The sequence below is a fragment of the Pseudomonas sp. O39 genome, assembly GCF_045447295.1.
Classification (GTDB): domain Bacteria; phylum Pseudomonadota; class Gammaproteobacteria; order Pseudomonadales; family Pseudomonadaceae; genus Aquipseudomonas; species Aquipseudomonas antarctica_A.
On record NZ_JBJGXV010000016.1, the window covers coordinates 1 to 115,343 of the forward strand.

General features: G+C 60.7%; 88 protein-coding genes and 1 pseudogene (1 of these 89 running past the window's edge). 51 read left to right on the forward strand and 38 right to left on the reverse strand.

The features are described from left to right. Positions 1-343 precede the first annotated feature (343 nt). The 4 genes from ACI77D_RS19565 to ACI77D_RS19580 form a co-directional block, all read right to left on the reverse strand. Entirely contained in the window at positions 344-3,871 is a 3,528-nt protein-coding gene (locus tag ACI77D_RS19565) for a molybdopterin cofactor-binding domain-containing protein (protein ID WP_407017290.1), read from the reverse strand. Continuing rightward, positions 3,868-4,359, reverse strand: a complete 492-nt coding sequence (locus ACI77D_RS19570; protein WP_221294639.1) for a (2Fe-2S)-binding protein — start codon at positions 4,357-4,359, stop codon at positions 3,868-3,870. The genes ACI77D_RS19565 and ACI77D_RS19570 overlap by 4 nt, the downstream gene beginning before the upstream one ends. Positions 4,360-4,650: 291 nt before the next feature. Then, the gene (locus ACI77D_RS19575; protein ID WP_053256240.1) at positions 4,651-5,085 is read right to left on the reverse strand and encodes a MarR family winged helix-turn-helix transcriptional regulator; all 435 of its coding nucleotides are present in this window, start codon (positions 5,083-5,085) and stop codon (positions 4,651-4,653) included. 191 nt (positions 5,086-5,276) lie between these two features. Then, positions 5,277-6,329: a 2,5-dihydroxypyridine 5,6-dioxygenase gene (locus tag ACI77D_RS19580; protein WP_064452260.1), complete on the reverse strand. Its 1,053-nt coding sequence runs from the start codon at positions 6,327-6,329 to the stop codon at positions 5,277-5,279. Positions 6,330-6,636: 307 nt separating this feature from the next. Between ACI77D_RS19580 and ACI77D_RS19585 the strand changes: the two genes are divergently transcribed. The 6 genes from ACI77D_RS19585 to ACI77D_RS19610 all read left to right on the forward strand — a co-directional run bounded on the left by ACI77D_RS19585 (position 6,637) and on the right by ACI77D_RS19610 (position 12,713). Further along, positions 6,637-7,770, forward strand: a complete 1,134-nt coding sequence (locus tag ACI77D_RS19585; RefSeq protein ID WP_064452259.1) for an FAD-dependent monooxygenase — start codon at positions 6,637-6,639, stop codon at positions 7,768-7,770. Further along, a complete protein-coding gene (locus ACI77D_RS19590; protein ID WP_064452258.1) occupies positions 7,767-8,564 on the forward strand; it encodes an alpha/beta fold hydrolase in 798 nt (265 codons plus the stop codon). The genes ACI77D_RS19585 and ACI77D_RS19590 overlap by 4 nt, the downstream gene beginning before the upstream one ends. A 14-nt stretch (positions 8,565-8,578) precedes the next feature. Further along, positions 8,579-9,331 (forward strand): Asp/Glu racemase, encoded by a 753-nt coding sequence (locus tag ACI77D_RS19595; RefSeq protein WP_016977977.1) that lies wholly within the window; start codon positions 8,579-8,581, stop codon positions 9,329-9,331. An 11-nt stretch (positions 9,332-9,342) separates the two neighbouring features. Continuing rightward, entirely contained in the window at positions 9,343-9,975 is a 633-nt protein-coding gene (locus tag ACI77D_RS19600) for an N-carbamoylsarcosine amidohydrolase (protein ID WP_407017291.1), read from the forward strand. A gap of 322 nt (positions 9,976-10,297) precedes the next feature. Next, the gene (locus tag ACI77D_RS19605) at positions 10,298-11,608 is read left to right on the forward strand and encodes an MFS transporter (RefSeq protein ID WP_407017292.1); all 1,311 of its coding nucleotides are present in this window, start codon (positions 10,298-10,300) and stop codon (positions 11,606-11,608) included. Between the two features lie 28 nt (positions 11,609-11,636). Continuing rightward, a complete protein-coding gene (locus ACI77D_RS19610; protein ID WP_064452255.1) occupies positions 11,637-12,713 on the forward strand; it encodes a nucleoside hydrolase in 1,077 nt (358 codons plus the stop codon). 45 nt (positions 12,714-12,758) lie between these two features. Here ACI77D_RS19610 and ACI77D_RS19615 read toward each other — a convergent pair whose 3' ends face one another. After that, a complete protein-coding gene (locus tag ACI77D_RS19615; RefSeq protein WP_407017326.1) occupies positions 12,759-14,144 on the reverse strand; it encodes a PLP-dependent aminotransferase family protein in 1,386 nt (461 codons plus the stop codon). 131 nt (positions 14,145-14,275) lie between these two features. On the opposite strand from ACI77D_RS19615, the gene ACI77D_RS19620 reads away from it, so the two are divergent. The 5 genes from ACI77D_RS19620 to ACI77D_RS19640 all read left to right on the forward strand — a co-directional run bounded on the left by ACI77D_RS19620 (position 14,276) and on the right by ACI77D_RS19640 (position 20,422). Continuing rightward, on the forward strand, positions 14,276-14,752 hold the full coding sequence (locus ACI77D_RS19620; protein WP_064452243.1) for a carboxymuconolactone decarboxylase family protein: 477 nt from the start codon (positions 14,276-14,278) through the stop codon (positions 14,750-14,752). Beyond that, complete coding sequence (locus tag ACI77D_RS19625) at positions 14,745-15,185, forward strand: N-acetyltransferase family protein (RefSeq protein WP_407017293.1); 441 nt, start codon at positions 14,745-14,747, stop codon at positions 15,183-15,185. Before ACI77D_RS19620 ends, ACI77D_RS19625 begins: the two co-directional genes overlap by 8 nt. Then, a complete protein-coding gene (locus ACI77D_RS19630) occupies positions 15,182-15,775 on the forward strand; it encodes an FMN-dependent NADH-azoreductase (protein ID WP_259762586.1) in 594 nt (197 codons plus the stop codon). The genes ACI77D_RS19625 and ACI77D_RS19630 overlap by 4 nt, the downstream gene beginning before the upstream one ends. A gap of 59 nt (positions 15,776-15,834) precedes the next feature. After that, entirely contained in the window at positions 15,835-16,980 is a 1,146-nt protein-coding gene (locus ACI77D_RS19635; protein ID WP_064452240.1) for a MalY/PatB family protein, read from the forward strand. 94 nt (positions 16,981-17,074) lie between these two features. Then, positions 17,075-20,422: a hypothetical protein gene (locus ACI77D_RS19640; RefSeq protein WP_064452239.1), complete on the forward strand. Its 3,348-nt coding sequence runs from the start codon at positions 17,075-17,077 to the stop codon at positions 20,420-20,422. 671 nt (positions 20,423-21,093) lie between these two features. On the opposite strand, the gene ACI77D_RS19645 is transcribed toward ACI77D_RS19640, so the two are convergent. Then, positions 21,094-21,309, reverse strand: coding sequence for a molybdopterin-binding protein (locus ACI77D_RS19645; RefSeq protein ID WP_003173733.1), 216 nt, complete (start codon positions 21,307-21,309; stop codon positions 21,094-21,096). A gap of 319 nt (positions 21,310-21,628) precedes the next feature. Between ACI77D_RS19645 and ACI77D_RS19650 the strand changes: the two genes are divergently transcribed. From ACI77D_RS19650 to ACI77D_RS19660, 3 genes are read left to right on the forward strand one after another with little or no spacing between them, the layout of a single operon-like run. Further along, positions 21,629-22,600, forward strand: coding sequence for an aliphatic sulfonate ABC transporter substrate-binding protein (locus ACI77D_RS19650; protein WP_407017294.1), 972 nt, complete (start codon positions 21,629-21,631; stop codon positions 22,598-22,600). Positions 22,601-22,610: 10 nt separating this feature from the next. Continuing rightward, a complete protein-coding gene (locus tag ACI77D_RS19655; RefSeq protein WP_064452237.1) occupies positions 22,611-23,438 on the forward strand; it encodes an ABC transporter permease in 828 nt (275 codons plus the stop codon). Then, complete coding sequence (locus ACI77D_RS19660; protein WP_262667825.1) at positions 23,435-24,151, forward strand: ABC transporter ATP-binding protein; 717 nt, start codon at positions 23,435-23,437, stop codon at positions 24,149-24,151. Before ACI77D_RS19655 ends, ACI77D_RS19660 begins: the two co-directional genes overlap by 4 nt. On the opposite strand, the gene ACI77D_RS19665 is transcribed toward ACI77D_RS19660, so the two are convergent. From ACI77D_RS19665 to ACI77D_RS19675, 3 genes are all read right to left on the reverse strand, one after another. Next, positions 24,148-25,071 carry a FecR domain-containing protein gene (locus tag ACI77D_RS19665; protein WP_407017295.1) on the reverse strand — a complete coding sequence of 308 codons (924 nt, stop codon included), beginning with the start codon at positions 25,069-25,071 and terminating at the stop codon, positions 24,148-24,150. The two genes, ACI77D_RS19660 and ACI77D_RS19665, sit on opposite strands and share 4 nt — an antisense overlap. Further along, positions 25,068-25,586, reverse strand: a complete 519-nt coding sequence (locus ACI77D_RS19670) for a sigma-70 family RNA polymerase sigma factor (RefSeq protein ID WP_053256254.1) — start codon at positions 25,584-25,586, stop codon at positions 25,068-25,070. The genes ACI77D_RS19665 and ACI77D_RS19670 overlap by 4 nt, the downstream gene beginning before the upstream one ends. 92 nt (positions 25,587-25,678) lie before the next feature. Further along, positions 25,679-26,296 (reverse strand): LpxA family transferase, encoded by a 618-nt coding sequence (locus tag ACI77D_RS19675; RefSeq protein WP_407017296.1) that lies wholly within the window; start codon positions 26,294-26,296, stop codon positions 25,679-25,681. Between the two features lie 120 nt (positions 26,297-26,416). On the opposite strand from ACI77D_RS19675, the gene ACI77D_RS19680 reads away from it, so the two are divergent. Together ACI77D_RS19680 and ACI77D_RS19685 are read left to right on the forward strand one after the other, a co-directional pair. Then, positions 26,417-27,382: a threo-3-hydroxy-L-aspartate ammonia-lyase gene (locus ACI77D_RS19680; protein ID WP_407017297.1), complete on the forward strand. Its 966-nt coding sequence runs from the start codon at positions 26,417-26,419 to the stop codon at positions 27,380-27,382. Next, positions 27,379-27,759, forward strand: a complete 381-nt coding sequence (locus ACI77D_RS19685; protein WP_407017298.1) for a RidA family protein — start codon at positions 27,379-27,381, stop codon at positions 27,757-27,759. Before ACI77D_RS19680 ends, ACI77D_RS19685 begins: the two co-directional genes overlap by 4 nt. On the opposite strand, the gene ACI77D_RS19690 is transcribed toward ACI77D_RS19685, so the two are convergent. Further along, complete coding sequence (locus ACI77D_RS19690; RefSeq protein WP_064452230.1) at positions 27,747-28,373, reverse strand: transcriptional regulator; 627 nt, start codon at positions 28,371-28,373, stop codon at positions 27,747-27,749. The two genes, ACI77D_RS19685 and ACI77D_RS19690, sit on opposite strands and share 13 nt — an antisense overlap. 70 nt (positions 28,374-28,443) lie before the next feature. Between ACI77D_RS19690 and ACI77D_RS19695 the strand changes: the two genes are divergently transcribed. Together ACI77D_RS19695 and ACI77D_RS19700 are read left to right on the forward strand one after the other, a co-directional pair. After that, a complete protein-coding gene (locus ACI77D_RS19695) occupies positions 28,444-29,547 on the forward strand; it encodes a DSD1 family PLP-dependent enzyme (RefSeq protein WP_407017299.1) in 1,104 nt (367 codons plus the stop codon). A gap of 105 nt (positions 29,548-29,652) precedes the next feature. Further along, positions 29,653-31,056, forward strand: coding sequence for a sodium:solute symporter family protein (locus tag ACI77D_RS19700; protein ID WP_064452228.1), 1,404 nt, complete (start codon positions 29,653-29,655; stop codon positions 31,054-31,056). Between the two features lie 22 nt (positions 31,057-31,078). Here ACI77D_RS19700 and ACI77D_RS19705 read toward each other — a convergent pair whose 3' ends face one another. The 5 genes from ACI77D_RS19705 to ACI77D_RS19725 all read right to left on the reverse strand — a co-directional run bounded on the left by ACI77D_RS19705 (position 31,079) and on the right by ACI77D_RS19725 (position 37,849). Further along, on the reverse strand, positions 31,079-32,689 hold the full coding sequence (locus tag ACI77D_RS19705) for a GMC family oxidoreductase (RefSeq protein WP_407017300.1): 1,611 nt from the start codon (positions 32,687-32,689) through the stop codon (positions 31,079-31,081). A 37-nt stretch (positions 32,690-32,726) separates the two neighbouring features. After that, positions 32,727-33,944, reverse strand: coding sequence for a mandelate racemase/muconate lactonizing enzyme family protein (locus tag ACI77D_RS19710; RefSeq protein WP_128590874.1), 1,218 nt, complete (start codon positions 33,942-33,944; stop codon positions 32,727-32,729). Position 33,945: 1 nt separating this feature from the next. Beyond that, positions 33,946-35,256 (reverse strand): nitrate/nitrite transporter, encoded by a 1,311-nt coding sequence (locus tag ACI77D_RS19715; protein WP_064452225.1) that lies wholly within the window; start codon positions 35,254-35,256, stop codon positions 33,946-33,948. A gap of 76 nt (positions 35,257-35,332) precedes the next feature. Next, a complete protein-coding gene (gene aldA, locus ACI77D_RS19720) occupies positions 35,333-36,757 on the reverse strand; it encodes an aldehyde dehydrogenase (protein WP_407017301.1) in 1,425 nt (474 codons plus the stop codon). A 159-nt stretch (positions 36,758-36,916) separates the two neighbouring features. Next, complete coding sequence (locus ACI77D_RS19725; protein WP_053256262.1) at positions 36,917-37,849, reverse strand: LysR substrate-binding domain-containing protein; 933 nt, start codon at positions 37,847-37,849, stop codon at positions 36,917-36,919. Positions 37,850-38,136: 287 nt separating this feature from the next. On the opposite strand from ACI77D_RS19725, the gene ACI77D_RS19730 reads away from it, so the two are divergent. After that, positions 38,137-39,369, forward strand: coding sequence for an MFS transporter (locus ACI77D_RS19730; protein WP_407017302.1), 1,233 nt, complete (start codon positions 38,137-38,139; stop codon positions 39,367-39,369). Here the strand turns inward: ACI77D_RS19730 and ACI77D_RS19735 are convergent. Further along, complete coding sequence (locus ACI77D_RS19735) at positions 39,307-40,221, reverse strand: LysR family transcriptional regulator (RefSeq protein WP_064452222.1); 915 nt, start codon at positions 40,219-40,221, stop codon at positions 39,307-39,309. The two genes, ACI77D_RS19730 and ACI77D_RS19735, sit on opposite strands and share 63 nt — an antisense overlap. Before the next feature lie 105 nt (positions 40,222-40,326). On the opposite strand from ACI77D_RS19735, the gene ACI77D_RS19740 reads away from it, so the two are divergent. The 8 genes from ACI77D_RS19740 to ACI77D_RS19775 all read left to right on the forward strand — a co-directional run bounded on the left by ACI77D_RS19740 (position 40,327) and on the right by ACI77D_RS19775 (position 50,172). Continuing rightward, positions 40,327-41,208, forward strand: coding sequence for a hypothetical protein (locus tag ACI77D_RS19740; protein WP_064452221.1), 882 nt, complete (start codon positions 40,327-40,329; stop codon positions 41,206-41,208). 50 nt (positions 41,209-41,258) lie between these two features. Beyond that, on the forward strand, positions 41,259-42,485 hold the full coding sequence (locus ACI77D_RS19745) for a Xaa-Pro peptidase family protein (RefSeq protein ID WP_064452220.1): 1,227 nt from the start codon (positions 41,259-41,261) through the stop codon (positions 42,483-42,485). A gap of 293 nt (positions 42,486-42,778) precedes the next feature. Beyond that, positions 42,779-44,413, forward strand: coding sequence for an ABC transporter substrate-binding protein (locus ACI77D_RS19750; RefSeq protein ID WP_407017303.1), 1,635 nt, complete (start codon positions 42,779-42,781; stop codon positions 44,411-44,413). Between the two features lie 65 nt (positions 44,414-44,478). Further along, positions 44,479-45,432, forward strand: coding sequence for an ABC transporter permease (locus ACI77D_RS19755; protein WP_221294621.1), 954 nt, complete (start codon positions 44,479-44,481; stop codon positions 45,430-45,432). Beyond that, positions 45,429-46,265 carry an ABC transporter permease gene (locus tag ACI77D_RS19760; protein ID WP_064452217.1) on the forward strand — a complete coding sequence of 279 codons (837 nt, stop codon included), beginning with the start codon at positions 45,429-45,431 and terminating at the stop codon, positions 46,263-46,265. The genes ACI77D_RS19755 and ACI77D_RS19760 overlap by 4 nt, the downstream gene beginning before the upstream one ends. A 2-nt stretch (positions 46,266-46,267) precedes the next feature. Then, complete coding sequence (locus tag ACI77D_RS19765; protein ID WP_407017304.1) at positions 46,268-47,905, forward strand: dipeptide ABC transporter ATP-binding protein; 1,638 nt, start codon at positions 46,268-46,270, stop codon at positions 47,903-47,905. An 85-nt stretch (positions 47,906-47,990) separates the two neighbouring features. Further along, positions 47,991-49,160: a hypothetical protein gene (locus tag ACI77D_RS19770; RefSeq protein ID WP_064452215.1), complete on the forward strand. Its 1,170-nt coding sequence runs from the start codon at positions 47,991-47,993 to the stop codon at positions 49,158-49,160. A 136-nt stretch (positions 49,161-49,296) separates the two neighbouring features. After that, positions 49,297-50,172 (forward strand): LysR substrate-binding domain-containing protein, encoded by an 876-nt coding sequence (locus ACI77D_RS19775; RefSeq protein WP_064452214.1) that lies wholly within the window; start codon positions 49,297-49,299, stop codon positions 50,170-50,172. 613 nt (positions 50,173-50,785) lie between these two features. Here the strand turns inward: ACI77D_RS19775 and ACI77D_RS19780 are convergent. The 3 genes from ACI77D_RS19780 to fae are packed head-to-tail and all read right to left on the reverse strand — an operon-like array spanning position 50,786 to position 53,773. Continuing rightward, the gene (locus tag ACI77D_RS19780) at positions 50,786-52,219 is read right to left on the reverse strand and encodes an NAD-dependent succinate-semialdehyde dehydrogenase (RefSeq protein WP_064452213.1); all 1,434 of its coding nucleotides are present in this window, start codon (positions 52,217-52,219) and stop codon (positions 50,786-50,788) included. After that, positions 52,216-53,250, reverse strand: a complete 1,035-nt coding sequence (locus ACI77D_RS19785; protein ID WP_407017305.1) for an aldo/keto reductase — start codon at positions 53,248-53,250, stop codon at positions 52,216-52,218. Before ACI77D_RS19785 ends, ACI77D_RS19780 begins: the two co-directional genes overlap by 4 nt. 10 nt (positions 53,251-53,260) lie before the next feature. Further along, positions 53,261-53,773, reverse strand: coding sequence for a formaldehyde-activating enzyme (gene fae, locus ACI77D_RS19790; protein ID WP_259762594.1), 513 nt, complete (start codon positions 53,771-53,773; stop codon positions 53,261-53,263). 324 nt (positions 53,774-54,097) lie between these two features. On the opposite strand from fae, the gene ACI77D_RS19795 reads away from it, so the two are divergent. Continuing rightward, on the forward strand, positions 54,098-55,348 hold the full coding sequence (locus ACI77D_RS19795) for a ribonucleotide-diphosphate reductase subunit beta (protein WP_005788524.1): 1,251 nt from the start codon (positions 54,098-54,100) through the stop codon (positions 55,346-55,348). A 116-nt stretch (positions 55,349-55,464) separates the two neighbouring features. Here ACI77D_RS19795 and mdeB read toward each other — a convergent pair whose 3' ends face one another. After that, positions 55,465-58,143 carry an alpha-ketoglutarate dehydrogenase gene (gene mdeB / locus ACI77D_RS19800; protein ID WP_407017306.1) on the reverse strand — a complete coding sequence of 893 codons (2,679 nt, stop codon included), beginning with the start codon at positions 58,141-58,143 and terminating at the stop codon, positions 55,465-55,467. Between the two features lie 190 nt (positions 58,144-58,333). Here mdeB and ACI77D_RS19805 point away from each other — a divergent pair, with 190 nt between their 5' ends. The 3 genes from ACI77D_RS19805 to ACI77D_RS19815 all read left to right on the forward strand — a co-directional run bounded on the left by ACI77D_RS19805 (position 58,334) and on the right by ACI77D_RS19815 (position 61,030). Next, positions 58,334-59,254, forward strand: a complete 921-nt coding sequence (locus tag ACI77D_RS19805; RefSeq protein ID WP_407017327.1) for a class I SAM-dependent methyltransferase — start codon at positions 58,334-58,336, stop codon at positions 59,252-59,254. Between the two features lie 149 nt (positions 59,255-59,403). Next, entirely contained in the window at positions 59,404-60,120 is a 717-nt protein-coding gene (gene pcsA, locus ACI77D_RS19810; RefSeq protein ID WP_053256299.1) for a phosphatidylcholine synthase, read from the forward strand. A 130-nt stretch (positions 60,121-60,250) separates the two neighbouring features. Then, positions 60,251-61,030 carry a TSUP family transporter gene (locus ACI77D_RS19815; RefSeq protein ID WP_053256300.1) on the forward strand — a complete coding sequence of 260 codons (780 nt, stop codon included), beginning with the start codon at positions 60,251-60,253 and terminating at the stop codon, positions 61,028-61,030. Here the strand turns inward: ACI77D_RS19815 and nudC are convergent. Further along, positions 60,998-61,831 (reverse strand): annotated as a pseudogene (gene nudC, locus ACI77D_RS19820) (NAD(+) diphosphatase). The gene ACI77D_RS19815 and the pseudogene nudC overlap by 33 nt on opposite strands. A 5-nt stretch (positions 61,832-61,836) precedes the next feature. After that, positions 61,837-62,649: a crotonase/enoyl-CoA hydratase family protein gene (locus ACI77D_RS19825; RefSeq protein WP_407017307.1), complete on the reverse strand. Its 813-nt coding sequence runs from the start codon at positions 62,647-62,649 to the stop codon at positions 61,837-61,839. 192 nt (positions 62,650-62,841) lie between these two features. Here ACI77D_RS19825 and ACI77D_RS19830 point away from each other — a divergent pair, with 192 nt between their 5' ends. Both ACI77D_RS19830 and ACI77D_RS19835 read left to right on the forward strand, forming a co-directional pair. Next, positions 62,842-64,089, forward strand: coding sequence for a chloride channel protein (locus ACI77D_RS19830; RefSeq protein WP_262667799.1), 1,248 nt, complete (start codon positions 62,842-62,844; stop codon positions 64,087-64,089). A gap of 95 nt (positions 64,090-64,184) precedes the next feature. Beyond that, the gene (locus tag ACI77D_RS19835) at positions 64,185-64,739 is read left to right on the forward strand and encodes a UPF0149 family protein (RefSeq protein ID WP_064452207.1); all 555 of its coding nucleotides are present in this window, start codon (positions 64,185-64,187) and stop codon (positions 64,737-64,739) included. A gap of 6 nt (positions 64,740-64,745) precedes the next feature. On the opposite strand, the gene ACI77D_RS19840 is transcribed toward ACI77D_RS19835, so the two are convergent. Further along, positions 64,746-65,375 (reverse strand): lytic polysaccharide monooxygenase auxiliary activity family 9 protein, encoded by a 630-nt coding sequence (locus tag ACI77D_RS19840; protein WP_221294616.1) that lies wholly within the window; start codon positions 65,373-65,375, stop codon positions 64,746-64,748. A 331-nt stretch (positions 65,376-65,706) separates the two neighbouring features. Between ACI77D_RS19840 and ACI77D_RS19845 the strand changes: the two genes are divergently transcribed. The 3 genes from ACI77D_RS19845 to ACI77D_RS19855 all read left to right on the forward strand — a co-directional run bounded on the left by ACI77D_RS19845 (position 65,707) and on the right by ACI77D_RS19855 (position 68,296). Beyond that, positions 65,707-66,507, forward strand: a complete 801-nt coding sequence (locus tag ACI77D_RS19845) for an isocitrate lyase/phosphoenolpyruvate mutase family protein (RefSeq protein ID WP_262667795.1) — start codon at positions 65,707-65,709, stop codon at positions 66,505-66,507. Between the two features lie 111 nt (positions 66,508-66,618). Continuing rightward, positions 66,619-67,875, forward strand: coding sequence for a 3-phosphoshikimate 1-carboxyvinyltransferase (locus ACI77D_RS19850; protein WP_407017308.1), 1,257 nt, complete (start codon positions 66,619-66,621; stop codon positions 67,873-67,875). Between the two features lie 31 nt (positions 67,876-67,906). Then, positions 67,907-68,296: a hypothetical protein gene (locus ACI77D_RS19855; RefSeq protein ID WP_407017309.1), complete on the forward strand. Its 390-nt coding sequence runs from the start codon at positions 67,907-67,909 to the stop codon at positions 68,294-68,296. Here ACI77D_RS19855 and ACI77D_RS19860 read toward each other — a convergent pair whose 3' ends face one another. Continuing rightward, a complete protein-coding gene (locus ACI77D_RS19860; protein ID WP_221294612.1) occupies positions 68,297-68,896 on the reverse strand; it encodes an NAD(P)H-dependent oxidoreductase in 600 nt (199 codons plus the stop codon). It lies immediately after the preceding gene. An 82-nt stretch (positions 68,897-68,978) separates the two neighbouring features. Here ACI77D_RS19860 and ACI77D_RS19865 point away from each other — a divergent pair, with 82 nt between their 5' ends. Next, complete coding sequence (locus tag ACI77D_RS19865; protein WP_407017310.1) at positions 68,979-69,581, forward strand: TetR/AcrR family transcriptional regulator; 603 nt, start codon at positions 68,979-68,981, stop codon at positions 69,579-69,581. A gap of 134 nt (positions 69,582-69,715) precedes the next feature. On the opposite strand, the gene ACI77D_RS19870 is transcribed toward ACI77D_RS19865, so the two are convergent. Continuing rightward, positions 69,716-70,387, reverse strand: a complete 672-nt coding sequence (locus ACI77D_RS19870; RefSeq protein WP_407017311.1) for a GNAT family N-acetyltransferase — start codon at positions 70,385-70,387, stop codon at positions 69,716-69,718. 56 nt (positions 70,388-70,443) lie between these two features. Further along, on the reverse strand, positions 70,444-71,328 hold the full coding sequence (locus ACI77D_RS19875; RefSeq protein WP_064452199.1) for a LysR family transcriptional regulator: 885 nt from the start codon (positions 71,326-71,328) through the stop codon (positions 70,444-70,446). A 112-nt stretch (positions 71,329-71,440) separates the two neighbouring features. Between ACI77D_RS19875 and ACI77D_RS19880 the strand changes: the two genes are divergently transcribed. The 3 genes from ACI77D_RS19880 (at position 71,441) to ACI77D_RS19890 (ending at position 75,948) form a co-directional block, all read left to right on the forward strand. Continuing rightward, on the forward strand, positions 71,441-72,655 hold the full coding sequence (locus ACI77D_RS19880; protein ID WP_407017312.1) for an MFS transporter: 1,215 nt from the start codon (positions 71,441-71,443) through the stop codon (positions 72,653-72,655). 81 nt (positions 72,656-72,736) lie between these two features. After that, complete coding sequence (locus ACI77D_RS19885) at positions 72,737-73,588, forward strand: CAP domain-containing protein (RefSeq protein ID WP_064452197.1); 852 nt, start codon at positions 72,737-72,739, stop codon at positions 73,586-73,588. Positions 73,589-73,761: 173 nt separating this feature from the next. After that, positions 73,762-75,948, forward strand: coding sequence for a response regulator (locus ACI77D_RS19890; protein ID WP_407017313.1), 2,187 nt, complete (start codon positions 73,762-73,764; stop codon positions 75,946-75,948). 3 nt (positions 75,949-75,951) lie between these two features. On the opposite strand, the gene ACI77D_RS19895 is transcribed toward ACI77D_RS19890, so the two are convergent. From ACI77D_RS19895 to ACI77D_RS19910, 4 genes are all read right to left on the reverse strand, one after another. Beyond that, positions 75,952-77,118, reverse strand: a complete 1,167-nt coding sequence (locus tag ACI77D_RS19895) for a diguanylate cyclase (protein WP_221294610.1) — start codon at positions 77,116-77,118, stop codon at positions 75,952-75,954. A 50-nt stretch (positions 77,119-77,168) separates the two neighbouring features. After that, positions 77,169-79,406 (reverse strand): 1,4-alpha-glucan branching protein GlgB, encoded by a 2,238-nt coding sequence (glgB, locus tag ACI77D_RS19900; RefSeq protein ID WP_407017314.1) that lies wholly within the window; start codon positions 79,404-79,406, stop codon positions 77,169-77,171. Further along, positions 79,403-82,750: a maltose alpha-D-glucosyltransferase gene (gene treS, locus ACI77D_RS19905; RefSeq protein WP_407017315.1), complete on the reverse strand. Its 3,348-nt coding sequence runs from the start codon at positions 82,748-82,750 to the stop codon at positions 79,403-79,405. The genes glgB and treS overlap by 4 nt, the downstream gene beginning before the upstream one ends. Positions 82,751-82,910: 160 nt before the next feature. Then, the gene (locus tag ACI77D_RS19910) at positions 82,911-84,899 is read right to left on the reverse strand and encodes an alpha-1,4-glucan--maltose-1-phosphate maltosyltransferase (protein ID WP_407017316.1); all 1,989 of its coding nucleotides are present in this window, start codon (positions 84,897-84,899) and stop codon (positions 82,911-82,913) included. Positions 84,900-85,103: 204 nt separating this feature from the next. On the opposite strand from ACI77D_RS19910, the gene ACI77D_RS19915 reads away from it, so the two are divergent. Together ACI77D_RS19915 and ACI77D_RS19920 are read left to right on the forward strand one after the other, a co-directional pair. Continuing rightward, entirely contained in the window at positions 85,104-85,262 is a 159-nt protein-coding gene (locus ACI77D_RS19915; protein ID WP_167353696.1) for a hypothetical protein, read from the forward strand. A 238-nt stretch (positions 85,263-85,500) separates the two neighbouring features. Beyond that, entirely contained in the window at positions 85,501-86,886 is a 1,386-nt protein-coding gene (locus ACI77D_RS19920) for a M10 family metallopeptidase C-terminal domain-containing protein (protein ID WP_407017317.1), read from the forward strand. A gap of 7 nt (positions 86,887-86,893) precedes the next feature. Here the strand turns inward: ACI77D_RS19920 and ACI77D_RS19925 are convergent, their stop codons facing one another. Continuing rightward, the gene (locus tag ACI77D_RS19925; protein ID WP_064452189.1) at positions 86,894-87,391 is read right to left on the reverse strand and encodes an MgtC/SapB family protein; all 498 of its coding nucleotides are present in this window, start codon (positions 87,389-87,391) and stop codon (positions 86,894-86,896) included. A gap of 134 nt (positions 87,392-87,525) precedes the next feature. Between ACI77D_RS19925 and ACI77D_RS19930 the strand changes: the two genes are divergently transcribed. The 4 genes from ACI77D_RS19930 to ACI77D_RS19945 all read left to right on the forward strand — a co-directional run bounded on the left by ACI77D_RS19930 (position 87,526) and on the right by ACI77D_RS19945 (position 91,412). Further along, the gene (locus ACI77D_RS19930; RefSeq protein ID WP_064452188.1) at positions 87,526-87,765 is read left to right on the forward strand and encodes a DUF3203 family protein; all 240 of its coding nucleotides are present in this window, start codon (positions 87,526-87,528) and stop codon (positions 87,763-87,765) included. 184 nt (positions 87,766-87,949) lie between these two features. Further along, complete coding sequence (gene ccoG / locus ACI77D_RS19935; RefSeq protein WP_262667781.1) at positions 87,950-89,359, forward strand: cytochrome c oxidase accessory protein CcoG; 1,410 nt, start codon at positions 87,950-87,952, stop codon at positions 89,357-89,359. 80 nt (positions 89,360-89,439) lie between these two features. Continuing rightward, positions 89,440-90,849 (forward strand): GntR family transcriptional regulator MpaR, encoded by a 1,410-nt coding sequence (gene mapR / locus ACI77D_RS19940; RefSeq protein ID WP_064452186.1) that lies wholly within the window; start codon positions 89,440-89,442, stop codon positions 90,847-90,849. Between the two features lie 185 nt (positions 90,850-91,034). Continuing rightward, positions 91,035-91,412: a hypothetical protein gene (locus tag ACI77D_RS19945; protein ID WP_262667779.1), complete on the forward strand. Its 378-nt coding sequence runs from the start codon at positions 91,035-91,037 to the stop codon at positions 91,410-91,412. 12 nt (positions 91,413-91,424) lie between these two features. Here the strand turns inward: ACI77D_RS19945 and ACI77D_RS19950 are convergent, their stop codons facing one another. The 7 genes from ACI77D_RS19950 to tpx form a co-directional block, all read right to left on the reverse strand. Continuing rightward, positions 91,425-92,171 carry an SDR family oxidoreductase gene (locus ACI77D_RS19950; RefSeq protein WP_064452184.1) on the reverse strand — a complete coding sequence of 249 codons (747 nt, stop codon included), beginning with the start codon at positions 92,169-92,171 and terminating at the stop codon, positions 91,425-91,427. Between the two features lie 54 nt (positions 92,172-92,225). After that, positions 92,226-94,322 carry a bifunctional diguanylate cyclase/phosphodiesterase gene (locus ACI77D_RS19955; RefSeq protein WP_259762600.1) on the reverse strand — a complete coding sequence of 699 codons (2,097 nt, stop codon included), beginning with the start codon at positions 94,320-94,322 and terminating at the stop codon, positions 92,226-92,228. A 208-nt stretch (positions 94,323-94,530) separates the two neighbouring features. Beyond that, positions 94,531-96,006, reverse strand: a complete 1,476-nt coding sequence (locus tag ACI77D_RS19960) for an efflux transporter outer membrane subunit (RefSeq protein ID WP_064452182.1) — start codon at positions 96,004-96,006, stop codon at positions 94,531-94,533. Next, positions 96,003-99,110, reverse strand: a complete 3,108-nt coding sequence (locus ACI77D_RS19965; protein ID WP_407017318.1) for an efflux RND transporter permease subunit — start codon at positions 99,108-99,110, stop codon at positions 96,003-96,005. The genes ACI77D_RS19960 and ACI77D_RS19965 overlap by 4 nt, the downstream gene beginning before the upstream one ends. Next, positions 99,107-102,208: an MdtB/MuxB family multidrug efflux RND transporter permease subunit gene (locus tag ACI77D_RS19970; protein ID WP_064452180.1), complete on the reverse strand. Its 3,102-nt coding sequence runs from the start codon at positions 102,206-102,208 to the stop codon at positions 99,107-99,109. Before ACI77D_RS19970 ends, ACI77D_RS19965 begins: the two co-directional genes overlap by 4 nt. Then, positions 102,205-103,509 (reverse strand): MdtA/MuxA family multidrug efflux RND transporter periplasmic adaptor subunit, encoded by a 1,305-nt coding sequence (locus ACI77D_RS19975; RefSeq protein ID WP_064452179.1) that lies wholly within the window; start codon positions 103,507-103,509, stop codon positions 102,205-102,207. The genes ACI77D_RS19970 and ACI77D_RS19975 overlap by 4 nt, the downstream gene beginning before the upstream one ends. Before the next feature lie 231 nt (positions 103,510-103,740). Beyond that, a complete protein-coding gene (tpx, locus tag ACI77D_RS19980) occupies positions 103,741-104,241 on the reverse strand; it encodes a thiol peroxidase (RefSeq protein WP_064452178.1) in 501 nt (166 codons plus the stop codon). 169 nt (positions 104,242-104,410) lie between these two features. On the opposite strand from tpx, the gene ACI77D_RS19985 reads away from it, so the two are divergent. The 5 genes from ACI77D_RS19985 to ACI77D_RS20005 form a co-directional block, all read left to right on the forward strand. Next, on the forward strand, positions 104,411-105,700 hold the full coding sequence (locus ACI77D_RS19985; RefSeq protein ID WP_407017319.1) for a glycosyltransferase: 1,290 nt from the start codon (positions 104,411-104,413) through the stop codon (positions 105,698-105,700). 72 nt (positions 105,701-105,772) lie between these two features. Next, a complete protein-coding gene (locus ACI77D_RS19990) occupies positions 105,773-106,678 on the forward strand; it encodes a helix-turn-helix domain-containing protein (protein ID WP_407017320.1) in 906 nt (301 codons plus the stop codon). Between the two features lie 168 nt (positions 106,679-106,846). After that, positions 106,847-112,957: a hypothetical protein gene (locus ACI77D_RS19995; protein WP_407017321.1), complete on the forward strand. Its 6,111-nt coding sequence runs from the start codon at positions 106,847-106,849 to the stop codon at positions 112,955-112,957. A gap of 285 nt (positions 112,958-113,242) precedes the next feature. Continuing rightward, the gene (locus tag ACI77D_RS20000) at positions 113,243-114,526 is read left to right on the forward strand and encodes an ABC transporter substrate-binding protein (protein WP_407017322.1); all 1,284 of its coding nucleotides are present in this window, start codon (positions 113,243-113,245) and stop codon (positions 114,524-114,526) included. A 207-nt stretch (positions 114,527-114,733) separates the two neighbouring features. Further along, positions 114,734-115,343 carry the 5' portion of a carbohydrate ABC transporter permease gene (locus ACI77D_RS20005; protein ID WP_064452173.1) on the forward strand. It continues 317 nt past the right edge of the window, so only the first 610 of its 927 coding nucleotides appear in the window; the start codon lies at positions 114,734-114,736; its stop codon lies beyond the right edge, outside the window.

The following is a 115,343-nucleotide window of genomic DNA, read 5'->3' on the forward strand; positions in this document are numbered from 1 at the left end:
TGGGCCAAGGATGGCCCATTGCGGCGGCCCACGGATTCAAGCCGGAGTGCGGGCATACCGAGCCCAGGCGAGGCACCGAGTGGTGGGGCAAAGCGTTTTTTGGTTACTTTTTTAGGCGTTCTTGTAAAAAAGTGACCCGCTGTAAGAGCGGAACCAATAGCAGCCGTTACCGCAGCAACGGATATGTACTCAATCTACCCCCCCCCCACAGACTTAAAGCGACACAAAGAGTTGCGTAGATACCTATGCTGCGACAGCAGTGTGTCAGTCAGTGCAGATATCAACTGAACCGCCGCCATCGCAGACAAGCCACCACAGTTGATCTTCAAATGTCTTGGACATATCAGTGAGTGCCGGGGTTGGCACGCAGGTGCGCAACCGTCTGTTCCAGCCCTTCCCAGCGCGGTGCATTCGGCGCAAATTGCCCTCGCAGGTACGCAACCAAATCCGCCACTTGAGCAGTGGACAAACTGTCCTTGAAGCCCGGCATATACCCCAGGTCCTTGGTCGCCGGGTTGCTGATACCCTGCAAAATCACCTTGATCAGGTTATCCGGCTGGTCGCTGTGCACATTGGTGTTGGTCGCCAATGACGGGCTGACGCCGAACAACTTCGGCCCCAGGCCATCGGCATGACAGGCCTTGCACGACCCTTCAAACACGCGACGGCCATTCGAATTCGGTACAGTCGCCGCCGCCACAACCTGCGCTTGCGCCGTCGCTTCGCCATTGAGCGAAGCCAAATACACCGCCATCGCGCGGATATCCGCCTTGGGTAACTTCGACAGCTCACTCACCACCGGGCCCATCGGCCCCGCCGCCACGCCATGGGCGTCGGAATAACCGGTGCTGAGGTAGCTGAACAACTGGTCTTCAGTCCACGGCGTCGGGGCCTTGGACAAACCGGTCAATGCCGGCGCTTCCCACCCATCGACACGGCCACCAGCGAGGAACGCCTTGCCGCCCTTCTCCGCGCCCATCAGGTTACGCGGCGAATGGCACGCCGCGCAGTGCCCCAGACCATTGACCAGATAATTGCCGCGGTTCCACTGCTCACCGCGTTCAGGCTGCGGGGTAATTTCTGCGCGCCTTAAATTCAGCGCATTCCAACCGGCCATCAACGGCCGGATATTGAACGGGAAATTCATCGCATTCGGCGTCGGCGCCTGGCTCACCGGCGCCTGCGACATGAGGTAGGCATACAGCGCCTGCATGTCGGCATCGTTGATATTGCGAAACGCCGTATAGGGAAACGCCGGATACAAATTGCGCCCATCGCGGCCAATGCCGTCGCGCATCGCGCGCTCGAATGCCGGGTACGACCAGGCGCCGATCCCGGTCTTCACATCGGGGGTGATATTGCTGCTGTACAACGTGCCGAATGGCGTCTGCATCGCCAGCCCGCCTGCGTTGGTCGCCCCGCCCGGTGCCGTATGGCAGACCGCACAATCGCCCACCGCCGCCAGCAAACGCCCGCGCTCCAGGGTGGCCTTGGACCAGGTGCCGGCACTTGGCGGTGCAATCGGTGCAATTTCAGGCTGAAACGGCCAGGCCGTGGCCAGCACCGCGCCCAAGGTTGCAAACAGCGCACCGAACCACCATTTTTTGCGTTTTTCCGGCGACTTGGCAGGTTCGCCCAACGTACCGGCGTTCAGCGCGGCCAAGACCCGCTCGGGCGTGATGGGCAACTCGCGAAAACGAATGCCGGTGGCGTCATAAATCGCATTGGCAATCGCCGCCGCGCTCGGCACCGACGCCGATTCACCGGCGCCCATTGGCGGCTGGTCCTGACGCGGCATCATCAGTACATCGATCTGCGGCACTTCGGGGAACGTCAGGATCGGGTAGCCGCCCCACTCCTTGCTCGCCACGGTCGACTCTTCAAAGGTCACGCGCTCCTTCAATACGCGGCTGGTGGACTGGATCACATTGCCGTGAATCTGATGCTGCACGCCCGCCGGGTTGATCATCATCCCCGCGTCATGGCCGATCACCACGCGCGTCACCGATACGTCGCCGGTCTGTTTGTCGATGGCCACATCCGCCACCCAGGCCGCCCACGCCGCGCCGAAGCCGGGGAACTTGCTGTGGATATAACGCGCGTACGCAAAGCCCCGGCCGCGCAGCAGGTGGTCTTCGTTGGCGGTTTGCATCGGCGCGGTGCGCGGTGACCAATTGGCGCGTTCAGCCGTGGACTTCACCAGGTCGATGGCACGCTCATCCTTGAGGTAGCGCAGGCGGTATTCCACCGGGTCGACACCGGCCGCAAACGCCAGTTCGTCGATATAGGATTCATGGGCAAAGGTGTTGGGCAAGGCCGACACGCCGCGCATCCACGAGGCGCGTACGATGGGCGCCATGTCGTTGATGGTCACGCGCATGTGGTCGATGTCATACGGCGGGATCGAGGTGCGGTCGCCCATCTCGAACATCGCCGCCACCGGCTCGACGCGACCGGTGAGCAACAGTGCCAGGGTCGGTGCGCCGTTGGAGGGGTAACTGGTTTCAAAATCATAGCCGGCAATGCTGCCGTCGGCGTTGAGGCCGCCGTCCACATCCATCAACTGCGCCGTGCCCTTGGGCTCCCACAGGTGTTCCTGTTCACGGGTCAGTTGCACCCGCACCGGCTTGCCCACGGCGCGGGATAACAGTAAGGCATCGGCGCACACATCATCGGCACAATTACGCCCGTAGCAGCCGGCGGCTTCCATACGGATGACATCAATCAGGTTTTCATCGCACTCAACCAACCACGCCAGATCCGCCCGTAACAGGTGGGGGTTCTGGCTGCCGGACCACACCCGACTCCCGGCTGCCTGGTAATCGGCCACGCCACACGAGGGACCAATCGAGCCATGCATCTGGTACGGCCACAGGTAACTGCGCGGCATGCGCTGGCTGGCGCCGGCCAGGGCTGCATCGACATTGCCCTGGTCAAGCACCGTGCGGCGCACCCGTGGGTTGTCGCGGATGGCCTGCTCGACATCACTCATGTCCGGCAAGGCGTTGTTCCAGGGTTTCCAGTGCACCTGTAATGCTTGGGCGGCCTTGATCGCCTGCTCTTCACGCAACGCGACCACGCCGACAAAATCCCGAATCACCACTACGGCGACGATTCCGGGGATAGCTGCGATAGACGTCTCGTCCACACTTAACAGGCTGTTACCGACAAAATCCCCGCAATCCAACCCGGCATACGGCGGGCGAATGACGCGACCATGGAGCATGTCCGGCACGCGCATGTCGTGCACGTAAGTCAGTTCACCGGTGGCCTTGCCAGGGGTATCCACGCGCGCAGCGCCCTGGCCCACCAGACGGTAATCCTCGACAGCCTTCAACGGTGCATCACCGCTGATGCGCAACTGGTCGTGCTGGCCGCTGACCAGTTCACCGTAGGTCGTGCTGCGCCCGTCCTGTGCGCGGATAACCCCGGCTTCAACCTTGAGGCTGCCCGTACTCACTCCCCAACGGCCCGCCGCCCGCGCCAGCAAAAAACGTCGCGCCTCGGCCGCAGCGTTACGCAAGGGGATCGCTGAAATCTGCACGGTCGCACTGGCAATGGTCGCGCCCTGGTTAGGCGCGCGCTCGGTATCCCCCAGCACCATCTTGACCTGGTCCAGGGTCAGGTCCAGCTCTTCGGCGACGATCTGCGCGAGTGAGGTGCGAATGCCGGTGCCCAGATCCACATGGCCGTTGAACGCATAGACCACACCGTCATCGTTGACGGCGATAAACAGCCCCAGCTCCTTGGGTTTCACGGTGGGCGTGCCGCCCTTGGCCACCGGGCCCGAAGGCGGCAACACGTCATCGACGACGAGTAAGACGCCGGCCTTGGCCAGCCACTGGTCACGGGAAAGTGGGGTGTCGGTCATGGTCGGCCATCCACGGTCAAGAGGTGAGCGGCACGCAGCACGGCGCGCAGGATTTCGATATGAGTGCCACAGCGGCAGAGGTTGCCCGAGAGTTCATTGCGGACCTCGGTTTCGCTGGGGCTGGGGTTGCGGTCGAGCAAGGCCTTGGCGGTCATGATCATGCCGTTGAGGCAGTAGCCGCATTGCGCGGCCTGCTCATCGATAAACGCTTGTTGCACCGGATGCGGCGCCTGGCGTGTCCCCAGGCCCTCGAGAGTGACGATCTCTCGCCCTGCCGCACCGGACAATGGGAACACACAAGAACGCGCCGCCACGCCATCGATGATCACAGTGCAGGCGCCGCACTCGCCCAAACCGCAGCCGTATTTGGCGCCGTTGAGCGCCAGGTCATTGCGCAACACCAGCAACAGCGGCGTATCCGCCATGGCGCTGACTTCTTGGGTGTGGCCGTTGACCTCAAGCGCTACCGTGATGAGGGGGCTGATCATTCGCTTCGCCTGTATCAGTTGGTGAAGTGCCTACTACACGAAACAGTCAAAAAAAAGCGTCGCCGGCCTGGGGCCTCGCGACACACTTGATGCGTGAAGTGACTACTACATGAACCGAGAGCAAAAACGATGCCAACGGATGGTGGCACACCCTGTGGCGAGCGGGCTTGCCCGCGCTGGGGCGCGAAGGGGCCCTATCAAGGCCGCCGCGCTTTTTCAGTGAGAACCCAGCGGCTGGGTCAGTTTAGGGCTGCTGCACTGCCCAACGCGGGGCAAGCCCGCTTGCCACACTTATTCCTGCGGGTCGTCGATCATCTTGCGCAACAGAAACAGCACCGCCACCCGTTCGGCGGGGTTGAGGTTACTCATGGTCAGCTCGCTGATCTGCGCGGCGCAGGGCACGGTTTGATCTACCAGCACGGCACCGGCAGCGGAAAGGTCGACCACCACCTTGCGTTTATCTTGCGGGTCCGGCTCCAGGGTAATCAGCTCCTTGGCCTTTAACCGCTCGACAATACCGCGAATGGTCGCCTGGTCCACGGCAGTGGCCTTGACCAGTTCGGTGAGGGAACTTGCACCGTGATCGCGCAGCGCGCACAGGGTGACAAACTGCACGGCAGTGAGCTGGGAGTCGCCGACATTCTGCTGAAAGATCGCCAGGTGGCGCTGGTAGGCCTTGCGCAGCAGGTGGCCAACTTGTTCAGAGAAAACGTAGGAATCAGGCACGGCGGGCTCGGTGGGTGATTAGCGATGGGCAGGCATGATGGCGGGGATAATGCATGGACTCAAGCTTCTCACTGAAGAAACCCGGACAACCCTGTGGGAGCGGGCTTGCTCGCGAATGCGGTGGTTCAGCCACTGAATCTGTTAACTGACACACCGCTTTCGCGAGCAAGCCCGCTCCCACCTTTGAATCTTCAGCGGGCCAGTGAGGCGGCTGGCGCGACGACGTCACCGGCGATAACAACCGCCTCATCATCCAGATACACATCACAATGCCGCAGCGGAATATCCATATGGCACGGCGTCTTGCGCGTCCCACCCACCTCGGTATTGGGCCCGGTGGAGAACAGGAAATTGCCATAGAACGCCCGCGCGTCCATGCACATACCGTCGTTCTTGTCATGCAGCCCCATGGCAGTCCACTGCGCCCGTGGCTGCAAACCCCAGCCGATATGAGAGATGCCGTACACCTCGGGGTCGTTGAAATACTTCATGTAATCACGCAGGTATTCAGCCTCGAAGCCGCCGTGGATCTTGGTGATAAAGCCCTTCTCGATCTCCAGCGTGATCTTCTCGCGCGCGTAGGTCTTGAACGGCAGCAGGATGTCACCGATGTCCAGCACCAGCACGCCCTCGGCGGTTTCTTCATTGGGCCAGGAGAACAGGAAGCCGCTGGGCCAGTGGTCCCAACGCCCCGGCTCATCGGCAAAACCGTACTCGGTCACTGACGGGTACTGCCCCAATGCCGCACGAAAGTCACTGCCGGCGCGGGATTTGACGTGAATCGAGCGCGCCTTTTTCAGCAACTGCTCGGCCGCCAGCACACGCACCTTGTCTTCTTCTGTGGGCAGCATGCGCGCCAGCACTTCCGGAGGCTCCACGGCCAGCAGGATGCGGGTGCCGGTCTTGAGGATCTGCTCCTGCTCCGGCGAGTGCAGCAACATCATGGTGTCGACGACCAGGTCAGCCGCTTCCAGCGCACGCTGGGCGGCAATATTGCCGGTAAGCGCGGTGTCGCCGCAGTAGGCGGTCATGTCATTGCCCATCGCCTTGGGATGGTTGAACGACGGCAGCTCCACCGCATACACCTTGGCCCCCAGGCGCTGCGCAGCATCCATCGCGGCGCGCACGGTGCGTGGGTCGGAGTAATGGCTCTTGAGCACGGCAACGCTCTGGGTCGGATCGACCTTCGACAGCGTCAGCACGTGTTCAAACATCTGGGTCAGTTCGCAATCGCTTACCGGCATTTTCCTGTCTCCTGTTGGGCTGCACCACGTTCAAGCACCGCGCTTCACTTTAGTGCATTTATATAGCGTATACGCCAATTAATAACGATGAGACCTGAATTGCAGACGGACTGCAAGTAGCGCACCACAACGTTACCTTACGAAACAAACCCAACAGATAAAGGGATAAAAGCGTTACAGATGACCATAACGCTCAAAAAATTATTTTGCGAGCACAGGCTTCCCATTTCAAAAAATGAGCGTATACACTTTAAAAACCTTGCGGACAGACGCCGCCAAAAATCAAAAAGAGAGAGGATCACGCCCCATGGGAAGCACACAAAAAATCGCTATCGTCGGTGCCGGCCTGGGCGGTGCCGCAGCGGCCACCCTGTTGCAGCAAGCCGGTTTTGACGTAGACATCTACGAGCAGGCGCCAGCGTTTTCCCGATTGGGTGCGGGGATCCACATGGGCCCCAACATCATGAAAATCTTTCGCCGCATGGGCATCGAACAACAGCTGGACTTGATGGGCTCACACCCCGAGCACTGGTTCAGCCGTTGCGGCGAAACCGGCGATTACCTCTCGCGCATTCCCCTCACCGGCTACGGCGCCTCCTACATCACCGTGCACCGTGGCGACCTGCACGCCTTGCAAATGTCCACCCTCAAACCCGGCACGCTGCACTTCAACAAACGCCTGGATACCCTCGAGGAAACCGACACCCAGGTACGCCTGACCTTTGCCGACGGTGAAGTGACCTACGCCGACATCGTGATCGGCGCCGACGGCATCAATTCGAAGATTCGCGAAGAACTGCTCGGCGTGGAAAAACCGCTGTACAGCGGCTGGGTGGCGCACCGCGCGCTGATCCGTGGCGACCAATTGGCCAAGTACGACCTCAGGTTCGAAGACTGCATCAAGTGGTGGACCGAAGACCGGCACATGATGGTGTATTACACCACCGGCAAACGCGACGAGTACTACTACGTCACCGGCGTGCCCCATGCCGAATGGGACTTCCAGGGCGCGTTCGTCGACAGCAGCCGCGAGGAGATGTTTGATGCCTTCAAGGGCTATCACCCCACCGTGCAGGCATTGATCGAGTCCACCGAAAGCGTGACTAAATGGCCGCTGCGCAACCGCAACCCACTCCCACTGTGGAGCCGTGGCCGCCTGGTATTGCTGGGGGACGCGTGCCACCCGATGAAACCGCACATGGCCCAGGGCGCCGGCATGGCCATTGAAGATGCCGCCATGCTCACGCGCTGCCTGCAGGAAACCGGAATCAGCGACTACCGCACGGCGTTCGAGCTGTATGAAGCCAACCGCAAGGAGCGCGCCTCCCGCGTGCAGGCGGTGTCCAACGCCAATACCTGGTTGCGCACCCAGGAAGACCCGGCCTGGGTCTACGGCTATGACCTGTACGCCCAGGAGCTGAAATCGGGGGTGGCCGCGTGAGCACCTTTTTGTATGGCGGTAACGTCCAGGCCAATGGCATTCGCCAGCACTACTTGCGTTACGGCGGCAAAGGCCCGGCGCTGATCCTGATCCCGGGCATCACCAGCCCGGCGATTACCTGGGGGTTTGTCGCGCAGCGCCTGGGCGCGCAGTTCGACACCTATGTGCTGGATGTACGTGGACGCGGCCTGTCGTCCACCGGCCCCGAGCTGGATTACAGCGCGGACACCTGCGCCGAGGACATTGGCGCGTTTGCCGATGCGCTGAACCTGGACAGCTACCACTTGGTCGGCCATTCCATGGGCGCGCGCTTTGCCGTGCGCAGTGCCGTCAAACATCCCCAGGGCGTAAACCGCGTGGTGCTGATCGACCCGCCGGTGTCTGGCCCCGGTCGGCGTGAATACCCGAGCAAACTGCCGTGGTACGTCGACTCGATCCGCCAGTCCCTGCTTGGGATGGATGCCGAGGCGATGCGCGCTTTCTGCGCCACCTGGACGCAAGAGCAGCTGCAACTGCGCGCCGAATGGCTGCACACCTGCTATGAACCCGCCATCGTGCGCGCCTTCAATGACTTTCACGCGGTGGACTTCCACCAGGACCTGCCCCACCTCAAGGCCCCTGCCCTGTTGATGGTGGCAGGGCGCGGCGGGGTGATCCTCGACGAGGACATCGCTGAAATCCAGGACCTGCAACCGGCCATCCAGGTCGCCCGCGTACCCAACGCCGGGCACATGATTCCGTGGGATGACCTCGAGGGTTTCTTCCACGCCCTCGGCGACTTCCTCACACAATAAGAATGGAGACCACCATGCAGAAGCCTTACCGCATCGGCCAGATCGTGCCGAGTTCCAACACCACCATGGAAACCGAGATCCCGGCGATGCTCACTGCGCGCCAGGCGATTCGCCCCGAGCGCTTTACCTTTCACTCCAGCCGCATGCGCATGAAGCAAGTGCGCAAAGAAGAACTGGCGGCGATGGACGGCGAATCCGACCGTTGCGCCGTTGAACTGTCCGATGCCAAGGTCGACGTGCTGGGTTACGCCTGCCTGGTGGCGATCATGGCGATGGGGCTGGGTTATCACCGCAACTCCGAACAGCGCCTGCGCAAGGCCACGGCGGATAACGACGCCAACGCTCCGGTCATCACCAGCGCCGGTGCGCTGATCGAAGGCCTGAAAGTCATGGGCGCCAAGCGCATCGCAATTGTCGCGCCGTATATGAAGCCACTGACCGAACTGGTGGTGAACTACATCCGCGAAGAAGGCTTTGACGTGGTCGACTGGCGCGCCCTGGAGATCCCCGACAACCTCGAAGTGGCGCGCCACGACCCGGCCAACCTGCCGGCCATCGTCGCCGGTATGAACCTGGAAGGCGTCGACGTGATCGTGCTCTCGGCCTGCGTGCAGATGCAGTCGCTGCCGGTCGTGGCCAAGGTCGAGGCGCAAACCGGCAAACCGGTGCTCACCGCCGCCATCGCTACCACCTACGCCATGCTCAAGGCGCTGGACCTGGAGCCGATCGTTCCAGGGGCCGGCGCCCTGCTCTCCGGCGCGTATTGAGGAGTTTTGCGATGAGCGAACAATCCGCCGACGCCAACTACCAGGGCGTATGGGGCAACCGCATTGGCTTCGGCAAAAAAGCCGCGCTGCTGATGATCGACTTCATGCAGGGCTATACCACCGAAGGCGCGCCGTTATATGCCCCCGAGGTTGCAATTGCCGTGACTGAAAGCGTCGAACTGTTGGCCACTGCACGCAAGCACGGGATTGCGGTGGTGCACACCAATATCCGCTACCATCCCGGCCATTTCGCCGACGGTGGCATCTGGGTCAAGAAAGCCCCGGTGATGAAGGACATGGTCGAAGGCAACCCACTCGCGGCGTTCTGCCCCGAGGTCTTGCCCCGGGCCGATGAAGTGGTGATCACCAAGCAATATGCCAGTGCATTTTTCGGCAGCAGCCTGGCCCCGATGCTGCACGCCCAAGGCATCGACACCGTGGTGCTGGCCGGCTGTTCCACCAGCGGCTGCATTCGTGCCACCGCAGTGGATGCGGTGCAACACGGGTTTCTCACCATCGTCGTGCGCGAATGCGTCGGCGACCGACACCCCGCGCCCCACGAAGCCAACTTGTTCGATATCGACAGCAAGTATGGCGACGTGGTGAGCAAGCAGGAGGCGATGAGCAAGTTCAGGGAGCAATAAGACGTTATTAAGAACTGCGCCATAGAGCGTGGTCTTGAAAAAACTGAGGTCCGGCCTGGAAATGCATTCACCTATGGGAGCCGATCCCTGTGGGAGCCGGGCTTGCCCGCGATGCGCACGCTGCGGTGTAACTGTTACACCGCGCCGATGCCATCGCAGGCAAGCCAGCGCCCACAGATGCTCGCTCGCCACAGGTCAATGCCAAACCAGAAATATCTCAGTCTTCTGACACTGCCTTTGGAAGTCGCTTTTACAGCACTCCGAAGTGCTCGAACAAAAGCGGCTGTATAAAAACCATAAGTCACCGCCGGGAGACACCCCAATGCCCATTGCGAATGCAGCGCCCGCGACCACGGTCGCCGACCCCGTTACCACGCTTTACCACAACATCACCTGGAAGCTGATTCCGTTCCTGTGTTTCTGCTACCTGGCCGCCTACCTCGACCGCATCAACATCGGCTTTGCCAAGTTGCAGATGCTCGACCAACTGCACTTCAGTGAAACCGCGTTTGGCCTGGGCGCCGGCTTGTTCTTCGTCGGCTACATCATCTTTGAAGTGCCGAGCAACCTGGTCCTGGAAAGGGTCGGCGCGAAGATCTGGATCGCACGCATCATGATCACCTGGGGCCTGCTCTCGGCCTGCACCATGCTGGTCACCTCCACCACCCAGTTCTACATCCTGCGCTTTCTGCTCGGCGCCGCCGAAGCGGGCTTTTTGCCAGGCGTGCTGTATTACCTCACCACCTGGTTCCCCACCCATCGACGGGGGCGCATCATCGCGCTGTTCATGATCGGCCTGCCGCTGTCCAGCGTGATCGGCGGCCCGCTGTCCGGCTGGATCATGGGCCACTTCGACAACATGGGCGGCCTGCGTGGTTGGCAGTGGCTGTTCCTGATTGAAGCGGTGCCCAGTGTATTGCTCGGCGTGCTGACATTCTGGGCGCTGCCCAATACCTTTCAACAGGCCAAATGGCTGTCGGACGAAGAAAAGAGCCTGCTCGAAAGCGAACTGCGCAAGGACGACGCGGACGCCACCGGCAGCAAGCACAGCTTCCGCGACGGCTTCTTCAATCTCAAAGTGTGGATGCTTGGCGGTATCGATTTTTCGATCCTGCTCAGCGCCTACGCCATGGGTTTCTGGATGCCGACATTCATCCGCAATGCGGGCATCACCGACACCTTCCATATCGGCATGCTCACTGCGTTGCCGAGCGTGGCGGCCTTGCTCGGCATGCTGCTGATCGGCGCCAGCTCCGACAAACACCGCGAACGCCGCTGGCACATCATCGTGCCGTTTCTGATCGGCGCGGCGGCGATGGCCACCAGCACATTCTTCACCCATAACGTGGTTGCCACGGTGCTGTTGTTCGCCATCGCCTCGGCCGCGATCATCGGCGCCGTGCCGGTGTTTTTCAGCCTGCCGGCGACCTTTCTCAAAGGCACGGCGGCGGCCACCGGTTTTGCCCTGGCGTGCTCGCTGGCGAATATCGCAGGCCTGGTGAGTAACTCGTTGATGGGCGTAGCGATCGACGTCACAGGCAGCAGTGCGGGCGCCTTGTGGTTCTTCGCCGAGTGCCTGATCCTCAGCAGCTTCCTGGTCATCGCCTTACCGGCGAAACTGGTGAACCGTTAACAACAACAATTTTTTCGGATGAATCACCATGCAAGCTTTCCTTAAAAGCTGTGCCCTGATTGTCGCCGTCGGCCTGTGTGCCGGCACCGCGCAGGCGGCTGAAAAAGTCATCTTCGACACCGACTTCAACGTGCTCAACGATGACGGCCAGGCCTTTATCATGCTCGCCCAGTTGCATGCGCAAAAACGCATCGACCTGCTGGGCATGACGCTCGTCAGCGGCAACGCCTGGGTCGACCAGGAACAAGTCGATGCCCTCAAGGCTGTGGAACGCATGGGGGTGGAGAACGAGGTGGGCGTCTACTCGGGCGCCGCCTACCCGCTGCTGCATGACTACGCCACTTACGAGGCAGAGAAAGCGCTGTTTGGCTCCGGCTGGCCGGGGGCGTTCAAACACCCGCGCCCTACCTCGGCCTCACAACTGATCGCGCCACCGGATGGCCTGGCGACCCACACCCAGTTGCGCAGTGAAACGGCCGCACAGTTCATCGTCGAAAGCGTGCGGGCCAACCCGCACCAGGTGACCATTCTCGCCGTCGGCCCGTTGACCAACGTCGCCCTGGCGATTCGCTCGGCGCCGGACATCGTGCCGCTGATCAAGCGCATCGTGTACATGGGCGGCGCTCTGGAGATCCCGGGCAACACCACGCCGGCGGCGGAATTCAACTGGTGGTTCGACCCGGAGGCCGCGAAGATCGTGTTGCGCTCACCGATCGAACACGTGATTTTCCCGAATGATGTGTGCGAGAAAGTCACCTTCGACAAATCGGTTTACCAGCGCGTGATTGCCCAGAAAGGCGCGATTGCCGACCTCTACAAGCACGAGTTCGGGCCGCTGTTCGACAAAGACCCGAGCTACCACAGCTTTACCTGGGACAGTTTGCCCGCACTGTTCCTGGTCAACCCGCAAATCGTCACCGAATCCCGCGAGTTGTGGGTGGACGTAGATGCGACCTTTGGCGCCGACTACGGCCGTGCACTGGGCTACAAAAAAGGCGCACCGGTCGGTACGCAGAAAGCCAACGTGGTGTTTGGCGTCGATCAGCAGAAGTTCTGGGACGGCTACGTCAACCTCGTGACATTGCCAACCCCGGTCAAACACTGACCGGCGGATCGCTCCCACCTGGCGTGGGAGCGATCATCCTTTCAGTCACGGACGGCCCGACGCTGGATTGAGGCAGGCCTGTAGAATGCCGGACAATTTCAGGGCCACATCCGTCGCCTGCTGCGCTGTTACGACATTGGTGAAGCCCATCAATAAGCCTTGCTCGCGCCCCGGTTCAAGCATCCACTGCGATAACGCTTGAAGGGCAAGGCCTTCGCGATTCGCCGCCTCGGCGACAACGTGGTCCGGCACCGCCACCACCAACCGCGCCAACAGATTAATCCCCCCGGCTTGCTCATCCACGCGCAAAAACGCCGCGCAATGCACGCGTAACGCCTCCACTAAAAACCCTCGGCGCTGCGCATACAACAGGCGCATCTTTTTCAGGTGTCGGGTGAAATGGCCCTGTTCCAGAAAATCCGCCGCCGTCAGCTGCAATAACTGCGCACTGCGCTGTTGCAACGCGTGGGCGCTGTGCTCGAAAGCCTCCACCAACTGCGCGGGCACCACCAGATAGCCCAGCCGCAACCCCGGAAACAGCATTTTGCTGAAGCTCCCGACATGGATCACCCGGTCTTGCACATCCTGACTCTTGAGCGCCGCCAACGGCTGCCCCTGGTAGCGAAACTCACTGTCGTAATCATCCTCTACCACCCAACTGCCCTGCTCCTGCGCCCAGGCCAGCAAAGCCTGCCGCCGCGCCCAGCTCAACGCCACGCCCAGGGGGCTCTGATGGGCCGGGGTCACGACCGCCAGTCGCGCCTGCCGATCACGCTGGATGCCCTGCCCGACATCCAGTCCATCCCGATCCACCGGCACCGGCACCAGCTCAACACCTTGATGGATCAATAGCTGCCGTGCGTGCAGATAACCCGGGTCTTCATACCAGCAACGCTGCCCCGCCATCTGCAGCGCATCGCACACCAGCGTCAGGCACCCCGCATAGCCTGAGCACACAAATACCTGCTGTGGCGTACATTCCACGCCCCGGTACAACGCCAGGTAGCTGGCAATCGCCACACGCAACGCCTGGGCGCCACGCACGTCGCCCATGCCCAGGCTGTCGGCATCGGTGCGGCGCACCTGCCGGGTGACCAGTCGTGCCCACAGTTTGCGCGGGAACGCATCCAGCGCCGGCTGCCCCATTTGCAACGCCGGGGTTGCCGAGGCCTGCGGCAGTGCGGCCGGCTGCGGTTTCATCGCAACCTGCGGCAATGCCCTGGAAATGACGGTGCCCGCCTGCCCCCGCGCCTCAAAGAAACCCTCACTGACCAACAGTTGATAAGCCGCTTCCACCGTTCCGCGCGCCACCTTGAGTTCCAGCGCAAGGCTGCGCACCGACGGCACGCGATCACCCGGGCCAAGCTGGCCCTGATCAATGGCCAGACGAAAGCGGCGGTAGATTTCCTGGTATTTGGGCAGTGACGACATCGCAAACAGGCTCGGCAGAATGACAAAGCGGAGTCTGATCATGTCCCAACCCACTTGTCCAATCATGCCCCTGTTGAGCGGCCGTGCCGCCACCGAAAATGGCGCATCCCTTACGCAAACAAGGATCGCCCATGAAACACCGTCTCGATTACGCCAAAGCCGCCCCTGCAGGTTACAAAGCCCTGGGATCAGTCCACAGCTATATCCATGGCTGCGGCCTGGAGAAAGAATTGATTGAACTGGTGTACCTGCGGGTCTCGCAACTCAACGGCTGCGCTTATTGCCTGGACTCGCATTCGCGCGACCTGCTCAAGCAAGGCGTGAGCCTGGAAAAAATCATGCTACTGGCGGCCTGGCACGAAGCATTGCCGCTGTTCACCGCGCGTGAACGTGCCGCCCTGGCCTGGGCCGAGGTGGTCACCCAGGTCGCGCAAACCCAGGTGCCGCAAGCGGATTACGTCAGCGTGGCGGCAATGTTCAGCGAGAAGGAAGTCGCTGACCTGACCCTGGCCATTTCCCTGATGAACGCTTTGAACCGCGTCGCCATCAGCTTTCGCAAAGTGCCGACGGCGGTCAAGGCCCATCAGGAGAACCTCAACGATGAATGAGCACGTCGAATTCGCGCCGATGGAAACCGAGGCCGACTGCATCGCCAGCTTTGCGCTGATGCAGCAACTGCGGCCGCACCTGACCGACGCCATCAGCTTCGCGGAACAAGTCCAGCGCCAGCGCCAAAATGGCTACCACTTGCTGGCCGCGCGCGAGCACGGCCGGGTCATCGGCCTGGCCGGCTACCGGCTGACCGAAAACACCCTCTACGGGCGGTTTATCTATGTCGATGACCTGGTGGTCGATGCGGCTTTGCAACGTCGACGCCTGGGCGAGCAACTGCTCGAGCGGGTGCGCGAAGAAACCCGCACCCGGGGTTATCGCTACCTGGTGTTGGACACCGGCTTGCATATGGTCCTGGCCCAGCGTTTCTACTTCCGTCAAGGCTTGTTGCCGCGCGGCATGCATTTTTCCCAGGACCTGGGCCAATGACCCGCGCCCTGTTACTCAGCTTCAGCCCCCACGGCAAGGCCGCGCAGACCTTCAAGCTGGCCCGCGCGCTGCTGGATGACGTGGTACCGGGCGCCGAGGTCAGCGAGCGCGATTACGGCGGCCAGGCATTGCCGCCGCTGACCCGTGAGTATGCGAATGCACTCACCACGCCTGGCGGCTTAAGCGGCAACGCGACGGCGTTGTCGGAACAATTGATCGTCGAGCTGGAAGCCTGTGACCTGCTGATCCTCTGCACCCCGGTGCACAATTTCACCGTGCCGGCGGCGCTCAAGGGCTGGATCGACCATGTGGTGCGTATTCATCGCAGTTTCACGGTGAATGCACAGTTCGAAAAAGTCGGGTTACTCAAGGATCGGCGTACGTTTGTGCTGGTCAGTTGCGGCAATTCACGCAAGGGGCATGAGCCGGATTTCCTGACACCGTATCTGACCGCGATCCTGTCGACGGTGGGCATCCACAGCGTGGATTTCGTCTACCTGGGCGCCATGGTGCGCGGAGAACAAGCGGTCGCCCGGGCGGTGGAACAGGCACACCGACAATTGTCGCAGGCAATCAGCACTGGCCTATAAAATTAATGGCGCTAGAATCAGCGCCATTCTTGCACCTGCCTCTCTGATACGAGCCGCCCATGAGCTTTGATTTCGACACGATCCACCCCCGCCTCGGCACCGGCAGCACCAAGTGGAGCCGCTACCCGCAAGACATCTTGCCGATGTGGATCGCCGACATGGATATCGCCGCGCCACCCGCGATATTGCACGCGCTGCATGCTCGCCTTGATCAGCAAATCCTTGGCTACAGCGTCGCCGGCCCGGACGTGCGCGAAGCCATCGTCGCTGACCTGTGGGCCAAATACGCCTGGCGCGTGCAGCCTGAAGAGCTGTTGTTCCTGCCCGGCGTCGAGCCCGGCTTCAATATGGCCCTGCATGCGTTTGTGCAACCGGGCCAACCGGTGGTGCTGCAAACCCCCAATTACCGGCCGATCCGCTTGGCACCGGGTCACTGGAACCTGCCGCGTATCGAAGTGCCGTTCGAACTGATCAACGGCGAATACATCACACCAATGCCCGCGATACGCCAGGCACTGACCGGCGCCGGTGCACTGTTGCTGAGCAACCCGCACAACCCCATGGGCAAAGTCTTCCCCCGCGAAGAACTGCTCGCCGTGGCCAACGCCTGCCTGGAAAACGGCGCGCTGATCATCAGCGACGAAATCCATGCCGAACTGTGCTTCGATGGCCGCCGCCACATCCCTACCGCCAGCCTCAGTCCCGAAATCGCCCAGCGCACCATTACCCTGATGTCGGCGAGCAAGGCCTACAACGTGGCCGGTTTGAAGACCTGCTTTGCCGTGGTGCAGAACGCCGAGGTGCGCGAGCGCTTCAATAATGCCCGCTGCGGCATGGTCGACAGTGTCAGCCCGCTGGGCCTGGAAGCCACCCGCGCCGCCTATAGCCAGTGCAGCGACTGGCTGGACGCGCTGGTGCAGTACCTGCAAGCCAACCGTGACTATCTGCTCAATGCCGTGCAAACCCGTTTGCCGGGTGTGGTGATGCATGCCCCTCAGGGCACCTTTCTGGCTTGGCTGGATTGCAGCGCCCTGGGCCTGGATGACCCACAGCAATTCTTCCTGGAACAGGCCAAGGTCGGCTTGAGCGCAGGCATCGAATTCGGCGATGACAGCCAGCAGTTTGTACGCCTGAACTTCGGCTGCCCACGGGCGATGCTCGAAGAAGGCCTGCAACGCATGGCGCACGCACTGCGTCACCGTTAGGGCGCAATTCACAACGTTTCGCAGCGAGTGCCGAACCCCTGCTGTTACTGTTTTTGCCTTTCAGTCCCACCGGCAACAGCAGGAGTTCCATGGCATGGCGACCCAGCCCCTTGATCGTTCGTCCGACCCCAAATCCCTTCCCGGTACGCCGCTTAAGTCAGCCGCAGCGTTCCATGTGCTACTCAAGAACAGTGCAAACAAGAAAGTCGAGTCCCAGGACAAGACGCCATCGGGGCTCGATGCCAGCAAGCAACAAGGCTACGAACTGGCGGCCAAGGACGCCACGCCGCCACCTGCTCTGTCTGACTACAAGGCCATCGGCCCGCCGGATGAAGTGGGCCCGGGGCTGATTCGTTACGAGACCCAGGACGGCAAGAAGGTCATCGTCAGCGAGCACGACAGCCCGGACCTGTTCAAGCAAGTCAGCGCAGACTTCAAGTCCCTCTCCGGCGTGGTTGCCAGCCAGAACGCCGGTTACCAGAGCCTGGGCGCGGACGGCAAGGCACCGGAAAAACTCGCCGATTACAAATCTCTCGGCCCGCCTGATGAAACCGGCCCCGGCGTGATCCGCTATGAAACCCAGGACGGCACCAAGGTCGTTATCAGCCAGCGTGACAACCCCGAAGCCTTCCAGAAAGCCAAGGACGACTATGCGAGTTTCACCGGCCTCACCAGCAGCGAAGACGCCGGCTACAAGCGCGCCAGCGATAACGAAGTGTGGCCGCCGTATGGTGGCACCACCGTCGGCCCGGTCGATGAAGTCGGCCCGGGGCTGATCCGCTTCGAAAGCAACGGCCAGAAAATGGTCGTGGCCCGTGATGACAACCCCAAGCTGTTCGACTACCTGGCCGGCCTGCACGAGGTCTATACCGACCCGGGCAAGAAGGCCGTGGTGGAAGGCGAACTGAATAACGGCGCGACACTGGCCGACGCCAACACGCCAGTGCCGGGCCTGAATGACTACAAGACGTTCAGTTGGAACAACGACCAGAAAGACAGCATCCTCACCTACGAACTCCATGACGGCACCAAGGTGGTGGTGTCCTCGAATGTCAGCCCCGAGCTGTTCAAGAGTGTCGCCACCGCGCATGACACCTGGGACAAAATCCACACCAGCGAAAGCGAAGGCTACAAGCTGGCGGGGCCGAATGACTTCCTGAAAAATACCGACATCACCTTTGGTTCCCCCGATGAACTGGGCGATGGCCTGATCCGCTACGAGACCAGCGAAGGCAAAGTCATCGTGTCCAAGGAACTGAGCCCGCAGCTCTACGATGACGTCAAGGCCAAGTGGGACGCCTTCAGTGCCGGTGCAGTCGATGACACCCGCACGAAGCACAACCTGCCCAAGTCCGCTGACCTGGATGTGCTGAACATGGACACCGGCGTGCACGCCGATGAAAAAGACGACAAGTCGCCAACCCTGAGCGTCAGCGAACTGGCCACCACCCAACTGATCGACACCTACCGCGCCGGCGTCAAAGACGGCTCGATTCCCAAGGATGACCCGCGGGCCAAGCTGGTCCGCGCCCTGGAAGCCCAGGCCGCCTACCAGAATGGCCACGGCATCACCGGCTACGAAGAATCCAAGCGCCCGTTCAACACCACCTGGCGCGAGTTCGATGACAAGCAGACCGAGCTGACCTCGGCCGACATGCACGACATCATCGACGGCAAGGCCGTGCAACAGCAGATCGGCGAACTTTTCAAAGACCCGACCGTGCAGGCCGACTACAAGTCGAAGATGGACGACGCGATCAACAAGCTGCCGAACAAGGACGAGATCAAGCAGAAGCTGCTGGACCTCACATCCAACCCGGATTACGTGCTGTACCTCAAGGACCTGCAAAACCAGGGCAAGACCTCCGAGGCGCAAAAAGACCTGAGCGACACCCTGACCTCGCTGTCACTGTTCGATCCCGAAGCGGCCAGCAAAGCGGCGCAGAATATCCAGGCCGATGGTTTGACCACCGACCTCAATGCGATTCTTTCGGACCCGAGCAAGATCTCCGACGAGAACAAGGAACTGGCCACCAAGGACCTGTTCGGCCTGCTCAAGGGTGTATTGAAAGGCACCCTGCTCGACCTGCCGCGCCGTACCCAGGAAACCCTCGAGAAGTTCCTCAACGAAGGCTTGCAGGGCAAGGAAAAGTCGGCCGGGGTGACCAAGGCTCTGGAAGAGTTGGGTGAGGTCTACAAGAACAACGGCTCCATCAGCGAAGCCGACCTGAAAAGCGCACTGAACAAACCCTATATCGCAGTGGCCGATCGCGGCATGCTCGGCGAGGTCTTCAACACCCTTAACAGCAAGGGCATTCTTGGCTCCCTCGGCGCCGGCGTGACGCTGTTTTCAGCGATTTACCAACTGGTGGGCAAAGGCGGCAAGCTCGGTGAAACCCCGGCGCAGCGGATGTCCATCGCCAAGGATTTCCTCAGCTTTGCCGGCGGTTCCAGCCACTTTGTGCGCCTGGGCGACAAGATCGGCGAGACCTTGGGCAAAGGCGGCCTGGTGGACTTCCTCGGCCTGGACAAGACCTTGCCGGAGATTTGGGGCAAGAACGGGCTGCAGGAGCCTAACTTCGAGTTTCGCGTCAACGAGTTGCCAAGCGACGTCAAAGCCAAGATTACCAGTGCCCTCGATGCCGTGCCCGACAGCCAGTACGACGGCATCTCGACAATGTTCGGCGAGGGCGACAAAGCCGTCACCGAGGCCACCGAAGGCCTGGCCACTCACCTGGATGACGGCCTGGCGGCAGCAGGCGCGGCCAAGTTGGGTGCGTCCAAGTCGGCGAAGATTGCCGGTTCGGTGATCAAGGTCCTGGGCCCGGCCACGGATATCGTCGGGGGTTTTGCCGATATCGTGTTGGGCGCCCTGGCGATCAAGAGTGGGGTCGACAGCAAAGACCCGCTGGCCCAGGCGGCGGGTGGCCTGCAAGTGGCGGGCGGTGCGTTCGGCGCATCGGCCGGGGTGCTCGGCGCCGCCGCACTGTTTGGCGCGGGCACGGCGGCGGCATTGACCGGGCCGCTGTTCCTGGTGGGTGTGGTGCTGGCGGTAGTCGGCGGGATCATCGGCTACTTTGTCGACCACAACAAAAAACAGAAAGCCACCGAGAAAGAAAACGACTGGTACCGCGACCTAGCCGGCGACGGTTTATTGCAGGACAACTGGGCCGACAAGGTCGAATACGCCCACTACGAAATCCACCACTACAAAGGCCGCGACACGCCGACCGACGACAGTATTTTTCGCTTCCAGCAATCGGAGTGGGAACACTTTGACGAGACCCCGCAAAAAGGTGGCTCCTCGAGTAACCGACTGGACGGGGACTTGCACAAGCATTACGAAGACCCGAACACACCGCCGAAAAGCTTGCCGAGTGATGCGCCGCCGGAGCGACCACAACCCCATGCACCCGGCGGCGGTGGCCCGCGCATTAACTAACGGCCAGGCAGGCGGGCCTCTCTCCATGTGGGAGCTGGCTTGCCTGCGATGACGGCTTCGCGTTCACCATCCATGTGACTGATAAACCGATATCGCAGCATAGGTATCTACACATCTTTCTTTACGGGTTGAGTGCTGTGGTTGTCGGGGGGCGCTGAGTGCATATCCGTTGTTTGGGTCACGGCTGACATGGGTTCCGCCCTTACGGCGGGTCACTTTTGGAAAAGAGCCCCAAAAGTGACCAAAAGGGCTCTTGCCCCACCACTCGGCACCTCGCCTAGGCTCGGTGTGCCCTCACGCAGGCTTTGGACCGTGGGCCGCCGCCATGGGCCATCCTTGGCCCATCGCGGCTAACCCGGCGTCCTGCCGGGTTACCCACGCTCCAAAGCCTGCGTTCGGCCAGCGTGGTTAACGGGGCGCCTAAGATCAAAATCAAAAACAGATCAAGATCAAAAGCAGAGCACGGCGGCCTGGTAGCCGACCTGAGTGGTTAGATCAAAAGCAAAACCGAGGCGGCCTGACAGCCGACCTGATCTTGGAAGCTGAACCTAATCAAATGTGGGAGCTGGCTTGTCGAACCGCCGAACCGCTGCGATAGCATCAACTCGGTGTACTTGGTGGACCGAGGTGTCCGCATCGCAGGCAAGCCAGCTCCCCCAAATGATCGGGGTTTACAGCTTGGCGATGGACACTTCGGTCGACTTCACAAAGGCAATCACTTCGCTGCCCACTTTCAATTCCAGGTCACGCACCGAGCGGGTGGTGATCACAGAGGTGACGATGCCGGACGCGGTCTGCACGTCGATTTCGGACACCACTTCCCCCAGCAGAATTTCCTTGATCACGCCCTTGAACTGGTTGCGCACGTTGATCGCTTTAATAGTCATGTCGGCTTTCCTTTTGGCTGTTGGGTCAATCCGCACGAATGCGCAGGCCCTCAAAATGCGCCACTCAATCATCCATTAAAAGGAATATATAACTATTTATTTATTCGATATGGATATATACGCACTGTTCACCTGGCAACAGCGGATCAACACACTGCCCTCTCACACCACAACACAATTGACCTGAACCCCAGCAAATACGCCCCGACAACAGATGGCACAGAGACTGCATATTCCGATTGAGCATGATGGAACATGTCATTTCAATTTTCTGAATATAAGAAAAGCCTTCTCTCACCGCCTTGTCCGGAGCTGTTCCATGAAACCCTTCACCCAACGCTTACTGGGCGCCTGCGCCCTCATCTTGTGTGTGCAACCGCAAGCCTTCGCCGCCGAAGCCGACCCCGCGCAAGTCAACCTGGATTACGCCTACTACTCACCGGTCAGCCTGGTGCTCAAGCATTTCGGCTGGCTGGAACAAGCGCTGCCGAACAGCAAAGTCGGCTGGGTACTGAGCCAAGGCAGCAACCGCTCGCTGGAATACCTCAACAGCGGCGGCGTCGACTTTGCCTCTTCCGCCAGCCTGTCGGCGGTGTTGAGCCGCGCCAATGGCAGCCCGATCAAATCGGTGTACGTCTACAGCCGCGCCGAGTGGACCGCACTGGTGGTGCGCAAAGACTCGCCGTTCAAGCGCGTGACGGATCTGAAAGGCAAGAAAATCGCCGCCACCAAAGGCACCGACCCGTACCTGTTCACCCTGCGCAGCCTGCAACAAGCCGGGCTGAAAAAAGACGACGTCGAGCTGGTGCACCTGCAACACCCCGACGGCCGCACGGCGCTGGAAAAAGGCGACGTAGACGCCTGGGCCGGTCTAGACCCGCATATGGCCGCCAGTGAAATTCAGGCCGGCTCACGCCTGCTGTACCGCAACAAGGACTTCAACAGCTACGGCGTGGTCAGCGTCACCGAGCAGTACGCCAAGGAGCATCCGCAGACCATCAGCAAGGTGCTCGGCGCCTATGAAAAAGCCCGCGACTGGGCAGTGAAACACCCGGATGAGTTCGCCAAACTGCTCGCCGACGAAGCCGGCCTGCCGCTGGAAGTGGCCAAGCTGCAACTGTCGCGCACAGACCTCGGCAGCCCGTTGCTGAGCGCCCAGGATGTGCTGTCATCCAAGGCCGCTGCGCCGATCCTGGTGTCCGAGGAATTGGTGCGCCGTGGCGTGAACGTGGACCAGGTGATCGACCAATTGATCGACACCTCTTTCGGCCAGGCGCTGCCAAAGCAGTAAGGGGAGCGTGATGACCAGCAGAATCCAAACAACGGCCCTTCCCGCGCCGGTCGCCATCAACCGCAGCGCCTGGCCTCGGCGGCTCAAGGGGCTGCTGTTGCCGGTGCTGATCCTGCTGGTGCTGGAGGTGGTCGTGCGTATCGGCTGGCTGCCGTCCTACCAGATGCCGGCCCCCAGCGAGATTGCGGTGACGCTCACCGACCTGGCCGAGGGCGCGTTGTGGAAACACATCAGCGCCAGCCTGTTGCGGGTGCTGGCAGGCTTCACCATTGGCGCGAGCCTGGCCTTGATCTTCGCCGCCTGGGTGGGCTTGAGCCGTGAAGCCGAAGCCTACCTGGAGCCAACGTTTGCCGGGTTGCGCTCGATTCCGAGCCTGGCCTGGGTGCCGCTGTTGCTGCTGTGGCTGGGCATTGATGAAACCTCGAAGATCGTGCTGATCGCGATTGGCGCGTTCTTCCCGGTGTACCTCAATGGCGTCGCGGCGATTCGTGATATTGACCGCAAGCTGGTGGAAGTCGGGCAAATGTACGGTTTCAGCAGGCCACGCCTGGTGCGCCGGATTCTCTTGCCCGCCGCCCTGCCCGGCCTGTTTACCGGGCTGCGCAGCGGCCTGAGCCTGGCCTGGATGTTTCTGGTGGCCGCCGAACTGATCGCGGCCACCAAGGGACTGGGCTACTTGCTCAGTGATGGTCGGGAAACCTCGCGGCCGGACATCGTGCTGGCGGCAATCATCGTGCTGGCGCTGTTGGGCAAGGTCAGCGATGGCGTGCTCGCGGCACTGGAGAAACGCTGCCTGGCCTGGCGTGACACCTTCAATGGCCAAGGCGCGGAGCAATGAGCATGCAACCGTTATTAGAGATTCACGTCGCGCGTAAAAACTTTGCCAGCACCACAGTGCTGAAAAATGTACACCTGGCGTTGCAACCGCGCGAAGCCGTGAGCCTGCTGGGCCCCAGCGGATGCGGCAAAAGCACGTTGTTGCGCATCGTCGCCGGCCTGGAAAAGGACTTCCAGGGTGAACTGCGCAGCCCCGCAGGCGAGGTCGCTTTTGTATTCCAGGAGCCCCGGCTGATGCCTTGGCTGACGGTGGAGCAAAACATCGGTTTCAGCGATGACAGCCACTATGACAAGGCCTGGGTCACGCAGTTGATCGAAGAAGTCGGCCTCGCGGGCTTCGCCCAGGCGCTGCCCAAGGCCTTGTCCGGCGGCATGGCGCAACGGGTGGCCATCGCGCGCGGCCTGTATTCACGCCCGCAGGTGCTATTGCTCGATGAGCCCTTCAGCGCGGTGGACGCTTTCACCCGCATGAAACTGCAGGACTTGCTGCTGCAACTGGCCGAGCACCATGCCATTGCCCTGCTGCTGGTGACCCACGATGTGGACGAGGCGCTGTACCTGAGTGACCGGGTGCTGGTGATGGACAACCGGCCAAGCAGCATTCGTCAGACACTGGCGGTGGACCTGCCTCACCCGCGAGACCGGCGTGACCCGCTGCTGGCGCAGCTCAAGGCGCTGTCCTTGACCGAGTTGCAGCGGGCCCATGTGATTTAGGCCAATGTGCGACTGAGTGTCACCCAATACCGCGTCCGCGCCCGCACCTCAAACCCCAGTGTCTGGGCCAGCAGGCTGAGGATGCGGTCGGTGTCATCCAGGCGAAAGCTGCCGGTGACCCGCAGGGTTTCCAGGCTCGGGTCCCAGCGCAGCACACCTGGGCGATAACGCTCCAGCTCGCGCAAAAAATCCCCTAGCGCCTGGTTTTGCGCGGTCAAGACGCCATCGCGCCAGTCCAGTTGCTGCGCATCGAACGGCACCCGCTCCCTAAGCCCCTGGGGCTTTAATAACGCTTGCTGACCGTTGCTCAAAGTCGCCAGTTGCCCGGTCACATCGCGCACCTGCACCGCGCCCTTGAGCACCGACACCCGGCAGCCGGTCGACAACTGCCGCACACACACCTCGGCCTGGCTGACCTGAACCTCGCCGTAGCGGGTGTTCACTGCGATCAAAGCCGAGCCCGGCACACTCAGCGCCAATTCCCCTTCCACCAGCGTGATGCGCCGATGCGCGCGGTCGACATCGACCGCTGTGGCGGTATTGAGTTGCAGGCTGCTGCTGCCATCGATCAAGGGCAGGCGTTTGCGCTCGCCGGTGGCGGTGTGCAGATCGGCACGCCACGCCTCGATCGGCAACTGGCGGCTGATCAACCAGGCGGTGGGCACCAGCGCCGCCACACCCAAGGCACGCTTGAGGATCGCTCGCCGCGCCAATTGCGGACGGTCGAGGCTGGCCATCGCCAATGCGTGTGGCAAGTCACTGAAACGCTGGCGCAGGGATTGGGCTTTCTGCCAAGTCTGTTCGTGTTGGGGATGGCTGTCGCGCCATTGCTGCAAGGCCGCATGGTCACGCTCGGTGGCGGCGCCGGACTCCAGCAATGCCAGCCATTGGGCGGCGGCGCGCGCGACATCGCGATTCACAGGTCCACCAGCAGGCAATGTTCGTAGGCTTGGGCCATGTAACGCTTCACCGTGCGCTCGCAAACGTCGAGCCGTTCGGCAATCTCTCGATAACCCAGGCCTTCCAGCTGGCTCCACAGAAACGCGCGGCGCACCAGCACCGGTAAACCGTCAAGCAACTCATCCAGTGCTTGCAGGGTTTCGAGCATCAGCCAGCGTTGTTCGGGTGACGGCACGCAGGCGTGCGGCAGGTTTGCCAACGCATTCAAGTACGCCTGCTCAAGGCTGCGCCGCTGATGAAAGTTGACCAGCAGGCGCTTGCCGACGGTCACCAGATAGGCACGCGGTTCCTGCATCTGCGCAATTGGCTGTGCACTGGCGAGCACGCGCAAAAAGGTGTCCTGGCTCAGGTCCGCTGCATCCCAGGCATTGCCCAGGCGCCGCCGCAACCAGCTTTCCAGCCAACTGCGGTGGTCGCGGTACAAACTCGACAACGTGAGTTCGGCAGCGTGGGTCGGGGCAACAGCATCAGTCATGGCGAGCAACCTGCGCGGCGCGAGTTAATCTCAAATGAGATTAATTCTATTTAATATCGTGCCGACACACCATGTTCTTTTCAACATTGCGTTTATACGCAAGCCTCTGCATCAAATACCTGACCGCGCCCGACCACGCTGGCAGGTGCCAACACCGCCCCCGGCGCCAACACCGCATTGGCGCCGATTCGGCACTGATCGCCGAGCAACGCGCCGAATTTATCGCACCCGGTGCGCTGCAATTGCCCGTTGATCCGCACCTGCACTTCCTTGTCCTCGCGCTCATTGCGGTAGTTGGCGACGATGCTGCCGGCCTCCAGATTGACCCCATGGCCCAGCACCGAATCGCCGACAAAGTTGAAATGCGCCAGCTTGCTGCCACTGAACACAAACGAGCTTTTCAACTCCGCACCCGGGCCGATGATGCATTGCGCATCCACCCAGCACCCGGCGCGCAGCAGAGAACCACTGGCGATAAAGCAATGCGCGCCGATGATCAGTGGCCCCTTGAGCAAGGCGCCGGACTCGACGGTGGCGGTACGGTGGATGGCGATTTCATCCTGAATGACGTAAGCGTCTGCCGGCAATTGCGCCAGTAACTGGCGAACAATTGCCGGTGCCTGGGCCACCAAAGCCCAAGGCATCAGGTCAGCCCAAGGCGCCAACGGGGATTGGGAAACGTGGGCGATGTAGTCGGTGAGTCGGATCAACGTCGAACCCTCCAGCGGTCAAAGAAGCTCGAAACGCTAGCATGTCGGGCGTGATAAACGGAACTTTACTATTTGTCTTGATATAGATATTTTATCCACAAATGCACACGAGGTCCGCTCATGCAATTGCCTGACTATCAAGACGTCATCGCTGCCGCCCAACGCCTGGAAGGCATCGCCCATCAGACGCCGGTCTTTACTTCGCGCACCCTCGACGCCGAAACCGGCGCCCAGGTGTTCATCAAATGTGAAAACCTGCAACGCACCGGCTCGTTCAAGTTTCGCGGCGCGTTCAATGCCCTGTCGCAGTTTGACACTCAGCAGCGCAAGGCGGGCGTGGTGGCGTTTTCTTCCGGCAACCACGCCCAGGGCATTGCGCTGGCCGCTCGTTTGCTGGGCATGCCGGCGACTATCGTGATGCCCACCGACGCGCCTGCCGCCAAGGTTGCAGCGACGCGGGAATATGGCGCCAGCGTGGTGCTGTACGACCGTTTCACCGAGGACCGCGAACAAATCGGCCGCACCCTGGCCGTTGAACACGGCATGACGCTGATCCCGCCTTACGATCACCCGCACATCCTCGCCGGCCAAGGCACCGCCGCCAAAGAGTTGCTGGAATTCAGCGGCCCGCTGGACGCCCTGTTCGTCGGCCTGGGCGGGGGTGGCATGCTCTCCGGCACCGCGTTATCGACTCGCGCCCTGTCGCCGGATTGCCAACTGTTTGGCGTCGAACCCCAAGCCGGTAACGATGGCCAGCGCTCATTCCACAGCGGCAGCATCGTGCATATCGACACCCCGGCGACCATCGCCGACGGCGCGCAAACCCAACACTTGGGCAACTACACCTTCCCGATCATCCGTGACCTGGTGAATGACATCCTTACGGTTTCCGACGCGCAGTTGGTAGACGCCATGCGCTTCTTCATGCAGCGCATGAAACTGGTGGTTGAACCGACCGGCTGCCTGGGCCTGGCGGCATTACGCCAACTGGGCGAGCGGTTCAAAGGCCAGCGCGTGGGCATCATCGTCACCGGCGGCAACGTGGACATCCAGCGCTACGCCGCCCTGCTCAGCGAGGCGCCATGAAGATCATCCACACGTCGAAGGCCTCGGCATCTGCCGGGCATTATTCCCAGGCCATCAGCCACGGCGACACGCTGTATATCTCCGGGCAATTGCCGGTCAGCCCGGACGGGCGTCACAACCTGTCGGCGCCGTTTGCCGAACAGGCCCAAATCGCACTGCATAATCTGTTGGCCATCCTGAACGCCGCCGGCGGTTCGCCGCAGGATTTGGTGAAGGTCACGGTGTACGTTGCCGGGGTCGGGCACTGGCCGGCGTTCGACCGCGTTTACGCCGCCGCGCTGGGCGATCACCGCCCTGCCCGCGCGGTGGTCCCGGTGCCCGAATTGCATCACGGTTACCTGGTGGAGATTGAAGCCGTGGCGCGCTACTTGGCGTAGGTGTAGACCGCTGCGCGTGACACGCCCAAGTGCGAGGCCACAGTCTCCATGGCCCGACGAATATCCATGCAGCCGGCGTCTTTGAGCTCTTGCAGCAGCACCCGCCGGTCCGCCGCCTTGAGTGCACGCGGCGTGGTTGCCAGGCGTGCGGCGAACTGGTCGATACGTGCGCGAATTACATCGGCACCCGAGGGGTCGAGGGACTCGCCAGGCTTGTCACCACTGACCGAGCCAAACTGTTCCAGCATGCCCTGCAAGCCCCGGAACAACGAAAGATCCACGTTCATGCACAAGGCGGCGACGTACTTGCCGCTGGCGTCCTTGATACCAATCGAGGTGCTCTTGACCTGGCGGCCATCGGCGAACTGGTTCTGGTAATTGGCAATGACCTGGGGGTACTCAGGGTCGGCAATTCGCGCCAGCCCAAGCTCGGTGGCCGGGTCACCCGGCTGACGCCCGGAGAGGTTGTTATGGATCGCCAGGATCGCGTGCTGCGGGTCACGCAAGTCATGCAGCACCACCTCGCAGAATGGGCTGAAAGTCTTGCTCAAGCCTTCGGCAATCTGTTCGAGCTGGCTGATCAGGGTGGTGTCTTCGGGAGAGGTCTTTTTCATGCAAGACAACATATCCAGTCCTGGACAGGGCGTCAATTTGGCCGCTGTCCCTCATTGTGGAGCTTGAACCATGGACACCCCTGCCGCATTGATTGATACGCTGAAAATGCAGCGCAATATCCAGCGCATGCAACAGCGCGCCGACAGCCTGGGCGTGCACTTGCGCCCCCACGTCAAAACCCACAAATGCGCCGAAGTGGTGGCCGCACAGATCGCCGCCGGTGCTCACGGCATCACCGTTTCAACGCTGAAAGAAGCCGAGTATTTCTTCGAACTGGGCATCCACGACATTCTCTATGCAGTGGCGATGGCGCCACACAAACTGCCTCAAGCGCTGGCACTGCGTCGTCAGGGTTGTGCGCTGACGCTGATCACCGACAGCCTCGCCGGTGCCCGGGCGATTGTTGATTTCGGCCGAGAGCACGGTGAAGCCTTTGCCGTCATGATCGAGATCGACTGCGACGGCCACCGCTCCGGGGTCAAGCCGCAGGAGCCCTTACTGCTGGAAGTCGCGCACCTGCTCGGCCACACACTCGCCGGCGTGCTGACTCACGCCGGTGAAAGCTACGGGCTGGATACGCCCGAGGCCTTGCAGGCCATTGCCGAGCAGGAACGTGCGCGCTGTGTTGAAGCGGCCGAGCGGATTCGAGCGGCGGGCTTGCCCTGCGTGCAGGTCAGCGTCGGTTCCACACCGACCGCATTGTCGGCAATGAACCTGGACGGCGTTACCGAACTGCGCGCCGGGGTGTATGCGTTTTTCGACCTGGTGATGCACAACATCGGCGTGTGCCGCGCCGAGGAACTGGCCTTGAGCGTGCTGACTACGGTGATCGGCCATCAAGCGGAAAAAGGCTGGATCATCACCGACGCCGGCTGGATGGCCATGAGCCGGGATCGCGGCACCCAATCGCAGAAACGCGATTTCGGCTATGGCCAGGTGTGTGATGAACACGGTGAGCCCATCGCAGGCTTGTTGGTGAGCAGTGCCAATCAGGAACATGGTGTGGCGCGGTTCGAAGACAGCGGCATGGACGTCGTCGCACAGTTCCCGCTCGGCACCCGCCTGCGCATCCTGCCCAACCATGCGTGTGCCACAGGGGCGCAGTTTGGTCGCTACCACGCGATTCTGGATAACGGTGAAGTGCACGTCTGGGAGCGGTTGCGCGGCTGGTAGATAAATACCCAGCGAGTATCAAACCATACTCACTTGATATTAGACGCAAACAAAAACGAGGGAGGAAACTAGCACCAACTATAAAAATACCTAAAGAGTATAAAGATGCAGACCCATTCCTCCTGGATTGTCCTGTCCATCACCGGCCTGTACATGGTTAGCCTTGCGCTGATCAGCTACGGGGTACGTCGGCATTCGCGCAGCGCCACCAACTACACCACCGGCGGTGGGCACTTCCCCGCATTCCTGATTGGCTTCCTGATGCTCTCTGAATTCATCGGCACGGCAGTCAGCATCGGCACCGCGCAGACCGGGTTCAAAGTCGGCCTCTCGGCTGCGTGGAACCTGTTCGCCCTCGCCCTGGGCTTTGTGCTGTTCGCCTGGCTGTTGGCGCGCAAATATAAGGAGCTGGGCGACAACACCATCTCCGGCGTGCTCTCGCGCAACTACGGCCAGCGCACGCGCTTCGCGACCTCCATCATTACCATTTTCGCGCTGGAGATCGTCGCGGTGTCCATCTACGCCAGCGGCGGAGCGGTGTTGGCCAGCGTGATGCAAGTGGACCGCACACTGGCCATCGTCATTGTCGGCGTAGTGTCAGTGATGTATGTAAGCATCGGCGGCATGCGCTCGGTGATCTACACCAACTTTGTGCACGCAGCGTTGAAGTACCTGGGTGTCGGCCTGGCGTTGTGGTTCGGTCTCAAGCAAGTCGGCGGCATCGGCCAGTTACAGGCGCAATTGCCCGCGAGCATGTTCAACTGGACCACCGTCGGCTGGGGCCAGATCATTGCGTGGATGATCGCCGGGATCGGTTCGATCTTCTCCACCCAGTACGTGATCCAGGCAGTGAACACCGTCAGCCATGCGGGCAAGGCCCAGCGTGCGTGCTTCTACGTGGCGGTGTTGATGGTGCCGTTTGGCATCGGCGCGGCATTGATCGGCATGTGCAGCGCCGTGTTGTTTCCTCAGGTGGATTCGCTGCAAGCCTTTCCCAGCCTAATCGCGAGCATGGATCAATTGACCGCCGGATTAGTCGTTGCGGGCCTGGCCGGCTCGCTGTTCGGCACGATATCGGCGGTGAGCATGGGCTCGGCCACGTTGCTGCTGCGGGACTTCTACGAGCCGTGGTTCAACCCGGAAAAAAGTGACGCCAAGAACCTGCGCTTCGTGCGTCTGGCGACTATTGCGGTGGGCCTGCTGCCCATTGCGTTGGCACTCACCTCGGACAAAGTGCTGATGATCGCTTTTCTCGGCAAAGCCCTGCGAGCGTCGTTGGCGGTCCTGGTATTGCTGGTGTTCTACGCGCCACGCTTCGGCACCGCGACCGGCGCATTCCTGAGCATTATTGCGTCACTCCTGGCGACGGTAGGCTGGTTTCTGGCGGGTAACCCTTGGGGGATTGATAACGCGTATGTGGCGCTGTTTACGCCGTTGGTGATTATGGGGATCAGCCATATCACCCGACGCAACACCCCCTCGCTGCACCCGGTTTCCCAGGCGCAGTAAACCCTTGTGGCCGCTGGCACGATCAAGCGTCCTGCAAAATCAGGTCGGCGCCCTTCTCTGCCACCATCAACACCGCCGCATGGGTATTGCCCGACGTCACATTCGGAAAGATCGACGCATCGACAATCCGCAATCCGTCCAGCCCATGCACCTTCAAGCGTTTGTCCACCACCGAGACCTGCGGGTCCGAGCCCATGGCGCAGGAGCCGCACAGGTGGTAGATCGAGCCGCTGTTTTCACGGAAGTATTGCAGCATCTGCTCATCGGTCTGCACCGCCGCGCCCGGTAATACTTCGGCCACGGTGATGCCCTTGAGCGCCGGTGCCTGCATGATCTTGCGCATCAACCGGCTGCCCTGGATCACCTCGTCGATGTCCTTTTGGGTGCTCAGGTAGTTGGGGTCGATCAGCGCCGCGTCCCGCGGGTTTTTCGAGGCGATGCGGATGGTGCCACGGCTGGTCGGGCGGCACGGGTTGAAGCACAGCAGGAAGCCGGAGTAAGGCTCGGGCTTGAGGCTGGCCTTGTTGTTTTTTGGAATCTGGTACGACAGCGGGTTGAAATACAGCTGCAGGTTCGGGTCTTTCTGCGCGTCGTTGCCGCGAAAGAAACCACCCGCCTGGTTGACGCTCATGGCCAGCGCACCTTTGCGCGTAAACAGGTACTTGAGGCCGAGTTTCAACTGGCCGAACAGCGAGCTGAGCTCATCGTTCAGCGTCGGGATATTGGCCTTGTAGTAGTAGCTGGCGCACAGGTGGTCTTGCAGGTTATCGCCCACGGCCGGCAGGTGCTTGACCAGCGGGATTGCATGCTCGGCCAGCAGTTGTTGGTCAGCCACACCCGACAGCTGCAGGATCTTGGGCGTGTCCACCGCACCGGCGCACAGGATCACTTCCTTGCGCGCGGTGAAGGTACGGACCACGCCGTGCTGGGTGACAGCAATGCCGGTGGCGCGTTGCTGGTCGTCGAACAGCACGCGATCAACCAGCGCATGCAATTCCACGGTCAGGTTCGAGCGACTGAGGGCCGGGTGCAAATGGGCAAAGCTGCTGGAGCAGCGCTCGCCCTTGCGGGTGTTGACGTCATACAGCCCGGCGCCTTCGAAATTCGGGCCGTTGAAGTCGTCGCTATGGGCGTAGCCGAGTTGCTCGCAGCCCTTGAGAAACACGTCACAGATCGGGTGGGTCTGGCCCTTCATCGGCGTGATGCTGATGGGGCCACTGCCGCCGTGGTACTCGGTGTCGCCCAACGGGTGGTTTTCCAGCTTGCGAAAGTACGGCAGCACGTCTGCAAAGCCCCAGCCATCGTTGCCGCTGGCGGCCCAGTCATTGAAGTCATGGGCCTGGCCGCGCACATAGATCATCGCATTGATCGAGCCCGAGCCACCCTGCACTTTGCCCCGTGGCGCGTAGATTTCACGGCCTGCCAGCTGCTTTTGCGGCTGGCTGTAGTACATCCAGTTGAAGGTCGGGTTGTAATACATCTTGGCGAAACCGACCGGGATCTTGAACCACCAGGAACTGTCTTTGCCGCCGGCTTCCAGCAGCAACACGGAGTATTCGCCCGAGGCGGACAACCGGTTGGCCAGTACGCACCCTGCGGCGCCGGCGCCGGCGATGATGTAGTCATATGTCATGCACAATTACCGCGTTATTCGTAGTGAAGTGCCTGGCTCAGCCTTTGGCCGGCGAGGTGTCTTTGACGTCAGCCGGTGTGGCAGCCATTTGCAGGTGCAGGCGCTCGCCGGTATAGGGCGTGTGCTTGCGCACCACGTCCATGTTCAGCTCCACCCCCAGGCCCGGCTCAGTGGACGGAATGATGTAGCCGTCCTCCCATTGCAGTGGCTTGGTCAGGATTTCGGCATGGAAACCGCCCCAGGTCATGATGCTTTCCTGGATCAGGAAGTTCGGCGTGCACGTGGCCAGCTGGAAACTCGCCGCCGCGCCAATCGGCCCGTTGTACAGATGGGGCGCGATCTGCGCGTAGTAGGCCTCGGCCATGCTCGCGATTTTCTTCGCCTCCAGCAGCCCGCCGCAGCGCGCCACGTTCATCTGCAGGATCGACGCGCCGCCAGCTTGTAGCAGCTTGAAGAATTCATACTTGGTGGTCAGCCGTTCGCCCGTGGCGATCGGGATACTGGTCTTGGCCGCCACTTGGGCCATGGCCTCTTCCTGGCCAGGCGGTACCGGCTCTTCGAACCAGAGCGGGTCGTATTTCTCCAGGCGCTTGGCCAGGCGGATCGCCGACGATGGCACCATCTGCCCGTGGGTGCCGAACAGCAGGTCGCACTTGTCGCCTACCGCCTCGCGGATCTTGCGGCAGAAGGTCTCGCAGCGTTCCAGCACCTCCAGGGAAATCTGGTGGCCGGAGTACGCGGTGTACGGCCCCGCCGGGTCGAATTTCACCGCGGTGAAGCCCTTGTTCATGTTCTCGATGGCGCACTCGGCCGCCAGGTCCGGGTCGTCGTAGTCATACTCGCCCTGGCTGTTGACCGGGTACAGGTAGGTGTAGGAACGCAGGCGCTCGTTGACCTTGCCGCCGAGCAATTCGTAGACCGGTTTGTTGGCCGCCTTGCCGATGATGTCCCAGCAGGCCATTTCCAGGCCGCTGACCACACCCATCATGGTCAAGTCCGGGCGTTGGGTGAAACCGCTGGAATAGGCCTGGCGGAAAAAGCGCTCGATATGGTGCGGGTCGTGGTTGAGCAGGTAGCGCTCAAACACATCCTCGATGATCGGCAGCATGGCCTTGGGGCCAAAGGTGGCGGCGTAGATCTCACCGACACCTTCGATGCCGCAGTCGGTCTTGAGTTTGACGAACAGCCAGTACATACCACCAATGTGCGGCGGTGGAACGGCGACGATATGGGTTTCAAGGGCGACGATTTTCATCTCAGGCACCTGTCTGGTTGAATTTTTTACGGTTGATTCGAGCGCGCAGGGTCAGGGCCGCAAGGGTCCCGAGCACGCCGACAAAAGCGATGTAGCCGAAGTACAGGTTGTAACCGGCCTTGCCTGGGTAGGTGTCGGTCAGGTAGCCATTGATCAGCGGGATAAAGGTGTCCGGCAGGTAACCCACTACCGAGACAATGCCGATGGCCAGGCCAGTGATGCGCAGCGGGATGTCGCAACTGTCGAGGATCGCCCAGTACAGGCCGCGAATCGCATACGTCATCAGGCCGATGAAGATCACCGTGCCGATCAGCAGCCCGAGGCTATTGAGCGCCGGGAACACAATCAGCCCGACCATGGCCAGGGTCACCAGCACCAGCGCGACGATCAGCACCGAGATATTCGAGAACTTGTCCCCCAACCAACCGCCGCCAATGCCGCCGATGGGGCGCATCCACAGTTTGATGGTGGTGATGGTGCCGGCCATGACGGCGGTCATGCCGCTGCCTTGCAGGTAATCGGAGAAGCTATAGGTGGCCCAGAACATGTGATAACCGCAGAACACGATGGCGGTCACCAGCCACAGTTCGGGGATCTTCACCAGGGTCGTGAGGTCGGCAATCAGGTTGAACTTACCCTTCTCCACCGCCGACGTTTCGGCCATGGACTTGGGGTCCTTGAGCAACACCAGCCCGCAGCCGATGGCGATGCAGATGAACGAATACAGGTAGACCACCTGTTTGAAACCTTCGGCCGCCGACTGGCTGCGGGTTTCAGTGGCATAGGCGAACAGGCCCAGGGCCACAGTCGCCAATAACGCTTCAACCAGGCCGCGACCGCCATCGAGTATCCCGAAGAAACGCCCCTGCTCGGTAGGGTGGGCGATCATCTTTACGCGCTTGAGCACCGAGGCCCAGAAGGTCAGGCCGGTGGTGAGCCCCCAGCAACCGAAGATAATCATCAGGCCGGTCATCGACGGCACCGTCGAATACCACAGGCCCAGGGCGCCGGTGGCGACCAGCGAGAAAAAGATCAAAAAGCGCGGCGGCAAACGGTCGGCCAGCCAACCGCTGGGCAGGTAGCTGAGCAAAAAGACGGTGCCGAGCATGGAGTACAAGTAGCCCAGTTCACTGTGGTTGATCTGGAACACGTCGAGCATGGTGGTCTGGTAGACCTGGCGCAGGTAGAGGATCGGGTAAATCGCCCCGGCGGCCAATACCAGCAAGAGCAATTGGAAATAGCGACTGGCGGTGTCGCTTTTTGCCGCGGACACGGCATCGAGACCCTGGGCAACGGGTGCAGGCTTGGACATCTTGATGACCTCGGGCACCCACTGTGCAGGTGCCCTCATAATTGTTTTTATTGAAGGTGCAGCCGGTATGCGTGAATCAGTACTTCATGACCACCAGACGGGTCTGGGTGAATTCCAGCATTCCGTGCTTGCCGTCATCGCCGCCCAGCCCTGAGCGTTTCCAACCGGCGTGAAAGCCCTGATACGGGTCCGCCGGGGTGCGATTGACGTACAACTCGCCGGCTTCAATGGCGTTCGCCACTTTCATCGCCGTGCGGTAGTTCTCGGTGTAGAGCACCGACGACAGGCCGAACTGGTGGTCGTTGGCCATGGCCAGTGCTTCGTCAATGTCGCGGTACTTGAGCACCGGCAGCACGGGGCCGAAAATTTCTTCCTGGATGATTTCCATGTCCTGGCGGCAGCCGCTGAGCAAGGTCGGCGGGTAGAAATGGCCGGGGCCCTCGGGCAGCACACCGCCTGTTTCCAGTACAGCACCCGCAGCCACGGCGCGCTCGACCATGGCATGGATATTCTTTTGTGAACTGGCGTTGACCAGCGGGCCCATCAAGCTTTCATCGTTGGCCCGGTCGCCGAACTTTACGGCGCTGATCCTGGTTTTCAGCAAGGCCAGGAAGCGGTCGTAGACGCTTTCGTGCACATACACCCGCTCTACCGCCGTGCACAGTTGGCCGCAGTGGGTAGTCTTGGAGCCGATGATGGCGCTGGCAGCCTTTTCCAGGTCGGCATCGGCCTCGATGATCGCCGGAGTCTTGCCGCCCAGTTCCAGGGACGGCTTGGCGATATTGGCCTTGCAGTAATCAAGCACGATACGCCCGGCATTCACGCTGCCGGTAAGGGTAATCAGGCCGACCGCTTTATGCGTGCAGACACTGGCAGCGGTGGCATGGTCCATGGTCAGGATGTTGATGACGCCGGCCGGAATCCCGGCGGTGACCACGGCCTTGGCGATCTCAAACGCGGACAACGGCGTGTTATTGCTGGGGCGCACCACCACGGTATTACCGGCGATCAGCGCCGGGGCGACCTTGCGCAGCAAGGTGTAGACCGGGTAGTTGAACGGGATCAGGCAGGCCACGACGCCAATCGGCTCGCGTTGCAGGAACAGGTTTTCATCCGGCGTGTCGCTGGGGATGATTTCGCCTTCGATACGGCGCGCCCATTCGGCGTGGTAACGGGTAATTTGCGCGGCGTAGCGCGCTTCGTTGCTGGCATCGCTGACGCTCTTGCCGGACTCGCGGGCCAGGGCCGTGCCGATGGCTTCGGCGTGGCCGTCCAGGGCGTCGGCAAAGGCACGCAAGTGTTCGGCGCGTTCGATGCTGGTGAGCTTGCCCCAGGTTTTTTGGGCGATGGCGGCGGCGTCGACGGCGGCAATGGCCTCATCGGCGGTGGCGGCGCTGACGTGGCCGACCAGGGATTCATTGGCAGGGTTGTAAACGGCGATCAGGGCGTCGCTGGCGGGCTCGACGAACTGACCGTTATAGAAATTGCGCTCGAATTGCATGTGGTTTGCCCAACGTTGTTGTTTTGCGAGTGACATGCAGTTTTGTATTTGCTTGGGGGGTGTGCAAACGACTTATTGGGTGGGGTAACGTGAGGAAAATGAAGGTTACGGGTGTTCGAGTACCTATCCGTTACTGCGGTAACGGATAGGTGCTCAAACTCACCCTGCCGCCGTAGAAGGCTCCAACTGCCGCTGCGCCAACCAGATTTCCTCCTGCAGCCAGCGCCCAAACACCTGCAACTGCGGCATATCCGTCTGCTCCGGCCGGGTCACCAGCCAGTAGGACTGATGCCCTTCCACATGGACATTCAACACCTGCGTCAACTGCCCACTGGCCAACTCCGACGCAACCATATGCCAGTCCGCAATGGTAATCCCCAACCCATCGACCGCCGCCTGTATCGCCAGGTTGAGCAAATCAAACTCATAACCGCCCTGGGTATCCACTCCGGTAATCCGCGCCGCATCCAGCCAATGCTTCCATGTGAGATAACGCTGATCTTCACTCGCCAACACATGCAGCAACGTCATCCGATTCAAGTCGATACCGTCCCCGCCACCTTCGCGGGCGAACAACGACGGTGTGCACACGGCGATATGCCGCTCCTGGAACAACAGCGAGCTGTCCAGCCCATCCCACTCACCATTGCCAAAACGAATCGCACAGTCGAGGGTGCTGGTCTGCGCCAGGGTGTCCTGCATGCAGGTGGTGATGCTCAACTCCAACTCCGGGTGTTGCTCGCGCAGCCTTCCGAGGCGCGGCATCAACCAGCGGCTGGTAAAGGTCGGCGGCGCGTGGAGGTGCAGTCGGTTGGAATGGGTTTTCTGCTGAATGCTGCGCACCGTCAGTTCGATCTTGTCAAAAGACTGATGCAACGCCCGCAACAACACACGCCCGGCACTGGTCAGCTCCAAATGGTGGTGACGCCGTTCCAGCAAGTGCTCCCCCAGTTGTTCCTCAAGCTGGCGGACCTGGCGACTGACCGCACTTTGGGTCACGTTCAACAGCTCGGCAGCCCGGGTAAAACTGCCGGTGCTGCCGGCAACTTCGAAGGCTTTGAGGGCATTGAGACCAGGCATTTTGCGTTTCATGGAGGGCACTCGACAGCAGCGGACAAGGAAGATTGAGCAGAGCAATGCTGCACACAACATACCTTTTTGTATTGAACCTGGGGTAGCACCCTCTGCGGCCGAAGAAAAACTCGGCTAATGCCAGCAGCGTCGTTTTTAACCTGAATACGTCGTTGACGAATAAATAGCACGCGTAGGACGCATGCACACTAAGACAATTAAGCATTGGTCGCCCACTCACCACAAAAGTTAGTCTCTGCAACAACTAACCCACTTGCCTGACTCATCATTTAAATCAGGGCCGCGCCATGTCGAGTACGTCTGTTTCATCGCGGCGAAGTATTGCGCTGTTGGCACTGGTCTTCACCGCCTGCAACGCCACCACCCACGGTTTCAGTATTTTTCTGTATTCCGCTTTATTGCCGCAGATTCGCCAGGTATTTGAACTCAGCTACAGCCAGGCGGCGCTGATTGCCGCCTTGCTGCAGCTGTTTTATATGGGGGCATCCATTGCCAGCGGCATTGCCGCGGCGTGGGTGACCCCGCGCACCATGGTGCGCCTGACCATGGTGCTGAGCCCGGTGTTGCTGGCCCTGGCGGTCGCCACACCCTGGGTGCTGCCCTTTGCCCTGTGCCTGGCGCTGGTGTCGGCGTGTGCGGTGTCGAACTGGAACGCGATTGCGGCACTCGCCCGCGAGGTCATCCCGGCCAGCCACCGCAGTCGCGTGCTGGGGCTGGCGTCTTCGGGGGCGGCCTTTGCGATTTGCCTGAACGGGTTGCTGATCACCTGGCTACAGGGGTTGTCGTTACGCCAGTTCTGGCTGATCTGCGCAGGCTTGACGCTGCTGGTCACGCTGCTGACGCTGTGGGCCCTGGCTCCCTACGCCGAACAAGCGCCACGCGCCAGCCGGCCGCCCGCGTTCAATCAAGTGCTGAAGCAGTGGCTGAACGTGTGCCTGGAACACCCTGTGGCAATGCAGATTGTCTTGCTCAGCGGGTTTATCGGCGCAATCAGTGGGCCGTTTCTTAATTTTTTGTCGGCATTTGTCAGCGATCGCCTGCACGCCGGCGCAGCAGTGACCGGCTCAATGTGGACGCTGATCGGCATCGGCGGCGTAATCGGCGGCCTGCTGTTGGGCACGCTGGCGGATCGCTGGGGTGCGTTGCGGGTGCTGGCGCTGAGCATCGGCGCTTTCGGCCTCGCGATGATTGGCCTGCTGTGGCATCCCAGCCTGTTGTTGAGCTGGCTGGCCGCCGGGTTGTTTGCAGTATTTTATTTCCCCTCGTGGGGCTTGATGGCGGCCTACCTCAGCGCACGTCTCAACCCGGTGCACAGCCTGCAAGTGGTGAGCCTGAGCATGGTCAGCTATGGCTTGGCCAGCGCCTCGGCCAATGGGTTGTGCGGCTGGCTGTTGCAGGCCAGCGGCGAATTTGCCGGGGTGCATGCGTGGATCGTCGGCTGGGTGCTCGCTGGCCTGTTATTGCTCAAACGCATGGCTCGGCGAGCGACTGACGCTGCGCGGCCTGTCCAGGTACCCTGAACGCCCCAACTGGCGCTGCAAAATCTCTACCAGCGCCTCCACTTCCGGCACCTGGCAACCGGCTGTGCGCCAGAACATCAGGCGGGCCGGCGCAATCGGCGGGAAGCCTTGGCGCTCATCCAGAATCTGCCAGCCAGCCGGCACCAGGCGCCGCGCCATCACCCCAACCGACAGACCCTGCTCAATCGCAATCGCGATTCCGCGTGGGCTCTGACTGGTGTACACCACCTGCCATGAACGCCCGGCCTGGGCCAGCGCCTGCACGGCATTGGCACGGAACGCACAGCCCTCGGCGTACACGGCCAGCGGCACCGACTGGCGCCCCACGGCACTCCAGCTCGGCGCCGCCACCCACACCAGCGGCTCGTCGCACAGGTATTCACCGGGCTGCAGGCCGGCATGTTCGACGCCCAACACCAGGTCCAACTCGCCGCGGTGCAACCGGCTGACCAGCGCGGTGGACATCTCGCAGCAGATGTCCGGGCGCACTTGGGCAAACTGCGCCTGGAAGTCCTTGAGCATGCCGCCCAGGCAATATTCGGCGTAGTCCTCCGGCATGCCCAGGTGGATACACACCTGCTCATTGGGCAATTGCGCCGCAGCCACCGCCTCGTGGTGCAGCTTGAGGATTTGCCGGGCGTAAATCAGAAAGGTCTCCCCACTCGGGGTGAGGCCGATGGAGCGGCTGGTGCGATGGATCAGCGGCGTGCCAACAATCTCCTCCAGCCGCTGCAAGCTCTGGCTGACGGTGGACTGGGTTTTATGCAGGCGCTCGGCCGCGGCCGAAAAGCCCTGGCACTCGATAATTGCCACAAACACTTTAAGTAAGCTGCCATCCAGTTCGCCTGACATCACTATCGCCCCTGCCGATGGATTCGATCACAACTTGTAATTTCCACTTCAAATCGCTTTACGCAACTATCCACTCAACACAACAGCCTACTTCAGGAGCCGTGTATGAGTCTTAAACTTGCCGATGCCGAAACCGGTGATATCAGCGACATCATTAATACCGCGCTGTACCCCATACATGATTCGGGCCATGTTCAATTACAGGCATTAATTGAACATGCCCGCGCCGAATTGGCCGAGGACGGTTGCTGCCTGCTAAAGAACTTCCTGCGCCCCGAAGTGCTGGAACAGGCGCGCCTGGAAGGCCAGGCACTGTCGGGCAAAACGTTTTATTCGGTGCGCAAGGTCAACGCCTACTTCACCGAGGACGACGCCAGCCTGCCCCAGGATGACCCGCGCCGCACGTTCATGGAGCGCACCAGCGGCTTTGTGACCCGCGACATGATCGCCCCCGACGCAATCATCCACCGGCTGTATGTCTCGCCAATGATGAAACGCTTTATCGGCGCCTGCCTCGACGAACCGGAGATTTTCGAATACGCCGACCCCTTCGCCGGGCTGGTCATCAACGTGATGCCCGAAGGCACCGAGCAGCCTTGGCACTTCGACACCAACGAATTCATCGTCAGCATGATGACCCAGAAGCCCGAGGCCGGCGGCCTGTTCGAATACGCGCCGATGATCCGCTCGCGCAGCCAGGAAAACCTCGGTGCCGTCGGCAAAGTAGTACGCGGCGAGGACCGTTCGCGGGTCAAGGACCTGGCGCTCAACCCCGGTGACCTGCAGATCTTCAAGGGCCGTTTCTCCGTACACCGGGTCACCCGCGTCGAAGGCGCCACCGAGCGCAATACGGCGATCTTCGCCTACTCGGAAAAGCCCGGAATTATCGGCCGCGCGCAACGCACCAAACAGCTTTACGGACGCCTGTCCGAAGCCCACCTGCAAGCCGAACGCAACCTGGTGCGCAGCGACCAGTTGCTCGACTGATTCGCCCCCAAAAAACTTAAAAACCGTATTTGCCCTGCGAGGAACACCCCATGAGTCTGTCCGGCCCGAACCGCAACCCCGCCGACTGTGAACCCACCTATGACGAAATCCAGCAGATCCAACTGGACCGTCTGCAACGGGTGCGCAACGAACTGAAAAAACGTGACTACGCCGCCTGTGTGCTGTTCGATCCTACCCACATGCGTTATGCCACCGGCTCACGCAATATGCAGGTGTACTCGGCGCGTAACCCGGCGCGCTATGCTTTTATCCCGGCGGAAGGCCCGGTGGTGATCTTCGAGTTCGGCGGCTGCCTGCACTTGGCCGAAACCCTCAATACCGTGGATGAAGTGCGCCCGGCCAAGGCGATCTCTTATTACTTCTGTGAAAGTTTTCTCGGCAACGTCACTGCCGACTGGGCCGCCGAGATTGACGAGTTGGTGCGCAAGTGCGGTGGCGGAAAACGCATCGCGATTGAAAGCGCCACGTCGGCGGCGGCCTTCGAATTGCAAAAGCTCGGCTACCAGGTGTTTGACGCCCAGGAACCGCTGGAGCGTGCGCGCTGCATCAAGGTGCCCAACGAGCTGAAGATGATCCGCGCCAGCCTGCGTGCTACCGAGGCCGGGGTGCGGTTGATGGAAAGCAAACTGACGCCCGGCATCACCGAGAACCAGCTGTGGTCGCACCTGCACCAGCATGTGATCGCCACCGACGGCGACTACGTCGAGACCCGCCTGCTCTCCTCCGGGCCACGCACCAACCCCTGGTTCCAGGAATGCAGCACGCGGCCGATCGAAGCCGGTGATCTGGTCGCCCTGGATACCGACGTGGTCGGCCGCTTCGGCTACTACGCGGACTTTTCGCGCACCTTCCTGTGCGGCGACCAGGCCGCCACCGCCAAGCAGCAAGAGCTGTACAAACTCGCCTATGAGCAAGTGCAAACCAACGTCGAAATGCTCAAGGCCGGGCGCAGCTTCAAGGAATACGCCGAGATGGCCTGGAAGATTCCCGAGCATTACAAAAACAACCGCTACTTCGCCCTGGTGCACGGGGTTGGCATGACCGGTGAATACCCTTACGTGGTGCACCGCGAAGACATTGACGCGCTGGGTTACGACGGCGTGTTCGAGGCCGGCATGACCATCTGTGTGGAAAGCTACATCGGCCACGACGACGGCGGCGAAGGCGTGAAGCTTGAAGAACAGATCTATATCCACGAACACGGCATCGAGTTGCTCTCCGATTACCCGTTCGACCCGCGCCTGTTGCCACGCTGAACGCGTCTAGCGCGACAGGCGGGCCTGGGCAGGACCTGTAACATGCATTTATAGAACGTTACATCGCAGAATTTGTCGTTTGTCGATCTTTGCGCAAATGACAAAACTGCGGGCATCTCTAATAAAAACAACATGAGAGCTGCCCTATGTCCTGTCCCATTGCCCGCCTCCTGACTTCGTTGCGCCTTGTTCTTCTGCCGGTTTCACAGCGGTCCGTGCTGCGCCTTGGCGGCGCGTGCCACTGACCCTTGCGGTTCAACAAAAACGCATATTCGCAAGTACCGGAGAGGCTTATGAAAGAGTTGACTACCCTGGACGGCGCCGCGCCGCATCCAGCCGTAAATGACCTGTGTGCCCAAGTCCAACGTGGCGAGATCAACCGCCGCCAATTCCTGCGCACCGCCGCCCTGCTGGGCATCACCGTGGCCAACGCCAGTAGCTTTATCGGCTCGGCCTTGCTCGGCAACGACGCCCAGGCCGCCGACGGCACGCCCACCCGCCAAGGCGGCAGCCTGCGCTTTGCCTGTGCGATTCAGGAAATCCAGGACCCGATGCTGATCACCTGGATCGAAGCCTCGAACCTGCTGCGCAACTCGCTGGAATACCTGACCTGGGTCGACGCCGATAACATCACTCACCCCTACCTCGCCGAAAGCTGGAGCCCCTCCGACGACCTCACCACCTGGACCTTCAACCTGCGCCAGGACGTGAAGTGGAGCAACGGCGACAGCTTCAACGTCGACGACGTGCAGCACAACATCGAGCGCTGGATTGCCGCTGACTCCAAGTCGGTCAACCGCACCGCCTTCCAGGACATCAAGGCCTTCGAAAAAGTCAGCGACTACCAGTTCCGCCTGCAGCTCAAGCGGCCGATGCTGGCGATCCCGGAGATGCTCAACGCATTCACCTGCGCCATCGTGCACCGCAGCTTCAAAGCCGGTGATGACTGGGCGAAAAACCCGCTGGCCACCGGGCCGTTCAAGCTGGTCGCATTCGCGGTGAACAAACAGGCGACGTTCGCCAAACGCGCCGATTACTGGGGCAAGCCCGCCAACCTCGACGAGCTGCGCTACATCGACATGGGCACCGACGTGTCCACCCACCTCGCCGCCTTGCAAGCCGGCCAAGTGGACGTGCTGTACCGCGTGACCGTGGCCGAGCTGGACCTCGCCAAACGCCTGCCCGGCGCGCAATTGCTCACCTGCAAATCCGCGCAAACCGTGGTGATGCGCATGGCCTGCGATCAAAAGCCATTCACCGACCTGCGCATCCGCAAGGCCGTGGTGCTGTGCGCCGATAACGCGCAGATGCTGAAGATCGCCTATCGCGGCATGGGCACCCTGGGCGAAGACCACCATGTGGCGCCTTCCCATCCCGAATACTTCCCACTGCCCAAGCGCAACCGCGACGTGGCGACGGCCAAGAAATTGCTGGCCGAAGCCGGCTTCCCGAATGGCATCGACATCGACCTGATCGTCGGCAACACCCAGGGCCGCTACGAACAGGACTGTGCGCAGATCCTGCAACAAAATTGCCTGGAAGCCGGAATTCGCATCAACCTCAAAGTGGTGCCGGCCGCCCAATACTGGCCGATCTGGGACAAGGCGGCGTTCAGCCTCACGTACTGGGCCCATCGCCCGTTGGGGGTGATGTCCCTGGAGTTGGCCTACCGCGGCGGCGGCGCCTGGAATGAAAGCCACTACAGCGACCCGGCCTTCGATGCCGCACTGGACAAAGCCATGGGCATCATCGACCCCAAGCAACGCGCCGTGGCCATGCAAAGCGTCGAGCAGATCCTGCAGGACGCCTGCGTGATCGTGCAGCCGTTCTGGGGCGACAAGTTCACGGCCGTGAGCAAAAAGGTCCAGGGCTTCCAGGTGCACCCTTCCGACTTCTACCCCATGGGCAGCGTGTGGCTAAGCGCCTGAGTTAAGGCGCAAACGCCCTGCCCGCACGCGGGCAGGCATCCCAATATTTGTCGGAGCATGCACCCATGGCTCATTTTCTATTGCGCAAATTACTCGCGCTGGTGGCGACCCTGCTGTCGGTGTCATTGATCGTGTTCCTGGCCCTGGAGCTGAACATCGAAGACGTGGCCATCAACGTCCTTGGCCCCTACTCCGCCGCAGACCAGCGGGCGGCGTGGCTGGTGGAACATGGCTACAACCAACCTTTTGTGTGGCGCTACCTGGTGTGGCTCAAGGACTTTGTCAGCGGCGACTGGGGCACCTCAGTGTACTTTCGTGAGTCGGTGATCAAGCTGTTGCTGCCCAACCTGGCACAAACCCTGACGCTTGCCGGGCTGGCCTTGCTGGTGATGGTGCCTGTGGCATTGACACTGGGCATTCTCGCTGGCATTCGCCAGGGCTCGGCGCTCGACCGCCTGGTGTCGTTCCTGTCGATTGTCACCACCTCGATTCCCGATTTCGCCAGTGCGGTGTTCGTCTCGGCAATCTTTGTGTTCTGGCTCAACTGGCTGCCGGGTGTCAGCAGCATGAGCGACGGGTTCAGCGCCGTGGAACTGGTGCTGCCGCTGATGGTGTTGTGCTTGTTCGGCATCGGCTACCTGGCGCGAATCACCCGGGCGTCGATGGTGGAAGTGATGCAGTCGCCGTACATCCGCACGGCGCGACTCAAAGGTGCCTCCACCGCACGCATCGTCGTGCGCCATGCCCTGCGCAATGTGCTGATCGCACCGATCACGGTGATCATGCTGTACATCCCGTGGCTGCTGTCCAACGTGATCGTGGTCGAGGTGTTCTTTGCCTACAAGGGCTTCGGCTCGTTGCTGTACACCGCGTCGCTGAACCATGACGTGTACCTGATCGAAGCCTGCGCCATGGTCAGTGCCGTCGTGGTGGGCATCACCAAGATTTTCTCGGACCTGGCCTACACCTGGCTCAACCCGCGCATCACCCTGCGCAGTCTCGGCGGAGGTGCCCAATGAATCGCCTGCACGCCTTCAAACATCCCCTCGCGTTGCTCGGCCTGCTGCTGGTGGGCGGCTGGGTCTTGGTCGCGCTCTTTGCGCCGTGGCTGGCGCCCCATGATCCGCTGGAAAGCTTTACCCCACTGCTGACCCCGCTGACGAGCGGCGACAACGGCCAAAGCTTCCTGCTGGGCACCGACATGATTGGTCGCGACATTCTCTCGCGGCTGATCTGGGGCACCCGCACCGTGCTGTTCTGGTCGATCCTGGCCACGCTCACTGCGTTCGCCGTGGGCATCGCCATGGGCCTGTGCGCCGGTTACTTCAACGGCTGGGTCGATGCCGTGCTGTCGTATGTGGCCGACACGGTGCTGTCGTTCCCGGTGCTGGTGTTGTACATCGTGATCATCATCGCCCTCGGCGCGTCGGCGCTGAATATCCTGATTGCGGTGACCTTCACCAGTGCCCCGGCGATTTTCCGCATCATGCGTGCCCTGACCATCGACATCCGCTCGCGGGACTACGTCCTCAGCGCAATCACTCAGGGCGAGGGTTCGCTGCGGATCATGCTGGTGGAAATCCTGCCCAACTGCGGCGGGCCGCTGATAGTCGATTTCTGCCTGCGCATCGGCTACACCGCGATCATGATCGGCGCCCTGGGCTTTCTCGGCCTTGGCCTGCCGCCACCGACCCCGGACTGGGGCGGCATGATCAACGACGGCCGCGCCATGGCCATCGCCTTCCCGCACCTGGTGATCTTCCCGTGCATTGCCATTTCCACCCTGATGCTGGGCTTGAGCCTGCTGGCGGACGGCCTGGATGAAAACGCCCAGCAAGGCGCAAGGAATTGAGCATGAACCCACAACCAGTATTACGGGTGCAAAACCTGTCGATCGAACTACCCGCCGGCGCCGATCGCAGCCACGCCGTGCAAGGCATCAGCCTGGACGTACGCAAGGGCGAAATCCTCTGCGTAATCGGTGAATCCGGCTCGGGTAAATCAGTGCTGTCGGCGGCGATCATGGGCGATTACGCCAAAGGCCTGCGGCATGCCGGTGGGGTGATCGATTTTCTCGGCGACGACATCTGCAGCCTGGACGAAAAACGCCTGCGCGAACTGCGCGGCAACCGCATTGCGATGATTTTCCAGGAGCCCATGGCGGCGCTGAACCCGGCGATTCGGATCGGCAAGCAAGTCGAAGAAATCTTCGCTATCCATGCCCCGCAAATGCCCCAGCGCGAACGTCGCGAACGCACGCTCGCGCTGCTCGAATCCACCCAGTTGCCCGACCCGCCACGCATTGCCAACAGCTTTCCCCATCAACTGTCCGGTGGCCAGTGCCAGCGCGTGGTGATTGCCATGGCGTTGGCGATGAACCCCGACTTGTTGATCGCCGACGAGCCCACCACGGCACTCGACGTAACCACCCAGGCCCAGGTCTTGAAACTGGTGCGCGAGCTGCGTGGGCGTGGCCAGCACGGCATTCTGTTTATCACCCACGACTTCGGCGTGGTGGCGCAAATTGCCGACCGCATTGCCGTCATGGAAGGCGGCCGCCTGGTGGAAATCGGTGAGCGCGACCAGGTGCTGAATGCCCCGGCGCACGCCTATACCCGCAAGCTGATCGCGGCAGTGCCGGCGCTGCACCCGGAATTGCACACGCCGAGCGCGGATGGCGAGTTGGCGTTGCGCATCGAAAACCTGACCAAGACCTACAACGTCGGCGGCAGCTCGGTGGCGGCGCTGCGCAACGTGTCGCTGAACCTGCTACGCGGCAAAACACTGGCGATTGTCGGCGAGTCCGGCTCGGGCAAAAGCACCCTGGTCAAAGCAGCCATTCGCCTGGTCGACAGCGACAGCGGGCATGTGTGGGTCGGCGACACTGATTTTCTGGCCTTGCGCGGTTCGGCCCTGGCGGCCAATCGGCGGCGTATCCAGATGATCTTCCAGGATCCGTACGGCTCGCTCAACCCACGGCACCGCGTCGGTGACATCATCGCCCGCGCCGCGCAATTGCGTGGCTTGTCGGCCAAGGATGCCTGGGCCGAGGCCGGTGACTTGCTCGAACAGGTCGGCCTCAAGCGTGATGCGCTCAAGCGCAAGCCGCGACAGTTTTCCGGTGGCCAGCGCCAGCGCATCGGCATCGCCCGCGCCCTGGCCATGCGCCCGGAAGTGCTGATCGCCGATGAAAGTGTCTCGGCGCTGGATGTGTCGGTGCAAAAACAGGTGCTGGAGCTGCTCGCCGACCTGCAACAGCAGTTGAACCTGAGCATCCTGTTTATCACCCACGACCTGCGCGTGGCGGCGCAGATCAGCGACCACATCGCCGTGATGCGCCAGGGTGAAGTGGTGGAATACGGCAGCGCCGAACAGGTATTGCTCAGACCACAGAACAGCTACACCCAGGCCTTGCTTGCCGCTGCGCCGGGCGCGACGCAACTACCGGCTGACGGGCCGCCGTTGAGGTTGATCCGCCCCGCAGCGCACTGAGTTGTCACCCTTTCCCTGCGTCGCAGCGTTCGCTGCGGCAACGGGCTGCTGTTGCCAAAAAATAACCAATAATGAGAGCGAAACCATGCGACCAACCCTACGTTACATCGCCCTGGTCCCTGTGCTCGGCGCCCTTGCGGCACCGGCCATGGCCTACCAGGTCACCGACAACCTCGACCTCGGCGGCGCCGTGCGTGCACGCTGGGACTATGACCCGGATCGCGACATCCAGAAGTTCGGCCTCGACACGGCCTTCCTCAGCGCCAAGTACAACTCCGACACCTGGATCGGCGAGGCGCAGTACCGGTTCTACGGGCGTTCCTACCCGTACCAGTACACCAAGAACTACGGCGATATTCAGTTCGCCAAGTTCGCGTGGGTCGGCTACAAGTTCAACCCGAACCAGCAGGTGCAAGTGGGCTTGAACACAGTACCGTTTGGTTTGCAGCCGTACTTTGGCAGCACCTTCTACGAAACCCTGGGCAACGTCATCGGCCTGGAAGACGTGCAACAGGTCGGCGCCAAATACATCCAGCAAAGCGGCGACTGGAATATCCAGGCCGGCTACTACCTGCGCCCGGCGTGGCAAGGCAAAGGCACCAGCAAGGGCGTGACCTACTCCAGCGTGATCTCCGAAGCCGACAGCTACGTGGGCGACGGCAGCAACAACCAGGAGCGCAACACCGTGGTGGTGCGCGTGGCCAAGGCCCTGGAGCTGGGCAACTGGAAATCCGAAGTCGGGCTTTCCGGCCTGACCTCCACGCTGGAAAACAAAGACACCAACGACGACGGCCGCCGCAACGCCGTGGCAATCCACTACCTGGGCAAGAACGGGCCATGGGGCGTGCAATTGCAGGCGGCGCGCCAGCAAATGTCACCGCGCAACCCGGGCACCAATAGCGTCGTCACCTTGGGTGGCTACGACGGGACGTTCAACGTGGCCAGCCGGGGTAATTTATACGTGGCGGATTTGAGCTACGACGTGGGCGGCAAATACCTGTTTGACCAGATCAGCGGTGTAAAGCTGTATGCCAACTACAGTGCGTTTGATAAATCCGAGAGTCAGTTCAAGACCTCACAGCGGGTGATCCTCGGCACGTCGTTTTCGGTGAGCAAGTTGTGGGTCGCGACGGAGTGGTTGATTGGCAAGAACGATCCGTATATCGGCGGCAGCAGCTATACCGAGAGCTTGGGCGCGGGTGGGAGTAACCAGTGGGAGAATCAGCTGTATATGAACATTGGGTACTACTTCTAATCGGAGGCGATACCACTGAAGCCTTCGCGAGCAAGCCCGCTCCCACAGTTGGAATGCATTCCTCCTGCGGGAGCGGGCTTGCTCGCGAAGAGGCCGCTACAGGCACTATAAAAACAACCAGTGTGGAAGTCCTTTCATGCGCCAACTGCCCGCTCTCAACATGCTGCGCATCTTCGAAGAAGTCGCCCGCCACCGCAGCTTCAGCCAGGCTGCCGTGGGCCTTAACGTGACCCAAGGCGCCGTCAGCCGCCAGATCAAACAATTGGAAGACTACCTCGGCGTCGCCCTCTTCATCCGCACGCCCCAGGGCCTGTCCCTGACCGAAGCCGGCTTCGCCCTCTCCCCGCACCTGAGCGACGCCTTCGACCATATCGAACGCGCCCTGCAAGCCGTGCGCGTACCCAACCTGCGCCAGCGCCTGCGCATCGTCGCGCCGCCGACCTGGGCCACGCGCTGGCTGTCGGCGCACTTACGACGCTTTTGCGAGCGCTATCCGGCTATCAACCTCAGCGTCACGCATCAGAACAGCCATGACAGCCTGGCAGAGATCGACTGCCGAATTCGCTTCGGCCTGGAACCAGACCCGCATTGCCGCAGTGAATTGCTGGTGATGGAACGCCACATCGCCGTGGCCAGCCCGGAGCTGTTCAGCGACGGCCAACCGCCCAACCTGCAGCGTTTCCCATTGCTGCACATCCTGCACGACGGCAAGCGCTTGAAGGTCTGGGAAAACTGGCTGGCCGCCATGGGCCGGGACGACATCGACGCGGGCCAGGGCCTGGAATTCAGCACCCTGGACCAAGTCATACACACCGCCCTGGCTGGCGGCGGCCTGGCCGTGATAGACCGGCAAATGATCGAGCGCGAACTGGCTACTGGCAGTTTATTGCCGATCACCGCGGTGGAAGTGATCGGCCCGTATGGTTATTGGCTGGATGTGGCGGCGGACAAGCAAGGGTTATCCAAGGTTCGGTTGTTTACCGAGTGGTTGAACCGAGTGCGTAACCCTTGATAGCGACTACATAGCCATTGTTTGGGTAATGGCGGCGATGGGCTCCATGGAAGCTGGCCTGCCTGCAATGGCATCCACTGCTTATGCCTGATGTACCCGAGGTGTCTGCATCGCAGCGGTTCGGCGGTCCGACAAGCCAGCTCCCACAGAAAAGTAGCTCTGCTTCTGCTGTGCTTTTGCCCTGCTTTTGCTTCAACCACTCAGGTCGGCTACCAGGCCGCCGTGCTCTGCTTTTGATCTGCTGTTGATCTTGATCTGACAGGCCCCGTTAACCACGCTGGCCGAACGCAGGCTTGAATCCGTGGGTAACCCGGCAGGACGCCGGGTTAGCCGCACTGGGCCAAGGATGGCCCATTGCGGCGGCCCACGGATTCAAGCCGGAGTGCGGGCATGCCGAGCCTAGGCGAGGCACCGAGTGGTGGGGCAAAGCGTTTTTTGGTTACTTTTTTAGGCGTTTTGTAAAAAAGTGACCCGCCGTAAGGGCGGACCCCTAAGCCGCCGTTACCGCAGCAACGGATATGTACACCAACACCCCAACACCCCCGACACCCCCAACACCCCCAACACCCCGCTACCGCAGCCAAGCCAGCGCCCACCTTAGAGCGACGTTGTCTTACAACCCCCCCATCAACAAGTATTTGATCTCCAGATAATCATCCAGCCCATACCTGGAACCTTCACGACCCAGCCCAGACTCCTTGATACCGCCAAACGGCGCGACTTCAGTAGAGATAATCCCTTCGTTGATACCCACCATGCCAGCTTCCAGACCTTCAGCCATGCGCCACACCCGGCCGATATCACGACTGTAGAAGTACGCAGACAACCCGAACGGCGTGTCATTGGCACGTTGCAGCACCTCGGCCTCATCCTTGAAACGGAAGCACGCCGCCACCGGCCCAAAGGTTTCTTCCCGGGCAATCAACATATCGCCATGGGCTTCAGTCAGGATGGTCGGTTCGAAGAAGGTGCCCCCCAACGCGTGGCGACGACCGCCACACAGCAGCTTGGCGCCCTTCTCCAACGCATCGCCGACATGGGCTTCAACCTTGGCCAGCGCCGCCGCGTTGATCAGCGGGCCCTGTTCGGTTTCGCCGTCCAACGCGCTGCCCACACGCATCGCGCTGACCGCCTCCGCCAATTTGTGGGTGAAGGCCTCGTACACCCCGTCCTGGATAAAGAAGCGGTTGACGCACACACAGGTCTGCCCGGTGTTGCGGAACTTGGAGGCCATGGCACCTTTGACGGCGGCCTCCAGGTCGGCATCGTCGAACACAATGAAGGGCGCGTTGCCGCCCAGTTCCAGCGAAACTTTTTTCAGCGTGTCGGCGGCCTGGCGCATCAGCAGCTTGCCGGTGCGGGTGGAGCCGGTGAATGACAGTTTGCGCACCACGCTGGAAGCTTGCAGTGCGCCGCCAATGGCGACGGCATCACCGGAGACGATGTTGAACACACCCGCCGGAATACCCGCCTGCTCCGCCAGCACCGCCAGGGCAAATGCCGACAGCGGGGTTTCTTCCGAAGGCTTGAGGATCATGGTGCAACCGGCCGCGAGCGCCGGGCCGACTTTGCGGGTGACCATCGCCAGCGGGAAGTTCCACGGGGTGATGGCAGCCACCACGCCAATCGCTTCCTTGGTCACGATGATGCGTGCATCAGCCTTGTGGGTCGGGATCACGTCGCCATAGGCGCGCTTTGCTTCTTCGCCGAACCACTCCAGAAAACTCGCGGCGTAGACCACTTCGCCCATCGCTTCGGCCAGGGGTTTGCCCTGTTCCAGGCTCAGCAGTTGGGCCAGGTCCTTCTGGTGGCCCAGCATCAGTTCGCTCCAGCGCTTGAGGCGCTGGCTGCGCTCCTTGGCGGTGAGCTTGCGCCAGGCCGGCAAAGCGCGGTTGGCGGCCTGGATGGCCAGGTCGGTGGCTTGCGCGCCCGCGCGCTGGACGTCTGCGATCAAGGCGCCATTGGCCGGGTTGAGCACCGGGTACGTCGGCCCACCGCTGGACCATTGGCCATCTATGTAGTTGCCAGTACGGATCAGCGGGTTCATGCCACGGCCTCGATCAGGTTGAAACGGTCCAGGCCCGGGCGGGCCTCGCGCAGGATGCGCTTGCCGGCGGTGTAGTCGTTGATCACATCGCACGGGGTGTAGTTGCGTTCCAGCTCGTGCAGTTCTTCGGCATCCAACTGGGTGTCGAGGGCCGCGAGTGCGCTGTCAAATTGCGCGGTGGTGTCGGCGCCCACCAGCATCACATCGACGCCGGGATGGTTGGCGACCCAGGCCTGGGCGATCTGCGCATTCGACACGCCACGGGCACGTGCCACGCGTTGCACCGAATGGGCGATGTCGAGCGACGCCTGGTCGCTGTACATCTGCTGGGTGAAGAAGTCGGTCTGGTTGCGGGTCGACTGCACTTCGCCGGTGAGCAAGCCACGGGCCAGCGGGCTGAACACCGAGACACCCAGGCCCTGGTCGCGGCAGAACGGGATCATCTCGCGCTCTTCTTCACGGTAGGCGCAGTTCAGTTGCAGCTGCATATTGATCGGCTTGACCCAACCATTGCGCTCGCAGGCCATGAGGATCTTGGCCAGTTGGCCGGTGAGCATGGTCGATACGCCGATATAACGGGCCTTGCCGGAACGCACAATGTCGTTCATCGCGGCCATGGTTTCTTCGACCGGTGTATTGACATCGAAGTAATGCAGCATGAACACGTCGACGTAATCCATGCCCAGCCGGCGGAGGGACGCGTCGATGCTGTCCATGATGTGCTTGCGCGAGTGGCCGCTGGCGTTGATGCCATTGCGGGTGCCATAACCGACTTTGGTGGTGACCACGATGTCTTCACGCCGTGCCACGCGCTTGAGGATGCGCCCCACCACTTCTTCGCCGACACCCGCCGAATAGAAGTCAGCCAAGTCGATGAAGTTGACGCCGTTGTCCAGAGCGTGAGCGACGATCGGCTCGCTTTGCTTCTCATCGAAGATCCACGGTTTCCAATCCGGGGTGCCCATGTTCATGGTGCCCAGGCACAGGCGCGAGACTTTCAGGCCGGAGTTGCCCAAACGGATGTAGTGCATGGCAGTCTCCTCAGGCCTTGGGCGTGTAGAAAGGATTGCTGATGTGGTTGACCACGTCGGCCAACTGCGCGGTGTGCGGTGTGCCGGTCAAGGCGGCGCGGATCGCGGTGCGGCAGGCGTTGTAGTTATTCAGGTAGACGGCGTCCAGGTCATCGCAGGCCGGGTTAACCCAGTTGGCGGTAACGATGGCCCACTCGTCTTCGGCTTCCGGCGGCAACGTGCCGTCGAGCAAGGCTTCGAGCACCGCCTTGGCGATCCCGGCCTGGGACGCGCCCCAGGTGGCATTGCCGTGCAGGTCACTGCCGATGGCGGCTTTGTTGACGTAAAGGGTCATGGGTTTGACCGGGATATTCGGCTGGGCAATCACCATGAACGGGCAATGGCCCTGGCTTGGGGATGCGAGGCTGGTGGCGAACGCTTGGCCGGCAGGGCCATTGCGTGGGCCGATCAGGATGTTGATGTGGGCAGCATTGACGCCTGGGCCTTCGAAGCCTTCGCCGATGTACAGATCAAGTGATTTCATTTTCGCAAACGCTCATTGTTGTTATGGGGAGCTTGTTGGCGAATTTTTAGCACTGGGCGTTGAGGCGGCCGTAACCATTAAAAGTCATAGGGGTGTGAGTTTTGCTCATGGCCCCTGCGACGATCGGTGCCCGCTTGTGCCGTTGACCTGGTTTGTTACACACCATATAGTGTGCCCACAAACAGAACAGACCACTACATAGTGTGCAGCATCGGTATTTACTGACCACACTACGCGCAGTATTTCAATGCCTAGTAGCCTGCAAAACGCATATTTTTGGACGGGCTTAGACGCCGTCAAAACAGAACAGGAAGGAGTATTTCAATGCTGAGTTGGGATGAAGTCGACAACGAAGACACCGGTGCAGCGGTGATCAAAGGCGCCAATGCCGGCCACGCCAGCGAAGCCAACATGGACCGCCTCGACGGTGCCGGCGCCGCTGCTGCGCTGGAAGCACGCAATGTGACTGCCAACGACTCCGCTGCGATCATCCGCGCCAAGGCCGCCCTGGACAAACTCGACGTCGCCGAAGGCCTCGCCGAGCTGGAAGGCTCCGCCGCCCGCGTCGCCGTTGACGAAAAGCGCATGATCAACTGCCGCGCCGACCTCAACCAACTCGTGCCCTTCAAGTACGACTGGGCCTGGCAAAAGTACCTCGACGGCTGCGCCAACCACTGGATGCCGCAAGAGGTCAACATGACCGCCGACATCGCGCTGTGGAAAAACCCCGAAGGCCTGACCGACGACGAACGCCGCATCGTCATGCGCAACCTGGGCTTCTTCTCCACCGCCGACTCTCTGGTTGCCAACAACCTGGTGCTGGCCGTTTACCGCCTGATCACCAACCCGGAGTGCCGCCAGTACATCCTGCGCCAGGCCTTCGAAGAAGCGATCCACACCCACGCCTACCAGTACTGCATCGAATCGCTGGCCATGGATGAAGGCGAGATCTTCAACATGTACCACGAGATCCCATCGGTGGCTAAAAAAGCCGCGTGGGGCCTGAAGTACACCCGTTCGATCTCCGATCCGAAGTTCGAAACCGGCACCGTCGAAACCGACAAAGAACTGCTGCGCAACCTGGTCGCCTACTACTGCGTCCTCGAAGGCATCTTCTTCTACTGCGGCTTCACCCAGATCCTGTCCATGGGCCGCCGCAACAAAATGACCGGCGTGGCCGAGCAGTTCCAGTACATCCTGCGCGACGAGTCGATGCACCTGAACTTCGGTATCGACGTGATCAACCAGATCAAAATCGAAAACCCACACTTGTGGGATGCCGAGATGAAGGAAGAAGCGACCCAGATGATCCTGCAAGGGACGCAGCTGGAGATTGAATATGCGCGCGATACCATGCCGCGTGGGGTGTTGGGCATGAATGCGGCGATGATGGAGGATTATCTGAAGTTCATCGCGAACCGTCGTCTGTCGCAGATTGGCTTGAAAGAAGAGTATCCAGGCACCACCAACCCGTTCCCGTGGATGAGTGAGATTATGGATTTGAAGAAAGAGAAAAACTTCTTCGAAACCCGCGTGATCGAGTATCAAACTGGCGGCGCTTTAAGCTGGGACTGATTGATGCGGATGTGAGAGCGGGCTTGCTCGCGAATGGGGTGTATCAGTCACTGTAGATGGCGACTGACACACCGCTTTCGCGAGCAAGCCCGCTTCCACATTTGGATTATCGCCATTCAGCAAACCCAGGACGCATCCCGCTCCGTCTGCAAGCCATACCGTTCAATCGCTTCCTGGCACACCCGCGCCTCCACACTGCCCTGTTCCACCAACGCCGTCAGCGCCGCCAGCACTATGTGGTGCCGATCGACCTCAAAGAAATCACGCAACGCCGCCCGTGTATCACTGCGACCGAACCCATCGGTGCCGAGCACGGTGTAGCTGGCATCCAGGTACGAAGCGATCATCTGCGGCACCGCGCGTACATAGTCGGATACGGCAATCACCGGTGCGCCTTGGGGCAAGCAGTCCTGCACATGGCTGCAACGCTTGGTAGCCTGCGGGTGCAGGTGATTCCACCGCTCGACGTCCCGCGCTTCCCGCGCCAGTTCGCTGAAACTGGTGACGCTGAACACCTCGCTCGCCACTTGCCAATCCTCGGCCAGCAACTGCGCGGCGGCCTGGGCCTCACGCACCAGGGTGCCGGAACCGAGCAGGCGCACCCTAGCGTCGACGGCGCCCTCCAGCCTATACATGCCCTTGATAATCGCCGCCTCTACACCCTCGGGCAGGCTTGGTTGCGGGTAGTTTTCGTTCATCAGGGTCACGTAGTAGAACTCGTCCACATCGTGCTCGAGCATCTGGCGCATGCCGTGGTCAAGAATCACCGCGAACTCACCGGCAAACGCCGGATCGTAGGCCCGGCAGTTGGGCACGGTGGCGGCAGTGAGGTGGCTGCTGCCGTCCTGGTGCTGCAGCCCTTCGCCGCCCAAGGTGGTGCGCCCGGCGGTGGCGCCGAGCAGGAAGCCACGGGCACGTTGATCGGCGGCAGCCCAGATCAGATCACCGACGCGCTGGAAACCGAACATCGAGTAGTAGATGTAGAACGGCAACATGCGCAGGCCATGCACCGAATAGCTGGTCGCCGCTGCCACCCAGGAACTGATGGCGCTGGCTTCGCTGATGCCCTCTTCAAGAATCTGCCCGTCGGTGGCTTCGCGGTAGCTGAGGATCGAGCCAATGTCTTCTGGCTCGTAACACTGGCCGACACTGGAATAGATGCCAATCTGCTTGAACAGGTTGGCCATGCCAAAAGTGCGCGCCTCATCGGCGACAATAGGCACGATACGCGGGCCCAGGGCCTTGTCCTTGAGCAGGTTGGTGAGCATGCGCACGAAAGCCATGGTGGTGGACATTTCCTTGCCCGCCGCCGCCGTGGCGAAACCGGCGTAACCCGCCACTGGCGGTACGCTTACCGGTGCTGCGAGCTGGCTGCGGCTGGGCACATAACCGCCCAAGGCATGGCGACGTTGACGCAAGTAGCGCAGTTCAGGGCTGTCATCCGACGGTTTAAAGAAACTCAGCGATTCGGTCTGCGCATCCGACAGCGGCAGTTGGAAGCGATTGCGAAAGGCAAGCAGCGCCTCGCGATCCAGTTTCTTCTGCTGGTGAGTGGTCATCTTGCCCTGCCCGGCCTCGCCCATGCCGAAGCCCTTTTTGGTCTGGGCCAGGATTACCGTCGGCTGGCCTTTAACGCGGCGCGCGGCGTGGTAGGCGGCGTGGATCTTAACCATATCGTGGCCACCGCGTTTCAGGCGGTCGATCTGTTCGTCGCTCATGCCCTCGACCAGTTTGGCCAGAGACGCACTTTGGCCGAAAAAATGTTTGCGGTTATAGGCGCCATCCTTGGCAGCGAAGGTCTGGAATTGCCCGTCGACGGTGTGCGACAGGGTATTCACCAGTGAGCCGTCGCTGTCCTTGGCGAGCAAGGCATCCCAGTCGGAACCCCACACCAGTTTGATCACGTTCCAGCCGGCACCGGCAAATAACGCTTCCAGTTCGTCGATGATTCGACCATTGCCGCGCACCGGGCCGTCGAGGCGTTGCAGGTTGCAGTTGACCACCCAGGTCAGGTTGTCCAGGCCTTCGCGGGCGGCCAGGGTCAGGGCCGACATGCTTTCCGGTTCATCCATTTCGCCGTCGCCGAATACGCCCCACACGTGGCGGTCGGTAGTGTCCAGCAAGCCGCGATGCTGCAGGTAGCGCATGAATCGCGCCTGAAAAATCGAACTGATCGGGCCAATACCCATGGAACCGGTGGGGAACTGCCAGAAGTCGGGCATCAACCACGGGTGGGGGTAGCTGGAGAGCCCGCGTGCGCCGGCTTTTGGCGCTCCGATCTCTTGGCGATAGTGGGTCAGGTCGTTTTCGCTCAAGCGCCCTTCGAGAAAGGCACGCGCATAAATGCCGGGTGCAGAATGCGGTTGGTAGAACACCAGATCGCCGCCGAACCCGTCTTTGCGGGCGCGGAAGAAGTGGTTGAAGCCCACTTCGAACAAATCCGCCGCACTGGCGTAACTGGCGATATGACCACCGAGTTCGCCATATGCCTGGTTAGCCCGTACCACCATGGCCAGGGCGTTCCAGCGCACCAGCGAGGCCACCCGCTCTTCGGTGGCGAGGTCGCCGGGAAAGGCCGGCTGCTGCTCAACGCTGATGCTGTTGATATACGGCGTACCGTGGCGCGGTTTCCAGTCGATAGCCGGGGCGCTGCCTTCCCGTGCCAGCAGGTCTAGAATCTGGCGCGCCCGCGCAGGCCCGGCATTGGCCACCAGCGACGCCAGAGCGTCACGCCATTCGTCCTGCTCTACTTGATCCACAGCGGTGTGACTGACTGCACGCGCGAAACCGTTCATGGGCACCTCCGGGCTTTTTTCCAGTTTATGTCGGTGCCAGAGGTTTTTTTGACTGTTATACCCCGTGCGCTAGAGCACTTTGAGCATGAATCACTGCCAATCCGCTTTTTTCCAGCACGATGTGCTCCAGCCCCCCTGAAACCCGTAACTGTGTTTAAAATGCCGCCCGCTCAAAGACCGACGCTGAATGATGAACCCAGACGCACTCGCTACCTTGCACGCCCATTTGCTCACCGCCCTGGCCGGCGCGCCGGCTGAAACCCGGCGCTTGTTCCATGGCCGTGGCCGCTGCTGGCCCGGGCTGGAACAACTGACGGTGGACTGGCTGCAAGGCGTGGTGCTGGTTGCCCTGTTCAAAGAGACGGAGCAACTGGATGCCTTGAAGCAGCAACTGGTGCAGATTGATTGGGCTCGCTTCGGTGTTCATACGGTCGCCCTGCAACACCGCTATCTGCCGCAGAGCACCACCGAATGGCTGGTGGGCGAAGCGATGGATGAGCTGACCATCACCGAAGGTGGCCTGCGTTACCTGATCGACCTGGGTAAAAAACAGAACAGCGGGCTGTTTCTTGACATGCGCTACGGCCGCAACTGGGTCCGCGAGCAGGCCAAGGGCCAGCGCGTGCTTAACCTGTTCGCCTATACCTGTGGGTTTTCGGTGGCCGCCATCGAAGGTGGCGCGGACCATGTGGTGAACCTGGACATGGCCCGTGGTGCCCTGAGCCGTGGGCGCGACAACCATCGCCTGAATGGTCACGACCTGAGCAAGGTCACCTTTCTGGGCCACGACTTGTTCAAGTCCTGGGCCAAAGTCACCAACAGTGGCCCCTACGACCTGGTGATCATCGACCCGCCCTCTTTTCAGAAAGGCAGCTTCCTGCTGACCAAGGACTACCAGCGCGTACTGCGCCGCCTGCCGGATTTGCTCACGGAGCAAGGCACGGTATTGGCCTGCATGAACGACCCGGCCTTCGGCGAAGACTTCCTGATTGACGGTGTAACCCGCGAAGCACCGGGCCTGCGCTTTGTCGAGCGGCTGGAGAACCCACCGGAATTTCCGGATATCGACCCTCAAAGTGGTCTGAAGGCGCTGGTGTTCCGTCAGGGCTGATGCCGAAACGTCCTACGCTTGCTACGCTAAGTGATATACCGGGAGGGTGAACCTTATCCCCCCCTTCCCGGTCGATACCTGCATCCCCTGGCCAGACTCGACGGCGTTACGTCGTCGGCTGCCCCGTTTGACCTTTTGGAGAACCGCCCGTGATATCGACCCTGCATGTAGCCAGACTCAAAGCCTGGGGCGCCCACGGCTTTACCGCCACCGGTGTGGTATTGGCCTTCCTGGCCACCCTGGCACTGCTGGAAAACTCACCCAAGGCTTGCCTGCTGTGGCTGGGCCTTGCGCTGGTGGTCGATGGTGTCGACGGCTCGCTGGCGCGCCGAGTGAATGTGAGTACGGTATTACCGAGCTTTGATGGCTCGGTGCTGGACCTGGTGATTGATTACCTGACCTACGTGTTTATTCCGGCACTGTTTATCTACCGCTATATCGACCTGCCGGACTTTACGCACCTGTTCACGGTTTCGGTGATTCTGGTGTCGTCGTTGTTCTGCTTCTGCAACGTGAATATGAAGAGCAAGGACAACTACTTTGTCGGCTTCCCCGCCGCGTGGAACGTGGTTGCCCTGTGCGTCTACATCATCCAGCCGCAAGCCTGGGTCACGTTGCTGACCGTGATCGGCCTGGCGTTGTTGACGGTGACCCCCATGAAGTTCCTGCACCCGTTCCGGGTCAAGCGGTTCATGCCGATCAATATCGCAGTCACCACGATCTGGTTGCTATGCAGCTTTTTGATGGTGGTGGATTATCCGAATACCAACCCGTGGACGTTCGGGCTGTGGTCGCTGATGTCGGCTTACTTCCTCGGGATTTGTGTGTGGCGCACCGCGCTGGAGTGGTTAGGCACACACCGTTAATAAAGTGGGCAGGATTTAAAAGGTGGGAGCAAGCCCGCTCCCACATTTGGTTCTGCCTTCATCAGACAGGTAAGATACTGGCCTTCGGTACAGCCCCTTCGCTGCGCCCTGCCAATAATAAGCCCTGCCCATGCCCTTCGAACTCAGCGTTGACCTGACCACCCTCGCCATTCTCGCCGTCGTTGCCTTCATCGCCGGTTTCATCGACGCCATCGCCGGCGGCGGCGGCCTGCTCACCACGCCGGCCCTGCTGACCGCCGGCATGCCGCCACACCTGGTACTGGGCACCAACAAACTGAGTTCGACGTTCGGCTCCGCCACCGCGAGCTTCACCTTCTACCGGCGCAAACTGTTTCACCCGCGCCAATGGGTCCATGCCATCGTCGGCACCCTGATCGGGGCCCTGGCCGGTGCGGTGGTCGCCCACTACCTGCCCGCCGAAACCCTGAACAAAATGCTCCCGGTAATCGTGTTCGGTTGCGGTGTGTACCTGCTGTTCGGCGGCACGCCCAAGGCGCCGCTGGATGCCGATGCACCCATCAAGAAGAAATGGCAGTCCACCCAAGGCTTCGGCCTGGGCTTCTACGATGGCGTGGCCGGGCCCGGCACCGGCGCGTTCTGGACGGTGAGCACGATGCTGCTGCACCCGATCGACCTGGTCAAAGCCAGCGGCGTGGCGCGCAGCATGAACTTCGTCAGCAACGCGGCGGCGCTGTCGGTGTTCATCTTCAACGGTTCGGTGGACTGGATCGTCGGCCTGGCGATGGGCTTCTCGGTGATGGGTGGCGCGTTCTTTGGCGCACGCAGCGCGATCAGCGGCGGCGCCAAATTCATTCGCCCGGTGTTTATCACCGTGGTGCTCGGCCTGACCGTGCGCCTAGCCTGGCAGCACTGGTTCAGCGTGGCCTAAGCGCCGAGCCAGGTAGAGGTCGATCAGGTAGCGCGCAATCGAGCGTGACGCCGGCAACGGCGGCAGGTCGTGGATGTTGAACCACTGCGCGTCTTCGATCTCGTCGGCCTGGGGCACGATGTCGCCGCCGGCGTACTCGGCATGGAACCCCAGCATCATCGAGTGTGGGAACGGCCAGCATTGGCTGCCCATGTACTGGATATTCTTGACCTCCACCTGCACTTCTTCGCGTACTTCGCGAATCAGGCAGTCTTCAGCGGATTCACCCGGCTCGGCAAACCCGGCCAGGGTGCTGTAGACACCGCTGACAAAGCGTGGCGAGCGTGCCAACAGGATCTCGTCGCCCCGCGTCACCAGCACGATCATGCTCGGCGAAATCCTCGGGTAGCTGCGCAGGTCGCACGCCTGGCAATACATCGCCCGCTCCCGTGGCACCTAGACCATGGCCTGGCCGCAACTGCCGCAAAACCGATGTTCCCGCGCCCATGTGCCGATCTGCGCGGCGTAACCCAACACTTTGTACAGCGTGTGGTCGCCTTGCAGCATGAAGCCGCGCAAACCCTGCCAACTGCAACCCGGCACGTCACTGGCCGAGTTGAGTTCAAGCAAGTACACCGGCTCGCCATCGAGGTGGCCGATGCCATGTTCGGCGAACACCGAGAGGTCCTGGCGCTTGAGCCATTCCCGGGGAAACAGCGGGCCGTTGGTGTCATGCAAAAAGCCTTCGCGGCTGCGGGCGACGGCCCAGCCGCCGGGGGCGTCGTTGTCGAGCAGCGTTGTGGTAATCCAGCCTGGGGTCATGTCGGTCAATCCACGAATTCGGGTTTCTGCTTGCTCATATGGGCCGCGATGGCCACACGCAGGTCGTTGGATTGCAACATAGCCGAGTTCCAGGTGGCAACGTATTCCAAACCATCATTGACCGTGTGGTCGCGCATGTAGCTGATCATGGCCTTGGTGCCGGCCACGGCAATCGGCGACTTGGCGGCGATTTGCTGGGCAATTTCCATGACGCCAGCCAACAGGCTTTCATAGTCCGAATACACGCGATTGACCAGGCCAATGCTGCGCGCTTCCTCAGCGCCAAATTGGCGGCCGGTGTAGGCCAGCTCCCGCAACATGCCGTCGCCGACAATACGCGGCAGGCGTTGCAAGGTGCCGACGTCGGCGGCCATGCCGATGTCGATTTCCTTGATGGAAAATTGCGCATCCTCAGCGGCGTAGCGCATGTCGCAGGCGCTGATCAGGTCGATAGCGCCGCCAATGCAGTAGCCGTGGATCGCCGCCAGTACGGGTTTACGGCAGTTGTCGACGGTGTTGAAGGACGCTTGCAGTTCCAGGATCTTGCGGCGCAGCAAGCGTGCATTGCGGCCTACGTCCTTGCCGAACTCATTGGCCACCGAGGCAAGCATCATCAAGTCGATGCCCGAGGAAAAATGCTTGCCGGCGCCGCTGAGCACCACGGCGCGGACCGCGTCGGTGTCTTCGATCCATTGGAAGATGTCGATGATTTCGGTCCAGAACGCCGCGTTCATCGCATTGATCTTTTCCGGGCGGTTGATCTGCACATGGGCAACGTTGCCGGTGAGTTCGACGACGAAGGCTTGGTATTCGGACATGGCAGTGATCCCTGACTGGCGAGTGATAAGGCCCGAACTATAACAAGGGAGCGCGACGGCGCATCGGCCAAAAACGGGACTGGCAAACGTAATGAAAGGGTGTGGGCGACAGGTTCATGCAGCGCCGATACATTTCATCCCGAAAGCGCGACTTATCGGCTATACAATCAGGGCCCTTGCCTGGAGCCGTGTATGCCGTCCACGTTTCGTTCATCGTTGATTCTGGCCCTGGTCGTCGTGCTGACCGGGATTGGCGCGGGTCTGGGCGGCATGCTCCTGGCGTTGCTGCTGCATGGCATCCAGCATTTGGCCTACGGTTACAGCCTCGACAGCCTGGTCAGCCACGAAACCTTTTTATGGGGCGTGACCGCTGCGCCGCCGGAACGCCGCGTGTGGGTGCTGGTGGTGTGCGGTGTGGTGGCCGGGTTGGGCTGGTGGACGATTTATCGCTACGGTCGCCCACTAGTGAGTATCAAGCAGGCGGTATCGCCCAGCATGCCGAGCATGCCGCCCAAGACCACCCTCGCCCACAGCGTGCTGCAGATCATCACCGTGGCCCTTGGCTCGCCACTGGGGCGTGAAGTGGCGCCGCGTGAAGTCGGCGCATTGGCGGCGACGTGGTTGTCGCAACGTGCGCGGCTTGAACCCGACATGCACCGCTTGATCGTGGCGTGCGGTGCGGGCGCCGGGCTGGCGGCAGTCTATAACGTGCCGTTGGGCGGCGCGGTGTTTGTGCTGGAAGTGCTGGTGGGGGCATTCAGTTGGCCGGCGGCCGTGATTGCCCTGACGACTTCGGCGCTGGGCGCGGCAGTGGCGTGGATCGGTCTGGGCGCGCAATCGCAATATGAGGTGCCGCACTTTGCGCTGAGCCCGGCATTGATCGCCTGGGCGGTGGTCTGCGGGCCAGTGTTTGGCGTGGCCGCCTATGGCTTTACCCGCCTTACCGGCGCCGCCAGGGCCAATGCCGCGCGCGGCTGGCGTTTACCGGTGTTGTCGGTGATCAACTTCACGATTATCGGTGGGCTGGCGATGCTGCTGCCGCAAATTCTCGGCAATGGCAAAGGCCCGGCGCAATTGGGCTTCGACAATGAACTGAGCATCGGCCTGGCCGCCATTCTGCTGCTGGTCAAGGTGCTGATCACCGCCAGCAGCCTGCGCGCCGGGGCCGAAGGCGGTCTGCTGACGCCGGGCCTGGCCAACGGCGCATTGCTGGCGATCATCCTCGGCGGCGCCTGGAGCCTGCTGTGGCCCGGCGTGCCGCTGGGGGCGTTTGCGATCATTGGCGCGGCGGCGTTCCTGGCGGCCAGCATGAGCATGCCGCTGACCGCGATTGTGCTGGTGGCGGAATTTACCCGCATCGACCATGACTTTCTGGTGCCGATCATTCTCGCAGTGGTGGGCGCGACGTGCGTGAGCAAGCTGTGCCAACGTCGCAGCTAAAACCCGGCAAAAACGCTGGAAAAAAGCCGGCCCAGGCGCCATCCTTCGCGCTTTAAGCCGCCCATCAGCGGCGTTCGACGCTCAAAGGAAATGCCATGCACGCCCAACCTCTCGCCCCTGCCGATTTCGAATTCATCGAAGAAACCTTGCTCAAGTACGGCGACGATCATTCGGTGCTGAACCTGGCCGAACTCGACGGCTATTTCACCGCGCTGGTGTCCAGCCCGGCACAAGTGGAAGTCGGTGAGTGGTTCCCGGCGATCTGGGGTGGGCAGAACCCGGCGTGGGAGAGTGCCGAAGAGGCCCAGCGCTTCCTGGAGCTGTGCGTGCGCCATATGAATACCCTGGCGGCGCAACTGGCAACCGATACGCAAAACTTCAAGGCACGCTTCGATGACACCGAACATCAAGGCCAGGCCGTAACGCTCGCTGAAGAATGGTGCTTTGGCTATATCCGTGGTGCCGCGATTGGCAACTGGCCGGAACTGCCGGCCGAACAGGCCACGCAGTTGGAGAAAATTTCCTGGTGCGCCGAGCAGGATAACTTCGAGTTGCCGGCGGACCTGGATGTAAACGCCCATCAACAGCAGGTCAGCGAAATCGAACCGGCCGTGCGGGCGTTACATGATTACTGGTTGAGCAAGCGTTAATCGGACTTACTTGAAGTCCAGGTCAAACGCCTGATAAAACGCGTTGCCGGTGTTGGCCACGATCCACATCAACACCACTACGTGCCGGCCCTTCTTGCCTTTGGGCAGGGTGACCTGGTGTTCGACCTTGGCTTTCATTTCGTCGGCGTGCTGGTAGTAAGGCACTTGGGTGTAAAAGTCTTCAAAGAACGGCTTGGCCTCCAGTTGAGCGCGGCTGATGCGCTGCTTGGGGTCCCAGCCATCCTTGGTGATCAACCAACGATAGCCACGGGTGACGTGGGCGGCGGTGTATTCCCACTGCACCTTGAACACCTGGCCGGCCTCGACATTCAGCAACGGCCAGTTAAACGGGGTATTGAGCTTTTTGCTCATTTCCTCGTCGGTGAAGTTGATGCAGTCACGGTCGTCGGTTTTACCGCCGCTCAGGATATACCCATCGGCAGGTGGCGTTACGCTGGGGTCGTCGGTTTCATAGGGTGCTGGGAAAGGCCCGGCGGTGAGTGCCGGGAAGTTCTTGCCGCCTTCCATTTCGTTGACTTGCCAGTTGCCCAACAGCCCGCGTTCCACTGCCACGGAACCACGGCTGGCCGGCGTCACGACGCGACCATGTCTGAGTTGAGTCTCGGGTTTGTTCATTTCATTCACTCCTTGATTGAATATGCCCCGTCATGGGGCACACTTTGAACTTACCTCGCTGCGTTTTATTGTCCAGCAGGCACTTCTCTCGGAAACTTCATACTTCGCCTCAGTTTCGCGGAGTAAAGGCCTTTGTCCTGCATCAATTTTGGCAGTAGTCCTACCCGGTAACGAGCGGTACGGCTACACGCTGCGTTAGGGATAAGACACCAAGTCGACACCGATGTAGGAAATGTCGACCTGGATTAGGTTATTCGTTGCGGCCGTCCTCCGATTCTTGGTATCAAAAGCGCCTTCAATAAAAAACGCCCGCTCAAAGGACTGATTGACCATGCCCGCACACGCCGACGCCTTCCACGCCCTTCACCGCGACACCTTGCTGATCCTGCCCAATGTCGCCGACGCCGGCGGTGCGCGCCTGGTGGCGCAACTGGGCAGTAAGGCCGTTGCCACCAGCAGCGCAGCCGTGGCGTGGGCGCATGGTTACAAGGATGGCAACCAGTTGCCGCAGCCGCTGCTGGTCAGCACTGTGCACTCCATCGTGCGGGTTATCGATGTCCCCCTGAGTGTCGATATCGAAGGCGGTTATTCGGACGATCCGCAGCAGGTCGGCCAACTCGTGGAAGCGCTGATCGAGGCCGGCGCCGTGGGCATCAACCTGGAAGACGGTGCCGGTTCGCCTGAACTATTGGCGCGCAAGATCGAAATAGCGCGCCAGATCGCCGATCGCTGCGGGGTGAAGCTGTTTATCAATGCACGCTGCGATGTGTACCTCAAGGGCTTGGCCCCCGAGGCTCAACGCCTGGAAGAGCTTGTGCGCCGCGCAAGCATTTATCAGCAGGCAGGTGCAGACGGCTTGTTCGCGGCCGGCATCCACCTTGAACACGAAATCCGGCAGCTGTGCCAGGCCACGCCCTTGCCCGTCAATGTACTGGCCTGGGCCAACCTGCCCACTCCCGAAAGCCTGCAAGCGCTGGGTGTGCGTCGCTTGACGGCGGGTTCCAGCATCGCCGAGTTCCTCTATGGGGCCATGCACCAGCTCGCGGGTGGTTTCCTGCGCACCGGCACCTTGCACACCCAAGACCTCAAGGCCTTCACCTACGGTGCAGTGAATGGGCTGATGGCGCCGTAATACGCGCCGTACAACGATCCCTGCTCGACAAGCGTGGCGTGTTTGGCTGATTATTCGGTCCGTCCGTCGCGCCACTGCGCACCACCTTGCCTTGATCAGGAGCCTTGTACCTTGAGTTCGCAGAAAACCGTGACCGTTACACCGCCTAATTTCCCCCTGAACGGCAAGGTCGCGCCGCCCGGCTCCAAATCCATTACCAACCGTGCCCTGTTGCTGGCAGCCCTGGCCAAGGGCACCAGCCGCCTGAGCGGTGCCTTGAAGAGTGATGACACCCGCCACATGTCGGTGGCCCTGCGCCAGATGGGCGTGACCATCGACGAGCCGGACGAGACCACCTTCGTGGTCACCGGCGCAGGCAAACTGCAATTGCCAACGCAACCGCTGTTTCTGGGCAATGCCGGCACCGCGATGCGTTTTCTCACCGCTGCCGTGGCGACGGTCGAAGGCAAGGTGGTGCTGGACGGCGACGACTACATGCAAAAGCGCCCGATCGGCCCGCTGCTGGCGACACTTGGCCAGAACGGCATCCGCGTCGATAGCCCGACCGGCTGCCCGCCCGTGACCGTGCATGGCGTGGGCAAGATCAAGGCCAAGCGTTTTGAAATCGATGGCGGTTTGTCCAGCCAATATGTGTCAGCCCTGCTGATGCTTGCCGCATGCGGCGAAGCGCCCATTGAAGTGGCGTTGACCGGCAAAGACATTGGCGCCCGTGGCTATGTGGACCTGACCCTGGACTGCATGCGCGCGTTCGGCGCTCAAGTGGACGTGGTTGACGACACCACCTGGCGCGTCGCCCCGACCGGCTACACCGCCCATGATTACCTGATCGAACCCGACGCCTCCGCCGCCACCTACTTGTGGGCCGCTGAAGTGTTGACCGGCGGCCACATCGACATTGGCGTCGCCGCGCAAGACTTCACCCAGCCGGACGCCAAGGCACAAGCCGTGATCGCCCAGTTCCCGCACATGCAGGCCACCGTCGTCGGCTCGCAAATGCAGGACGCGATCCCGACCCTCGCGGTACTCGCCGCGTTCAACAACACCCCGGTGCGTTTTACCGAACTGGCCAACCTGCGCGTGAAGGAATGTGATCGCGTACAGGCGCTGCACGACGGTCTCAACGAAATCCGCCCGGGTTTGGCGACCATCGAAGGTGACGACCTGCTCGTCGCCAGTGATCCTGCGTTGGCCGGCACCTCGTGCACTGCGCTGATCGACACTCACGCCGACCACCGCATCGCCATGTGCTTTGCCCTGGCAGGCCTGAAGGTGTCGGGGGTGCGTATTCAAGACCCGGACTGCGTCGCCAAGACCTACCCTGACTACTGGAAGGCCCTGGGCAGTCTTGGGGTTGCGCTGAGCTACTGATCCGGCGCGTCGGCATGGGGAGGGAGTGATCATGACAATTCGCCAACCCTGCCCACCCGGCGTGTGTGTCTGCGATCGTGAACAACTGCTGCAAGCCCACGACGCCGACCTGCGCGTCCTCAACCTGACGCGTCAGGAAGAGAAGAAGCTGATCGAACGCCTTGAAGACCTCAAAAGCCTGCAAGACCTGGAGCACATGCAACAGCGGATGTACGAGCAATTGGGTATCCGCGTGCATGTCGCGCCGGGGCACACCGAGGTCAAGAGCATGCGCGGGATACTGATCACCCTCGATGAGCTGCCCGGTATGTGCCGCAAAACCCGGCAAGCCATTCCGGCGGCGATTCGCAGAGGCATGGAAAAACGCCCGGAAATTGCCTACCGCCTGCTGGACGCCCACGATTTGTTTCGCGAAGGCTGACTACCCGGCGACCGTCTCGTTTGCAAACAGGCCCTGCCCTAGCGCCTTCGCCGTCTGCAAATGCGCCTGCGCCGAGCCGCTTTCCGACTCCAGCAGCAACTTCGACGTCACCACCTGCGCGCCGCAGTAATCAAAAATCCCGTAGTCAATCTGCGTGCGCATCGCCTTGGCATAACCATGTCGTTCAAACGCGCTTGCGTCCGCTGCGCCAACCGCCAGCAGATGCACCTGCAAATGCCGCAGTTTTTTCACCACCGGGCTGTCCGGGCCGTAATCAATCGCCCAGCCGTTGACGAACACACGGTCGACCCAGCCTTTGAGCAGGCCCGGCAGCGACCACCAATAGATCGGGAACGCCAGCACCAGTGCATCCGCGCGGTCGATGCGGGCCTGTTCGGCAAGCACGTCAGCCGGCGGTTCGGCGCGCGTGCGATGTACCAGGTGGTCGGCGGCGGTGTAGCGCGGGTCGAAGCCTTCAGCGGCGAGGTCGGCGATCTCGTACGTATGGCCGGCAGCGGTCAGGCCCGCCGCCACTTGCACGGCAAGGCTGTGGGTTAGGGATTTTGGGTCGTGATGGGCAACGACGAGCAGTGCGTGCATGACATTGACTCCCTTTCAGTTTAGTCTGGGCTTAGCTACTTTTAGTAAGTTACGACCTTTAAGTTACTTTTGGTATATAAGCATGTCAAGCGATGAATCCCCTGCCCCACGTCGACGCCTTTCACGCGAAGATCGCCTTCGCCAATTGCTGGACGTGGCTTGGCAACTGGTCAGCGATGAAGGCACCGAAGCCCTGACCCTCGGCCGCCTGGCGGAACTGGCGGGCGTGACCAAACCGGTGGTCTATGACCATTTCGTCACCCGCGCCGGGTTGCTGGCTGCGCTTTACGAGGACTTCGACGGGCGCCAGAACCAGGTGCTGGCCGATGCCCTGGACGCCAGCGACGCAACATTGGAGGATCGGGCGTGGGTGATCGCCTCGTCCTATGTCGATTGCGTGTTATTGCAAGGGCGGGAAATCCCGGGCGTGATTGCCGCCTTGAGCAGCTCGCCGGAGCTGGAAACCCTCAAGCGCAAATATGAGGCAATCTTCCTCGATAAATGCCGGGATGCCCTGGCGCCGTTTGCACCCGGCGCCAATGTTTCCCAGGCCGCCATGCGCGCCATGCTCGGCGCGGCGGAGGCCTTGTCCCATGCGGCGGCCAGTGGCGAGATCAGCCGCGAAGAGGCGCAGCAGGAGTTGCTGGCGACGATTCTGGCGATGATCAAACGGGCGCGCGATTGAATCACGCTTCACCCCGATGCCGACCGCTACAACGTGATTACCCGTGATGACGGCAGCCCGCCGACAACGGGCGCCTGACCAAGCCATGAGATTTGACTCGGCAATAAAAAACCTCCCAAGGGAGGTTTTTTTATTCAGGCCTGACGCTCACTTACAAACCGCTCAACCTTGCGTGTCAGCTGATCAAGGTGGCGATCGCGCTGTTTCTCCGCGTCGACCATCGCGCGCTTGCCGTGTTTTTGCAGCAGGTAGGTATGAATCTGCCGGACCTCCAATGAGGTATAGATCGAGGCCACGTCCAGCACGCCCATCAAGCCATCGGTGCCGTAATCGCGTGTGTTCATCAATACCTGGGTGCCCCGCGCGCCGCGAACCTGAAAGCCCATGGCTTCAAAAGCCGAGACTTTTTCCACCGCACACGCCAGTTCCGCATGGGGATAGCACGCGAGCACCTCGTGCATCATCGCGCGTGCCACGCCCTGGCGCCGACGCCCGGCTTGCACGGCCATAAAGGCGATACCACAGGCCTGCGGATCATCCTTCACGGGCAGATACAGGCAAAAGCCAATCACCTGTTCCTCATCCATCGCCACCACCAGCTCGACGGCAATGCCTTTGGAACCATCCAGCGCCTGCAGGTAAAGGTGCACCTCAAAGCCGGTGGCGTACTGATAGATGTTGTAGAGCAAATTACTCGGTGCCAGCGCGACGCTGCTGATGTCGGTGAGGTTGTCCACCACCATCTGCAGGATCTGGCTGTTGACCGACTCGGGGCACGGCGCGGTATAGCGGGTAAGGCTGAACATGCAAATTCCTGGGGTTTCGCGTCAAGGCAGCCGCGATTGTACCTGTTGCGGCCGGTTCAGTGCCCGCACACCTCACGCAAACAGCCACGCAACCAGCGATGGGCCAGGTCGGCATCCAGGCGTGGATGCCAGAGCATGGACAGGGTGAAAGTCGGTATTGCGACCGGCAGTGGGAAGCTATACAGACCCGCGCGCTGATTGGCGGTGTAGCGCTCGGGCACGCTGGCGATCAGATCAGTGTCGCGGGCAAGGGCGATCGCCGTGGCAAAACCGGCGACGATGGTACTGATGTGACGCGTGAGGCCTTGGGCTTCGAGCGCGTCATCGACCTCGCCACGGTCCAACCCGCGCCGTGACACGTAGACGTGCTGGCCCTCGGCAAAACGCTCGGCGCTGACATCCCCCTGGCTCAGAGGATGGCCGCTGCGCACCACGCCGACCAGGCGATCGCGAAACAACGCCTGGGTCAGCACCTCCGGGCCGGCACTGGCGTCGACCACGCCGATCGCCAGGTCCACGCTGGCGTCACGCAGCAAGGCATTGTCCTTGTCCGTCTTGTTGACGAAGCGCAGCCGCACGCCGGGCGCGTCTTGGGCGATGCGCGCCAGCAATGCCGGGCCAAGATTTTCGACAAACTCTTCGCTGGAGCGCAGCGTGAAAGTGCGTATCACCTGGCTCATGTCCAGGGATTGCGCGGGCCGCAGCACGGCTTGGGCGTCTTGTACCAAACGGCCGACGTGCTCGCGCAGCGCCAGCGCGCGCGGTGTCGGCACGAGGCCACGCCCGGCACGCACCAACAAGGGGTCGCCGGTGGTTTCACGCAGCCGTGCCAGCGCACGGCTCATGGCCGACGGGCTCAGACGCAGGCGTTTGGCGGCGCGCGCCACGCTGCCTTCGCTGAGCAAGACATCCAGGGTAATCAGCAAATTCAGATCCGGCATTGGCGCTCCTATCAGGCGTTGGCTGCATGTATTAGCTGCAACCCATGCGTCTTCCGCCATGTTAGGCGACGCCGTAGATTTGTGACAGCAGCGTTCACTCAAGGAATTTCCCATGCACACCTCTTCTCGCGGCGGTCTCGTCTGCCTGTCCCTGTCTATGTTGCTGGCCTCTCTGGGGACCAGCATCGCCAACGTCGGCTTACCCGCGCTGGCGCAAGCCTTCAATGCTTCCTTCCATTCGGTGCAGTGGGTGGTGCTGGCTTATCTGTTGGCGATCACAGCGGTAATTGTCAGCGCCGGCCGCCTGGGGGATCGCCTGGGCCGGCGCCGGTTATTGCTCACCGGCTTGCTGCTGTTCGCTGCGGCGTGCGCGCTGTGCGGTGTCGCACCGTCATTGCCATGGCTGATGGGTGCACGCGTCCTGCAAGGCCTGGGGGCGGCGGTCATGATGGCGATGACACTGGCAATGGTCGGCGAAACGGTCACCCGGGAGCGTACCGGGCGCGTGATGGGCTTGCTGGGCACGATGTCGGCCGTCGGCACCGCCATGGGGCCCAGCGTCGGCGGAATATTGCTCAGCCTGTGGGGCTGGCGCGCGTTGTTTCTGCTGGGTGTGCCGCTGGGCGTGTTGGCCGGCGCCCTCGCCTTGCGTTATTTGCCGGTTGATCGGCAGGCCCACGCCTCCACCTCGGGCGATGCATTCTGGTTGCCATTGAGAGACCCGGCGTTGCGCGCAGGGTTGGCAATGAGTGCTCTGGTGTCGGCGGTGATCATGACCACCTTCGTGGTCGGGCCTTTCTATCTGTCCCGTGGCCTGGGGCTTGATTCGGCCTGGATGGGCCTGGCGATGGCCGTCGGCCCGTGTGTCTCGGCGCTCAATGGCCTGCCGGCGGGCCTCCTCACCGACCGGCTGGGCAGCCCGCGCATTACCCTCGCGGGGTTGGGCATCATGGGGCTTGGCGCGCTCTCGCTGGCGTTGGCTTCGGGCTTGATCGCCTACCTGGGCTCGCTGATCCTGCTGACCATGGGCTACAGCCTGTTCCAGGCCGCGAACACTACCGCGGTGATGAGCGATGTCGAGCCATCACGCCGCGGCACGGTCTCCGGCCTGCTGAACCTGTCACGCAACCTCGGCCTGATTTTCGGTGCCTGGGCCCTGGGCGCAGTCTTTGCCTGGGCCAGCCCCGACGTGACCCGTGCGACGGCGCAAACCGTGGCTAATGGCCTGCACGTAACCTTCGGCGTGTCGCTGGCATTAATCGTCACCGCGAGCACCTTTGCCTGGCGCCGCACCAGCGCCGAGAACTGCCCGCAGAACACCCGTTGAGGCAAAAAAACAAAAAAGGCGTTGCGCCTGACCGGGTTACATCGCGCATCATGGGCACTTTCAAGCTCAAGGGTAACGTCCATGCGCGTGCTGTCATTGATGATGGGTCTTACGACGCTGGCCGCCAGTCTGGCGTTCTGCGCCAGCGCGATGGCGAATGAAGAAAGTCAGTTAGTGCAACAGATCAACGAATACCGCAGCCAGGTACAGCGCTGCGGTAACCAGGGTTCCCAGGAACTGCCACCGTTGGCCAGCGACACGCGGCTGGTGCTGCCGGCGACCAATGTCGGCGACTTGCAGCAGGCGCTGGCGCGGGCCGCGTACCCGATGGTGAATGTGCAGGCCATCAGCCTCTCCGGCCCCAAAAACGCCGAGGCGGCGATGAAGGCGGTGCGCGAAAGTTTCTGTCGCGTGGTGCTGGACCCGCAGTTTGTCGATATCGGCGTGAGCAACAGCGGCCAGGATTGGCGCATTGTGCTGGCCCGGCCGTTGTTGACCAGCGGACTTGGGGATTGGCAGACCGAAGGCAAGCAAATCCTCAACCTGATCAACACCGCCCGTGAACAACCACGCCAGTGCGGCACCCAGGCATTTACCGCGACCACACCGCTGTCGTGGAACGAGGAGTTGGCCAATTCCGCCAACAGCCACACGCGCAATATGGCCAACGGCAATTTCTTCGACCATCTGGACCACGATGGCCGCACACCCGGCGACCGCGCGGAACTGGCCGGTTATATCGCGAAGAACATCGGCGAAAACATCGCCGCCGGCCTCGACACCCCGCGCAAGGTGGTGGACGGCTGGCTCGCCAGCCCCGGCCATTGCGCCAACCTGATGAACCCGCAATTTCGCGAGTTGGGGGCAGCCTATGCCATGGACCCGAAGAGTGACGCGGGGATTTATTGGACGGCGGTTTTCGGCGCGCAATAGTTGGCAGGCCGCGCCTGCGAGCCAGGCATGTCGATCTATTCATTTGGAGAAAACATCAAATTGCCATCACCGCGATCATTTCGCTGAACTGGTCGCGGTGATTCCGGTCTGTAGCTGGATGCGCTGATACAATCAGCGCCCCCTGAAGACCGTGGCAATAAGGTATCCACCCAATGATGAATTGGCTGCAAGGCAGCAGCGAGATGGCTGAGCGTGTTCGTCAGCATGATTGGGCCAGTACGCCGCTCGGCGAGCTGGAACAATGGCCCGACGTACTCAAAACCACAGTTGCGCTGTGTCTTGCCTCAAGCTTCCCCCAGTCCATCATCTGGGGCCCCCACCTGATCACGCTCTACAACGATGCGTTTATTCCTATTCTTGGCGATAAACCTTATTCGCTCGGGCGTGCGTTCAGCGAAATCTGGCGTGAGGCATGGGATGACATCGGCCCCATCGCCAAAGCCGCCTTTGAGGGGCACGCGACCTACATCGAAAACTACCCGCTGGTGGTTGAGCGTGGCAACGGTCCGGAGCAAGCGTACTTCACGTTTTGCTACAGTCCTGTGCGTGACCCGCAAGGCCAGATCGTGGGCATGCTCGATACCGTCACCGAAACCACCGCTACCGTATTCCTCTCCCGCCGCCTGGCCGTATTGGATGCCATTAGCAGCGCCGTGACCAATTGCAGCAATGCCGAAGCCATCATGACCACCACCACGCGTCTGTTGGCCGAGCACCTGCAGGTGTCCATTTGCGCCTACGCCGACATGGAGGCCGATGAAGACGGCTTCACCATTCGCGACAATTGGGCGGCGCCTGGCTCGCCCAGTATCGTCGGCCGTTACAGCCTGGCGGCGTTCGGCGAGCTGGCCGTAAGCCGCCTGCGCGCGGGTGAGCCGTTTGTGATTGGCGACAACCGCCTGGAAATGCCCGCCGAGGAGTCCGCCAGCTTTCAGGCACTGGGCGTCACGGCGACAGCGTGCTTTCCGCTGATCAAGAACGGCCGCCTGTCCGCGCTGATGGCCGTACACCACAAATTCGCACGTGTGTGGTCGCCGTATGACCTGGCCCTGATGGGCGAAGTTACCGAGCGTTCCTGGGCCCATATCGAACGTGTGCGCGCCGACGCCGCTGTACGCGAGGGCCTGGCGGCCATTACCGAATTGAACGCCACCCTGGAGCGGCGCGTGGAAGAACGCACCACCGCCCTGACTCAGGCCGAAGCCGCGTTACACCAGTCCCAAAAGCTCGAGGCCATCGGCCAGTTGACCGGCGGTGTGGCGCACGATTTCAACAACCTGCTGACGATCATCCGCTCCTCGGTGGACTTCCTGCGCCAACCGGGTCTGTCCGAAGAACGCCGTCAACGCTACATGGGCGCCGTATCAGACACCGTCGAACGCGCCAGCAAGCTCACCAGCCAACTGCTCGCCTTCGCCCGCCGGCAGCCGCTCAACCCGCAAGTTTTCGACGTGGGCCAGCGGGTCAAGAACATCGGCGAGATGCTCGAAAGCGTGACCGGTGCCCGCATCCATGTGCAGGTGCAGTTGCCGCAACGGCCTTGCCATGTGTGCGTCGACTCCAGCCAGTTCGAAACGGCACTGATCAATATCGCGCTCAATGCCCGCGACGCCATGGAGGGTCAAGGCACCCTGACCCTGCGCGTGGCGCATGTGGCGGCGCTACCGCGTATCCGTGGCGATGCCGAAGCACACCAGCCGTTTGTGCGCATTGAACTCGCCGACACCGGAAGCGGTATTGACGACGACACCGTCGAGCGCATTTTCGCACCGTTCTTTACCACCAAGGCCGTGGGTAAAGGCACGGGCCTGGGGTTGTCACAGGTGTTCGGGTTTGCCAAGCAGTCAGGGGGCAACGTCGACGTCACCAGCGCCATCGGCCAAGGCAGCGTGTTCACCCTGTATTTGCCCGAAGCGCAGCCTGTGGCCGGGCAGCCCTGCCCACTCCAGGAAGACCCCGGCCCGGCACCCGACACCGCGCTGCGCCATATCCTGATCGTGGAAGACAACCTCGAAGTGGGCCGTTTCGCCAACCAGATCTTGCAGGACCTGGGCTACCAGACTACTTGGGCCACCAACGCCGAACAGGCACTGGCGCTGGCCGGTCCGGATGTGAGTGGGTTCGACGCGATTTTCTCGGATGTGGTAATGCCGGGCATGACCGGCGTGGCGATGACCAAGCTGCTGCGCCAACGGCGCCCCGACCTGCCGGTGGTGCTCACTTCGGGCTACAGCGAAGAGCTGGCTGACAGTGCCTACGAGGGCGTCGACTTCCTGGCAAAGCCCTACTCGGCCGACCAGGTGGCGCGCGCATTGGCCAAGTCGATGCAGCGAGACTGACCCCTACTCTGCCGCCACGACCTGATTGCGGCCCATGGCCTTGGCGCGATACAGCGCTTTATCGGCAGTGTTCATCAGGCTGTGCAGGTCCTGATCGAGGCTGCGAGTGGTGGCAACACCCAGGCTGGCGGTCAAGCCTTGCACCGGCTCGGAGGCCAGGCCGGAAATCGCCTTGACCAATTGCTCGGCGATATCGCGCGCGGTCTCCAGGGAGGTATTGGGCAGCAACACGGCAAACTCCTCGCCGCCCAGCCGACCATACACGTCGGCCTGGCGAAACGATGCGCTGATCACCCCGCCAATCTGGCGCAACACCTGATCGCCAGCCTGATGGCCGTAGGTATCGTTGATGTTCTTGAAGTGGTCCATGTCCATCATCAGCGCGCTCAGCGGTTGCTGGTTATGGCGACACTGCGCATACAACACGTGGGCATGTTCAAAAAACGCGCGACGATTCATCAGCCCGGTGAGTTCGTCAGTCTGGGCAGCGCGCGTGGAAATAGTGTGGGCGCGCTCCATTTGCCGGGTCAGGCGAAACGCTTTTTCCAGGGCATCCGACAGCTTGCGCGTGGCGCTGACCACGAAGGTCGAGAACACCAGCACCGCAATGGCCACGCCTACTTGCATGGGCGAGGGCTGGAACAGCAACCACAGCGTGCACGGCAATAACACCAGGGACATCGAGCCCAATGTCATATAGCGGTAGGCCGAATAACAGGAGACCGCACTGACGGACATACCCACGGCAAACAGTATGACCAACACTTGGGACACACGATCGTCAGGCGGCATGACGGCCAGCGCGCCGATGCCCCAGGTGCCCGCGGACAACATCAGCGTAACCCAGTAGCGGCGCTCCCAGCGATCAGGCGTACGCTCACTGTCAGGGCAACGAAACCAGTTCATGAACATCTTGAGCCGTAACAGTGATGTCACCGCCAGCACCACCAGCCAGACCTCCATGACCGTGTGATCAAAGCGGTCCCAACACAGCCAGCACAGCATGACGGCGCCCAGGTAACTGCCGAAAATGGCGGCGAACGACTGGCGAAACAGCTGGTGCAAACGGTCCGTTCGCACCTGCTCTTCGATAAAGCCATCCTGGTCCTGCGCACGCCCAAGGCCGTTCATGAAATACGCCTGTTTCAACTGCCGCGACAAAGGCGCCATTGTGGCACCCTGCCAGTAGCACGGACAACAGAATCCGCCTACCAGAGCCCTTAAAGCGCTTCCGGGCGCAAAATCAGCACACCCAGTGGCGGCAAATTCAGCGACAGCGACACCGGCTGCCCGTGGTGCGGTTCATCCTGGGTAAACACCGCTCCCCCATTACCGTAATTGGAACCGGCGTACGTGTCGGCATCACTGTTGATCACCTCGCTCCAGCGCCCGGCAAACGGCACACCCACGGAATAGGCCTCACGAGGCACCGGCGTGAAGTTGGCGACGACCAACACCGGCTTGCCGTCCTTGCTCCACCGTAACCAGGCATAAACGCTGTTGATTACATCGTCGCCAATCACCCATTGGAAGCCCTGGGGCGCATCATCCTGTTCGTGCAGCGCGGGTTCTTCACGGTAAAGGCGGTTAAGGTCGCCGACCAGCTTCTGCACGCCCCTGTGCTCGGGATACTGCAGCAGGTACCAGTCCAGTTGCTGATCGTGGTTCCACTCGCGCCACTGGCCGAATTCGCACCCCATGAACAGCAGTTTTTTGCCGGGGTGCATCCACATGAAGCTCAGGTAGGCCCGCAGGTTGGCGAACTTCTGCCAGCGGTCACCGGGCATCTTGTCGATCAACGAGTGTTTGCCGTGCACCACTTCATCGTGAGAGATCGGCAGGATAAAACGCTCGGACCAGGCATAGACCAGGCCGAAACTCAGTTCATTGTGATGATGAGCGCGATACACCGGGTCTTGCTGGATGTAATGCAGCGAATCGTGCATCCAGCCCATGTTCCACTTGTAGTTGAAGCCCAGGCCACCTTGCTGGGTGCTCTGGCTGACACCCGGCCACGCCGTGGATTCTTCGGCAATCACCAACGCACCCGGTGCTTCCAGCGCGACCACATCGTTCAAATGGCGCAGGAAGTCGATGGCTTCGAGGTTCTCACGTCCGCCATAGCGATTGGGCACCCACTCGCCGGCCTTGCGCGAATAGTCGCGATACAGCATCGAAGCCACCGCATCCACACGCAAGCCATCGATATGGAAGTGTTTGAGCCAGTGCAACGCCGAGGCCAGCATAAAACCGTGAACTTCCGTGCGGCCAAGGTTGTAAATCAGTGTGTCCCAATCCTGGTGGAAGCCTTCCAGCGGGTTGGCATACTCGTACAACGCGGTGCCGTCGAACTGCCCAAGGCCGTGGGTATCGGTAGGAAAATGCGCCGGGACCCAATCGAGAATGATGCCAATGTCAGCCTGATGCAGGGCGTTGACGAAAAACCCGAAATCCTCCGGTGAGCCAAAGCGTGCACTCGGTGCGAACTGCGACAACGCCTGGTAGCCCCATGAGCCGCCGAACGGGTGTTCCATGATCGGCATCAGTTCAACATGGGTGAAGCCCAATTGCTGCACATAGGGAATCAAGCGTTCAGCGAGTTCGCGCCAGCCATACTGACGGGACACTTCACCGGCCTCATCCAGCTCGCACTGCCAGGAGCCAACGTGTAACTCATAGATCGACAACGGCGCCGTGGACTTTTGCTTGTCGGCACGCGCCTGCATCCACTCGTGGTCTTGCCAGTCCACGTGCAACGGCGTGGCGACTTTAGAGGCGGTGTCGGGCGGCAATTGGGTCGCGAGTGCCATGGGGTCGGCCTTGAGCGGCAAAATCCCGTTGGCGCCAAGAATTTCATACTTGTAGGCGGCACCTGGTTGCAGGCGCGGGATAAAGATTTCCCACACGCCCGATGGGTGACGCAATCGCATCGGATGGCGGCGGCCGTCCCAGATATTGAAATCGCCTACTACCGACACACGCCGGGCATTCGGTGCCCAAACGGCGAAGCGCACGCCCTGTATGCCATCGACTCTGGTTACCTGTGCGCCCAGGCAGCTGCTGAGGTCACGGTGATTACCTTCGGCAAACAGGTACAGGTCCATTTCACCCAGGAGCAATTGGTTGAAGCTGTAAGGGTCTTCGGTGATCTGTTCACCGCCGGCCCACTGGATTTTCAGCAGGTAGCCCTGGCGAGTGTTGAAATGCCCGACGAACAAGCCCGGCACCTGGGTCGCGTCCAGGCTGCCGATCGGCTCACCGCTGTCGCGCGCCAGTACCTGAACACTCAAGGCCTCCGGCAGGAAGGCGCGGATAAACTGGCCATCCTGCTCATCGTCGTGCGGCCCCAGAATCGAGAATGGGTCGTGGTGCTCGGCACGTACCAAGGCTTCAATGTCCTTGGGCGCCGGCATTGCGGTCAATTTTGGTTGCAGCGGTTCTCTCTGTGTAAAACTCATGACGTCTCCCCACCGCGTGCAGTTTTCGATATAGGTGTAAGCCCGCTGAGCAGGCCGTGTAAACCTTGTAACGGCACCGGCAACCAGGTCGGGCGGTTTTCCGCTTCGTAAGCCACTTCGTACGCGGCCTTCTCCAGGCTGAACAACGTCAGCGCGGCGTCCTGGCCGTTGGCATCCTGCCAGTCATGCGCCAGTGTAGACGTAGCCTGATGATAAGCCTGAGTAAAAGCCGCACGCGCTTCACTCAGGTATCGATCAGTCACACGCTTGCGGGCAATGTCCGCATCGGGCGAGTGATCCACCCCTTGCACATTCAGGGCCATGGCCGCTGCATAATCAAACGAGCGCAACACGCCACTCACATCTTTATACGGGCTGTGTTTGCCGCGTCGTTCATGCAGCGGCCGCGCCGGTTCCCCTTCAAAGTCGATCAGGTAGGCATCGCCTTTCACCACCAGTACCTGGCCCAGGTGCAAGTCACCGTGGACACGAATCCGCAGCCCGCCCGCCGTGGCTTTCGCCAGGGCCTGCACGTGACTGCCAATGGCTTTTTTATGGGCCAGCAAATCACTGACCAGCGCCTGATCGGCAGGGTTCAATTGGCTTTGATGAAGCTTGAGCAATTGCAGCGCGCGGTCGATCTGCGCCCCGACATCCTTGGCCCAGGCCTGGGTATCCTTGGCCGTAGTGACTTCAGGCTTGAAGTCTTTATTGGCAGTTTTCGCCGCCAGTACCACGTGCATTTCACCCAGGCGCCGGCCGAGCAATGCGGCGAAATCGGCCAGTTCACCCAACGCGTTGTAATGCTGTTCCTGTTCGGAAATCGCTTCTGCGAGTTCGTCGCGAATCGCGCGTTCGAGGTTGTTCTGGGTCCAGCCCCAGGCATCGCCCTGGTTGCTCAGATAACCTTGGGCGATCATCAGCAGGTTGTCCTGCCCCGCGGTGTCGTGGCGAATCATCGAGCCCAACAGCGGCGAAATATTCGGGTAACCGGCTTCGGTCAGGTAAGCGCTCATTTCCAGTTCCGGATGCACCCCGGCGCTGACTTTACGGATGAGTTTGAGCACCAGACTCTCGCCCACCACGACCGAACTGTTGGACTGCTCGGCCGCCAGGTAACGCACCTGCGGCTCATCGCTCAATTGCAGCTTGGCCAGCTGCGACGTGGCCTCGAAGCGCAAATCGCCTTCGTGAGTATTCAATACCGTGCCGGCCTGCAGGCCGTGGATCACCGCGCGGATGAAGTGCTCAAGACTGAACGCATCGGTCACCAGGCCGACCTGACGTGCTCGCCGGACACGGGCCAGGGCCAATTGCTGCGGCAACGCGCTGGTGAGCTGATCTTCACCCAGAAAGCCGAACGGCAGCTGATAGCGGCTGACCTGGCCGCCGCTGCTGACCTCGATTTCACTGAGCAATACCGGATGCTCTGGGTCGCCGAAGCGCACACCGTAGGCAATATGCACACTGTCGATGGCCGTGTCCTTGCCGGCGAACCAGCGCCGCTTGGGCAGCCAGGCCGGCAGCGAAGTGTGCTCCAGGGTGGTGCGACACGGTTCGTCGAGCAACTCTTCCATGCGTTGTTTCAACACCAGGGTGGTGAAGTCCGGGATGCTCTGGGCCGGCTCTACATGCCAGCTCGGCATCTGGTTTTCCGCTGCGAGCACGAACCAGTAGAAACCGTACGGCGCCAGGGTCAGCAAGAAATTCAGCTGGCCGATGGGCGGAAACGCGTTACCGCCCAGCATCTCCACCGGCACCATGCCCGCAAAGGCTGACAAGTCCAGCTCCGCCGCCTGGGCACTGCGCGACACGTTGGCCACGCACAGGATGAGCTCATTGCGCCCGTCTGCCCCTGTGTATTCGCGGGTATACGCCAGAATGCGGCGGTTGCTCGGCGAGAGCATTTTCAAGCTGCCCCGGCCAAAGGCCTTGGACTGTTTGCGCACCGCCAACATGCGGCGCGTCCAGTTCAGCAGCGAATGCGGGTCCTGGGCCTGGGTTTCGACGTTAACCGACAGGTAGCCGTACTGCGGGTCCATGATCGGTGGCAGCACTAGGCTGGCCGGATCGGCGCGGGAGAAACCGCCGTTACGGTCGATGGACCATTGCATCGGCGTGCGCACGCCGTCGCGGTCGCCCAGGTAAATGTTATCGCCCATGCCGATTTCATCGCCGTAATACAACGTCGGCGTGCCGGGCATGGACAGCAGCAGGCTGTTGAGCAGTTCAATGCGGCGGCGATCGCGTTCCATCAGCGGCGCGAGGCGCCGGCGAATGCCGAGGTTGATGCGCGCGCGGCGATCAGCGGCGTAATAGTTCCACAGGTAGTCGCGCTCTTTGTCCGTGACCATTTCCAGGGTCAGTTCATCGTGGTTGCGCAGGAAGATCGCCCACTGGCAATTGGCGGGGATCTCCGGGGTCTGGCGCAGAATATCGGTGATGGGGAAGCGATCTTCCTGGGCCAGCGCCATGTACATGCGCGGCATCAGCGGGAAGTGAAAAGCCATATGGCACTCGTCGCCGTCATCGCCTTTTTTGTCACCAAAATACAACTGCGTGTCTTCCGGCCATTGGTTGGCTTCGGCGAGCAGCATGCGGTCGGGGTAGTGAGCGTCGATCTCGGCGCGGATCTGCTTGAGGACGTCGTGGGTTTCCGGCAGGTTTTCGTTGTTGGTGCCATCGCGTTCGATCAGGTACGGAATGGCGTCCAGACGCAGGCCGTCGATGCCCATGTCCAGCCAGTAACGCATCACCGACAGCACGGCTTTCATGACTTGCGGGTTGTCGAAGTTGAGGTCCGGCTGATGAGAATAGAAACGGTGCCAGAAGTACTGGCCGGCCACGGGGTCCCAGGTCCAGTTGGACTTTTCGGTGTCGAGGAAAATGATGCGCGTGCCATCGTATTTCTGATCGTCGTCCGACCACACATAGAAGTCCCGCGCGGCCGAACCCGGCTTGGCCTTGCGCGCCCGCTGGAACCAGGGATGCTGGTCGGAGGTGTGGTTGATCACCAGTTCGGTGATAACCCGCAGCCCACGTTTGTGCGCCTCGCTGATAAAGCGCTTGGCATCGGCCATGGTGCCGTAGTCGCTATGTACGCCACGGTACTCGGCGATGTCATAGCCGTCGTCGCGGCGTGGCGAGGGGTAAAACGGCAAGAGCCAGATGGTGTTCACGCCGAGGTCGGCGATGTAATCGAGCTTGGCAATCAGGCCGGGAAAGTCGCCGATGCCGTCGTTATTGGAGTCGAAATAGGATTTAACGTGTACCTGGTAGATCACCGCGTCCTTGTACCAGAGCGGGTCTTTGATAAAGGTGGCAGCCTTGGGTTTCTTCGCCATTGGAAACTCCTGAAATGTTTGAACATTTACCTGAAGGGGCGGGTTCGAGGTGGGCGCTGGCGTGCTTGCGATAGCAGATAAATGTGTGACTGATAGAACGCTATCGCAGGCAAGCCGGCTGCCACATTTGAGCTTCATCGATGTGAAGATCAGGCTCAGTTCAGGATGTGGTGATTCTCCAGATACCAAACGGCATCTGCGGGTCAAGCCGCATCCACTGGGTCTTGCCGTACCAGCTCCAGCGGTGGCCGCTCATCAAGTCTTCGCCTTGGGTCTGGGCATCATCCGGCAAGCCCATTTCCCATAACGGCAACTCGAAATGCGCCTCTTGGGCGTTGAAGGGGTCGAGGTTGACCGCAACCAGAATGAAATTGCTGCCGTCGTCACTGCGCTTGCCGAAGTACAGGATGTTGTCGTTCCACGCGTTGTACAGCTTCAGGCCCAAGTGGGTCTGCAACGCGGGGTTCTGCCGGCGAATACGGTTGAGCTGGGCAATTTCGGCAATGATATTTCCGGGCGCCGTGTAGTCCCGTGGCCGGATCTCGTATTTCTCTGAGTCCAGATACTCTTCCTTGCCCGGTACCGGCGCCGCCTCGCACAGTTCAAACCCCGAATACATACCCCACAGGCCCGAGCCCATGGTGGCCAGCGCCGCGCGGATCAAAAAGCCCGGGCGGCCGGACTCATGCAGGAAGCCTGGGTTGATGTCCGGTGTGTTGACGAAGAAGTTCGGCCGGTAGCATTCGCGCCACGGCGACTCGTTCAACTGCGCGAAGTATTCGCTCAGCTCGGCCTTGGTGTTGCGCCAGGTGAAATAGGTGTAGCTCTGGGAGTAACCGACCTTGCCCAAGCGCGCCATCATCGCCGGCGTGGTGAATGCCTCGGCCAGGAAGATCACGTCAGGGTGCTTGGCGCGCACGTCGCTGATCAACCATTGCCAGAACGGCAGCGGCTTGGTGTGGGGGTTGTCGACACGGAACGTCTTCACACCCTCCTCCACCCAGCCCACCACAACGTCGCGCAACTCGGTCCACAGGCTGGGAATCGAGTCGGCCGCGTAGAAGTCGACGTTGACGATGTCCTGATACTTTTTCGGCGGGTTTTCCGCGTATTTGATCGTGCCGTCCGGACGCCAGTTGAACCAGCCCGGATGTTCTTTGAGCCACGGGTGGTCCTGGGAACACTGGATGGCAAAATCGAGCGCGATTTCCAGGCCATGGTCGGCGGCGGCCTTGACCAGGCGACGGAAGTCATCACGGCTGCCCAATTGCGGGTGGATGGCGTCGTGGCCGCCCTCCTCGCTGCCAATGGCGTAGGGGCTGCCGGGATCATCCGGGCCCGCCGTCAGGGCGTTGTTCCTGCCCTTGCGATGGCTGCGGCCAATCGGATGGATCGGCGGAAAATAGAGGACGTCGAACCCCATGTCATGGATCATCGACAACCGTGAGTGCACATCGTTGAAGGTGCCGTGGCGCGCCGGGTCGTCGGTGATCGAGCGGGGGAACAACTCGTACCAGCTGGCAAACTGTGCGGCGGTGCGCTCAACGTCAATCGGGTAGGCGGGGCTGATGCTCAAGTAGGCGCGGTGGTCGGCCTGGGTCATCAAGTGTGCACTTTCTTCGTGCAGGAACTGCGCGACCTGCTCGGTTTCCAGCCTGCCTGCGAGCTCGTGGTGCAACAACATCAGGCGATCGCGCAGCTCGTTGTCGCTGCGTTCGGCCGCCTGCAACACCAGGCTGCGACCCTCCTGCAACTCCAGGCTGACCGGTACCCCGGCCTGATGTTTCTTGCGCAGTTCGTAACAGAAGCTGGCGAAGGTATCGATCCAGGCTTCGATGCAGTATTCGTGGGGGCCTTGCTGAGTGACGGTAAACGCGCCTTCCCAGCCATTGTTACCCACATCGGTCATGACCACGCTGTGCCAGCTTTCATCCTGCAGCGGGCGCCAGCGGATCAGTACGGCGAGCTTGTCATGGCCGTCGGCGAACACCTTGCTGATGACGGTTACCCGTTGGCCAACCACCGCTTTTACGGCGAACTCGCCGCCGTCGATAACCGGCGTGGTGCTTTCGATAGCGATCCTGGGCAACAGCAACGCCTGGGACAGCGGCAATATTGAATGGTCTGGAGCCAGTGTTTCAGCAGTCATCGAGCATCTTCCCCTTACGCCCTGTGGACGCTCTTTGCTTGATCCGAATTCTGATACGGCGGCGCTCTCCCTGAGCAGGGCCGTACTAGGTCCGAGCCTGTGCCCAGGTGAAAAGTTCAGGTGGATATGCCGCCATTGGGCGGGGAATCAATTCTCCCCTGCGGTTGTCCACCGATAGAGCAAAGCACAAAGGAGGCCACACCGATGAATATCCCGATCCCGGCTGAAACCCCTGACCCGAATATCGACAACCCGACCCTGCCGCCCAGCGAACCGCAACCGATTCCGGAGAAAGAACCACCGGAAAATGAACCGCCACCGGTGGAAGAACCGCCAACGACCCTGCCGCCGGTGATTGTTTGAAATAAACCTGGCGAACGTGCATTTGCCCGCAATCCAGCAGATTGCGGGCAAGCACTACAGAAACTTCCTACCAGCGGTAAAGAGAGCTCTTAACTCTTTCCCCTTCCTCGTTATCAGAAAATTCGCTCGCGTGGACCCAGGCCAGACAGCTGTTTTGGCTTTGGCGCGGTCCGCTTCAATCACAACGCGAGTGCTGATCATGTCGATAACATCGTTGTCCCACCAAGCTCCCATGCCCATGCTGTCAAACTCCTTCCAGGCGGGCTCGAATGATCCCTCGCAAAAGAAGCAACCCGAAGGGCTTCCCCGCGACAGCCTCGAACCACCAAAACAACTACAAGATGAGGCGCCCGACAGCGCCTTTACCGCCGAGGCTGCAGCAACCTCTCAACCCTCGCCAGACGTCATCGCAAAGTGGAACAGAGTCGCCCAATTGTTAACTGCGGACAGCCTCATCCAGATGCTGCGCAAGCCATACTCCAAGGACACCGCGCAGAGCCTCAAGGACCTGCGTGCGCTGTTGAGCGAGGACTCACTTAACACCCTGACCAGTGATCCGGCCGTTATGTCACAACTGCGGGATAATATCGGCCGGACATTAAGCGAGAAAAACATCAAGGCCGGACAGGCTGAAGCCGCATGGATTCCAAACCCAGACCTGACCCCTGAAAGGATCCAGGAGCGCACTAGCCAGGTCGATCCCGCAGAAAGCTACGTAGCTATCAAGCAGATCGAAATCGAACGACAACAGGAGAAAGCCAATACGCTGCAGCGCACTCGCCTGAGCACCCCCCTCAGCAAAAACCTGATAGCTATTGGCAAGCCGTTTCAGCCGGCCGAGGCCGATACAACGCCCGAAAGTACACCTGCCGAGCCAGACAGCAACCCATTGGCAACGTCGAAACCTCTCCAATCTGAGGGTCCCAAAAAGCCCTCCAATATCGACGAAAGCCAGGCTGATTCAAATACCGGAGCCTCAGCCGAAGCCACCGCAAAGAAGGACAGACTTGAGCAGTTGTTAAGCCGAGACAGCCTCATCCAGATGATGCGCGAACCGAATTCCAAGGAAACCGCACAGCGAGCACAAGAGCTCCGTGAACTCTTGAGCGAAGACTCACTTAAAACCCTGGAGCCTGATCCAGCAAAGCGGGAAAAAATTCAGAATATAATCCGCCAAATATTTAGTCCGGCCAACCTGGAAGCGCTGCAACGCGAAGCCGAGGCCATTCCAGAGCCAGGGAAACCGCTTGAAGACGCCCACAAGGACCAGCCCGCGCCCGACTCACCGCCCGACCGTGCGCCCACCGCGCCCGGCAATACCCCTTTGCCCCCCGCTGAAGGCACCCCGCAAATTTTCAGCTATAACGACATCAACGCGGCGCCCGGCGAGGTGATGAACTTTTCGTCAGGTACCGACAAGATCGATTTGACCGGCATTCGCACGCAACTGGGCCAACAGCCGTTGTCATTGGTCGAACGTTTCTCCGGCGTCAGTGGCGAAATGACGATTAACTACTATGCAGGCAGCAACACCAGTTTCGTGACGATTTCCCGCAACCCGGGAGAGCCGCCGTTCGAACTGAAAGTGTCTGGCGAAGTGCGATACCGAGACATCAAGGCCTGATAGGCACTCACTCGTTTTTCTCCAGCCGCTTGACGATCATCGGCATCACGCTGAAGACCGCCAGCGCCAGCAATGTACTGAGCACCGCCGTCGATTCACGCCCCATCCCCGCCGCCACACCAATGGCGGCGGTCATCCATAAGCCAGCGGCGGTGGTCAGGCCTTTGACGTGCTGGCCCTGCTCATCTTCCTTGCCCTTGAGAATGGTCCCCGCCCCGAGGAAACCAATCCCCGCAATGACGCCCTGCAGCACCCGGCTCATGGCATCCGCCTGGCTACCGGACATCTGCGGCACCAACACAAATAATGCGGCCCCCATTGCCACCAGCATATGAGTGCGCACGCCGGCCGCCTTGCCCTTCTGTTCTCGCTCAAAACCGAGGATGCCGCCCAGGATCGCGGCGATCAGCAGGCGCACGGTAATCTGGGTGAGCTGCCGTGCGTCACCGATATCGGCGAACTCGGCTTGCAGCGTTTGCAGGACTTCTTGCCACCAGGCGTCCATGGATGCGGTCCTTTGTAGGGGTTGGTAAAGATTGCCGTCAAAGCATGGACAGCAGCGACCGCCAGTCAGTTGCCTGGAACGCCTGGCAACGCACCGCACCCTAACGATCACCAGCCTTTGAAAAGGAGATCACCATGCCAGTCCGTATCGAAAATCAGACGTGCTATTTCAAAGTCAACGACGACGGCCAGGAACAGATCCTACCGGCACGTGATGTAACGGTCAGCACCGACATTGCCAAGGCCATGTCCTACGTGGCGCTGAACGGCGAGCAGATCTACATCACCGAAGCGGAGGCCGATGCGCTCACAGTGGCCGGTGCAACGGATGGGCGCCAGCACAAGAAAGTCACTGAACCTGGTTCGGCGATTTAATTGATCTGTATCAGCTCACACTCAATACTGCTGCACCCTATGTGTTACGGAGTGCAGCAGATTGTCGCAGCACCGTGTAAAAAGCCCATCTGATCCGCTTTTTATCGCCATACCTGAGTCTGTTATGCAAACAGTACGACGCTCATAGTTCATCGGCCTGATGGAGGCTGATGAGCGAACGACCATGAGCGAAAGAATCCCAACCGTGGAAACCTTTGAGCCCCTGCACCCAAAGAAGGTGAAGGCCAAATCCAGCGACAACCTGATTCATACCCGCAGCTTCACCGGCCTGTTCCGTACCTTGCGCGTGAGCGGCGCCGCTTTGCTGTTCCTGGCGTTTTTCGGCACCGTGTGGCTGAACTGGGGTGGGCGCCAAGCCGTACTCTGGGACTTGGCTGAAAGCAAATTCCACATCTTCGGCGCCACTTTCTGGCCCCAGGATTTCATCCTGCTGTCGGCGCTGCTGATCATCTGCGCTTTCGGCCTGTTTGCGATAACCGTGTTTGCCGGTCGCGTGTGGTGCGGCTACACCTGCCCGCAAAGCTCGTTTACCTGGCTGTTCATGTGGTGCGAAAAGGTCACCGAAGGCGAGCGTAACCAACGCATCAAGCTGCAAGCGGCGCCGTGGAGCCTGGCCAAGCTCGCCCGGCGTTCGGCCAAACACACGATGTGGCTGAGCATCAGCGTACTGACAGGGTTGACCTTTGTCGGCTATTTCACCCCCATCCGGCCCTTGGCCACAGAGCTGCTGACCTGGCAAATGGGCGGCGTGAGTCTGTTCTGGGTGCTGTTTTTCACCGCCGCCACTTACCTCAATGCCGGCTGGCTGCGCGAAGCGGTGTGCATGCACATGTGCCCGTATGCGCGGTTCCAAAGCGTGATGTTCGACAAGGACACCCTGACCATTTCCTACGACACGGCACGCGGCGAACAGCGCGGGCCACGCAAGCGCGAGGCCAGGCCGGCCGACGTCGGCCTGGGCGATTGCATCGACTGCCAGTTGTGTGTGCAAGTGTGTCCCACCGGTATCGATATCCGTGACGGCCTGCAAATGGAGTGCATCGGCTGCGCGGCGTGCATCGACGCCTGCGATTCGATCATGGATAAGATGGGCTACGCCCGTGGCCTGGTGAGTTATACCTCCGAACACCAACTGCAAGGTGGCAAGACGCACCTGCTCAGGCCACGGCTGATCGGCTACAGTGCCGTGCTGCTGGTGATGATCGCGGCATTGGTGGTGGCTCTGGTGCAACGTCCGATGGTGTCACTGGACGTCACCAAGGACCGCGGCATGTTCCGCGAAAACAGCCAGGGCTTGATCGAGAACATCTACAGCCTCAAGGTCATCAACAAGACCCAGCAGCGCCAGGACTATCGTCTGGAGCTGGTAGACGCAGACGGCTTCCAGTTGCAGGGCAAAACCGAGATCAGCCTGGCGCCGGGGGAAATCAGCGATGTACCGGTGTCGGTCGCCTTGCTGTCCGACCAGCCGACGAGCAGCTCGCAAACCCTGCGATTCAAGGTGACGGATGTGGATGAGCCCTGGATCTACAGTGCGGCCGATAGCCGCTTTGTAGCGCCGATTAACCGCTGAGGTGTGGCTGAATATGCCGAGATCCAAAAGCGTGAGCGGGCTTGTTCGGTGTACCTACTGAAAAATTGTTTAAGGCTCCAATGAAACGCTACGAAAAATTCGCCGATGACATCGCAGAACTGATCCGCTCCGGCGTCCTCGGGCCCGGCCAGCGGGTGCCGTCGGTGCGCTATGCCAGCCAGACCTACGGCGTCAGCCCGTCCACGGTGTTCCAGGCCTACTACCTGCTGGAGCGCCGTGGCCTGATCCGCGCGCGGCCGCGTTCCGGTTACTTCGTCAACACCCATGCACCGAGCCCGTTTTCCGAGCCCGTGGTGAGTGAGCACGTGCATGAGTCCACCGAAGTGGATGTGAGTGAGTTGGTGTTTTCGGTACTCGACTCCATCAAGGACCCCAATACCGTACCTTTCGGCTCGGCCTTCCCCAGCCCGATGCTGTTCCCGCTGCCACGCCTGGCCCGTTCCCTGGCCAGCGCCAGCCGTGAGATGGACCCGCGCCTGGTGGTCACTGACATGTCGCCGGGCAACCCCCAATTGCGGCGACAGATTGCCCTGCGCTATATGGTCGGCGGTCTGATGCTGCCCATGGAGGAGCTGCTGATCACTAACGGCGCCCTGGAGGCGCTGAACTTGTGCCTGCAGGCGGTGACGGAACCGGGCGACCTGGTGGCCATTGAAGCACCGGCGTTTTATGCCTGCCTGCAAGTGCTGGAGCGCCTGAAGCTCAAGGCGGTGGAAATCCCCGTGCACCCGCGCGACGGCATCGACCTGAGCGCCTTGGCGAAAAGCCTGGAACGCTACCCGATCAAGGCTTGCTGGACCATGACCAGCTTTCAGAACCCCATGGGTGCCACCCTGCCGGAGGCGAAAAAACAGGCACTGGTGGAACTGCTGCGCAGCCATCAGGTGCCGCTGATCGAAGACGATGTGTACGCCGAGTTGTACTACGGGCAACACGCGCCAAAACCGGCGAAAGCCTTCGACACCGAGGGGCTGGTGATGCATTGCGGTTCCTTCGCCAAAAGTTTGGCCCCGGGCTACCGCGTAGGCTGGGTGGCGGCCGGGCGCTTTGCGCAGAAGGTCGAGCGCTTGAAGCTGATGACCTCGTTATGCCCGTCGATGCCGGCCCAGGCGGCCATTGCCGACTACCTGCAACACGGTGGCTATGACCGGCACTTGCGCAAATTGCGCTACGCCCTGGAAGAACAGCAAAGCGCCATGCTGGCAGCAATCGCCCGCTACTTTCCGGCGCAAACACGGGTCAGCCAGCCGGCCGGAGGCTATTTCCTGTGGCTGGAATTGCCGGCGCAAACGGACTCGTTGAAGTTATTCCAGATGGCCCTGGCTCAGGGCATCAGCATTGCGCCAGGGCCGATCTTCTCGGCGACCCAGCGCTTCAGGAATTGTATTCGCTTGAACTACGGCAGCCCCTGGACCGAGGCGTCGGAAAAGGCCATGGAGACATTGGGGCGAATTGTTCGCTCGTTTTAAGCAGGAACCGAGATGAAGGAAGAGCCACATACAAAGGTGCACACTTTTCCATCGAAATGTGTGTTTCCTTTGGTTCAACCTACAGGTTTCTTTCCATGTGCACGTCTGTCACTTCCGCAGTCCTGAGGCTGCCCCCCATCCCGCCCCACTACATGCGCGCAGCGGAACAAAAACAAGTACGCGAGATGACGGGGCCTGTTAGCCGCCCTGCCGGAGATCATCGCTCGGCACAAAGAATCATCGAACAAAGCCTGGTAACGCGGCGTTTCCTGGATGGCCGCGATCATTACCAGGTAGGCGATGACCTCAAGTTGCAGGTGGGCGACTGGACTAACGCGAATCCAGACCCGGAAGCAAGGGCCGATGCAGCCTACAATCTGGACAAAGTATTACGCTTTATCGATAACGTAGACGACCAAACCCTGCACGCGAGCGTCAGCCGCAATGGCTATATCGACGGGTTCTCCGACAGCGGTTACGCCCGCGTGGAAAACTCCGAGGCCAGCCTGCTCAGACGGTTTTCCTGGTACGGATATGAAGAGCTGCGCAACCAGCCAACCTGACGAGCCGGGACGTTAACGCCCACCGGCCAAATCCAGGAATGTTCCGGTCGTGTAGGAAGCCTTATCCGACAACAACCAGATAATCGCTTCCGCAACCTCATCCGGGCGCCCACCCCGGGCCATGGGGATGCCGGACTCGAGCTTGCTGACCCGATCCGGGTCACCGCTCAAGGCGTGGAAGTCGGTAAAGATATAGCCAGGGCGCACGGCGTTGACGCGAATCCCCTCACCCGCCACCTCTTTGGACAGGCCAATGGTGAAGCTATCCAATGCGCCCTTGGAAGCGGCATAGTCGACATATTCACCCGGCGAACCCAGGCGCGCTGCCACCGACGACACATTGACGATACTGCCGCCCTGCCCGCCATGCCTGGGCGACATGCGCAGCACCGCGTGCTTGGCACACAGGATCGGCCCCAGCACGTTGGTCTTCATGATTTTCAGGATGCGAAACTCAGACATCTCATCGACCCGCGACTTATGCCCGACAGTGCCGGCGTTGTTGACCAGCGCGGTGACACGGCCCAGTTCGGCATCCACACGGGCGAACAACGCGATCACTTCATCTTCGATGCTCACATCGGCACGCACCGCAATCGCCTGCGCACCCAGGGCACGGACCTGCTCCAGCACACGCTGGGCAGCCGCTTCATCGGACTGGTAGTTGAGGCAAATGCGATAGCCCTGGCGAGCGGCCAGCAACGCGGTCTGGGCGCCGATGCCACGACTGCCCCCGGTGATGATGACGACTTTGTCCATGCGTGCGGTCTCCTGAGTCAACCTGATGTATAGGGTTGGATCCAAGAATACCCGTCACCCACCGCGTTTGTCAGGCGTTAACGCCTCTTCGGCGCGCTGGATGTCGGCCATGAAACTGTCAGCCGGCAACGGGTGGCCCAACAAATAGCCTTGCAGCGAGTTACAACCCAGTCGGGTCAGGAAACTCTGCTGCATATCGGTCTCCACACCTTCGGCGACGATTCGCAGCCCCAGCGCCTGGCCGAGGGCAACGATGGCCGAAACGATAGCGGCATCATCACTGTCGTGTTCCAGGTCGCGCACAAAACCGCGGTCGATCTTCAGCTCGTTGGCGGGCAGGCGCTTGAGGTACATCAGGCTCGAATAACCGGTGCCGAAGTCATCAATGGACAGGTCAACGCCCATGTCCGACAGCTGCTGCAACACCGTCATGCTTGCATCGGCATCGCTCATGGCGGTGGTTTCGGTGATTTCCAGGGTCAGACTGTTGGCCGGCAACTGGTGACGGTCCAGGGCCGCGGCGACACTTTTTACCAACCCGGCATGGCAGAACTGTAACGCCGACAGGTTCACCGCAATGCGCCAGTCTTCGTAACCCTGGACGTACCACAGGCGCATCTGGCGACAGGCTTCGTTCAGCACCCACTCACCGATGGGAATAATCAAGCCGGTCTTTTCCGCCAGTTCGATAAAGGTCGCCGGCAGCATCAACCCCTGCTGCGGATGCTCCCAGCGCAGCAAGGCTTCGGCGCCAATCGCAATACCGCTGACCGCATCGAACTTGGGCTGGTAATACAGCCGAAACTGCTCGTGCTCAACGGCGCTGCGCAGGTCCTGCAACAACTGCAGTTGCTTGCGCGCGTTCGTGTTCATCGACACATCAAAGAAGCTGTAGCCATTCTTGCCCATGCCCTTGGCGTGGTACATCGCGGCGTCGGCGTTCATCAACAGTTCTTGAGGGGTGTTGCCGTTGCCAGGGAACAGGGCAATGCCGATGCTCGCGGAAATATTCAGCTCATGTTCGGCGACCTTGAACGCACGATTGATCAGTCCGACCTGGCGTTCGGCCAGGCCCATCGCATCATCCGGCTGCATCAATTGCACCAGCAGCACAAACTCATCGCCGCCGATACGGGCCAGGGTGTCCTGACTGCGCAGGTCCTCGCGCAGACGCAGGCCCACCTCCCGCAGCAACTGGTCGCCCATGTGGTGGCCGAAGGCATCGTTGACGGGTTTGAAGCCATCCAGGTCGATAAACATCAGGGCAAAGCAACCGCCCTGCTCCGTCACTGTCTGGATGGCTTGTTGAATACGGTCGGCGAGCAAGGTGCGATTGGGCAGGCCGGTAAGCATGTCATGCAGGGCCAGGTGGGTCAGTTCCTGGTTGGCCAGGGTCAGGGAGTCCGCCAGGACGGCGGTGCGCGCTTCGAGGCGTGCATCCAGCAGCGAGGTCAGCAATGCGATGATCAACACCGCCAATGAGGTGACCAGCACCAGGTTATCCAGGCCCTTGCCGCTCAACCCGGTCAGCACGGCACCACAAAAACTGTCGTCGGCAAAGCGCGCAGCGGCCATGCCGGTGTAGTGCATGCCGACGATTGCAATGCCCATGACCACTGCCGCGCCCCCGCGTGCCAGGCGAACATAAGGGGTGTTGCGCCGCAGGTTGAAGGCGATCCACAGGGCAGCCCCCGAAGCCACCACCGCAATCAACAACGAAGCGCCAAACAAGGTAGGGTCGTAGTCGATCCCGGGAGTCATGCGCATCGCCGCCATGCCGGTGTAGTGCATGCTGCTGATGCCCGCCCCCATGATCAACGCGCCAAACGCCAGTTGCCACGCAGGCAAACGGGGTTGGCTGACCAGCCATAATGCGAAGCCGCTGGATAACACGGCGATCAGCAGCGATAGCGCGGTAATGCCCAGGTCAAACCCGAGGGCAAACGGCAGGCGCAAGGCCAACATGCCGATAAAGTGCATGGACCAGACGCCTGTGCCCATCGCCAATGCGCCACCCGTCATCCACACGTATGCGGCGCGGCCTTGGGCGGTCGCAAGGCGGCCGGCCAGGTCCAGCGCCGTGTAGGACGCCAGGATCGCGACGAACAGGGAAATCACGACCAAGGAGGGGGAATAACTACCGATCAGCATGGGGTTTCTCAAGACTGACGGGCGTGGGACGCCCGTACCAGGTGGCAAAGCGGGCGATTGTAGCGAGAAAAAATCTTGGCGCGTTGATTAATTATCAGAATGCCAGCATCGACGTTTTGACGCCAATCCACTGGCTTTAAAGTGCCGGGCTTAATGGCGTTGGAGTCGTGTGCCTATGCGTTACCGCAAGAACGCACAGGCACCCCGGTCACTCCTTATCGGCTACCGAGGTCACCCCATCCCACCCGCCGCCCAACGCAGCAATCAACTGCACGCTCGCCACCAACCGCGTTTGCAACAGTGTCAGCACCGTGCGCTCGTTACTCAACGCCGTCGCCTGCACGGTCACCACATCCAGATAGGCAATCAACCCGGCTTTGTACTGGTTTTGCGTCAACCGCAACGATTCCCGCGCCGCGTCCAAGGCTTCATTACTGACGACGGCCTCGTCCTCCAGCACTTTCAACTGCACCATGTAGTTTTCCACTTCGCGGAAACCATCCAGCACCGTCTGGCGGTACTTCGCCACAGTCTCATCATACGAGGCCACCGTTCGGTCGACTTCCGCCGAGCGCTGCCCCCCGTCAAACAGGGTCATCGCCAACTTTGGCCCAACCGACCAGAAACGGTTCGGCAGGCTGATCCAGTTGGCGTAGGTGCTGCTGGAATAACCGCCCGCCAGACTCAAGGTCAGGTCTGGATAATAAGCAGCCTTGGCCACGCCAATATTGGCGTTGGCGGCGATTACGGAGCGTTCGGCCGAGGCAATATCCGGGCGACGTTCCAGCAATTGCGACGGCAGGCTGACTGGAATTTGCGGCAGTGTGGGAATGTCTTTGCTGACCGCCAGGTTGAAGTTGGCCGGCGCCTCGCCGATCAATACGGCGATGGCGTTTTCCAACTGGGCGCGCTGCCAGATCAGGTCGATCAAGCTGGCCTGGGTGGTCTTGAGCTGGGTTTGCGCCTGAGCGATCGCATCCTTGCCGGACACACCGGCACGGTACTGGTTTTCGGTCATTTGCAGCGAACGCTGGTAGGTGTCCAGTGTGGCTTGCAACAGGCGGGTCTGTTCGTCCATGACGCGCAGTTGCAAGTAGTCTTGCACCAGCTCGGACTGCTGGCTCAGGCGCATCGCCGCCAGGTCCGCCGAGCTGGCCTCGGCCGTGGCTTCATTGGCTTCCAGGCCGCGGCGCAACTTGCCCCAGACATCCGCCTCCCAACTCACGCCCAATTGCGTGTTGAGGGTGTCGCGGATACCGCTGCTGGAGCTGCTCAGGCTGGCATTACTGCTGCCGGTACCCTGGCTGGCGCGGGTCTTGCCGACGCTCAGGTCCACCGTCGGGAAAAACGCCCCCCGAGCGCTGCGCACCTGGGCCTGGGCCTGACGGAAGCGCGCTTCGGCCTGGGCGACGGTCTGGTTGGCATTGTTGAGGCGTGTCACCAGATCATTGAGCTGGCGGTCGCCATACAACTCCCACCAGGCACCGCGAGCGAGGGAGTCGCTGGGCATGGCCTGACGCCAGCCCTGGGCTTCCTTGAATTGCACCGGTTCGATGACCGCCGGGCGCTTGTAATCCGGGCCGATGGCGCACGCGCTGAGCAGCGCGCCGCACAGCACCAGGCTGGCGACGCGGGAACCACGGGGCATACTCATGGCCAATTTGGCAAACGTTGAATCGGTCATAGCGCAGTGTCCAAGGCAGCATCAGTACGCACACCGCGCCAGGCATTGAAGCGGTGGCGCGCGCGGTCAAGATAGAGGTAAACCACCGGAGTGGTGTAAAGGGTCAGGATCTGGCTGAACACCAGGCCGCCAATGATGGTCAGGCCCAGCGGTTTGCGCATTTCCGCGCCATCACCGGCGCCGAGCAGCAAAGGCAAGGCGCCGAGGATGGCGGCAAGCGTGGTCATCAGGATCGGTCGCAAGCGCAACAGGCAGGCGCTGCGAATCGATTCCAGCGGGCTCATGCCCTCATGACGCTCCAGTTGCAAGGCCAGGTCGATCATCAGGATCGCGTTTTTCTTCACCACCCCGATCAGCAGGAACAGCCCCAGCAGGGAAATCAGACTGAACTCCCCCCCCAGGAGGTAGATCGACAGCAATGCCCCTACACCGGCCGAAGGCAAGGTCGAGAGGATGGTCAGCGGGTGAATGTAGCTTTCATACAAAATGCCCAGCACCAGGTAAACCGCCACCAATGCCCCAAGGATCATGAACGGCTGGCCTTTCTGGGTCGCCGCAAACGCATCGGCGGTACCGGCCATCTTGGCGATCACATCTTCGGGCAAGCCCACCTTGGCAATGGCGCGCTCAATGGCGGCAGTGCCCTGCTCCACGGTCACCCCGGGAGACATGTCGAAGGCAATGTTTTCCGAGGCGAACTGGCCTTCATGGCTGACGCGGTCGTCTGCCAGGCTGTTTTCGTAATGGGCAATGGTCGACAACGGGACCCGCGCGCCGGTGGACGTAATCACCTGCATCTGGTTCAGGGTAATCGGGTCCTGGGCGTATTTCGGGTTGACCTCCATCACCACCTGGTACTGGTTGAGGCTGTCGTAGATGGTCGAGATCTGCCGCTGGCTGTAGGCGTTGTTCAGCACTGCCGTGACCATGTTCATGTCGATACCCAGGCGCTTGGCCTGGTCGCGGTCGACCACCAGCGTCACCTGCGCCGCACCCCGCCCTTCGCGGGCGTCGATGGCGGTCAGCTCCGGCAACTCGCGCAAGGCGGCGACCACTTTCGGGTACCACAGGCGCAGCGCGGCCAGGTCACCGCTTTGCAGGATGTAGGAGTATTGCGCACTGGTCTGATCGCGACTGCCGCCAAATTGCAGGTCCTGGTCGGCCATGAGGAACAGGCGCCCGCCCGGCACCAGCGGCACGTCCTTGCGCAAACGCTCGATCACCGCCTGGGCCGAGATCTTGCGTTCGGCGATAGGCTTGAGGCGCACCAGCATCACCGCGTTGTTGGTGCCGTTGTTGCCGCCGATAAAGCCGGCCACGCTGAGCACTGCCGGATCCTTGAGGACCGCCTTGCGGAAGGTCTCCATCTTCGGCTGCATCACATTGAATGACAGCCCATCATCGCCGCGCACAAAGCCGATCAACTGGCCGGTGTCCTGCTGAGGCATAAAGGTTTTCGGCACCACCACGTACAGCGCGACGTTCACGCCCACGGTAACAAACAGGCTGAGCAGGGTCAGGCGCCGGTGGCGCAGCACCCAGTCCAGGCTGGTGGCATAGGCGGCCACCATACGGTCGTTGACCTGCTGGCTCCAGCGCTGCAAGCCGGTCATATGGCCTTTGACATGGGGCTTGAGCCAACGGGCACAGAGCATCGGGGTCAAGGTCAGCGAAACGATCAACGAGACAATGATCGCTGCCGACAAGGTGATGGAAAACTCACGGAACAGGTTGGTGACAATGCCGCCCATAAACAGGATGGACAGGAACACCGCCACCAGCGAGACGTTCATCGACAGCAAGGTAAAGCCGACTTCCTCGGCGCCCAGGTAGGCCGCCTTCATCGGCGGCACACCGTCATCGATATGCCGGGAAATGTTCTCCAGCACCACGATGGCATCGTCCACCACCAGGCCGGTGGCCAGAATCAGCGCCATCAGCGAGAAGTTGTTCAACGAGAAGCCGAACAGGTACATCACCGCAAAGGTGCCCACCAGCGATACCGGCACCGCCAGGGTCGGAATCAACGAGGCGCGGAAGTTACCCAGGAACAGGTACACCACCAGCACCACCAGGGCCACGGCAATCAGCAAGGTCATCTCGGCTTCATGCAAGGTCGCGGTGATGACCGGCGAGCGGTCCATGGCCAGGTTGAGTTTGACGCTGGACGGCAGCACCGCCTGCAAGGCCGGCAACTGTGCCTTGATTTGCCGGACCGTCTCGATGATGTTGGCGCCGGACTGCCGGTTGATCACCAGCAGCACCGCCGAATCATTGTTGAAAAAGCCACTGTTGTAGCGGTCTTCCACGCCGTCACTGATCTTGGCCACGTCGCCCAGGCGCAGGGCCGCACCGTTCTGGTAGCGAATCAGCAGCGGCTCGTAGTCCTTGGCCTTTTCCAATTGGTCGTTGGCCTGGATCTGCCAGTTGCGCTCGCTGTCTTCCAGGGAGCCCTTGGGCCGACGCTGGTTGGCATTGGCGATGGTGTTGCGCACATCGTCCAGGGCCACGCCGTACTGGTCGAGGGCCTTGGGTTCAAGTTCGATGCGCACCGCCGGCAAGGAACTGCCGCCAATCTGCACTTCACCCACACCCGGCACCTGGGACAGGCTTTGCGAGAGGATGGTCGAAGCCAGGTCGTACAACTCGCCCTTTTTCAGCACGTCGGAGGTCAGCGAGAGCACCATGATCGGTGCCTGGGACGGGTTGATCTTCTTGTAGGTCGGCATGCTGCGCATGCCGCTGGGCAACAGGTTGCGCGACGCGTTGATCGCCGCCTGCACTTCCCGTGCGGCGCCGTTGATATCACGGTCGGAATCAAACGCGAGGATCACCCGGGTGGAACCCTGGCTCGACGAACTGCTCATGGTGGTAATGCCGGCAATCGCGCCGAATGAGCGCTCCAGCGGCGTGGCCACGGTGGAGGCCATCACCTCGGGGCTCGCGCCGGGCAAGCTGGCCGACACCACGATCACCGGGAAGTCGATCTGCGGCAGCGGCGACACCGGCAGCAAGTTGAAGCTGACGCCGCCGAGCAACAGGATCGCCAGGCTCAGCAGCATGGTGGCTACCGGCCGGCGAATAAACGGTCCGGAGAGGTTCATGACTCAACCGGCTCCAGGCTTTGCGGCTCTTTGCGCCAGCGACGGCCAAGACGGTCGAAGTACAGGTAGATCACCGGCGTGGTGAACAAGGTCAAAACCTGGCTCACCAACAAGCCGCCCACCATCACCAGGCCCAGCGGCTGGCGCAGTTCAGCGCCCGAACCGGTGGCCAGCATCAAGGGCACTGCACCAAACAACGCTGCCAGCGTGGTCATCAGGATCGGCCGGAAACGCAGCAGCGCCGCTTGATAGATCGCCGTCTGCGGGTCCAGGCCTTGGTTACGCTCAGCGTCGAGGGCGAAGTCGATCATCATGATCGCGTTCTTTTTCACGATACCAATCAGCAGAATGATGCCGATGATCGCGATCATGCCCAGGTCATTGCCGCTGAGCAGCAACGCCAGCAAGGCCCCCACCGCCGCCGACGGCAAGGTCGACAGGATGGTGATCGGATGGATGTAGCTCTCGTACAGCACACCCAGCACGATGTACATGGTGACCACCGCCGCCAGGATCAGCAGCAAGGTGCTCGACAGCGAGGCTTCGAATGCTTGGGCCGCACCCTGGAACTGGGTCTGCACGCCCACCGGCATGCCGATGTCTTTCTGGGTCTGGTTGATCAGTTCCACACCTTTGCCCAGCGCGACGCCGGGGGCTAGGTTGAAGGACATCATCACCGCCGGGAACTGGCCGATATGCGCGATGGCCAACTGCGCCTGGCGCTGCTCAACGTGGGCCAGGCTCGACAAGCGCACCTGGCCGCCGTCGGTGGTCTTCACATGGATCTGGTTCAACGCGGCGGGCCCTAGGGTTTCACCGGATTGAGCCTGCAGCACCACGCGGTATTGGCTGGCCTGGGTGTAGATAGTGGAAATCTGTCGCTGGCCGAAGGCGTCGTACAGCGCGTCGGTGATGGTCGACACACTCACCCCGAGGCGCGAGGCCGCATCGCGGTCGATCACCAGGTACACCTGCAAGCCTTTGTCCTGCAGGTCGCTGGCGACGTCGGTCAGTTCCGGCAACTGGCTGAGGGCGTGCACCAGCTTGTCGCTCCACAACGCCAACAGCTCGGCGTCGGGCGACGACATGCTGAACTGGTACTGGGTGCGGCTCACGCGGTCTTCGATGGTCAGGTCCTGCACCGGCTGCATGAACAGGCGGATACCCACCAGCTTGTCGATTTCCGGCTGCAAGCGCGTAATCACCTGGGCTGCGCTCAAGTCGCGCTGGCCGTGGGCCTTGAGGTTGATCAACAGGCGCCCGCTGTTGAGGGTGGCGTTATCGCCATCCACACCGATGTAGGAGGACAGGCTTTCAACGGCCGGATCGGCCAGGATGACCTTCGCCAGCTGCTGTTGGCGCTGGCTCATGGCGGCAAACGAAATCGACTGTGGCGCTTCAGAAATACCCTGAATCACCCCGGTGTCCTGCACCGGGAAAAACCCCTTGGGCACCACCAGATACAGCACCACGGTCAGGCCCAGGGTGGCGATGGCCACCAGCAAGGTCAGCGGCTGGTGCTTGAGCACCCACTGCAACTTGCGGCCGTAGGCCTCGATCAACCAATCGATCCAGGCGCCGCTGGCCTTGTAGAAACGGCCTTGCTCTTCTTCCTTGGGTTCACGCTTGAGCAGACGCGCGCACATCATTGGCGTCAGGGTCAGCGAAACCACCAGGGAAATCAGGATCGCCACCGCCAGGGTGATGGCGAACTCGCGAAACAGCCGCCCGACCACATCGGCCATGAACAGCAGCGGGATCAATACCGCGATCAACGACAAGGTCAGGGAAATCAGGGTAAAGCCGATCTGTTTGGCGCCCTTGAGGGCCGCTGCCAGCGGCGTCTCGCCCTCCTCGATATAACGCGAGATGTTCTCCAGCATCACGATGGCATCGTCCACCACAAAACCGGTGGCGATGGTCAAGGCCATCAGCGTCAGGTTATTGATGGAGAACCCCGCCAGGTACATCACGCCGAAGGTGCCCACCAGCGACAGCGGAACGGCAATCGACGGAATAATGGTCGCGCTGACACGGCGCAGGAACAGGAAGGTGACCATCACCACCAGCGCAATGGCGATCAGCAATTCGTGCTGCACGTCCTTCACCGATGCGCGAATGGTTTGGGTGCGGTCGGTGAGTACCGTCACGTCCAGGCCGGCCGGCAGGTTGTCGGTGATGCTCGGCAGCAACGCCTTGATACGGTCGACCACCTCGATCACGTTGGCACCCGGCTGACGCTGGATATTGAGCAGCACGGCCTGGTTTTCGTTGGCCCAGGCGGCGAGGCGTTCGTTTTCCGCGCCGTCGACGATTTGTGCCACGTCTTTAAGGCGCAACGGTGCGCCATTGTTGTAGGCCAGGATCAATTCGGCATATTGCTGGGGCGAGACCAACTGGTCGTTGGCGTCGAGCATCGACACCCGGGTCGGGCCGTCGAAGTTGCCCTTGGGCTGGTTGACGTTGGAGGCGGCGATCAGGGTGCGCACGTCCGACAGGTTCAAGCCATTGGCGGCCAAGGCCTCGGGGTTGACTTTGATACGCACGGCCTGGCGCTGGCCACCGGCGATGCTGACCATGCCGACGCCGCTGATCTGCGCGATCTTTTGCGCCATACGCGTGTCGACCAGGTCATTGAGCTTGGGCAGCAGCATGGTCTTGGAGGTAATGGCCAGGGTCAGCACCGGGGTATCCGCCGGGTTGACCTTGTTGTACACCGGCGGCGCCGGCAAATCCTTGGGCAGCAGGTTGGTGGCGGCGTTGATTGCGGCCTGCACCTGTTGCTCGGCGACATCCATATTGATGTCGAGGTTGAAGCGCAGGGTCAGCACCGACGCACCGCCGGAACTGGTGGACGCCATCTGGGTCAGGCCGGGCATTTGCCCGAACTGACGCTCCAGCGGTGCCGTGACCGCGCTGGTCATTACGTCCGGGCTGGCGCCGGGGTACAGGGTCATCACCCGGATGGTCGGGTAATCCACTTGAGGCAAGGCCGATACCGGCAGCAAGCGATACGAGATGATACCGGCCAGGACAATCGCCAGCATGCTCAGCGTGGTGGCAACCGGGCGTAGGATAAACAGCCGCGACAGGTTCATGAACCGACCTTTTGCGCCTTGCCCGTCTTATCGCCGGTCTCCCCTTTTGCTGCGGGTTTACCTTGCAAGTGTTCGGTCGGCGTGGTCTCTACTTCGCTGCTGTCGTTGACCACTTCGATTTCGCTGCCGTCTTTCAAGCGGTCGGTGCCTTCCAGCACCACACGGTCGCCAGCCCCCAGGCCTTCCTTGATCACCGTATTGTCGCCATCGGTGTCGCCAATCACGAGGGGCTGAACCTTGACCTTCTTGTCGCCATCGAGCTTGTAGACGAAGGTGCCGTTATTGCCGAACTGAATCGCCGCGGATGGCGCCAGCACGACGTTATGCAGGGTATCGGCCAGCAGGTGCACGTTGACGAACTGGTTGGGGAAGAGTGCCTGGTCCTTGTTATCGAAACGACCCTTGAATTTCAGGGTACCGGTGGTAACGTCGATCTGGTTGTCCAGGCTCTGCAACACGCCGACGGCCTGCTTTTTCACATCGCCACGGTCCCAGGCTTCCACGGGCAGCTTGTTGCCGGCGTGATAACGGCTGAGGACGGTGTCCAGGGTGTTTTCCGGCAAGGTGAAGGCCACGTTGATCGGCTGGGTCTGGGTGATCACCGCGAGGAACGTGGTGTCGTTGGCGGCGACCAGGTTGCCTACGTCGACCTGACGCAAGCCGACGCGGCCGCTGATCGGTGCGCGAATCTTGGTGAATTCGAGGTTCAGCTTGGCGTCATCCACCGCGCCCTGGTTGGTCTTGACCGTGCCCTGGTACTGCATGACCAACGCTTCGGCGGTGTCCAGGGTCTGTTTGGCGATGCTGTCCTGGGCATACAGGTCGCGGTAACGCTGTACATCTACTTGCGCGTTTTTCAGCTGGGCCTGGTTCTGCAACAGCGTGCCCTGGGCCTGCAGCAAGGCGTTCTGGTAACTGCGCGGGTCGATTTCCGCCAGCAAGTCACCGGCCTTGACCATCTGCCCTTCTTCAAAGGCGATCTTCACCAACTCACCGCCCACCCGGCTGCGCACATTAATGGTATTGAGCGCAGTCACCGTGCCCAAGGCCTTGTAGTACACCGGAAACTCCCCCAGCACCGCCGGCGCCACGCGCACCGGAATCGGGCCGGTGGAACCCCCGAAGCCCGGGCGCATCATCCCCGACTTGCCGGCATGCCCGGCCGGCTTTTTCTCGGCGGCATCCTTGGTGCTGCCGGGCCAGAATTTCCAGCACAGGCCGGCGATAACCAGCAGCACGAGCAGGCCAAACAGCCAGCGGCGGGAGTTGCGGGGGGAGGATTGCATGGATTGATCAACCATTGGGCGCGAGAGCTTCTTCTTTGGGAGGCTGAAAGATAAGCACTGGAGCGCATTAAGAAAAGCGCCTTTACCGGCTATTTACCTTGGACTTACAACTTTTAACTACTGGCCTTAGTCCGTTCGCTATTTCACTAAACTGCTGACGGGCAAATAAAAACGGCCTGGACTAGGCCAGGCCGCAAGCATGCATCAAGCGTGTTACTGCAAAACGACAGTAATGCGCTGAAACAGTTACTTCAAAACAGCCAGGGCTGCTTCGTAGTTCGGCTCTTGACCGATTTCGCTGACCAGCTCGCTGTGCAGCACGTTGTTGTTTTCATCCAGCACCACAACTGCGCGGGCGGTCAGACCTTGCAGCGGGCCGTCGGCCAGGGACACACCGTAGTCAACGGCAAAGTGGGCATCGCGGAAATCCGACAGGCTCAGCACGTTGTCCAGGCCTTCGGTGCCGCAGAAACGCTTCTGGGCAAACGGCAGGTCAGAGGAGATGCACAGCACAACCGTGTTGCTCAGGGTGTTGGCCTCGGCATTGAACTTGCGCACCGAGGTGGCGCAGGTCGGGGTGTCGACGCTTGGGAAGATGTTCAGCACTTTGCGCTTGCCGGCGAACGTTTCCAGGGTTGCCTGCGACAGGTCAACGGCGGTCAGGCTGAACGCTGGAGCGGCGGAACCGGTTTGCGGCAATTCGCCTTCAACCTGGACAGGGTTACCACGAAGGGTGACTTGAGCCATGAACGGAATCCTTATACTGGGTTTGATTGAACGAATTCGAGAGCCCGAAGTTAACCACAAACTGAGGTGGCTACCTACCGCCAGACATAAATTCTCATGGCGCGCCAAGTACACGGGCCTATGGTTTAATTGCGCGCTTTTCGCACGCCCCTCAAGGAATCCGTTGCAGATGAATCAGCCCGCCACCAAAGTCCTGGTCATTGGTTATGTCTGGCCGGAGCCGCGCTCCTCGGCGGCCGGCGGGCATATGATGCAGATTCTGCAAAGCTTCCTGGACCAGGGCTGGGACATCACATTCAGCAGCCCGGCCACCGTAGGCGAGCACAAGGCAGACTTGCCGGCGCTGGGTATTACCGAATGCGCGATCGAACTCAATAACAGCAGTTTCGATGATTTTGTCAGCGCGTTGGCCCCGGACATCGTACTGTTCGACCGCTTCATGATGGAGGAACAGTTCGGCTGGCGCGTCGAAAAGTGTTGCCCCGACGCCCTGCGCGTATTGGAAACCTCCGACCTGCAAAGCCTGCGGGATGCCCGCCACCAGCGCCTCAAGGACCACCTCAAGGCCCACCCCGACAGCGATGATTTCAGCGCGCTGTTTGCACCGGCGCTGACGGAAGAATTCCAGTTGATGGCCAACACGGATGTCGCCAAGCGCGAGATCGCGGCCATTTACCGCTGTGATATCAGCCTGATGATTTCCGACGTGGAAATCCGCCTGCTCACCGAACAATTCAAGGTGCCCGCCGCCCTGCTCCACTGGTGCCCGTTGATGCTGCAGCCGCCGACCGAGGCCTTTGTACCGTTCGCAGACCGCGCGCACTTCCTTAGCATCGGCAACTTCCGCCACGCGCCCAATTGGGATGCGGTGCTGTGGATGAAGAACAGCCTCTGGCCCTTGATCCGCCAGCAATTGCCCGGCGCCCAACTGCATATCTATGGTTCCTACACACCGCCCAAGGCCACCGCATTGCACAACCCGGCGCAGGGTTTTCATGTGATGAACTGGGCTGAAGACGCCCTGCAAGTGATGACGGCCGCACGTATCTGCCTGGCACCATTGCGCTTTGGCGCCGGCATCAAGGGCAAACTGGCGGATGCCATGCTCTGCGGGACGCCGAATATCACCACGCCGATTGGCGCCGAGGCCATGGGGGATGAACAGCCGTGGCCGGGCACGATTGAGCAAAGCGCGACGGGCCTGGCCGCTGCGGCCGTGGCGCTGTACCAAGACCACGAACGCTGGACCCAAGCCCAGGAAGACGGCCGCCAATTGCTGGCCCGTCGCTACGACCAAACCTTGCACGGCCCCGCACTGGTGGACTGCCTGGAGCGTTGCCGCAGCCAACTTGCCAGCCATCGCCGGGACAACTTCACCGGCAGCATGCTGCGCCACCACGCGCATAAAAGTACGCAGTACATGTCCCAGTGGATCGAGGCGAAAAACCGCACCGTATAAACACCGACGCTGGCGAGGTCACGCGCAAGGGGGCATTATCCCAAGCAGCAACCACAATAAAGCGACGGCAGCATGACCCGAGCAGCGCGAATCACCGACCCTTCCTACGAGCTGATGGACGATCACAACGGTCTGTCCATCATCTATCGCCAACACGGTTTCCCCTGCCCGCTGGTGCGCTGGCATTTCCACAAGGAGTACGAGCTGCACCTGATCGTGGCCAGCTCCGGCAAAGTGTTTATCGGCGACTACATCGGTAATTTCTACCCGGAAAGCCTGTTCCTCACCGGCCCCAACCTGCCCCATAACTGGATCAGCCAGGTGGATGAAGACGAGGTAGTGCCCAAGCGCGACATGCTGGTGAATTTCACCGATGAACTGTTTGAGGGCGGCAGCCAGATCTTCACCGAACTCAAGACCCTGGCACCGCTGCTCGAACGGGCGCAGTGCGGCATCGAATTTCGCTGCAAAAAGACCATCGCCCAGGCCATGACCTTGATGCAACGCATCGAGGAGGCCCAAGGCATGGCGCGCCTGGGGCACTTCTTTATCTTGCTGGAAGTGCTGAGCGCGTGTGAGGACTATCAATTGTTGTCCGGCGTGACCACGCCGCAACTGGCGGATGAGCACAGCATCGACCGCACGAACCGCGCGGTGGACTACATTTTCGCGCATTACGCCCGCGAGTTATCGTTGGAAGAAGTGGCGGACTACCTGGGAATGAAGCCCACCTATTTCTCCAGGGTATTCAAACAGGCGACGGGGCGAACGTTTATCGAGTTTGTGAACCGCCTGCGCATCAGCAAATCCTGCGAGTTGCTGGCGGACGGCGATAAAGCCGTGACGGACGTGTGCTTTGAGTCGGGTTTCAACAACATCTCCAACTTTAACCGACGCTTCCAGCAGCTCAAGGGCATGACCCCTTCCCACTACCGCCGGCTGGCGGTGCAGCGGCTTACTGAACAGAACCCGGCTTGAGCGGGATGGAAGTGAAACATCTGGAACAAAAATTCGGGTGAGACAGCAACACCCCACTACCACCACCGTTAAAGGAACCTTTCCGGCCCCCCTGTTACTCAGCGTAGGCAACATCACTCATTCATCTGAGGGATGGGCTTTCTGACACGCTGGTAAAAGGGCAACGCCATGATCAATGTTCCGCTGTTTACTGCTAACACCACCATCATTCGTCCCACTGAACTCAACCCGCAAAAAACCAAAGCCCCGCAGAGTCAGGAAACGATCGACAGCCTCCCGCCCAGTGCACCTGACGCTCGCCCTATCTCGTCGCGCTCACGTCGAGACTTGCAGAATCCCACCGTCGCACCTCGTCCATTAGAAGCGTCGGTGAGTCAGTTCGCCGGGGCCTTGGTCGACCAAAGTGACCGGCAACTGGCCATAGCCGCCGGCAATGGCTTGATCCGCGACAGGCTCAACAAAGACAAGGGCCTCTACGGTCGTTTAGACACGATTGATGTGCCCCCCGACTCGACTTTCGGCAAGGCCTGGGGGGAGCTGGCTGATGCGTTGAACTCAGAGCCTTTCAAATCGTTTGCATACGCCAAGAACATTGATCCTCTGAAGCTCTTTATCAATACCAGTGGAATGTTGAGTGCAATAACGAATAACAAACCCGTCGACTTCTACCTGGAACGAGATGCCGACTGGGCCGCCGCATCTTCTGCGGTCCTGGCCGCTGCAAAAAAATTGAACGGTAATGCCGCCGCGGTTGCTTTCTTCGGCCCGGATCTCGCATCGCCGACGACAGTGGCGAGATACTATGGAATACCATGGGGCAACATCACACGCGACGACGAGCTTTCCACCATCGAACAACTCTTGCGTGATGGAACGTTCCGCACGCTGAACAGCAACGACCCACTCGACGCCCCCATCAAACAGAAACAAAGAGCAGCCCGCCAGCGGATCGTGGATTTGTCACCGCAACAACTCAACCAACGGCTTGCACAGTTTGCACCGCCCACAGCCGCTCAAAAAGTTGAGGAAGCCGACCAGGCATTGGCGCAGTTGGTCGGCCGTGGAATGATGAAACTGGTACCCGAAACGAGTGACTACGAGACTTCGGTCACCCTGCAGGACATTCCAGAGTATTCAACCTTCAACCTGGTGCGCAAAAACCTGTTGACTGCGTTGACCGGCAGCACTTTTAGCACCTTTGCCCAAGAGAACAACCTCGACCCCACCAGCGTGCGCATCAACCCAGTCAGCGGTGTGCTCACGGGCAAAGTGAATGGCGTCAACACCACGTTCACCTTGAACGATGTATCCGGTTGGACCGATGTCTGGGGCGAGATACAGAATGCGGTACAACAGATGGCCGCCGGTTCTGAGGATGACGTTACCTACCCCGCCAGGAAGTCTGCGCGCCTGTATGAGGTCATGGCGTTTTACAACGAACCGCCTCCTCACCAAGAGGACACTCGGCGACAGGGCTGGCAGCAGCGCCAGCTTGCGGCCACGCTGGCCCGCATAGATGAGATGAGCCAAAACAAAGCTTTCAAGGCGCTGTTCGACGCCTCCCCCAGCGACCCCGCCTCCATCGCCGTACAGCAGCGCCAGCAGGCAGTGAAACAACAACTTGCAGACACACCGCTTACGGCCTCCCCCCTTGAAACCCTGGCCGCCGCCGTCAAGGCCAACACCAGCACGCCAGTAGAAACCGAAGAGACACGCGCAGACGTTTTGGCTAACGCCGAAAGTGAACTGGCAACCACTCTGCACGGTACGATGCTTGAGCTGAAACCCAACCCGACCCAGGCCGCCTCAAAAACCATCCAACCGATCCCGGCTAACAGCCTGTTTGGCCAGTGGTGGGACTACCTGGGCAAAGCGCTCAAGGGGCATGGTTTCATTGAATGGGCCAGCCAACAGAATATTGACCTGACGTCCCTGCGCTATGACCCCACAAGCCATGCGCTGATCGCCAAGGTCAATGGCGTTGACCAGCGCTTTACCGCCACCGACTTTGCGAAAAAGCACCCTGAGCATTTTGATGTACTCAATCCTGTATTGGAAGCCGCTACTGTATTCGCGGCGCCTGGCAAACCGATCGCGCTGGTTAACGTCAACAGCAACAGCGCGCCATTCGAACGAGTGGCCATTTTTTACAGCATCAGTACCGCCCCCGGCAGCGACGCATTCGAGCAACAAACAGCGCTGATAGGCCGCTCTCAACAATTCCCCAGGCCTCCTGAAAACCCACAAAAAGTCGTAACCTGGCTGAACCAGCAAAAAACAGCACTGGGCAATAGCAACGACCGGTATGCGTTGATCCATGAGTTAAAGAATTGGAGCTCCGAGAGCGGCTCAAGACGCTTTATTGTCGACCCGTACTCAGACCACCAGCCTAAAAGCGTGACCACCGTTGCAGCATTCCTGTCCCACAAAGGCTGGTACCCAACGACCTCCAAGGCAGACAACGATAACTTGCTCGCAGCACTGCAAGCGCCTGTCCCACAGTCCCCTCCCCTGGGTAATCGCTGGGGGTTTCTGTCCACACAACTATCGCTGAGTACAGAGCAACGCGTTGCGGTGGCTGAGTTCGTGAAAACGTCCATTGGCGCGCATGACAACCTTCTCAGTTATCTGAGCGCCAACGTTACCGACCTCAGCGCCGACCCCGAACAGGCGCTGGCTCAACTCCTCTCCAGCGGTGCAGCGCTTGAGCTCGCCAGTAACCTGGAAACCGAGATGAGGGGCGCTGCCACCGTGATCAGCCTGAAACAATGGTTATTGACCGCGCTGGTGTTGGAGGTTGACCCGACGGCCGGCGCTCAACATAAGACTGTCGCCGGTATTGACTTGATGGGGGCTGCTTACTCAGGACAGAGTGCCAAGTTTATTCATGACCAGTTCATCCGGGACTTGGCTGCAAAAAAACGCATCCCCGCCAACCTTGAGCCCGTCATCGGGCGGTTGATGATGTCGGGTATGGCGCCACAACTGCTGGTAAAAGAGGTACCAAACACCGTGACCCTCGGCTCCCCGGAATGGGTCAGCTTTACGACAGCAGTGAACCGGATTGAGTGGGCAGCCCCCGGCGCCACGCTAGGCATGACTTACCAACAGGTCATGAATTACCACAACATCAACCCCATTTCAGCATTGGAAGCGCAGATCCAGAGCTATGCGCAGATGAACCCATTGCTGGATTGGGCGGCCCTCAATAACGACGTCAACAAGGACAACTACACATTAGAACAACTGAAAGACAGCCAGGTAAAACTTCAGGCACAAACGAAAGCAACCGCCGAAGCGATAAGCTGGCTGAGCCAGGTTGAAGCGCCCAATAGACGGAGCATGACACTTAAGGTTCTAAGAGAAGAATTGGGCGCCGACATCGATTATGAATCTCGGTTTATGGTGGAAAACGAAGCCTGGGGTGTAATCACCGGCCGCCACTATAGCCTCGCAGAAATCTATGAAGCCGGCAGACTGGATGAAAGCTGGATACAGGAAGGTCATCATGTGGATTTCGACCGCCTGCGTAACAGAGCAAAAGAGCCCGATTTCCCGGTTATCAACAACGACTTCGACAACGCCATAAAGCAAGACTTCAACCTGCGCAGGCGTCACACCGTGACGTTGTTCGAGCACATGCTCAGAAAACTGCCTGTGGAAGAGCGCAATAGTCTGCTCTATGGCGAAGTGGAGTTTTTGAATGTTGAGGGTGCCGGTAGCGGCATGGTGATGACGTCTGTCTACAAGGGCTTAAGAAGGGATTTTGCGGTGTATCCGGCAAGTGGCCAGATCGTAAGAATTGCCGACATTGACCCCTCAACACCACTTGGCAAAAAGGTCAGCCTCGAAATCGATGCGCAAGCGTTCAAAAATGGTACTGACCCCCAACAGGGCGTTAAATCCGACGTTGTATTGAGCATCACTGACCAGCACCTTCTCGATGACAACAACGAACCCTGGCCTTTGGAAGTCTCTTTCCCGGCCCGCACTGAAACCGACACGTTCTCCCCCCACTACGCGAGCGGGCGAATATCCAAGCTGGCCCGCGTCATGGTCGACTCGACCTACCTGAACAAAGCTCAGTTTCTAAACCTGCATCGCAATTGGTCGAGCAACACCCTTGAAACCGCTACAGAACCGAGTGATTTCTTCAAAGCTGTTTGGCATTCCCTGCCTGGGGCAAGCAGCCTCGAAGACCTTTACCACGGTGAGTTCCTCAAGGCAGGCGTAGACCTCGCCATTGATGTTGCGATCTACGTCGCCACAGAGGGCGCCGGCAAACTGTGGACCTTGGCAAAATCAGGCGCGAGCTGGGCGGCGGCCAAAGTCTCCGCCAAATTCATCGATAAGTTCGGGGCTAAAGAAACCGAAAGTATTGCCCTGACGGACATGACCGCCGCCCACACCTCGGAATCTCTTAACGCATTGAGCCGAATGCAGGGCGGCCATATTGCCGAGCAGACTGCGGACACGTTGACCCCAGCGGCTAACATGGCAGATGGCATGCTGAGTCGTGCAGGGGAACGGATCAAGCTCACCGCCATGCTCCAGGACGGAGAATGGTATTTCTATAACCCCAAAACCATGGCGACTGACGGACCAGCCCTGAAAGGCTTTGTCTCGGATACATCGTCAGCCCTGCGGCAGGAGACTTTCTCAGACGGTGCCCAAGCGCTGGTGGCTGAGAAACCCCTGACTGAAGACGCCTACACCATTCCCCGCGCCAATGGCTTCGACCTGGTCAATGAGGGCACGGTTTACCGTTACGACTCCGGCAAGCCCAACATCCTCACCGACCTGACGTCAGCCGATCACTACAAGCCTCTGGACGGCTTTGAGGCGTTCTGCCCAATTCCCTCGGTAGGCAACGGCAGAGTCAGGCGCGGAGCCAATGACACCTGTTTCTCCAAGGTAATCGGCAACGTCAGCGGCGAACCGAACCGGGAACTTCAAGCGCTTGAACACGTACGCTTGTTTCCCTCGGAGCCAAAGCTGTTTAAGAAAGATCAATTTGTCATTTTCGAGCGACGCCGTTTCAAAATGGTCGACGGCGAAATGGGCCCCCAACTTAAACCCGTGCTGGATAACAAGCCCATTGCCTATAAAACGCAGATTAAAGGCAGCATTAAGCATGACCCTCAATTTGGCCTTTACGCCGGCCAAACGTCAGATGCACTGGCGCGCGAGAGCCGCGTGGTCAAGCTCAACAGCATCAGCACGATGTGCGACGACAAACGCGAAGTGCGCGGCATAATCATTGACGATTTGCGCGCCGGCAGCGCCGATAAATACCTAGTGATAGAAGCGGATACAGCCGAGTTCTACTACGCGAAACTGAACAACGCAGCCACTGGCGAACTGACGTTTACAAAATGCACGCCCCTCGAATTACCGCTGGTCCAGGGCTACAGGAATAAACTCAGCATCCGACAAGGTGCCTCCAAGACGCCATTTGACGCCAATTTCATCGTACTGCCGAAACTCGACGCCGCATTTAAAGAGCTTGAACGTTCGGGTTACTCGAAAAGCGAGATCGATGAATTAAAAGCTTTCAGCAAAAGCCTAACAAAGGAACAGCAACGCGAAGTTCTCTACCAACTCCAGCGAACCAAAGCGATCGGTAAGGCGGATATCGCCCTCAAGCCGATTCGAGTGCAAGCACTGACCAAGCCTGCCGGCTTCGCGACGTGGACGGCCGAGCAGCAAAACAAATTCTACGCGCAACAAGCCAAATCCAACGTGAACCGTGACCTGAAAGCCACAGGGTTAGGCCCCAGCAACCAAGTGCGATCAGCGGCAGATCAAGCGCGCGCGGACGCTGCGAATATGACCCTTAATTGGTTGCGTCATACCGTTGCTCCTGATGCGTTGAGTTACTCAAACCTGGTGTTGAAGTCCGGCGCCGGGAACTGTGGAGAAATGGCTTTGGTCTCAAAAGACATTATTACAAAAAGCGGTGGCCGCGCTTACGAATGGACGGCGTCAGACGCTCATGTGTTCACCGTGGTAGGTGGCCCCTCTGAATTGCCGGCAGGTACCGTCGACTTCTCGGGCCCTGCCTGGGCGGATGCCTGGATTGTCGACCCGTGGGCGGATATCGCGTGCCCCGCCCGCGAGTACACGCAGAAAGTGAAAGAGGTCATGACCCGCTGGGCAGATGAAGGTCTGAAGATCCTGGAGGGGCGTGGGCCAATCAGCCCTCTGGACAAGAACTGGATGAACGCGCTCGTCGTCAAACCAAAGACGCCCTACTCTCACGGTTACAACCGCACCTAAAACCCAACCGCGCCGGGCAAAAGCGACTGTTGCGAAATGACAGTGCTTTTCGCTCGGTCCCGAGTAAACCGTTTCAGCCAAGCCCGCGAGGAGTGCAAAAAAGTATCAGTCCCAGTGCGCCCAAGGATTTGTCATAACCCCATTTGAAGGCTGTAATCAACGCACACTCTTCCTGACTGCTTGTAGGAAGACACAACAACAATAACTGTCCTTCCGTAGCCCTTGGGCGCGGAAATGGAGTGCGCGATGAAGTTCACAGCAAAAGCTCTGCTTACCTGTTCTTGCATGACTGTATGCATGACCCTCAGCGCCGTCAGTCTTGGCGCGCAAACCCTGACCATTGCCACCGTCAACAACAGCGACATGATCCGCATGCAAAAACTCTCGAAAACCTTCGAGACCGAGCATCCGGACATCAAGCTGAACTGGGTGGTGCTCGAAGAAAACGTGCTGCGCCAACGCCTGACCACCGACATCGCCACCCAGGGCGGACAGTTCGATGTATTGACCATCGGCATGTACGAAGCTGCACTCTGGGGCGCCAAGGGCTGGCTGGAGCCGATGAAAGACCTGCCGGCGTCCTACGACCTCGACGATGTGTTCCCTTCAGTACGTGACGGTTTATCCGTCAAAGGTTCGCTGTACGCCCTGCCGTTCTATGCCGAGAGCTCGATCACCTACTACCGCACCGACCTGTTCAAGGACGCCGGGCTGACCATGCCTGAGCACCCGACCTGGACCCAGATCGGTGAATTCGCGGCAAAACTCACCGACAAGACCAAAGAGCAATACGGCCTGTGCCTGCGCGGTAAAGCCGGTTGGGGCGAGAACATGGCGCTGATCACCACCCTGGCCAACGGCTACGGTGCGCGCTGGTTCGATGAGAAGTGGCAGCCGGAATTCAACGGCCCAGAGTGGAAGGACGCGCTGAACTTCTACGTCGACAACATGAAGAAATCCGGCCCACCGGGGGCTTCCAGCAACGGTTTCAACGAAAACCTGGCGCTGTTCAACAGCGGCAAGTGCGCGATCTGGGTCGATGCCAGCGTGGCCGGCTCGTTCGTGACCGACAAAACCCAGAGCAAGGTGTCCGACCATGTCGGCTTCACCTTCGCCCCACACGAGAAAACCGACAAGGGCACGTCGTGGCTGTACTCCTGGTCCCTGGCTATTCCGACCAGTTCCAAAGCCAAGGACGCCGCCAAGGTGTTCACCAGTTGGGCCACTTCCAAGGAATACAGCCAACTGGTCGCCAAGACCGACGGCATTGCCAACGTACCGCCAGGTACGCGCAAGTCGACCTACAGCGACGAGTACATGAAGGCGGCGCCGTTCGCCAAAGTGACCCTCGAATCGCTGAAAGTCGCCGACCCGACCAAACCGACCCTCAAGCCAGTGCCGTATATCGGTATCCAGCTGGTGACCATTCCTGAATTCCAGGCGATTGGTACCCAGGTCGGCAAGTTCTTCTCGGGCGCGCTGACCGGTCAGCAAACGGTGGATCAAGCCTTGACCGCCGCGCAGACCACCACCGAGCGTGAAATGAAGCGGGCGGGTTATCCCAAGTAAAGCAGGCTAGCCACTGTCAATGTGGGGACCCGTTTCATGTGGGAGCTGCTTTAGGTGGGCGCTGGCTTGCCTGCGATGCAGACACCTCGGTCTGTCAGTTAAGCCGAGTGGATGCCATCGCAAGCAAGCCAGCTCCCACAAAAGCCCGCTCCCACATTGACCGCGCTTCGACTCTCGTTCTGCATGTACCTGACTGGTTCTGACCCTATGAATACCAACACTGCCCAAGTGCAAACCACCACGCAGGAAAAGCCGCGCAAAAGCCGCCTGGCCAACCCCGGCTGGTTCCTCGTCAGCCCCTCGGTGGCCTTGCTGCTGCTGTGGATGATCGTGCCGCTGGGCATGACGCTGTACTTTTCGCTGATCCGCTACAACCTGCTCTACCCCGGCGAAAACCAATTCGTGGGGCTGGAGAACTTCACCTACTTCATCACCGACTCGGGCTTCCTGCCCGGCGCCACCAATACCCTGTTGCTGGTTGGCAGCGTGCTGCTGATCAGCGTGGTGTTCGGCGTGCTGATCAGTGCCCTGCTCGAGGCCAGTGAGTTTTTTGGTCGCGGGGTGGTGCGGGTGTTGTTGATTTCGCCGTTCTTCATCATGCCCACCGTCGGTGCGCTGATCTGGAAGAACCTGATTTTCCACCCGGTGTCGGGCGTGCTCGCCGCCGTGTGGAAGTTGTTCGGCGCCGAGCCCGTGGACTGGCTGGCGCACTACCCGTTGCTGTCGATCATCATCATTGTGTCGTGGCAATGGCTGCCCTTCGCCATCCTGCTGCTGATGACCGCCATGCAGTCCCTCGACCAGGAACAAAAGGAAG

What these genes read in the sequence shown, in the direction of transcription:
- ACI77D_RS19690 (WP_064452230.1), bottom strand. Translation starts at nt 28,373, where the DNA reads ATGAAAAAGACCTCTCCCGAAGACACCACCCTGATCAGCCAGCTCGAA.
- ACI77D_RS19615 (WP_407017326.1), bottom strand. Translation starts at nt 14,144, where the DNA reads ATGTCGTCACTGCCCAAATACCAGGAAATCTACCGCCGCTTTCGTCTG.
- ACI77D_RS19855 (WP_407017309.1), top strand. Translation starts at nt 67,907, where the DNA reads ATGACAATTCGCCAACCCTGCCCACCCGGCGTGTGTGTCTGCGATCGT.
- treS (WP_407017315.1), bottom strand. Translation starts at nt 82,750, where the DNA reads ATGGCGAAGAAACCCAAGGCTGCCACCTTTATCAAAGACCCGCTCTGG.
- ACI77D_RS19955 (WP_259762600.1), bottom strand. Translation starts at nt 94,322, where the DNA reads ATGCTGATCGGTAGTTATTCCCCCTCCTTGGTCGTGATTTCCCTGTTC.
- ACI77D_RS19645 (WP_003173733.1), bottom strand. Translation starts at nt 21,309, where the DNA reads ATGACTATTAAAGCGATCAACGTGCGCAACCAGTTCAAGGGCGTGATC.
- ACI77D_RS19995 (WP_407017321.1), top strand. Translation starts at nt 106,847, where the DNA reads ATGATCAATGTTCCGCTGTTTACTGCTAACACCACCATCATTCGTCCC.
- ACI77D_RS19605 (WP_407017292.1), top strand. Translation starts at nt 10,298, where the DNA reads ATGCCCATTGCGAATGCAGCGCCCGCGACCACGGTCGCCGACCCCGTT.
- ACI77D_RS19715 (WP_064452225.1), bottom strand. Translation starts at nt 35,256, where the DNA reads ATGTCCAAGCCTGCACCCGTTGCCCAGGGTCTCGATGCCGTGTCCGCG.
- ACI77D_RS19625 (WP_407017293.1), top strand. Translation starts at nt 14,745, where the DNA reads ATGAATGAGCACGTCGAATTCGCGCCGATGGAAACCGAGGCCGACTGC.
- ACI77D_RS19750 (WP_407017303.1), top strand. Translation starts at nt 42,779, where the DNA reads ATGAAAGAGTTGACTACCCTGGACGGCGCCGCGCCGCATCCAGCCGTA.
- ACI77D_RS19910 (WP_407017316.1), bottom strand. Translation starts at nt 84,899, where the DNA reads ATGACTGCTGAAACACTGGCTCCAGACCATTCAATATTGCCGCTGTCC.
- ACI77D_RS19650 (WP_407017294.1), top strand. Translation starts at nt 21,629, where the DNA reads ATGAAACCCTTCACCCAACGCTTACTGGGCGCCTGCGCCCTCATCTTG.
- ACI77D_RS19775 (WP_064452214.1), top strand. Translation starts at nt 49,297, where the DNA reads ATGCGCCAACTGCCCGCTCTCAACATGCTGCGCATCTTCGAAGAAGTC.
- ACI77D_RS19950 (WP_064452184.1), bottom strand. Translation starts at nt 92,171, where the DNA reads ATGGACAAAGTCGTCATCATCACCGGGGGCAGTCGTGGCATCGGCGCC.
- fae (WP_259762594.1), bottom strand. Translation starts at nt 53,773, where the DNA reads ATGAAATCACTTGATCTGTACATCGGCGAAGGCTTCGAAGGCCCAGGC.
- ACI77D_RS19700 (WP_064452228.1), top strand. Translation starts at nt 29,653, where the DNA reads ATGCAGACCCATTCCTCCTGGATTGTCCTGTCCATCACCGGCCTGTAC.
- ACI77D_RS19895 (WP_221294610.1), bottom strand. Translation starts at nt 77,118, where the DNA reads ATGGCGCCTTTGTCGCGGCAGTTGAAACAGGCGTATTTCATGAACGGC.
- ACI77D_RS19705 (WP_407017300.1), bottom strand. Translation starts at nt 32,689, where the DNA reads ATGACATATGACTACATCATCGCCGGCGCCGGCGCCGCAGGGTGCGTA.
- ACI77D_RS19635 (WP_064452240.1), top strand. Translation starts at nt 15,835, where the DNA reads ATGAGCTTTGATTTCGACACGATCCACCCCCGCCTCGGCACCGGCAGC.
- ACI77D_RS19880 (WP_407017312.1), top strand. Translation starts at nt 71,441, where the DNA reads ATGCACACCTCTTCTCGCGGCGGTCTCGTCTGCCTGTCCCTGTCTATG.
- ACI77D_RS19990 (WP_407017320.1), top strand. Translation starts at nt 105,773, where the DNA reads ATGACCCGAGCAGCGCGAATCACCGACCCTTCCTACGAGCTGATGGAC.
- ACI77D_RS19970 (WP_064452180.1), bottom strand. Translation starts at nt 102,208, where the DNA reads ATGAACCTGTCGCGGCTGTTTATCCTACGCCCGGTTGCCACCACGCTG.
- ACI77D_RS19965 (WP_407017318.1), bottom strand. Translation starts at nt 99,110, where the DNA reads ATGAACCTCTCCGGACCGTTTATTCGCCGGCCGGTAGCCACCATGCTG.
- tpx (WP_064452178.1), bottom strand. Translation starts at nt 104,241, where the DNA reads ATGGCTCAAGTCACCCTTCGTGGTAACCCTGTCCAGGTTGAAGGCGAA.
- mdeB (WP_407017306.1), bottom strand. Translation starts at nt 58,143, where the DNA reads ATGAACGGTTTCGCGCGTGCAGTCAGTCACACCGCTGTGGATCAAGTA.
- ACI77D_RS19780 (WP_064452213.1), bottom strand. Translation starts at nt 52,219, where the DNA reads ATGAACCCGCTGATCCGTACTGGCAACTACATAGATGGCCAATGGTCC.
- ACI77D_RS19765 (WP_407017304.1), top strand. Translation starts at nt 46,268, where the DNA reads ATGAACCCACAACCAGTATTACGGGTGCAAAACCTGTCGATCGAACTA.
- ACI77D_RS19785 (WP_407017305.1), bottom strand. Translation starts at nt 53,250, where the DNA reads ATGCACTACATCCGTTTGGGCAACTCCGGCCTGAAAGTCTCGCGCCTG.
- mapR (WP_064452186.1), top strand. Translation starts at nt 89,440, where the DNA reads ATGAAACGCTACGAAAAATTCGCCGATGACATCGCAGAACTGATCCGC.
- ACI77D_RS19570 (WP_221294639.1), bottom strand. Translation starts at nt 4,359, where the DNA reads ATGATCAGCCCCCTCATCACGGTAGCGCTTGAGGTCAACGGCCACACC.
- ACI77D_RS19730 (WP_407017302.1), top strand. Translation starts at nt 38,137, where the DNA reads ATGTCGAGTACGTCTGTTTCATCGCGGCGAAGTATTGCGCTGTTGGCA.
- ACI77D_RS19655 (WP_064452237.1), top strand. Translation starts at nt 22,611, where the DNA reads ATGACCAGCAGAATCCAAACAACGGCCCTTCCCGCGCCGGTCGCCATC.
- ACI77D_RS19740 (WP_064452221.1), top strand. Translation starts at nt 40,327, where the DNA reads ATGAGTCTTAAACTTGCCGATGCCGAAACCGGTGATATCAGCGACATC.
- ACI77D_RS19930 (WP_064452188.1), top strand. Translation starts at nt 87,526, where the DNA reads ATGCCAGTCCGTATCGAAAATCAGACGTGCTATTTCAAAGTCAACGAC.
- ACI77D_RS19975 (WP_064452179.1), bottom strand. Translation starts at nt 103,509, where the DNA reads ATGGTTGATCAATCCATGCAATCCTCCCCCCGCAACTCCCGCCGCTGG.
- aldA (WP_407017301.1), bottom strand. Translation starts at nt 36,757, where the DNA reads ATGCAATTCGAGCGCAATTTCTATAACGGTCAGTTCGTCGAGCCCGCC.
- ACI77D_RS19875 (WP_064452199.1), bottom strand. Translation starts at nt 71,328, where the DNA reads ATGCCGGATCTGAATTTGCTGATTACCCTGGATGTCTTGCTCAGCGAA.
- ACI77D_RS19945 (WP_262667779.1), top strand. Translation starts at nt 91,035, where the DNA reads ATGACGGGGCCTGTTAGCCGCCCTGCCGGAGATCATCGCTCGGCACAA.
- ACI77D_RS19885 (WP_064452197.1), top strand. Translation starts at nt 72,737, where the DNA reads ATGCGCGTGCTGTCATTGATGATGGGTCTTACGACGCTGGCCGCCAGT.
- ACI77D_RS19860 (WP_221294612.1), bottom strand. Translation starts at nt 68,896, where the DNA reads ATGCACGCACTGCTCGTCGTTGCCCATCACGACCCAAAATCCCTAACC.
- ACI77D_RS19585 (WP_064452259.1), top strand. Translation starts at nt 6,637, where the DNA reads ATGGGAAGCACACAAAAAATCGCTATCGTCGGTGCCGGCCTGGGCGGT.
- ACI77D_RS19760 (WP_064452217.1), top strand. Translation starts at nt 45,429, where the DNA reads ATGAATCGCCTGCACGCCTTCAAACATCCCCTCGCGTTGCTCGGCCTG.
- ACI77D_RS19580 (WP_064452260.1), bottom strand. Translation starts at nt 6,329, where the DNA reads ATGCCGGTAAGCGATTGCGAACTGACCCAGATGTTTGAACACGTGCTG.
- ACI77D_RS20000 (WP_407017322.1), top strand. Translation starts at nt 113,243, where the DNA reads ATGACTGTATGCATGACCCTCAGCGCCGTCAGTCTTGGCGCGCAAACC.
- ACI77D_RS19640 (WP_064452239.1), top strand. Translation starts at nt 17,075, where the DNA reads ATGGCGACCCAGCCCCTTGATCGTTCGTCCGACCCCAAATCCCTTCCC.
- ACI77D_RS19815 (WP_053256300.1), top strand. Translation starts at nt 60,251, where the DNA reads ATGCCCTTCGAACTCAGCGTTGACCTGACCACCCTCGCCATTCTCGCC.
- ACI77D_RS19840 (WP_221294616.1), bottom strand. Translation starts at nt 65,375, where the DNA reads ATGAACAAACCCGAGACTCAACTCAGACATGGTCGCGTCGTGACGCCG.
- ACI77D_RS19915 (WP_167353696.1), top strand. Translation starts at nt 85,104, where the DNA reads ATGAATATCCCGATCCCGGCTGAAACCCCTGACCCGAATATCGACAAC.
- ACI77D_RS19835 (WP_064452207.1), top strand. Translation starts at nt 64,185, where the DNA reads ATGCACGCCCAACCTCTCGCCCCTGCCGATTTCGAATTCATCGAAGAA.
- ACI77D_RS19870 (WP_407017311.1), bottom strand. Translation starts at nt 70,387, where the DNA reads ATGTTCAGCCTTACCCGCTATACCGCGCCGTGCCCCGAGTCGGTCAAC.
- ACI77D_RS19600 (WP_407017291.1), top strand. Translation starts at nt 9,343, where the DNA reads ATGAGCGAACAATCCGCCGACGCCAACTACCAGGGCGTATGGGGCAAC.
- ACI77D_RS19595 (WP_016977977.1), top strand. Translation starts at nt 8,579, where the DNA reads ATGCAGAAGCCTTACCGCATCGGCCAGATCGTGCCGAGTTCCAACACC.
- ACI77D_RS19565 (WP_407017290.1), bottom strand. Translation starts at nt 3,871, where the DNA reads ATGACCGACACCCCACTTTCCCGTGACCAGTGGCTGGCCAAGGCCGGC.
- ccoG (WP_262667781.1), top strand. Translation starts at nt 87,950, where the DNA reads ATGAGCGAAAGAATCCCAACCGTGGAAACCTTTGAGCCCCTGCACCCA.
- ACI77D_RS19830 (WP_262667799.1), top strand. Translation starts at nt 62,842, where the DNA reads ATGCCGTCCACGTTTCGTTCATCGTTGATTCTGGCCCTGGTCGTCGTG.
- ACI77D_RS19695 (WP_407017299.1), top strand. Translation starts at nt 28,444, where the DNA reads ATGGACACCCCTGCCGCATTGATTGATACGCTGAAAATGCAGCGCAAT.
- ACI77D_RS19805 (WP_407017327.1), top strand. Translation starts at nt 58,334, where the DNA reads ATGAACCCAGACGCACTCGCTACCTTGCACGCCCATTTGCTCACCGCC.
- ACI77D_RS19925 (WP_064452189.1), bottom strand. Translation starts at nt 87,391, where the DNA reads ATGGACGCCTGGTGGCAAGAAGTCCTGCAAACGCTGCAAGCCGAGTTC.
- ACI77D_RS19620 (WP_064452243.1), top strand. Translation starts at nt 14,276, where the DNA reads ATGAAACACCGTCTCGATTACGCCAAAGCCGCCCCTGCAGGTTACAAA.
- ACI77D_RS19770 (WP_064452215.1), top strand. Translation starts at nt 47,991, where the DNA reads ATGCGACCAACCCTACGTTACATCGCCCTGGTCCCTGTGCTCGGCGCC.
- ACI77D_RS19710 (WP_128590874.1), bottom strand. Translation starts at nt 33,944, where the DNA reads ATGAAAATCGTCGCCCTTGAAACCCATATCGTCGCCGTTCCACCGCCG.
- ACI77D_RS19735 (WP_064452222.1), bottom strand. Translation starts at nt 40,221, where the DNA reads ATGTCAGGCGAACTGGATGGCAGCTTACTTAAAGTGTTTGTGGCAATT.
- ACI77D_RS19685 (WP_407017298.1), top strand. Translation starts at nt 27,379, where the DNA reads ATGAAGATCATCCACACGTCGAAGGCCTCGGCATCTGCCGGGCATTAT.
- ACI77D_RS19660 (WP_262667825.1), top strand. Translation starts at nt 23,435, where the DNA reads ATGAGCATGCAACCGTTATTAGAGATTCACGTCGCGCGTAAAAACTTT.
- ACI77D_RS19985 (WP_407017319.1), top strand. Translation starts at nt 104,411, where the DNA reads ATGAATCAGCCCGCCACCAAAGTCCTGGTCATTGGTTATGTCTGGCCG.
- ACI77D_RS19890 (WP_407017313.1), top strand. Translation starts at nt 73,762, where the DNA reads ATGATGAATTGGCTGCAAGGCAGCAGCGAGATGGCTGAGCGTGTTCGT.
- ACI77D_RS19745 (WP_064452220.1), top strand. Translation starts at nt 41,259, where the DNA reads ATGAGTCTGTCCGGCCCGAACCGCAACCCCGCCGACTGTGAACCCACC.
- ACI77D_RS19825 (WP_407017307.1), bottom strand. Translation starts at nt 62,649, where the DNA reads ATGTCCGAATACCAAGCCTTCGTCGTCGAACTCACCGGCAACGTTGCC.
- ACI77D_RS19755 (WP_221294621.1), top strand. Translation starts at nt 44,479, where the DNA reads ATGGCTCATTTTCTATTGCGCAAATTACTCGCGCTGGTGGCGACCCTG.
- ACI77D_RS19670 (WP_053256254.1), bottom strand. Translation starts at nt 25,586, where the DNA reads ATGACTGATGCTGTTGCCCCGACCCACGCTGCCGAACTCACGTTGTCG.
- ACI77D_RS19920 (WP_407017317.1), top strand. Translation starts at nt 85,501, where the DNA reads ATGCTGTCAAACTCCTTCCAGGCGGGCTCGAATGATCCCTCGCAAAAG.
- ACI77D_RS19680 (WP_407017297.1), top strand. Translation starts at nt 26,417, where the DNA reads ATGCAATTGCCTGACTATCAAGACGTCATCGCTGCCGCCCAACGCCTG.
- ACI77D_RS19865 (WP_407017310.1), top strand. Translation starts at nt 68,979, where the DNA reads ATGTCAAGCGATGAATCCCCTGCCCCACGTCGACGCCTTTCACGCGAA.
- ACI77D_RS19960 (WP_064452182.1), bottom strand. Translation starts at nt 96,006, where the DNA reads ATGACCGATTCAACGTTTGCCAAATTGGCCATGAGTATGCCCCGTGGT.
- ACI77D_RS19725 (WP_053256262.1), bottom strand. Translation starts at nt 37,849, where the DNA reads ATGAAACGCAAAATGCCTGGTCTCAATGCCCTCAAAGCCTTCGAAGTT.
- ACI77D_RS19795 (WP_005788524.1), top strand. Translation starts at nt 54,098, where the DNA reads ATGCTGAGTTGGGATGAAGTCGACAACGAAGACACCGGTGCAGCGGTG.
- ACI77D_RS19610 (WP_064452255.1), top strand. Translation starts at nt 11,637, where the DNA reads ATGCAAGCTTTCCTTAAAAGCTGTGCCCTGATTGTCGCCGTCGGCCTG.
- glgB (WP_407017314.1), bottom strand. Translation starts at nt 79,406, where the DNA reads ATGAGTTTTACACAGAGAGAACCGCTGCAACCAAAATTGACCGCAATG.
- ACI77D_RS19845 (WP_262667795.1), top strand. Translation starts at nt 65,707, where the DNA reads ATGCCCGCACACGCCGACGCCTTCCACGCCCTTCACCGCGACACCTTG.
- ACI77D_RS19630 (WP_259762586.1), top strand. Translation starts at nt 15,182, where the DNA reads ATGACCCGCGCCCTGTTACTCAGCTTCAGCCCCCACGGCAAGGCCGCG.